Annotated in this window: 104 protein-coding genes, 1 tRNA gene and 1 pseudogene (2 of these 106 only partly in view); 56 read left to right on the forward strand and 50 right to left on the reverse strand. The window is 52.2% G+C overall.

All coding sequences use genetic code 11. The annotated features are described in order from the left end of the window. The 3 genes in view from tamA to N1249_RS02200 are tightly spaced (at most 2 nt apart) and all read left to right on the forward strand, a layout consistent with a single transcriptional unit that may run on beyond the window. Nucleotides 1–671, forward strand: the 3' end of a protein-coding gene (gene tamA, locus N1249_RS02190; RefSeq protein ID WP_259834172.1) for an autotransporter assembly complex protein TamA. Its footprint begins 1,063 nt before the window's first position; 671 of the gene's 1,734 nt are visible here — the last part of the coding sequence; its start codon lies off the left edge, out of view; it ends in the stop codon at nt 669–671. Beyond that, nucleotides 668–4,444, forward strand: a complete 3,777-nt coding sequence (tamB, locus tag N1249_RS02195; protein WP_259834173.1) for an autotransporter assembly complex protein TamB — start codon at nt 668–670, stop codon at nt 4,442–4,444. The genes tamA and tamB overlap by 4 nt, the downstream gene beginning before the upstream one ends. 2 nt (nt 4,445–4,446) lie before the next feature. Beyond that, nucleotides 4,447–4,791, forward strand: a complete 345-nt coding sequence (locus N1249_RS02200) for a gamma-glutamylcyclotransferase (protein WP_014068657.1) — start codon at nt 4,447–4,449, stop codon at nt 4,789–4,791. A 175-nt stretch (nt 4,792–4,966) separates the two neighbouring features. Here N1249_RS02200 and ppa read toward each other — a convergent pair whose 3' ends face one another. After that, nucleotides 4,967–5,497, reverse strand: a complete 531-nt coding sequence (gene ppa / locus N1249_RS02205; protein WP_010427397.1) for an inorganic diphosphatase — start codon at nt 5,495–5,497, stop codon at nt 4,967–4,969. A gap of 309 nt (nt 5,498–5,806) precedes the next feature. On the opposite strand from ppa, the gene ytfQ reads away from it, so the two are divergent. The 5 genes from ytfQ to N1249_RS02230 all read left to right on the forward strand — a co-directional run bounded on the left by ytfQ (nt 5,807) and on the right by N1249_RS02230 (nt 12,057). After that, nucleotides 5,807–6,763, forward strand: a complete 957-nt coding sequence (ytfQ, locus tag N1249_RS02210) for a galactofuranose ABC transporter substrate-binding protein YtfQ (RefSeq protein WP_259834175.1) — start codon at nt 5,807–5,809, stop codon at nt 6,761–6,763. Nucleotides 6,764–6,865: 102 nt separating this feature from the next. After that, entirely contained in the window at nt 6,866–8,368 is a 1,503-nt protein-coding gene (ytfR, locus tag N1249_RS02215) for a galactofuranose ABC transporter, ATP-binding protein YtfR (RefSeq protein ID WP_259834176.1), read from the forward strand. Between the two features lie 10 nt (nt 8,369–8,378). Beyond that, nucleotides 8,379–9,404 (forward strand): galactofuranose ABC transporter, ATP-binding protein YtfT, encoded by a 1,026-nt coding sequence (gene ytfT / locus N1249_RS02220; protein ID WP_162271220.1) that lies wholly within the window; start codon nt 8,379–8,381, stop codon nt 9,402–9,404. Then, nucleotides 9,391–10,392 (forward strand): galactofuranose ABC transporter, permease protein YjfF, encoded by a 1,002-nt coding sequence (gene yjfF / locus N1249_RS02225; protein WP_259834179.1) that lies wholly within the window; start codon nt 9,391–9,393, stop codon nt 10,390–10,392. The genes ytfT and yjfF overlap by 14 nt, the downstream gene beginning before the upstream one ends. Before the next feature lie 93 nt (nt 10,393–10,485). Beyond that, nucleotides 10,486–12,057 carry a methyl-accepting chemotaxis protein gene (locus tag N1249_RS02230; protein WP_259834181.1) on the forward strand — a complete coding sequence of 524 codons (1,572 nt, stop codon included), beginning with the start codon at nt 10,486–10,488 and terminating at the stop codon, nt 12,055–12,057. Here N1249_RS02230 and N1249_RS02235 read toward each other — a convergent pair. Continuing rightward, nucleotides 12,029–12,379, reverse strand: coding sequence for a LysR family transcriptional regulator (locus N1249_RS02235; protein WP_259834183.1), 351 nt, complete (start codon nt 12,377–12,379; stop codon nt 12,029–12,031). The two genes, N1249_RS02230 and N1249_RS02235, sit on opposite strands and share 29 nt — an antisense overlap. A gap of 150 nt (nt 12,380–12,529) precedes the next feature. Then, complete coding sequence (gene fbp / locus N1249_RS02240; RefSeq protein ID WP_217188114.1) at nt 12,530–13,528, reverse strand: class 1 fructose-bisphosphatase; 999 nt, start codon at nt 13,526–13,528, stop codon at nt 12,530–12,532. A gap of 198 nt (nt 13,529–13,726) precedes the next feature. Here fbp and mpl point away from each other — a divergent pair, with 198 nt between their 5' ends. Then, nucleotides 13,727–15,106: a UDP-N-acetylmuramate:L-alanyl-gamma-D-glutamyl-meso-diaminopimelate ligase gene (mpl, locus tag N1249_RS02245; RefSeq protein WP_259834184.1), complete on the forward strand. Its 1,380-nt coding sequence runs from the start codon at nt 13,727–13,729 to the stop codon at nt 15,104–15,106. Nucleotides 15,107–15,181: 75 nt separating this feature from the next. Here mpl and yjgA read toward each other — a convergent pair whose 3' ends face one another. After that, nucleotides 15,182–15,733, reverse strand: coding sequence for a ribosome biogenesis factor YjgA (gene yjgA / locus N1249_RS02250; RefSeq protein ID WP_259834185.1), 552 nt, complete (start codon nt 15,731–15,733; stop codon nt 15,182–15,184). A 95-nt stretch (nt 15,734–15,828) separates the two neighbouring features. Between yjgA and pmbA the strand changes: the two genes are divergently transcribed. The 12 genes from pmbA (at nt 15,829) to N1249_RS02310 (ending at nt 26,597) form a co-directional block, all read left to right on the forward strand. Beyond that, on the forward strand, nt 15,829–17,181 hold the full coding sequence (gene pmbA / locus N1249_RS02255) for a metalloprotease PmbA (RefSeq protein ID WP_014068668.1): 1,353 nt from the start codon (nt 15,829–15,831) through the stop codon (nt 17,179–17,181). A 38-nt stretch (nt 17,182–17,219) separates the two neighbouring features. Next, a complete protein-coding gene (cybC, locus tag N1249_RS02260) occupies nt 17,220–17,606 on the forward strand; it encodes a cytochrome b562 (RefSeq protein ID WP_259834186.1) in 387 nt (128 codons plus the stop codon). A 320-nt stretch (nt 17,607–17,926) separates the two neighbouring features. Next, on the forward strand, nt 17,927–18,265 hold the full coding sequence (locus N1249_RS02265) for a glycine dehydrogenase (RefSeq protein WP_088201846.1): 339 nt from the start codon (nt 17,927–17,929) through the stop codon (nt 18,263–18,265). Between the two features lie 10 nt (nt 18,266–18,275). After that, nucleotides 18,276–18,638 (forward strand): SFCGS family glycine-rich protein, encoded by a 363-nt coding sequence (locus N1249_RS02270; protein ID WP_014068671.1) that lies wholly within the window; start codon nt 18,276–18,278, stop codon nt 18,636–18,638. A 2-nt stretch (nt 18,639–18,640) separates the two neighbouring features. Continuing rightward, nucleotides 18,641–18,940, forward strand: a complete 300-nt coding sequence (locus tag N1249_RS02275; RefSeq protein ID WP_259834188.1) for a DUF4312 family protein — start codon at nt 18,641–18,643, stop codon at nt 18,938–18,940. Nucleotides 18,941–18,962: 22 nt separating this feature from the next. Continuing rightward, the gene (locus N1249_RS02280) at nt 18,963–19,739 is read left to right on the forward strand and encodes a DUF4311 domain-containing protein (RefSeq protein WP_014068672.1); all 777 of its coding nucleotides are present in this window, start codon (nt 18,963–18,965) and stop codon (nt 19,737–19,739) included. A 13-nt stretch (nt 19,740–19,752) separates the two neighbouring features. Then, on the forward strand, nt 19,753–20,394 hold the full coding sequence (locus N1249_RS02285) for a DUF4310 family protein (protein ID WP_259834190.1): 642 nt from the start codon (nt 19,753–19,755) through the stop codon (nt 20,392–20,394). A 42-nt stretch (nt 20,395–20,436) separates the two neighbouring features. After that, nucleotides 20,437–21,570 (forward strand): amidohydrolase/deacetylase family metallohydrolase, encoded by a 1,134-nt coding sequence (locus tag N1249_RS02290; RefSeq protein WP_259834192.1) that lies wholly within the window; start codon nt 20,437–20,439, stop codon nt 21,568–21,570. Then, a complete protein-coding gene (locus N1249_RS02295) occupies nt 21,554–22,672 on the forward strand; it encodes a DgaE family pyridoxal phosphate-dependent ammonia lyase (RefSeq protein WP_259834194.1) in 1,119 nt (372 codons plus the stop codon). Before N1249_RS02290 ends, N1249_RS02295 begins: the two co-directional genes overlap by 17 nt. After that, nucleotides 22,669–23,409 carry a 2-dehydro-3-deoxy-phosphogluconate aldolase gene (gene dagF / locus N1249_RS02300; RefSeq protein WP_259834197.1) on the forward strand — a complete coding sequence of 247 codons (741 nt, stop codon included), beginning with the start codon at nt 22,669–22,671 and terminating at the stop codon, nt 23,407–23,409. Before N1249_RS02295 ends, dagF begins: the two co-directional genes overlap by 4 nt. Nucleotides 23,410–23,524: 115 nt before the next feature. Continuing rightward, nucleotides 23,525–24,667 (forward strand): lactonase family protein, encoded by a 1,143-nt coding sequence (locus N1249_RS02305; protein ID WP_259834200.1) that lies wholly within the window; start codon nt 23,525–23,527, stop codon nt 24,665–24,667. Between the two features lie 19 nt (nt 24,668–24,686). After that, complete coding sequence (locus N1249_RS02310; RefSeq protein ID WP_259834201.1) at nt 24,687–26,597, forward strand: transcription antiterminator; 1,911 nt, start codon at nt 24,687–24,689, stop codon at nt 26,595–26,597. Between the two features lie 31 nt (nt 26,598–26,628). Here the strand turns inward: N1249_RS02310 and nrdG are convergent, their stop codons facing one another. The 5 genes from nrdG to treR all read right to left on the reverse strand — a co-directional run bounded on the left by nrdG (nt 26,629) and on the right by treR (nt 33,914). Further along, nucleotides 26,629–27,093, reverse strand: a complete 465-nt coding sequence (gene nrdG / locus N1249_RS02315; protein WP_259834204.1) for an anaerobic ribonucleoside-triphosphate reductase-activating protein — start codon at nt 27,091–27,093, stop codon at nt 26,629–26,631. 104 nt (nt 27,094–27,197) lie between these two features. Then, nucleotides 27,198–29,336 carry an anaerobic ribonucleoside-triphosphate reductase gene (gene nrdD, locus N1249_RS02320; protein ID WP_259834207.1) on the reverse strand — a complete coding sequence of 713 codons (2,139 nt, stop codon included), beginning with the start codon at nt 29,334–29,336 and terminating at the stop codon, nt 27,198–27,200. Between the two features lie 374 nt (nt 29,337–29,710). Further along, nucleotides 29,711–31,369 carry an alpha,alpha-phosphotrehalase gene (gene treC / locus N1249_RS02325; protein ID WP_259834209.1) on the reverse strand — a complete coding sequence of 553 codons (1,659 nt, stop codon included), beginning with the start codon at nt 31,367–31,369 and terminating at the stop codon, nt 29,711–29,713. A gap of 51 nt (nt 31,370–31,420) precedes the next feature. Then, a complete protein-coding gene (gene treB / locus N1249_RS02330) occupies nt 31,421–32,839 on the reverse strand; it encodes a PTS trehalose transporter subunit IIBC (RefSeq protein ID WP_259837962.1) in 1,419 nt (472 codons plus the stop codon). 127 nt (nt 32,840–32,966) lie between these two features. Next, the gene (gene treR / locus N1249_RS02335) at nt 32,967–33,914 is read right to left on the reverse strand and encodes a trehalose operon repressor TreR (protein WP_259834211.1); all 948 of its coding nucleotides are present in this window, start codon (nt 33,912–33,914) and stop codon (nt 32,967–32,969) included. A 390-nt stretch (nt 33,915–34,304) separates the two neighbouring features. On the opposite strand from treR, the gene mgtA reads away from it, so the two are divergent. Together mgtA and N1249_RS02345 are read left to right on the forward strand one after the other, a co-directional pair. Beyond that, nucleotides 34,305–37,013 carry a magnesium-translocating P-type ATPase gene (mgtA, locus tag N1249_RS02340; protein ID WP_259834214.1) on the forward strand — a complete coding sequence of 903 codons (2,709 nt, stop codon included), beginning with the start codon at nt 34,305–34,307 and terminating at the stop codon, nt 37,011–37,013. 157 nt (nt 37,014–37,170) lie between these two features. Continuing rightward, on the forward strand, nt 37,171–39,555 hold the full coding sequence (locus N1249_RS02345; RefSeq protein WP_259834217.1) for a beta-N-acetylhexosaminidase: 2,385 nt from the start codon (nt 37,171–37,173) through the stop codon (nt 39,553–39,555). Between the two features lie 50 nt (nt 39,556–39,605). Here N1249_RS02345 and ridA read toward each other — a convergent pair whose 3' ends face one another. The 4 genes from ridA to N1249_RS02365 form a co-directional block, all read right to left on the reverse strand. After that, complete coding sequence (gene ridA / locus N1249_RS02350) at nt 39,606–39,992, reverse strand: 2-iminobutanoate/2-iminopropanoate deaminase (protein WP_014068687.1); 387 nt, start codon at nt 39,990–39,992, stop codon at nt 39,606–39,608. A gap of 73 nt (nt 39,993–40,065) precedes the next feature. Next, a complete protein-coding gene (pyrI, locus tag N1249_RS02355; protein ID WP_221551556.1) occupies nt 40,066–40,527 on the reverse strand; it encodes an aspartate carbamoyltransferase regulatory subunit in 462 nt (153 codons plus the stop codon). Between the two features lie 12 nt (nt 40,528–40,539). After that, complete coding sequence (gene pyrB / locus N1249_RS02360) at nt 40,540–41,472, reverse strand: aspartate carbamoyltransferase (RefSeq protein WP_014068689.1); 933 nt, start codon at nt 41,470–41,472, stop codon at nt 40,540–40,542. 34 nt (nt 41,473–41,506) lie between these two features. Further along, nucleotides 41,507–41,611: a pyrBI operon leader peptide gene (locus N1249_RS02365; RefSeq protein ID WP_022646880.1), complete on the reverse strand. Its 105-nt coding sequence runs from the start codon at nt 41,609–41,611 to the stop codon at nt 41,507–41,509. Here N1249_RS02365 and N1249_RS02370 point away from each other — a divergent pair. Further along, a pseudogene (locus tag N1249_RS02370) lies at nt 41,591–41,708 on the forward strand (hypothetical protein). The gene N1249_RS02365 and the pseudogene N1249_RS02370 sit on opposite strands and share 21 nt — an antisense overlap. Before the next feature lie 3 nt (nt 41,709–41,711). On the opposite strand, the gene N1249_RS02375 reads toward N1249_RS02370, so the two are convergent. The 5 genes from N1249_RS02375 to arcA form a co-directional block, all read right to left on the reverse strand. Next, nucleotides 41,712–42,191, reverse strand: a complete 480-nt coding sequence (locus tag N1249_RS02375) for an arginine repressor (RefSeq protein ID WP_014068690.1) — start codon at nt 42,189–42,191, stop codon at nt 41,712–41,714. Between the two features lie 74 nt (nt 42,192–42,265). Continuing rightward, a complete protein-coding gene (locus N1249_RS02380) occupies nt 42,266–43,669 on the reverse strand; it encodes a YfcC family protein (RefSeq protein WP_259834221.1) in 1,404 nt (467 codons plus the stop codon). 47 nt (nt 43,670–43,716) lie between these two features. Next, nucleotides 43,717–44,721 (reverse strand): ornithine carbamoyltransferase, encoded by a 1,005-nt coding sequence (gene argF, locus N1249_RS02385; RefSeq protein WP_259834224.1) that lies wholly within the window; start codon nt 44,719–44,721, stop codon nt 43,717–43,719. Nucleotides 44,722–44,739: 18 nt separating this feature from the next. Continuing rightward, the gene (arcC, locus tag N1249_RS02390) at nt 44,740–45,651 is read right to left on the reverse strand and encodes a carbamate kinase (RefSeq protein ID WP_259834227.1); all 912 of its coding nucleotides are present in this window, start codon (nt 45,649–45,651) and stop codon (nt 44,740–44,742) included. Nucleotides 45,652–45,661: 10 nt separating this feature from the next. Continuing rightward, nucleotides 45,662–46,882, reverse strand: coding sequence for an arginine deiminase (gene arcA / locus N1249_RS02395; RefSeq protein ID WP_259834229.1), 1,221 nt, complete (start codon nt 46,880–46,882; stop codon nt 45,662–45,664). Between the two features lie 669 nt (nt 46,883–47,551). On the opposite strand from arcA, the gene N1249_RS02400 reads away from it, so the two are divergent. Further along, nucleotides 47,552–48,004, forward strand: coding sequence for a YhcH/YjgK/YiaL family protein (locus N1249_RS02400; protein ID WP_259834231.1), 453 nt, complete (start codon nt 47,552–47,554; stop codon nt 48,002–48,004). A 63-nt stretch (nt 48,005–48,067) separates the two neighbouring features. Here the strand turns inward: N1249_RS02400 and argF (N1249_RS02405) are convergent, their stop codons facing one another. Further along, the gene (gene argF / locus N1249_RS02405) at nt 48,068–49,072 is read right to left on the reverse strand and encodes an ornithine carbamoyltransferase (RefSeq protein ID WP_217188094.1); all 1,005 of its coding nucleotides are present in this window, start codon (nt 49,070–49,072) and stop codon (nt 48,068–48,070) included. Continuing rightward, nucleotides 49,042–49,137 (reverse strand): putative translational regulatory protein ArgL, encoded by a 96-nt coding sequence (gene argL / locus N1249_RS02410; RefSeq protein ID WP_217188093.1) that lies wholly within the window; start codon nt 49,135–49,137, stop codon nt 49,042–49,044. The genes argF (N1249_RS02405) and argL overlap by 31 nt, the downstream gene beginning before the upstream one ends. 99 nt (nt 49,138–49,236) lie before the next feature. Here argL and rraB point away from each other — a divergent pair, with 99 nt between their 5' ends. The 4 genes from rraB to N1249_RS02430 all read left to right on the forward strand — a co-directional run bounded on the left by rraB (nt 49,237) and on the right by N1249_RS02430 (nt 51,412). Beyond that, entirely contained in the window at nt 49,237–49,659 is a 423-nt protein-coding gene (gene rraB / locus N1249_RS02415) for a ribonuclease E inhibitor RraB (RefSeq protein ID WP_014068697.1), read from the forward strand. Between the two features lie 42 nt (nt 49,660–49,701). Continuing rightward, on the forward strand, nt 49,702–50,460 hold the full coding sequence (miaE, locus tag N1249_RS02420; RefSeq protein WP_259834232.1) for a tRNA isopentenyl-2-thiomethyl-A-37 hydroxylase MiaE: 759 nt from the start codon (nt 49,702–49,704) through the stop codon (nt 50,458–50,460). A 30-nt stretch (nt 50,461–50,490) separates the two neighbouring features. Beyond that, a complete protein-coding gene (locus N1249_RS02425; RefSeq protein WP_259834233.1) occupies nt 50,491–51,222 on the forward strand; it encodes a topoisomerase II in 732 nt (243 codons plus the stop codon). A 105-nt stretch (nt 51,223–51,327) separates the two neighbouring features. Next, nucleotides 51,328–51,412, forward strand: a tRNA-Leu gene (locus tag N1249_RS02430). Nucleotides 51,413–51,679: 267 nt separating this feature from the next. Here the strand turns inward: N1249_RS02430 and N1249_RS02435 are convergent. From N1249_RS02435 to N1249_RS02470, 8 genes are all read right to left on the reverse strand, one after another. After that, nucleotides 51,680–52,645 (reverse strand): 5'-nucleotidase, encoded by a 966-nt coding sequence (locus N1249_RS02435; RefSeq protein ID WP_259834235.1) that lies wholly within the window; start codon nt 52,643–52,645, stop codon nt 51,680–51,682. A gap of 512 nt (nt 52,646–53,157) precedes the next feature. After that, on the reverse strand, nt 53,158–54,405 hold the full coding sequence (locus N1249_RS02440; RefSeq protein WP_259837970.1) for a hypothetical protein: 1,248 nt from the start codon (nt 54,403–54,405) through the stop codon (nt 53,158–53,160). Nucleotides 54,406–54,575: 170 nt separating this feature from the next. Continuing rightward, nucleotides 54,576–57,857: a DEAD/DEAH box helicase gene (locus tag N1249_RS02445; protein ID WP_259834237.1), complete on the reverse strand. Its 3,282-nt coding sequence runs from the start codon at nt 57,855–57,857 to the stop codon at nt 54,576–54,578. Nucleotides 57,858–57,863: 6 nt separating this feature from the next. Continuing rightward, entirely contained in the window at nt 57,864–59,027 is a 1,164-nt protein-coding gene (locus N1249_RS02450; protein WP_259834239.1) for a restriction endonuclease subunit S, read from the reverse strand. Further along, the gene (locus N1249_RS02455; RefSeq protein ID WP_259834242.1) at nt 59,024–60,658 is read right to left on the reverse strand and encodes a class I SAM-dependent DNA methyltransferase; all 1,635 of its coding nucleotides are present in this window, start codon (nt 60,656–60,658) and stop codon (nt 59,024–59,026) included. Before N1249_RS02455 ends, N1249_RS02450 begins: the two co-directional genes overlap by 4 nt. Before the next feature lie 63 nt (nt 60,659–60,721). Then, nucleotides 60,722–64,135: a DEAD/DEAH box helicase family protein gene (locus N1249_RS02460; RefSeq protein ID WP_259834243.1), complete on the reverse strand. Its 3,414-nt coding sequence runs from the start codon at nt 64,133–64,135 to the stop codon at nt 60,722–60,724. A 243-nt stretch (nt 64,136–64,378) separates the two neighbouring features. Further along, the gene (locus tag N1249_RS02465) at nt 64,379–66,175 is read right to left on the reverse strand and encodes a DUF262 domain-containing protein (protein ID WP_259834244.1); all 1,797 of its coding nucleotides are present in this window, start codon (nt 66,173–66,175) and stop codon (nt 64,379–64,381) included. An 84-nt stretch (nt 66,176–66,259) separates the two neighbouring features. Continuing rightward, a complete protein-coding gene (locus N1249_RS02470; protein ID WP_259834245.1) occupies nt 66,260–67,135 on the reverse strand; it encodes a phosphorothioated DNA-binding restriction endonuclease in 876 nt (291 codons plus the stop codon). A 312-nt stretch (nt 67,136–67,447) separates the two neighbouring features. Between N1249_RS02470 and N1249_RS02475 the strand changes: the two genes are divergently transcribed. Further along, entirely contained in the window at nt 67,448–67,915 is a 468-nt protein-coding gene (locus N1249_RS02475) for a type I toxin-antitoxin system SymE family toxin (protein WP_259834246.1), read from the forward strand. A 126-nt stretch (nt 67,916–68,041) separates the two neighbouring features. On the opposite strand, the gene N1249_RS02480 is transcribed toward N1249_RS02475, so the two are convergent. Then, nucleotides 68,042–68,710 carry a Crp/Fnr family transcriptional regulator gene (locus tag N1249_RS02480; protein ID WP_259834247.1) on the reverse strand — a complete coding sequence of 223 codons (669 nt, stop codon included), beginning with the start codon at nt 68,708–68,710 and terminating at the stop codon, nt 68,042–68,044. Nucleotides 68,711–69,313: 603 nt separating this feature from the next. On the opposite strand from N1249_RS02480, the gene N1249_RS02485 reads away from it, so the two are divergent. The 7 genes from N1249_RS02485 to N1249_RS02515 all read left to right on the forward strand — a co-directional run bounded on the left by N1249_RS02485 (nt 69,314) and on the right by N1249_RS02515 (nt 76,421). After that, entirely contained in the window at nt 69,314–69,877 is a 564-nt protein-coding gene (locus N1249_RS02485) for a fimbrial protein (RefSeq protein WP_259834249.1), read from the forward strand. 49 nt (nt 69,878–69,926) lie between these two features. Next, on the forward strand, nt 69,927–70,643 hold the full coding sequence (locus N1249_RS02490) for a molecular chaperone (protein WP_259834250.1): 717 nt from the start codon (nt 69,927–69,929) through the stop codon (nt 70,641–70,643). 31 nt (nt 70,644–70,674) lie between these two features. Further along, nucleotides 70,675–73,170, forward strand: a complete 2,496-nt coding sequence (locus tag N1249_RS02495) for a fimbria/pilus outer membrane usher protein (protein WP_259834254.1) — start codon at nt 70,675–70,677, stop codon at nt 73,168–73,170. Between the two features lie 48 nt (nt 73,171–73,218). Next, nucleotides 73,219–73,851 (forward strand): hypothetical protein, encoded by a 633-nt coding sequence (locus tag N1249_RS02500; RefSeq protein ID WP_259834255.1) that lies wholly within the window; start codon nt 73,219–73,221, stop codon nt 73,849–73,851. Nucleotides 73,852–73,875: 24 nt separating this feature from the next. Continuing rightward, nucleotides 73,876–75,048 (forward strand): HD-GYP domain-containing protein, encoded by a 1,173-nt coding sequence (locus tag N1249_RS02505; RefSeq protein ID WP_259834257.1) that lies wholly within the window; start codon nt 73,876–73,878, stop codon nt 75,046–75,048. 127 nt (nt 75,049–75,175) lie between these two features. Next, nucleotides 75,176–75,946 (forward strand): winged helix-turn-helix domain-containing protein, encoded by a 771-nt coding sequence (locus N1249_RS02510; RefSeq protein ID WP_259834259.1) that lies wholly within the window; start codon nt 75,176–75,178, stop codon nt 75,944–75,946. Beyond that, nucleotides 75,939–76,421, forward strand: a complete 483-nt coding sequence (locus tag N1249_RS02515) for a hypothetical protein (RefSeq protein ID WP_259834261.1) — start codon at nt 75,939–75,941, stop codon at nt 76,419–76,421. Before N1249_RS02510 ends, N1249_RS02515 begins: the two co-directional genes overlap by 8 nt. Nucleotides 76,422–76,560: 139 nt before the next feature. Here N1249_RS02515 and N1249_RS02520 read toward each other — a convergent pair whose 3' ends face one another. From N1249_RS02520 to N1249_RS23235, 3 genes are all read right to left on the reverse strand, one after another. After that, a complete protein-coding gene (locus tag N1249_RS02520; protein WP_259834262.1) occupies nt 76,561–76,872 on the reverse strand; it encodes a hypothetical protein in 312 nt (103 codons plus the stop codon). 149 nt (nt 76,873–77,021) lie between these two features. Next, nucleotides 77,022–77,942, reverse strand: coding sequence for a fimbrial protein (locus N1249_RS02525; RefSeq protein WP_259834263.1), 921 nt, complete (start codon nt 77,940–77,942; stop codon nt 77,022–77,024). 689 nt (nt 77,943–78,631) lie between these two features. Beyond that, a complete protein-coding gene (locus tag N1249_RS23235; RefSeq protein ID WP_409193160.1) occupies nt 78,632–78,835 on the reverse strand; it encodes a DUF1187 family protein in 204 nt (67 codons plus the stop codon). A gap of 458 nt (nt 78,836–79,293) precedes the next feature. Between N1249_RS23235 and N1249_RS02530 the strand changes: the two genes are divergently transcribed. Next, nucleotides 79,294–79,560 (forward strand): hypothetical protein, encoded by a 267-nt coding sequence (locus N1249_RS02530; RefSeq protein WP_259834264.1) that lies wholly within the window; start codon nt 79,294–79,296, stop codon nt 79,558–79,560. A gap of 128 nt (nt 79,561–79,688) precedes the next feature. Here N1249_RS02530 and N1249_RS02535 read toward each other — a convergent pair whose 3' ends face one another. From N1249_RS02535 to N1249_RS02555, 5 genes are all read right to left on the reverse strand, one after another. Further along, a complete protein-coding gene (locus tag N1249_RS02535; RefSeq protein ID WP_259834266.1) occupies nt 79,689–80,057 on the reverse strand; it encodes a hypothetical protein in 369 nt (122 codons plus the stop codon). Nucleotides 80,058–80,278: 221 nt separating this feature from the next. Then, entirely contained in the window at nt 80,279–80,848 is a 570-nt protein-coding gene (locus N1249_RS02540; RefSeq protein WP_259834267.1) for a fimbrial protein, read from the reverse strand. Between the two features lie 622 nt (nt 80,849–81,470). Then, nucleotides 81,471–82,646 carry a fimbrial protein gene (locus tag N1249_RS02545; RefSeq protein WP_259834269.1) on the reverse strand — a complete coding sequence of 392 codons (1,176 nt, stop codon included), beginning with the start codon at nt 82,644–82,646 and terminating at the stop codon, nt 81,471–81,473. Between the two features lie 212 nt (nt 82,647–82,858). Continuing rightward, nucleotides 82,859–83,863, reverse strand: a complete 1,005-nt coding sequence (gene trpS, locus N1249_RS02550; protein ID WP_259834270.1) for a tryptophan--tRNA ligase — start codon at nt 83,861–83,863, stop codon at nt 82,859–82,861. 200 nt (nt 83,864–84,063) lie between these two features. Then, on the reverse strand, nt 84,064–84,615 hold the full coding sequence (locus N1249_RS02555) for a hypothetical protein (protein ID WP_259834271.1): 552 nt from the start codon (nt 84,613–84,615) through the stop codon (nt 84,064–84,066). A gap of 184 nt (nt 84,616–84,799) precedes the next feature. On the opposite strand from N1249_RS02555, the gene fosA reads away from it, so the two are divergent. After that, nucleotides 84,800–85,225, forward strand: coding sequence for a FosA/FosA2 family fosfomycin resistance glutathione transferase (gene fosA / locus N1249_RS02560; protein WP_259834272.1), 426 nt, complete (start codon nt 84,800–84,802; stop codon nt 85,223–85,225). On the opposite strand, the gene N1249_RS02565 is transcribed toward fosA, so the two are convergent. Further along, complete coding sequence (locus N1249_RS02565) at nt 85,211–86,218, reverse strand: LacI family DNA-binding transcriptional regulator (protein WP_259834273.1); 1,008 nt, start codon at nt 86,216–86,218, stop codon at nt 85,211–85,213. The genes fosA and N1249_RS02565 overlap by 15 nt on opposite strands. Nucleotides 86,219–86,403: 185 nt before the next feature. On the opposite strand from N1249_RS02565, the gene N1249_RS02570 reads away from it, so the two are divergent. Together N1249_RS02570 and N1249_RS02575 are read left to right on the forward strand one after the other, a co-directional pair. Continuing rightward, nucleotides 86,404–87,492, forward strand: a complete 1,089-nt coding sequence (locus tag N1249_RS02570) for a cellulase family glycosylhydrolase (RefSeq protein WP_259834274.1) — start codon at nt 86,404–86,406, stop codon at nt 87,490–87,492. A 45-nt stretch (nt 87,493–87,537) separates the two neighbouring features. After that, nucleotides 87,538–88,908 (forward strand): MFS transporter, encoded by a 1,371-nt coding sequence (locus tag N1249_RS02575; protein ID WP_259834276.1) that lies wholly within the window; start codon nt 87,538–87,540, stop codon nt 88,906–88,908. Here N1249_RS02575 and N1249_RS02580 read toward each other — a convergent pair. After that, nucleotides 88,903–89,082 carry a hypothetical protein gene (locus tag N1249_RS02580; RefSeq protein ID WP_259834278.1) on the reverse strand — a complete coding sequence of 60 codons (180 nt, stop codon included), beginning with the start codon at nt 89,080–89,082 and terminating at the stop codon, nt 88,903–88,905. The two genes, N1249_RS02575 and N1249_RS02580, sit on opposite strands and share 6 nt — an antisense overlap. Nucleotides 89,083–89,178: 96 nt before the next feature. On the opposite strand from N1249_RS02580, the gene N1249_RS02585 reads away from it, so the two are divergent. Together N1249_RS02585 and N1249_RS02590 are read left to right on the forward strand one after the other, a co-directional pair. Next, the gene (locus N1249_RS02585) at nt 89,179–89,949 is read left to right on the forward strand and encodes a DeoR/GlpR family DNA-binding transcription regulator (RefSeq protein WP_259834281.1); all 771 of its coding nucleotides are present in this window, start codon (nt 89,179–89,181) and stop codon (nt 89,947–89,949) included. A 63-nt stretch (nt 89,950–90,012) separates the two neighbouring features. Next, nucleotides 90,013–90,618: an ATP-dependent Clp protease proteolytic subunit gene (locus tag N1249_RS02590; RefSeq protein ID WP_182059419.1), complete on the forward strand. Its 606-nt coding sequence runs from the start codon at nt 90,013–90,015 to the stop codon at nt 90,616–90,618. A 27-nt stretch (nt 90,619–90,645) separates the two neighbouring features. On the opposite strand, the gene N1249_RS02595 is transcribed toward N1249_RS02590, so the two are convergent. Then, a complete protein-coding gene (locus N1249_RS02595) occupies nt 90,646–90,942 on the reverse strand; it encodes an SH3 domain-containing protein (RefSeq protein WP_259834285.1) in 297 nt (98 codons plus the stop codon). Nucleotides 90,943–91,145: 203 nt separating this feature from the next. Here N1249_RS02595 and N1249_RS02600 point away from each other — a divergent pair, with 203 nt between their 5' ends. Next, nucleotides 91,146–92,267, forward strand: coding sequence for a cupin domain-containing protein (locus N1249_RS02600; protein WP_259834287.1), 1,122 nt, complete (start codon nt 91,146–91,148; stop codon nt 92,265–92,267). A gap of 45 nt (nt 92,268–92,312) precedes the next feature. Here N1249_RS02600 and N1249_RS02605 read toward each other — a convergent pair whose 3' ends face one another. From N1249_RS02605 to N1249_RS02620, 4 genes are all read right to left on the reverse strand, one after another. After that, complete coding sequence (locus N1249_RS02605) at nt 92,313–93,002, reverse strand: hypothetical protein (RefSeq protein ID WP_259834288.1); 690 nt, start codon at nt 93,000–93,002, stop codon at nt 92,313–92,315. A 28-nt stretch (nt 93,003–93,030) separates the two neighbouring features. Beyond that, entirely contained in the window at nt 93,031–94,983 is a 1,953-nt protein-coding gene (locus N1249_RS02610; RefSeq protein ID WP_259834289.1) for a DUF262 domain-containing HNH endonuclease family protein, read from the reverse strand. After that, on the reverse strand, nt 94,964–96,310 hold the full coding sequence (locus N1249_RS02615) for a DUF262 domain-containing protein (protein WP_259834290.1): 1,347 nt from the start codon (nt 96,308–96,310) through the stop codon (nt 94,964–94,966). The genes N1249_RS02610 and N1249_RS02615 overlap by 20 nt, the downstream gene beginning before the upstream one ends. Before the next feature lie 128 nt (nt 96,311–96,438). Next, nucleotides 96,439–97,854 (reverse strand): PLP-dependent aminotransferase family protein, encoded by a 1,416-nt coding sequence (locus tag N1249_RS02620; RefSeq protein WP_259834291.1) that lies wholly within the window; start codon nt 97,852–97,854, stop codon nt 96,439–96,441. Nucleotides 97,855–98,030: 176 nt separating this feature from the next. Here N1249_RS02620 and N1249_RS02625 point away from each other — a divergent pair, with 176 nt between their 5' ends. Further along, nucleotides 98,031–98,192 carry a DUF1127 domain-containing protein gene (locus N1249_RS02625; RefSeq protein WP_259834293.1) on the forward strand — a complete coding sequence of 54 codons (162 nt, stop codon included), beginning with the start codon at nt 98,031–98,033 and terminating at the stop codon, nt 98,190–98,192. A gap of 39 nt (nt 98,193–98,231) precedes the next feature. On the opposite strand, the gene N1249_RS02630 is transcribed toward N1249_RS02625, so the two are convergent. Next, a complete protein-coding gene (locus N1249_RS02630) occupies nt 98,232–99,620 on the reverse strand; it encodes a PLP-dependent aminotransferase family protein (RefSeq protein ID WP_259834295.1) in 1,389 nt (462 codons plus the stop codon). Nucleotides 99,621–99,722: 102 nt separating this feature from the next. Between N1249_RS02630 and N1249_RS02635 the strand changes: the two genes are divergently transcribed. Further along, entirely contained in the window at nt 99,723–100,202 is a 480-nt protein-coding gene (locus N1249_RS02635) for a carboxymuconolactone decarboxylase family protein (protein WP_014068724.1), read from the forward strand. Here the strand turns inward: N1249_RS02635 and N1249_RS02640 are convergent. Beyond that, on the reverse strand, nt 100,189–101,091 hold the full coding sequence (locus N1249_RS02640) for a LysR family transcriptional regulator (protein WP_259834297.1): 903 nt from the start codon (nt 101,089–101,091) through the stop codon (nt 100,189–100,191). The two genes, N1249_RS02635 and N1249_RS02640, sit on opposite strands and share 14 nt — an antisense overlap. Before the next feature lie 98 nt (nt 101,092–101,189). Between N1249_RS02640 and N1249_RS02645 the strand changes: the two genes are divergently transcribed. From N1249_RS02645 to N1249_RS02660, 4 genes are all read left to right on the forward strand, one after another. Next, entirely contained in the window at nt 101,190–102,605 is a 1,416-nt protein-coding gene (locus tag N1249_RS02645; RefSeq protein ID WP_259834298.1) for an aldehyde dehydrogenase family protein, read from the forward strand. Between the two features lie 152 nt (nt 102,606–102,757). Further along, the gene (locus N1249_RS02650; RefSeq protein WP_259834300.1) at nt 102,758–103,081 is read left to right on the forward strand and encodes an antibiotic biosynthesis monooxygenase; all 324 of its coding nucleotides are present in this window, start codon (nt 102,758–102,760) and stop codon (nt 103,079–103,081) included. Then, nucleotides 103,074–103,472 (forward strand): amino acid-binding protein, encoded by a 399-nt coding sequence (locus N1249_RS02655; RefSeq protein ID WP_259834303.1) that lies wholly within the window; start codon nt 103,074–103,076, stop codon nt 103,470–103,472. Before N1249_RS02650 ends, N1249_RS02655 begins: the two co-directional genes overlap by 8 nt. After that, complete coding sequence (locus N1249_RS02660) at nt 103,444–104,139, forward strand: helix-turn-helix transcriptional regulator (protein ID WP_259834305.1); 696 nt, start codon at nt 103,444–103,446, stop codon at nt 104,137–104,139. The genes N1249_RS02655 and N1249_RS02660 overlap by 29 nt, the downstream gene beginning before the upstream one ends. A gap of 36 nt (nt 104,140–104,175) precedes the next feature. On the opposite strand, the gene N1249_RS02665 is transcribed toward N1249_RS02660, so the two are convergent. The 3 genes from N1249_RS02665 to tssD are packed head-to-tail and all read right to left on the reverse strand — an operon-like array spanning nt 104,176 to nt 107,524. Then, a complete protein-coding gene (locus N1249_RS02665) occupies nt 104,176–104,856 on the reverse strand; it encodes a DUF2931 family protein (RefSeq protein ID WP_259834308.1) in 681 nt (226 codons plus the stop codon). 5 nt (nt 104,857–104,861) lie between these two features. After that, the gene (locus tag N1249_RS02670) at nt 104,862–105,542 is read right to left on the reverse strand and encodes a DUF2931 family protein (RefSeq protein ID WP_259834309.1); all 681 of its coding nucleotides are present in this window, start codon (nt 105,540–105,542) and stop codon (nt 104,862–104,864) included. Continuing rightward, nucleotides 105,539–107,524 (reverse strand): type VI secretion system tube protein TssD, encoded by a 1,986-nt coding sequence (tssD, locus tag N1249_RS02675; RefSeq protein WP_259834311.1) that lies wholly within the window; start codon nt 107,522–107,524, stop codon nt 105,539–105,541. Before tssD ends, N1249_RS02670 begins: the two co-directional genes overlap by 4 nt. Before the next feature lie 274 nt (nt 107,525–107,798). Here tssD and N1249_RS02680 point away from each other — a divergent pair, with 274 nt between their 5' ends. From N1249_RS02680 to N1249_RS02705, 6 genes are all read left to right on the forward strand, one after another. Next, nucleotides 107,799–108,266, forward strand: a complete 468-nt coding sequence (locus tag N1249_RS02680) for a MarR family winged helix-turn-helix transcriptional regulator (RefSeq protein WP_259834313.1) — start codon at nt 107,799–107,801, stop codon at nt 108,264–108,266. A 2-nt stretch (nt 108,267–108,268) separates the two neighbouring features. Then, the gene (locus N1249_RS02685) at nt 108,269–109,333 is read left to right on the forward strand and encodes an HlyD family secretion protein (protein WP_259834315.1); all 1,065 of its coding nucleotides are present in this window, start codon (nt 108,269–108,271) and stop codon (nt 109,331–109,333) included. Then, entirely contained in the window at nt 109,323–110,390 is a 1,068-nt protein-coding gene (locus N1249_RS02690; RefSeq protein ID WP_259834316.1) for a DUF2955 domain-containing protein, read from the forward strand. The genes N1249_RS02685 and N1249_RS02690 overlap by 11 nt, the downstream gene beginning before the upstream one ends. Nucleotides 110,391–110,459: 69 nt before the next feature. Beyond that, nucleotides 110,460–112,133 (forward strand): hypothetical protein, encoded by a 1,674-nt coding sequence (locus N1249_RS02695; protein WP_259834318.1) that lies wholly within the window; start codon nt 110,460–110,462, stop codon nt 112,131–112,133. 237 nt (nt 112,134–112,370) lie between these two features. Beyond that, nucleotides 112,371–113,378, forward strand: coding sequence for a hypothetical protein (locus N1249_RS02700; protein WP_259834320.1), 1,008 nt, complete (start codon nt 112,371–112,373; stop codon nt 113,376–113,378). Then, entirely contained in the window at nt 113,375–114,463 is a 1,089-nt protein-coding gene (locus tag N1249_RS02705; protein ID WP_259834322.1) for a glycoside hydrolase family 105 protein, read from the forward strand. The genes N1249_RS02700 and N1249_RS02705 overlap by 4 nt, the downstream gene beginning before the upstream one ends. Before the next feature lie 11 nt (nt 114,464–114,474). Here N1249_RS02705 and N1249_RS02710 read toward each other — a convergent pair whose 3' ends face one another. Next, nucleotides 114,475–115,343: the 3' portion of a DUF445 domain-containing protein gene (locus tag N1249_RS02710; RefSeq protein WP_259834324.1), read on the reverse strand. The gene runs 403 nt beyond the window's last position; only the last 869 of its 1,272 coding nucleotides appear in the window; its start codon lies beyond the right edge, outside the window; it ends in the stop codon at nt 114,475–114,477.

A 115,343-nucleotide genomic window follows, 5' to 3' on the forward strand; every position in this document is an offset into this window, starting at 1 on the left:
GGGATCTTTCGAGCGGCTGGCAGCGCGCCATTAACCTGCGCTGGAGCCTCGACCACTTTACCCAGGCAAATGTCACGAATACCACCATGCTGCTTTATCCCGGCGTGATGATCAGCCGCACCCGTTCGCGCGGCGGCCTGATGCCTGACTGGGGCGATTCCCAGCGTTATTCCATCGATTACTCCAACACGATGTGGGGCTCTGACGTCGACTTCACGGTGGTACAGGCGCAAAACGTCTGGATCCGAACCCTCTACGATAAACACCGCTTCGTCATGCGCGGCAATCTTGGCTGGATTGAAACCGGCGACTTCGACAAAGTCCCGCCTGACCTGCGTTTCTTCGCCGGTGGCGATCGCAGTATTCGTGGGTACAAGTACAAATCTATCGCGCCAAAAGATGACAGCGGCAAGCTGATTGGTGCGTCCAAGCTGGCGACAGGTTCACTGGAATACCAATACAACGTCAGCGGAAAATGGTGGGGCGCTATGTTTGTGGATAGCGGTGAAGCCGTGAGTGATATTCGCCGCAGCGATTTCAAAACCGGCGCGGGCGTGGGCGTGCGCTGGCAGTCTCCCGTTGGGCCAATCAAGCTCGATTTTGCCGTGCCTGTGGGTGACAAAGACGAACACGGTTTACAGTTTTACATCGGTCTGGGGCCTGAATTATGAGTTTATGGAAGAAGATAAGCCTCGGGGTGCTGATTTTTATCGTGCTGTTGCTCGGTACGGTTGCGTTCCTGGTGGGGACCACCACCGGCCTGCATCTGCTGTTTAACGCGGCTAACCGCTGGGTGCCGGGGCTGGAGATTGGCCAGGTGACGGGCGGCTGGCGCGATCTGCGTCTGAAGAATATTCGCTATCAACAGCCCGGCGTCGCGGTTAACGCGGGCGAATTCCATCTGGCGGTCAAGCTCGGTTGTTTACGCGACAGCAAACTGTGCGTGAACGATCTGTCGCTAAAAGATGTGAACGTGGCGATAGATTCGAAAAAAATGCCGAAGTCTGCGCCGGTAGAAGAACAGGATACCGGCCCGCTTAATCTCTCCACGCCGTACCCCATCGCGCTCTACCGGGTGGCGCTGGATAACGTCAATATCAAAATCGACGACACCACCGTGTCGGTAATGGACTTCACCTCCGGCCTGCGCTGGCAGGAAAAAAATCTCACCCTGACGCCAACCTCACTGCAAGGGCTGCTGATTGCCCTGCCGAAAGTGGCGAAAGTGGCGCAGGAAGAGATTGTCGAACCGAAGATCCAGAACCCGCAGCCAGAAGAAAAACCGCTTGGTGAAACGCTGACGGAACTCTTCGCAAAACCGGTGCTGCCGGAAATGACCGACGTGCACTTGCCGTTGAACCTCAATATTGAAGAGTTCAAAGGCGCACAGCTGCGCCTGACGGGTGACACCGACCTGACGGTCTACAACCTGTTGCTTAAAGTCAGCAGTATCGACGGCAATATGAAGCTCGATGCGATGGATATCGACACCAGTCAGGGTTCCGTGAATGCGAGCGGGAATGCGCTGCTGCGTGACAACTGGCCGGTGGATATTACGCTGAACAGCGCGCTGAACATCGATCCGCTCAAAGGCGAGAAGGTGAAGCTGAAAGTGGGCGGGGCGCTGCGCGAGAAGCTGGAGTTTGGCGTTAACCTGTCCGGCCCGGTGGATATGGTACTGCGCGGGCAAACGCAGCTGGCAGAAGCGGGTTTACCGCTGAATCTGGAGATTGTCAGCCAGCAGCTTTACTGGCCGTTTACGGGTGAAAAACAGTTCCAGGCCGATGACCTGAAGCTCAAACTCAGCGGCAAAATGACCGATTACACACTGTCGTTCCGCACCGATGTGAAGGGGCAGGGTCTACCGCCTGCCGGCATTACGCTGGATGCGAAGGGTAACGAACGCCAGATTAATCTCGACAAACTGACCGTCGCGGCGCTGGAAGGGAAAACAGAGCTGACGGCACTGCTCGACTGGCAGCAGGCGATCAGCTGGCGTGGTGAACTGAAGCTGAAGGGCATCAACACCGCCAAAGAAGTGCCGGACTGGCCGTCAAAACTTGATGGTTTAATCAAAACGCGCGGCAGCCTGTATGGTGGCAGCTGGCAGATGGACGTGCCGGAAATCAAACTCACCGGCAACGTGAAGCAAAACAAAGTTAACGTTGAAGGTTCGGTTAAAGGTAACAGCTACCTGCAATGGGTGATCCCGGGGCTGCATGTGGCGCTGGGGCGCAATACGGCAGATATCAAAGGTGAGCTTGGCGTTAAAGATCTCAATCTGGATGCCACCATCGACGCACCGAATCTGGATAACGCCCTGCCGGGTCTTGGCGGCACCGCGAAAGGGTTAGTGAAAGTTCGTGGTACGGTGGATGCACCGCAGCTGCTGGCGGATATCACCGCGAACGCCTTGCGCTGGCAGGAGCTGAGCATTGCCCGCGTACGTGTGGAAGGGGATGTGAAATCCACCGACCAGATTGGCGGGAGCCTGAACCTGCGCGTCGAGCGTATTGCCCAGCCGGATGTGAACATCAATCTGGTGACGCTGGCCGCGAAAGGCAACGAGAAACAGCATGACCTCCAGCTTAACGTGCAGGGTGAGCCGGTTTCCGGGCAGCTGCACCTGACGGGCAGTTTCGACCGCAAGGAAGAGCGCTGGAAGGGAACGCTTGATAACACCCGTTTCAACACGCCGGTTGGCCCTCTGGCGCTGTCACGCTCCATCGCGCTGGATTACCGCAATGCCGAACAAAAAATCAGTATCGGGCCGCACTGCTGGACCAACCCGAATGCCGAACTCTGCGTGCCGCAAACCATCGATGCCGGCGCGGAAGGGCGCGCGCAGATAAACCTTAACCGGTTTGATCTGGCGATGCTGAAACCCTTTATGCCGGACACCACCCAGGCGAGCGGCGTCTTTAGCGGTAAAGCGGATGTGGCGTGGGACACCACCAAAGAGGGGTTGCCGCAGGGCAGTGTGACTCTGTCCGGGCGCAACGTGAAGGTGACGCAGGAGGTGAATGACGCGCCGCTGCCGGTAGCCTTCGATACCCTGAACCTGAGTGCCGATCTGCATAACAACCGTGCAGAGCTGGGGTGGCTTATCCGCCTGACCAACAACGGCCAGTTCGACGGGCAAGTGCAGATAACCGATCCGCAGGGGCGGCGTAATCTGGGCGGCAACGTCAATATCCGCAACTTCAACCTGGCGATGGCGAACGCCATTTTCTCGCGCGGTGAAAAAGCCGCCGGGATGCTGAATGCCAATCTGCGGCTGGCGGGGACGGCGCAAAGCCCGCAGCTGTTCGGGCAGATGCAGCTAAACGGTGTGGATATCGACGGTAACTTTATGCCGTTTGATATGCAGCCAAGCCAGATTGCGATGAACTTTAACGGCATGAGCTCCACGCTTGCCGGGGTGGTTCGCACCCAGCAAGGGCAAATCAACCTGAGCGGTGATGCCGACTGGAGCCAGCTTGATAACTGGCGTGCGCGCATTGCGGCCAAAGGCAGCAAAGTGCGCATTACCGTACCGCCGATGGTGCGCCTGGATGTGTCGCCGGATGTAGTATTTGAAGCCACGCCGAGCCTCTTTACTCTGGACGGACGCGTGGACGTGCCGTGGGCGCGTATCGTGGTTCACGACGTGCCGGAAAGCGCGGTTGGGGTATCCAGTGATGAAGTGATGCTCGATAAAAACCTGAAGCCGGTGGAACAGAAGAGCGCGGGCATCCCGATCAACAGTAATCTTATCGTGCACGTCGGGAACAACGTGCGCCTCGAGGCATTTGGGCTGAAGGCGAGACTGACGGGTGACCTGAAAGTGGCTCAGGATAAGCAAGGGCTTGGCCTGAACGGGCAGATCAACATTCCTGACGGGCGTTTCCATGCTTATGGCCAGGATCTGATTGTGCGTAAAGGTGAGCTGTTGTTCTCGGGGCCACCGGATCAGCCGCTGCTGAATATCGAAGCCATTCGTAACCCGGATGCCACCGAAAACGACGTAATTGCTGGCGTGCGCGTAACGGGCACCGCTGATGAGCCGAAAGCGGAAATCTTCTCCGACCCGGCAATGTCGCAGCAAGAAGCGCTCTCTTATCTGCTGCGCGGGCAGGGCCTGGAAAGCGGCCAAAGCGATAGTGCTGCAATGACATCAATGTTAGTGGGCCTGGGGGTTGCACAAAGTGGGCAGGTTGTGGGTAAAATCGGCGAGACGTTCGGCGTAAGCAATCTGGCACTGGACACCCAGGGCGTTGGTGACTCTTCGCAGGTGGTGGTCAGCGGCTATGTACTGCCGGGTCTGCAGGTAAAATATGGTGTGGGGATCTTTGACTCACTCGCTACACTCACGTTACGCTATCGTCTGATGCCTAAGCTATATCTGGAAGCAGTGTCCGGCGTAGATCAGGCACTGGATTTGCTCTATCAGTTTGAGTTTTAGCAATGCGAATATTTGTTTACGGCAGTTTACGAACTAAGCAAGGTAACAGCCACTGGATGACGAACGCCCAGTTGCTGGGGAATTACAATATTGAGAACTACCAGTTGTACAGTCTGGGCCACTATCCAGGCGCGGTTCCGGGGAACGGAACGGTACAAGGTGAGGTTTATCGTATTGATAATGCCACGCTTGCCGAACTTGATGCCTTGCGCACCAGGGGCGGTGAGTACGCTCGCCAGTTGATCCAGACACCGTACGGAAGCGCGTGGATGTATGTCTACCAGCGTCCGGTTGAAGGGTTAACGCGGATTGAAAGCGGTAACTGGTTAGACAGAGACCAGTACTGATAAACGACAACGCCACCGTAAGGTGGCGTTGTTTTTTGTGCCTTTTGCCGGGTGGAGCTGCGCTTTCCCTGCCAACATTTTCATTGTAGGCCCGTGCAAGCGTAGCGCCGCCGGGCGAAACGCTCCAGCAACAAAAAAGCCCCGACATTGCGGGGCTTAACATCAGCGGTAAGAATTACTTCTTAGCTGCGCGCTCGAAGGACGCGATGATTTCTGCTTTTGCAGCTTCAGCGTTGTCCCAGCCGTCAACTTTAACCCACTTGCCTTTTTCGAGGTCTTTGTAGTGCTCGAAGAAGTGAGTGATCTGCGCTTTCAGCAGTTCTGGCAGGTCGTTCACATCTTTAATGTGATCGTACTCTTTGCTCAGTTTGGTGTGCGGTACTGCAACCAGTTTCGCATCTTCACCGGATTCGTCGGTCATTTTCAGTACGCCAACTGGACGGCAGCGGATGACTGAGCCTGGCTCCAGTGGGTATGGCGTTGGGACCAGCACGTCAACCGGGTCACCGTCCAGAGACAGGGTGTGGTTGATGTAACCGTAGTTGCATGGGTAGAACATTGCGGTAGACATGAAACGGTCAACGAACAGTGCGCCGCTCTCTTTGTCCACTTCGTATTTGATAGGATCTGCGTTAGCCGGGATTTCGATAACAACGTAGATGTCTTCTGGCAGTTCTTTACCCGCAGGGACGTTGAGTAAGCTCATGTCTGTATCCTTTAAAATGTATGGTAAACAAGTGGCGAGTATTATAGCCAACTGGCGCTGAATGTCTCCGCTTGTTTTCGCCACCTCCCGCCGTTGTTTGCCATTTTCAGACCGATTCCATGACAGAAAAATCCATAAACTCAGCCGCATTTTTCATGACGGAATGAAAGCGATTACAAACTTGTGATTAACGTTTTATTCACTTTTCCGAAGTGTGATGTAACGCAATCCGTTACATCTCGCATTGTCTATAGTTTTCCCGCAGAACATCTTTTAACCAACAATAACCTACCCTACGAGGACGCACTTATGTGGAAGCGCTTACTTCTTGTCACAGCAGTTTCAGCAGCCATGTCGTCTATGGCGATGGCAGCACCATTAACCGTAGGATTTTCTCAGGTCGGCTCTGAATCTGGCTGGCGTGCGGCAGAAACCAACGTTGCGAAAAGTGAGGCCCAGAAACGCGGCATCACGCTGAAAATCGCCGATGGTCAGCAAAAGCAAGAGAACCAGATCAAAGCCGTACGTTCCTTTATCGCGCAGGGCGTTGATGCCATCTTCATTGCCCCTGTAGTTGCAACAGGTTGGGAGCCGGTCCTGAAAGAAGCGAAAGACGCGGATATTCCGGTCTTCCTGCTCGATCGTTCCATCGATGTAAAAGACAAATCTCTCTATATGACCACCGTTACCGCCAACAACATTCTTGAAGGTCAGCTGATCGGTGACTGGCTGGTTAAACAGGTAGATGGCAAGCCGTGTAACGTGGTTGAACTGCAAGGCACAGTAGGCGCGAGCGTGGCAATCGACCGTAAGAAAGGTTTTGCTGAAGCCATCGCCAAAGCACCAAACATCAAGATTATCCGTTCTCAGTCCGGCGACTTTACCCGCAGTAAGGGCAAAGAAGTTATGGAAAGCTTTATCAAGGCTGAAAACAACGGCAAGAATATCTGCATGGTTTACGCCCATAACGATGACATGGTGATCGGCGCCATCCAGGCCATTAAAGAAGCAGGTCTGAAACCGGGCAAAGATATTCTCACCGGCTCTATCGACGGCGTGCCTGACATCTACAAAGCGATGATGGACGGGGAAGCCAATGCCAGCGTTGAGCTGACGCCAAACATGGCTGGCCCGGCATTTGATGCGCTGGAGAAATTCAAGAAAGACGGCACCATGCCGGAGAAGCTGACCATCACCAAATCCACTCTCTACCTGCCTGACACCGCGAAAGAAGAGTTAGAGAAGAAGAAAAATATGGGCTACTGATCCAGTGAAATTGCCGGGTGGCGCTGCGCTTGCCCGACCTACGATACGCTCTTTTGTAGGCCGGATAAGCGTAGCGTCATCCGGCATGATGCAGGGGGAACCATGACCACTGAACAACACCAGGAAATCCTCCGCACAGAAGGATTAAGTAAATTCTTCCCGGGCGTAAAAGCGCTGGATAACGTCGATTTCAGCCTGCGTCGCGGCGAGATCATGGCGTTACTGGGGGAAAACGGTGCAGGAAAATCGACGCTGATTAAAGCCCTGACTGGCGTATATCATGCCGATCGCGGAACCATCTGGCTGGAAGGCAACGCCATTTCGCCAAAAAACACCGCCCATGCCCAACAGCTGGGGATCGGGACGGTCTACCAGGAAGTGAACCTGCTGCCGAATATGTCGGTGGCAGATAACCTGTTTATTGGTCGTGAGCCAAAACGCTTTGGCCTGTTGCGCCGCAAAGAGATGGAAGCGCGGGCGACAAAGCTGATGGAATCTTACGGCTTCTCTCTCGATGTGCGTGAACCGCTGAACCGCTTTTCCGTGGCGATGCAACAGATTGTCGCTATCTGTCGGGCAATCGATCTCTCGGCAAAAGTGTTGATCCTCGATGAGCCCACCGCCAGTCTCGACACCCAGGAAGTTGAAATGCTCTTTACCCTGATGCGCCAGCTGCGCGATCAGGGGGTGAGTCTGATCTTCGTGACCCACTTCCTCGATCAGGTGTATGAGGTGAGCGATCGCATTACGGTGCTGCGCAATGGCAGTTTTGTCGGTTGCCGCGAAACCCGCGAGCTCCCGCAGATTGAGCTGGTCAAAATGATGCTCGGACGTGAGCTGGACACCCATGCGCTACAGCGCGCTGGCCGCACGTTGCTGAGCGATAAACCGGTCGCCGCTTTCAGTGATTTCGGCAAAAAGGGCACCATTTCGCCTTTCAACCTTGAGGTTCGCCCTGGCGAAATTGTCGGGCTGGCGGGGTTGTTAGGATCCGGGCGCACAGAAACTGCCGAAGTGATCTTCGGGATCAAACCGGCCGACAGCGGCACTGCGCTTATCAAAGGCAAACCACAAACACTGCGATCGCCGCATCAGGCATCCTGTCTGGGCGTGGGCTTCTGCCCGGAAGACCGGAAAACGGACGGGATTATTGCCGCGGCATCGGTGCGGGAAAATATCATTCTGGCGTTGCAGGCGCAGCGCGGGTGGTTACGCCCGATCCCGCGCAAGGAACAGAATGCCATTGCCGAGCGCTTTATCCGCCAGCTGGGTATCCGTACCCCGAGCGCGGAACAACCCATTGAATTTCTCTCCGGCGGTAACCAGCAGAAGGTTCTCCTCTCGCGCTGGCTGCTGACCAAACCGCAGTTCCTGATCCTCGACGAGCCGACGCGCGGTATTGATGTAGGCGCGCACGCCGAAATTATCCGCCTGATTGAAACGCTGTGCGCGGACGGGCTGGCGCTGCTGGTGATTTCGTCCGAACTGGAGGAGCTGGTGGGGTATGCCGATCGCGTCATCATCATGCGCGATCGCAAGCAGGTGGCAGAGATCCCGCTGGATAAACTGTCTGTTCCGGCGATCATGAATGCTATTGCGGCATAAGGAGTTAACCGTGATGCCCCGTTCTCTTTCACAAACCGGAGAGTCGAAGCGACGCTTCAACTGGCCAACCGGCACGCCGCAAATCATCGCGCTGTTGCTGGTGCTGGTGGTTGATAGCCTGGTTGCGCCGCACTTCTTCCAGATTATCGTGCAGGATGGCCGCCTGTTTGGCAGCCCGATTGATATCTTAAACCGCGCCGCACCGGTGGCACTGCTGGCCATTGGTATGACACTGGTGATTGCCACCGGCGGGATTGATCTTTCCGTCGGTGCGGTGATGGCGATTTCCGGCGCCACGGCCGCCTCCATGACCGTCGCCGGGCACAGCCTGCCCGTGGTGCTGCTGGCCGCGCTGGGCACTGGCATCCTCGCCGGGCTGTGGAACGGCATTCTGGTGGCGGTTCTCAAAATCCAGCCGTTTGTCGCCACCCTGATTTTAATGGTCGCCGGGCGTGGCGTGGCGCAGCTTATCACCTCCGGGCAGATAGTGACGTTCGATTCGCCGAGCCTGGCGTGGATCGGCAGCGGCAAGCTGCTGTTCTTCCCGACGCCGGTCATCATTGCGCTGGTGACATTAGTTGTGTTCTGGCTTTTCACCCGTAAAACGGCGCTCGGCATGTTTATTGAAGCGGTGGGGATTAACATTCGCGCGGCGAGAAATGCCGGGGTTAACACCCGCCTGATGGTGATGCTGACCTATGTGCTGAGCGGCGTGTGTGCCGCCATTGCGGGGGTGATTGTCACGGCGGATATCCGCGGGGCAGATGCCAACAATGCCGGGCTGTGGCTGGAGCTGGATGCCATTCTGGCGGTGGTGATAGGCGGCGGCTCGCTGATGGGCGGGCGCTTTAACCTGCTGCTGTCGGTGATTGGTGCGCTCATTATCCAGGGGATGAATACCGGCATTTTGCTGTCGGGCTTCCAGCCGGAGCTGAATCAGGTGGTTAAAGCGGTGGTGGTGCTCTGCGTGCTCGTCGTTCAGTCGCCGCGCTTTATCAGTCTCATTAAGGGGATCCGCGGTCATGATAAAACGTAATTTGCCATTAATGATCACGCTGGGCGTGTTCGTGCTGGGCTACCTCTACTGTCTGACGCAGTTTCCTGGTTTTGCCTCTACGCGCGTGATTTGCAACATCCTGACGGATAACGCCTTTTTAGGCATTATCGCCGTGGGGATGACCTTTGTGATCCTCTCCGGCGGGATTGACCTCTCTGTGGGCTCGGTGATCGCCTTTACCGGGGTCTTCCTGGCGAAAGCGATAGGCTTCTGGGGCATATCACCGCTGCTGGCCTTCCCGCTGGTGCTGGTGATGGGCTGCGCGTTTGGTGCCTTTATGGGGCTGCTGATCGACGCGTTAAAAATCCCGGCATTTATCATTACCCTCGCGGGAATGTTCTTCCTGCGCGGGGTGAGTTATCTGGTGTCGGAAGAGTCGATCCCGATTAATCACCCGGTGTATGACACGCTCTCAAGCCTGGCGTGGAAAATCCCCGGCGGCGGGCGTCTGAGCGCGATGGGCCTGCTGATGCTCGGCGTGGTGGTGATAGGTATCTTCCTGGCCCACCGCACCCGGTTTGGTAATCAGGTGTACGCGATTGGCGGCAGCGCGACTTCGGCAAACCTGATGGGGATTTCAACCCGCAGCACCACGGTGCGCATTTATATGCTTTCTACCGGGCTTGCCACGCTTGCGGGCATTGTGTTCTCGATTTATACCCAGGCGGGCTACGCGCTGGCTGGCGTTGGGGTAGAGCTGGATGCGATCGCGTCGGTGGTGATTGGCGGCACGCTACTTAGCGGCGGCGTCGGAACGGTGCTGGGCACGCTGTTTGGTGTGGCCATTCAGGGGCTCATCCAGACGTATATTAACTTCGATGGCACGCTCAGTTCCTGGTGGACGAAAATCGCCATCGGCATTCTGTTGTTCATCTTTATTGCGCTTCAGCGCGGCCTGACGGTGCTATGGGAGAACCGCCAGAGCTCGCCTGTTACCCGCGTAAACACATCGGTAACACAGCGATAACACACTGAATTTGCTTAAAGTCTAAACATTTTCCGGTAGCGGCCGATACTCTTCTTTTATGCCCAGAAATATCTCGCTACCGGAAATAACATCATGCTTAAAACGCTATCGATTCGTACCGGCTTGCTTTCGTTACTGGCCGTTATGACCCTTCTGCTGCTGATTGTCAGCGGTATTGGCATTTATGCCCTCACACAGAGTTCGACTTCTCTCCAGCGCATCAATCACCTTCAGGGTGAGCAGATGGTGCAGCTAAATTCTGGCTATACGCTGATTTTACGTGCGCGTAATGAAGCCGGTCAGGCTGTCCGCATGATGGAAATCGGAATGCTGGACGATGCGGCGAAATCGGTGAAAACCATTAACCAGGAAGTCACCCAGGCGCAAAAAACGCTGAAAGGCGTGATTGACGGCGGTGTGGCGGATAAACAGGGGCAGCAGCTTCTGGATAAGGTCGCAGCCAGCCTTGATGCCTATAACCAGCAGGGGATCACCCCGATGCTGAAAGCCCTGAATGAACAGAGCGCCGACAACTATTACGATCTGCTGGAGAACAAGCTCATCCCGGTGGCGAAGCAGTTTGATAACGACATGCAGGCGTTCCAGGTATGGAGCGAAGCGCGCGGTAAGGCGGAAGTCGGTGCCGTGCAGTCGAGCAAAAATCGGGTGCTGATCCTGATTATCGTTGCGGCACTGCTGACGGCGGGCATTATTGTGCTGGCGTGGCTGGCGCTGCGCCATATGCTGCTGAAACCGCTCACGGCCTCTATTGCCCAGCTTGAAAACGTGGCATCGGGCGATCTAACGCACAACCTGAATGCCTCCGCGAGCCAGGAATTTAACCGCCTGAACGCGGCCATTGAAGAAATGCGCCAGTCGCTGATGGGCTCGGTGCTGCGCGTGCGTGACGCCAGTTCGCAGATTGATACCGGCAGCCGCGAGTTAACGGCGGGGAACATGAACCTTGCCCAGCGCACCGAATCTACCGCAACGTCGCTTGAGCAGACCGCCGCCAGCATGGAAGAGATCACCGCCACGGTGAAACAAAACGCCGATAACGCCGAACAGGCGCATCAGATGGCGAAGGCGGTGTCTGATACTGCCGATCATGGCAGCGAAATGGTCTGCTATGTGATTGAGAAAATGCGTGATATCTCAGGCAGTTCAGCCCGAATTGCAGACATCCTGAGTGTTATCGACGGCATTGCGTTCCAGACCAATATCCTGGCGCTGAACGCCTCTGTTGAAGCGGCGCGTGCCGGCGAACAGGGACGTGGTTTTGCGGTGGTGGCCGGGGAAGTGCGCAACCTCGCCAGCCGCAGTGCCGATGCCGCGAAAGAGATCCGCACGCTTATCAGCGATTCGCAGACGCATGTGAACGAAGGAAGCGAACTGGCGCAACAGGCGGGCGAAACCATGGATGAGATCGCCACAGAAGTGCTGCGCATGACCAAACTGATGCGTGAGATTGCCAATGCCTCCCAGGAGCAGAGCCGTGGCATTGAGCAGGTTAATATCGCGGTAAATCAGATGGATGAAACCGCACAGCAAAATGCGGCACTGGTACAGCAATCATCCGCGGCGACACGCTCGCTGGAAGAGCAGTCGCGCGAGCTGATGGAAGCGATGTCATCATTCAAACTGACGACTCAGCCTGCTGCATAATATCCCGCCCTGGTGCATTCTGTGCCAGGGTTTTATTTGATGAGTTTACCTCAGCAATATTATCGTGAATATCACCCATTAATATTTCCAGTGAACTGGTTAAGGCTAGTGCTTTTTCGGTAGGTTCCAGATATAAACCTTTACGGAAAAATAATGGCTCGTTAAAGAGTTGATTAAAACGCTTCAACGCCAGGCTCACCGCCGGGCGAGACATATCAAGGCGCACAGACGCTTTCGCCATACTGCCGCAACGAACAACTTCAATAAAAACAGGAATAAGATTTAAATCAATGCCGGTATTGGCACGAGAAAAGTTTTTCATCTTTATTTTGCTCCAGGGAATATTTGTCAAACTGTTATGGAAATAATGCAGGAGCAGCGCTGAATATTAAAGCGTCATTTTTATATTCATTTATACGGTAAAATATATAAATGAGAAGGGGAGCCGGATCGGCTCCCCTGGAGAGAGGTGTTACGCGTCCGGGTATTCGCGGATGAAGCGTTCTACGTCTTCCACCATGTGGTTGTTGCCGACGAAGAACGAACGGCGCTGGTGCAGGCTTTCTGGCACGATATCCAGAATACGCTCTTTACCATCGCTGGCTTTACCGCCGGCCTGTTCGGCCAGGAACGCCATCGGGTTGCATTCGTACAGCAGACGCAGTTTCCCGTCCGGGTGGCTTGCGGTGCTTGGGTAGAGGTAGATGCCGCCTTTCAGCAGGTTACGGTGGAAGTCAGCGACCAGAGAACCGATATAGCGGGAGGTGTACGGGCGCTGGGTGTTTTTATCTTCTTCCTGGCAGAATTTGATGTACTTCTTCACGCCATTCGGGAATTTGATGTAGTTGCCTTCGTTGATGGAGTACGTGTTGCCTTTCTCCGGGAAGCGCATACGCTCCTGGCACAGACAGAACACACCCAGTGAAGGATCGTAAGTAAAGGCGTGAACACCGCAGCCGGTGGTGTACACCAGCATGGTGGATGAACCGTAGACAACATAACCCGCCGCAACCTGGTTGCTGCCCGGTTGCAGGAAGTCTTCTTCGGTCACCGGCGTGCCAACAGGCGTGACGCGGCGATAAATGGAGAAAATAGTGCCGACAGAAACGTTAACGTCGATGTTGGAGGAGCCGTCCAGCGGGTCCATCAGTACAACGTATTTTGCGTGTTCACACCCTTCGAAAACGACAATTTCATCTTCTTCTTCAGAGGCGATACCCGCAACGATGTCGCGCGCGCGCAGTGCAGCTTTCAGTTTTTCATTCGCGAACAGGTCGAGTTTCTGCTGAACCTCGCCCTGCACGTTTTCGGCACCGCTGGCACCCAGGATATCGACCAGACCGGCCTTGTTGATATCACGGTGGATGATCTTAGCGCCAAGCTTTATCGCCGACAGCAAAGCAGTGAGTTCACCCGTAGCATGAGAAAACTCGTGCTGCTTTTCGACAATAAATTCACCTAACGTTTTCATAACACTTTCCCTGCATCTTATGTGAGTAGAGCGATCGTATGTTCACTAAAACGACTAAAGCCCAACAATCTTAACAAACATTCAAATATTAGCGCAGAGGTGAATCGCGCCAGCAGGATACGGATTTTCCTGAAATGCATTTCACAGCCGCTGACATGTGAGTAAAATGTGCGCCACATTGAAGAAGGATAGTGACGTATGCGCATTCATATATTGGGGATTTGTGGCACTTTCATGGGCGGGCTGGCAATGCTGGCGCGCTCGCTGGGCCATGAAGTAACAGGTTCGGACGCCAATGTGTATCCGCCGATGAGCACGCTTCTGGAGAATCAGGGCATCGACCTCATTCAGGGCTACGATGCCAGCCAGTTAGACCCGCAGCCGGATCTGGTCATCATTGGCAATGCCATGACCCGTGGCAACCCGTGTGTTGAAGCGGTGCTGGAACGCAATATTCCATACATGTCTGGCCCGCAGTGGCTGCACGATTTCGTGCTGCGCGATCGCTGGGTTGTGGCCGTTGCGGGTACGCACGGTAAAACCACGACCGCCGGGATGGCGACCTGGATCCTCGAAGCCTGTGGTTACAAACCAGGTTTTGTGATTGGCGGCGTGCCGGGTAACTTTGACGTCTCTGCGCGTCTGGGAGACAGCCCGTTCTTTGTGATCGAAGCCGATGAGTACGACTGCGCATTCTTCGATAAACGTTCCAAGTTCGTGCACTACTGCCCGCGCACGCTGATCCTCAATAACCTTGAGTTCGATCACGCGGATATCTTTGACGACCTGAAAGCCATCCAGAAACAGTTCCACCATCTGGTGCGTATCGTCCCGGGCCAGGGCCGTATCATCCTGCCGGAAAACGACATCAACCTGAAACAGACAATGGCGATGGGCTGCTGGAGCGAGCAGGAGCTGGTGGGCGAGCAAGGCCACTGGCAGGCGAAAAAACTCAATGCCGATGCCTCTGAGTGGGAAGTGCTGCTCGACGGCGAAAAAGTGGGTGAAGTGAAGTGGGGCCTGGTGGGCGAACACAACATGCACAACGGTCTGATGGCGATTGCTGCGGCACGTCATGTGGGCGTGGTGCCTGCGGACGCGGCCAATGCGCTAGGTTCATTTGTGAATGCCCGTCGTCGCCTGGAGCTGCGCGGTGAAGCCCACGGCCTCACGGTGTATGACGACTTTGCACACCACCCAACCGCTATTCTGGCGACCCTTGCTGCCCTGCGCGGTAAAGTCGGCGGAACGGCACGTATCCTGGCCGTGCTGGAGCCGCGTTCAAACACCATGAAGATGGGCGTCTGTAAAGACGATCTGGCGCCGTCTTTAGGACGTGCGGATGAAGTGTTCCTGCTGCAACCTCAGCACATTCCATGGCAGGTGGCGGAAGTTGCTGAAGCTTGCGTACAGCCAGCACACTGGAGTGCGGATGTGGATACCCTGGCGGATATGGTGGTGAAAACCGCCCAGCCTGGCGATCACATTCTGGTGATGAGCAACGGCGGGTTTGGCGGCATCCATCAGAAACTGCTGGATGGCCTGGCGAAAAAGGCTGAAGCCGCAGCCGCAGAGTAAAAAAAAGCCCGGTGGCGCTTGCGCTTACCGGGCTTACTCTTCTGTGTTTCCTCTCTCCACTTTGGGGGGAGGGGATTACTCATCGCTCTCTGACAGCTCGCGCAGATACTGGAAAATCAGGCGCGCAGACTTCGGCGGCTTATTCCCTTCTTTCTCTTTCTTCGCATTGCGGATCAAAGAACGCAGCTGCTGGCGGTCGGCGTCTGGCCACAGATTCAAGACTTCCGGTACCGCGTCATCGCCCTGTTCAATCAGACGGTCACGGATCTGCTCAAGCTTATGGAAAAACGCAACCTGCTGGTTGTGGCGGTTCTTAAGCTTATCCAGAGCCTGGCGAATCGGATCAACATCGCGCTGACGCAACATTTTACCGATAAGCTGAAGCTGGCGGCGACGGCCTTCTTTTTTTATTTTCTGTGCCAGTTCAATGGCATCACGCAGATCCTGGTCGAGCGGGATCTTATCCAGCGCGTTTTTACCCAGTTCTACCATTTCCGCGCCAAGGTGTTTTAACTCTTCGGCGTCGCGTTTAATTTCACTTTTACTGACCCAGATGATCTCATCATCTTCGTCTTCGATGTCATCACCGGGAACGTCGTCGAGCCAGTCTTCGGGCTGCTTAGTCATGTCAGGCTCCTTAAAAAAAGAGGCTAATGTTACCAGTTAAGACGCGCACTGAAAAACGGTTCTCTGATAGACTTCACTTAACTCTCTCTTACAGTATGGCATTTGCGATGAAAGTAACCTCACAAGTTGAAGCGCAGCGTAAGATTCTGGAAGAAGCAGTCTCCACAGCGCTGGCGCTGGCTTCAGGTAAATCAGATGGCGCCGAAGTGGCGGTAAGCAAAACCACCGGCATTAGCGTAAGTACCCGCTATGGCGAAGTGGAAAATGTTGAATTTAACAGCGATGGCGCACTGGGGATCACGGTTTATCACCAGAATCGCAAAGGTAGTGCGTCATCGACTGACCTTAGCCCGGATGCCATTGCCCGTACGGTGCAGGCCGCGCTGGACATTGCGCGCTATACCTCACCCGATCCTTACGCAGGCGTTGCGGATAAAGAGCTGCTGGCGTTTGACGCACCCGATCTGGACCTGTTCCACCCGGCGGAAGTCACCCCGGATGAGGCCATCGAACTGGCTGCGCGTGCAGAACAGGCGTCCCTGCAAGCGGATAAACGCATCACCAATACCGAAGGCGGCAGCTTTAACAGCCACTACGGCATCAAAGTTTTCGGCAACAGCCACGGCATGTTGCAGGGCTATTGCTCAACCCGCCATTCGCTTTCGAGCTGCGTCATTGCCGAAGAGAACGGCGATATGGAGCGTGATTACGCTTACACCATTGGCCGTGCGCTCGGCGATTTGCAGTCTCCGGAGTGGGTCGGTAAAGAGTGCGCCGAGCGCACGCTGTCGCGTTTGTCACCGCGTAAACTTTCCACCATGAAAGCGCCGGTGATTTTTGCCAACGAAGTGGCCACCGGTCTGTTTGGTCATCTGGTCGGGGCGATTGCGGGTGGTTCGGTTTACCGTAAGTCCACGTTCCTGCTGGATTCACTTGGCAAACAGATCCTGCCGGAATGGCTGACCATTGAAGAGCACCCGCATCTGCTGAAAGGGCTGGCCTCCACACCGTTCGACAGCGAAGGTGTGCGCACTGAACGTCGCGATATCATCAAAGACGGCGTGCTGACCCAGTGGCTGCTGACCAACTATTCTGCGCGCAAGCTGGGGCTGAAAAGCACTGGTCACGCGGGCGGCATCCACAACTGGCGTATTGCCGGACAGGGCCTGAATTTTGAGCAGATGCTGAAAGAGATGGGCACGGGTCTGGTGGTCACTGAGTTGATGGGGCAAGGCGTGAGCGGCATCACCGGGGATTACTCTCGCGGTGCAGCGGGCTTCTGGGTTGAAAACGGTGAAATTCAGTATCCGGTGAGCGAAATTACCATCGCCGGCAACCTGAAGGATATGTGGCGTAATATCGTTACGGTCGGTAACGATATTGAAACACGTAGCAATATACAGTGTGGTTCAGTTCTTCTGCCTGAAATGAAAATTGCCGGACAATAGATTTGGCGTTTTGTTAATTATAAAAAAGGAAGTGAGCAATGCGTAAACAACTGTTAGCGATCGTCGCGGCGTCAACGCTGGTTCTTGGTTCGACAGCGTTTGCTGCCGATCTTGAAGAAGATATGGGCACCCTCGGCACCAATCTGAAAGTGGTGCAGAAAACCGATAATGCGTCTGAAATGAAAGCTGCATTAACCAAAATGCGTGAAGCGGCTCTGGACGCGCAAAAAGCGACCCCGCCGAAGCTGGAAAGCAAAGCGGCAGACAGCGCGGAAATGAAAGATTACCGCCACGGTTTTGATGTCCTGGTCGGCCAGATTGACGGTGCGCTGAAGCTGGCGAACGAAGGTAAAGTGAAAGAGGCGAAGGCGGCGGCGGAGCAGTTCGTGACCACCCGCAACACCTATCACCAGAAATACCGCTAACAGACTCAGCATCTGACACAACCGCAAGGCGAGGGCGTAATGCTCTCGCTTTTTTTATGCGTCGTAATAAGTAAACCCTATCGCTGTCACATTTCTGCGACTCTCCTTCCCGTTGTTTTCGTTTTCCACCCTGACGTTTTGTCGATGGATTGCGTGATATTCATCACGTAAAACCAGCGAATTGTCATCATTCAGCGCATTTATGTGGCACAGATCACTGCCGCCGCTCTCCTTTCCACTTCGAAGTGGAAAACAACTCGCTACAAACAATTAACCGCCAACGTTAGTTTTATCCCAGAGACATTAACGGGGTAAGACGAGTGATTAACGGAGCGGTAATGAACGACGTTGGAGACCAGGCGGTGCAAACAGAGCAGCTCGCGACCACCATGCTTAAGCAGGTTTATGCCCTGCTGGCCCGGCACAACATCATCCCCAACGCAGTGCAGGAACAGATGCTGACTTCACACGTCCGCGCGATGGCGCACCGGTCCGTGACCGGCGAGCCGCTGCCAGAAGTCGAAGCGGAATTGTTCGACGAAATTTCACCTGATTCAATGCGACTTGCCCGCGAAGTGGTCGCGCAGTTTGGCAACCTTCCTGATGAAGAAGCCTGGCTGCTTTCCGTTCACTTCGAAGTCGCGAAAGACAACCTTTAAGGAGCAACACATGGAACAAATTACAGTCGTGATTGGCGATCGCCTGGGTAAAGGTCAGAAAGTGGCGGCCGGTATCGAAAAAGCAGGTGGACGCGCTGTGGTTGTGCCGGGTATGGCAGCGGATATGAAGCTGGGTGACGTGATGAAAGCGGAAAATGCAACCTTCGGCATCTCCTTCTGCGGCAGCGGCGGCGCGGGTGCAATTACCGCTCAAACCAAATATGGCTACAAAGCCAAATACGGGATGCGTTCAGTGGAAGAGGGCGTAACTGCCATCAATGAAGGCTGCAACGTACTCGGCTTCGGCTTTATGGATAAAGAAGAGCTGGGCGAGCGTCTGGTACAGGCGTGGCAGAAGAAGCACGGCGCGTAAGCATGAAAGAACAATTCACTACCACGGTGAGAGTGAAGGGAAAAGGCGACGCCAAAGCGCGCGCCTTTGCCGATGCACTCAACCACGTTCAGGTCGCGGTGATGAAAGCCTCACCGCATATCTTACTGCGTATTGAGCCACAGGATGTGCAGGTTGTTCAGGCGCAAGAAGCGGTGCGAAAAGAAGCGTTTCTGTTCTTCTTTTTGCGTCGGGAAAGACGCACCTACAGCGTGGAGCTGGATGTGACTGTCAACGTGACCGCCATCAATCTCGACCAGGTGGATTTCGTCACGCAACGCTGATTATTCATAAAAGGGCAGACTGATGTTCTTAATTATATTAATAAAATCGCTCATCATTGGCGGCCTGGTTGGCGTCGGTGTTGGGGCCGGGGCTGCACGCATGTTTCATGCGCCTACCACTCAGGGTATGGGCGCGTTTCGTACGTTGGGGGAACTGAACTCCTGTGAAGGGGATCCGGCTTCTCACTTCTCCTTTGGGTTAGGCTTCTTCTTTAACGCCTGGGCCTCTTCCGTGGCCGCAGGTGCGTTCACTCAGGACGTTGACCACCGCATTATCCCGAACTGGGGCGCGGCGGCGCTGATGATCAAAAACCGTAATGTCGGTGAAACACTCCACGACCCACGCAAAATGGCGATTGCCTGCGGCGTGATCGGCATGATCGTCGTGACCTTCCTTAACCTTACCGCCTCTTCCGTTCCGGCTGCACTTCAGGTGACGGCCGTTAAGGTGCTGGTACCGGCAGCTAACCTGCTGGTGAACACCGTGATGCCGGTGATTTTCTGGCTGGCGGCTATCGACGCGGGCAAAAAATCGGGCTTCTGGGCCACCGTCTTTGGCGGCGCAGCGCAGCTGATTATGGGTAACGCCGTACCGGGCCTGGTGCTGGGTATCCTGATTGGTAAAGGCGTAGAAGAGAGCGGCTGGAACCACGTCACCAAAGTGATGATGGCCGCCATCATCGCACTGTTCGTGCTGAGCGGCTTCTTCCGCGGCTTCGACATGAAGATGATCGAATCCTTCCATCTGACCGTGCCGAACTGGCTCGACATGATCCACAACTCGCTCAGCGGTAAATAACAGGAGCCTCTACATGGAACAGAATAAAGGTTTTTGGTATGCCGACTGGTCGTTCCCGATCTTCGTTGGCCTGCTCTCCTCCGGCGTGTTCGCCGGGACGCACATGTACTACCTGTATGGCATTGGCGTGTTTAACGAAGTGGCCTTCGTGGCGATGCTGAAAGCGGGTATCGATACCGGCGTCTACGGCGCGGTGGCGGCCTTCGGCGCAAGCTTCCTGTTCGCCCGTATTATCGAAGGCTCGCTGGTCGGTATTCTTGATATCGGCGGCGCGATCCAGACCGGCGTAGGCCTTGGTGTGCCCGCGCTGCTGCTGGGCGCGGGCATTATGTTCCCGGTGACCAACTTCATTGCCGCGCTGATTACTGGCCTGGTGATTGGTCTGGCGATTGGCTACGTCATCATCCTGGCGCGTAAATTCACCATCAATCAGAGCAACTCCACCTATGGGGCTGACGTGATGATGGGCGCAGGTAACGCCTCCGGCCGCTTCCTCGGGCCGTTGATTATCCTTAGCGCCATGACCGCCTCCATTCCAATCGGTGTCGGTTCACTGCTGGGCGCGCTGCTGTTCTATATCTGGCAGAAGCCAATTACCGGCGGTGCAATCCTCGGTGCAATGCTGTTGGGCTGGCTGTTCCCGGTCGCCCTTTAATACCTGCGGGCGCTCCGGCGCCCGTCTTATCAGGAGATCCTCATGTTTGATTTACTCCTGCGCCGTGCGCGCCTTGCCGACGATACCCTGACCGATATCGCCATTCAGGACGGGAAAATCGCGGCGCTTGGCGAGATTGACGCTCCCGCCCGTAAAACGGTGGAGCTTAATGGCGAAGTGTTCGTCAGCGCAGGCTGGATTGACTCCCACGTACACTGCTACCCGAATTCCCCGATTTACCACGACGAACCGGACAGCGTAGGCATCGCTACCGGCGTGACCTCCGTGGTGGATGCGGGCAGCACCGGCGCGGACGACGTGGACGATTTTTACGCTATCACCCGCAAAGCCTCAACCGAGGTCTTTGCCCTGCTGAATATCTCCCGCGTGGGGCTGATTGCCCAGAACGAGCTGGCCAATATGGCCAATATTGACGCGGATGCCGTGAAGCAGGCTGTTAAACGCCACCCTGATTTTATCGTCGGCCTGAAAGCGCGCATGAGCAGCAGCGTGGTCGGCGAAAATGGCATCACCCCGCTGGAGCGGGCGAAAGCCATCCAGAAAGAGAACGGCGACCTGCCGCTGATGGTGCACATTGGCAACAACCCGCCAAATCTTGACGAAATCGCTGAACTGCTGAGTTCCGGCGACATCATTACCCACTGCTACAACGGCAAACCGAACCGCATTCTGACCCCATCCGGCGAGCTGCGCGCATCCATCACCAGCGCCCTGAAACGCGGCGTACGTCTGGACGTGGGCCACGGTACGGCGAGTTTCAGTTTTGAGGTGGCGAAACGCGCCATTGCGATGGGCATTCTGCCGCACACCATCAGCTCGGATATCTACTGCCGCAACCGCATTAATGGCCCGGTCGGGTCGCTGGCGAGCGTGATGTCGAAATTCCTCGCCATCGGTATGTCGCTGTCGCAGGTCATTGACTGCGTAACCGCAAATGCTGCCGACGGCCTGCGCCTGACGCGCAAAGGGCGCATCCAGCCGGGGCTCGACGCTGACCTGACGCTGTTCACCATTAAGCGCCAGCCAACGTTATTAACCGACGCCGAAAACGACAGCCTTCAGGCTGAACACATTCTGGTGCCGCTTGCCGCGATCCGCGCAGGCAAGGGCTACATGACCGAACAAGGGAGCACGGAACATGCCTTCGATTTATGAGAAGTACAATTTAAAGCAGGTCATCAACACCTCTGGCCGCATGACGGCCCTGGGTGTCTCCACGCCACGCCCGGAAGTGGTGCAGGCGGCGATGGACGGGATGAACCAGTACTTCGAGATGAAAGATCTGGTCAACAAAACCGGTGAATACATTGCGGATCTGCTGGATGTGGAAGGGGCGACCGTTGTCTCTTGCGCTTCTGCGGGTATTGCCCAGTCTGTGGCGGCGGTGCTGGTGAAAGACAGCGACTGGCTGCTGGAAAACCTGCACGTCACGCCGATTGAGAACAACGAAATTGTGCTGCCGAAAGGCCACAACGTTAACTTTGGCGCGCCGGTCGGCACCATGGTGGCGCTGGGCGGCGGCAAGCTGGTGGAAGCGGGCTACGCCAACGAATGCTCTGCCGATCAGCTGGCGGCAGCCATCACCCCGCGCACGGCGGCGATCCTGTACATCAAATCTCACCACTGCGTGCAGAAAAGTATGCTCAGCGTAGAGCAGGCAGCCGTGGTGGCACGTAAACATGGCCTGCCGCTGATTGTGGATGCGGCGGCGGAAGAAGATCTGCATGTTTACTACCGTTCCGGCGCGGATCTGGTGATTTACAGCGGCGCGAAGGCGATCGAAGGGCCAACCAGCGGTCTGGTGATTGGCAAAACGCAGTATGTCGAGTGGGTGAAACGCCAGACGGCGGGTATTGGACGTGCGATGAAAGTGGGTAAAGAGGGCATTCTTGGCCTGACCTGCGCCATCGAACACTACCTGACGGCGACCAAAGAGAGCGGTGCAGAGATGGTGGCGAAGATGACGCCGTTTATCGATGCGCTGAACACTCTGAACGGCGTCACCGCGCGCGTGGTCTGGGACAGCGCGGGTCGCGATATCGCGCGCGCTGAAATCAAGTTCGACGAAGCCACCACCGGCGTGGGCACCGGCGAGCTGGTGAACCGCCTGAAGCAGGGCGAATATGCGATTTACTTCCGTGGCTACAAGGCCAACGAAGGGATTATCGAAGCGGACGTGCGCAGCGTGAACGCAGACCAGCTGAACATTGTGTACCGCCGCATTAGCGAAGTATTAGGACAGGAGAAAAACGCATGAAACTGACCCCCAACTTTTACCGTGACCGTGTCTGCCTGAACGTACTGGCGGGTTCAAAAGCTAACGCCAGCGCCATTTACGAAGCAGCAGAAGGCCATGTGCTGGTGGGCGTACTCTCCAAAAATTACCCGGACGTGGCAAGCGCGGTGGCCGATATGCGCGAATATGCCCAGCTGATTGATAACGCGCTGTCTGTAGGGCTGGGCGCGGGCGATCCGAACCAGTCGGCGATGGTGAGTGAGATCTCCCGTCAGGTACAACCGCAGCACGTGAATCAGGTCTTTACCGGCGTGGCGACCAGCCGTGCGCTGCTGGGGCAAAATGAGTCCGTGGTCAACGGTCTGGTCTCTCCGACCGGTACTGTCGGCATGGTCAAAATCTCCACCGGCCCGCTGAGCAGCGCGGCCCCGGACGGCATCGTACCGGTAGAAACGGCGATTGCCCTGCTGAAAGATTTTGGCGGCAGCTCCATTAAGTACTTCCCGATGGGCGGCCTGAAGTGCCGTGATGAGTACAAAGCGGTAGCGGAAGCCTGCGCCCGCCACGACTTCTGGCTGGAGCCAACCGGCGGTATCGATCTGGAAAATTACGAGGAGATTTTGCAGATTGCGCTGGACGCTGGCGTGAGCAAAGTCATCCCGCATATCTACAGCTCGATTATCGACAAAGCCAGCGGCGACACGCGCCCGGAAGATGTGCGCACGCTGCTTGAAATGACGAAGAAGCTGGTGAAGTAAAACCTGCCCCTCACCCTAACCCTCTCCCAAAGGGAGAGGGAACCTTTACCCCCTCTCCCTTTGGGAGAGGGCCGGGGTGAGGGGAAACACACAGCACAAACCTGAAGGAGCCACCATGCACACCCGTACCCTGCTTGTCGCTTCACTCTCAATGCTCGCCACCACCGCTATCGCCCAAACGCAATACGCCTGGGTGGGAACCTACAATCCGAACGGCGAAGGGCTATACCGCTTTACCGTTGACCCGCAAACCGGGGTGCTCGCCAGCAAAACGCTGGTCAGCAAACTGCCCAATGCTGCACAGCTCACCGTCTCGCACGATGGCAAAACGCTGTACGTGGCAAGCGAAGTGGAGCAGGGCGTGGTGCAGGCATTACGCGTTGGGGATAACGGCGCGGTAAGCGAATTAAATCAGGTGGCTTCCGGTGGGGCTGGGCCGGTTTATCTCTCTTTAACACCTAATGGCCGTCATCTGCTGGTGGCAAACTATGTGAGTGGCTCCATCGCCGTGCTGCCCGTGAAGGCGGACGGCAGCCTGGGCGACGCATCGGACACCCATCAGGATCAGGGTGAACCGGGGGCGGCAAAACCGGAAGCCGCCGCGGAGGGGAGTTTTGCGGTAAGCGATCATAATGGCCCACATGCGCACATGATCGCCGCCGATCCTGCCGGGAAATACGTTTTTTCCACCGATCTGGGGCTGGATCGTATCTACCAGTACCGTTTTGACGATCAAAGCGGAAAGCTGACGCCGAACGATCCGCCGTTTATCAGCGCCTCCTCAAAAGGTGCCGGGCCGCGCCACTTTGTCTTTACGCCAAAAGGTGATGCCCTGTGGCTGATTAACGAAGAGGCGTCTACGCTGACCCATTATGTCGTGAATGCAAATGGCACCCTGAAAGAGGGCAAAACGCTATCTGCATTGCCAGCAGGCTATAAAGGCACCAGTTTTGCCGCCGGACTGGCATTAAGTGCAGACGGCAAACAGCTGTATGTGGCTAACCGTTTGCATAACAGCATCGGGCACTTTACCGTAACAGCAGATGGCAGGCTGACGCATCAGGACGATGTCTGGACGCGTGGTGATTACCCGCGCTCGCTGACGCTGGATAAACAAGGGCGCTGGCTCTACGTCATGAATCAGCGCAGCGACAACATCACCCGATTCCGCGTAGCGGGAGACGGCAAACTCAGCTTCGAACCGGACTATACGCCGGTTGGCAGTCCATCCCAGATGGTCATTTCACCTTCCCCCTGAGCCGTAAGAGGACAACGACGTGCGATTCCCGAACCAACGTTTAGCGCAACTTTTCGAACTGTTGCAAAACGAAACGCTGCCACAGGACGAGCTGGCGCAGCGGCTGTCGGTGTCCACGCGTACCGTCCGTGCTGATATCACTGCTCTGAATGCGCTGCTGGCGAGCCACGGCGCACAGTTTATTTTGAGCCGGGGTAATGGTTACCAGCTCAAAATCGACGATGCGGCGCGCTATCAGCAGCTTCAGGATTCTCACCCGCGCGCGCTGCGTATTCCCCGCACGGGGCCGGAGCGAGTGCACTATCTGGTGGTGCGTTTTCTGACATCGGCCTTTTCGCTCAAGCTTGAAGATCTGGCCGACGAATGGTTTGTCAGCCGCGCCACGTTGCAAAGCGACATGGTGGAAGTGCGCGAGTGGTTCCACCGCTACAACCTGACCCTGGAAACCCGCCCGCGCCATGGCATGAAGCTATTTGGCAGCGAGATGGCGACCCGCGCCTGTCTGACCGACCTGCTCTGGGAGCTGGCGCAGCAGGACAGCCTGAACCCGCTGGTCACCGAAGTGGCGCTGAATGCAGGCGTGCCTGAACAGATGGTCACGGTGCTGCATGATGCGCTCACCCGTCACCACATCCGCCTGACGGACGAAGGCGAACTGTTCCTGCGCCTGTACTGTGCGGTGTCGGTACGTCGTATCAGCGAAGGTTATCCCCTGCCGGAATTCCACGCGGAAGATGTGGAAGAGAACGTACGGGAAGCGGCGAAAGACATTGCGGTGACCATTCAACAGCTGGCGGGCAAGGCGCTTTCCCCTTCGGAAGAGAGCTGGCTTTGCGTGCACATTGCCGCGCGCCAGATCCAGGAGATTGCCCCAAGCGCCATCAACGCCGACGACGATGAAGCTCTGGTCAATTACATCCTGCGCTACATCAACACCCACTATAACTACAACCTGCTCAGCGATGAGCAGCTGCACGCGGACCTGCTCACGCACATTAAAACCATGATCACCCGCGTACGCTATCAAATCATGATCCCTAATCCGCTGCTGGATAACATCAAACAGCATTACCCGATGGCCTGGGATATGACCCTGGCGGCGGTATCAAGCTGGGGCAAATATACGCCGTACGTGATCAGCGAAAACGAGATTGGCTTCCTGGTGCTGCATATCGGCGTCGGGCTGGAACGCCACTACAACATTGGCTATCAGCGTCAGCCCCGCGTGCTGCTGGTGTGCGATGCGGGCAACGCGATGGTGAGAATGATTGAGGCGGTGCTCCAGCGTAAATATCCGCAGATTGAGGTGACGCGCACCCTCACGCTACGCGAGTACGAGCAGGCCGAAAGCCTCAGCGAAGATTTTGTGATCTCCACGGCGCGCATCAGCGAAAAGGCGAAACCGGTGGTGATGATCGCCCCGTTCCCGACCGACTATCAGCTTGAGCAAATCGGCAAGCTGGTGCTGGTGGATCGCACCCGGCCGTGGATGCTGGATAAATACTTCGACGCCGCCCATTTCCGAATTATCGATAAACCCATCGACCAGCAGACGCTGTTCCGTGAATTGTGCGGGCAGCTTGAAAGCGAAGGCTTTGTCGGCGCGGAGTTTCTCGATTCCGTGGTCGAGCGTGAGGCGATCGTCAGCACCATGCTCGGTGAAGGAATTGCGCTGCCGCACTCCCTGGGCCTGCTGGCGCAGAAAACCGTGGTCTACACGGTGCTGGCGCCGCACGGCATCCCGTGGGGTGATGAAACCGCACACGTCATCTTCCTGCTCGCCATCAGCAAAAGCGAGTATGAAGAGGCAATGGCGATCTACGATATTTTTGTCACCTTCCTGCGCGAACGGGCAATGACGCGGCTTTGCGGCTGCAAGGATTTCGCCGGGTTTAAGGCGGTGGCGATGGAGAGTTTGAGCCGGTTTTGAGATGAGGCGGATAGAGGATATCCGCCTTCAGTCACCGCAAATGATGCACAACCTGGTTACTGCTGCCGCGCCAGATAAGCGCAGGGTCTTTTAAATCCTGCACGAACTTGCCATCGACCAGCACGTTGATCAGATCCACCACCTCCATTTGGGCGGTGTTCAGTTCATCCAGTTTATAGCCCGTCCATACCCAGATATCTTTTCCTGCGCACTCGCGGCGAATGCGTTTAACCAGCCTCAGGATCTCCGGCACGTTTTGCGGGTGAAGCGGATCGCCTCCCGACAGCGAAATCCCCTGGCGGTGAATGCGCGTGTCGTTCAGGTCGTTGATAATCCGGTCTTCCATCTCCAGGGTGAAGGGCATTCCAGAATTTACACGCCAGGTACTTTTGTTGTAGCAGCCCGGGCATTCGTGAATGCAGCCTGAAACAAACAGAGTGCAGCGGGTGCCGGGGCCGTTGACGATGTCGACGGGGTAGTACTGGTGATAGTTCATAGCGAATAACCACGCCGGGTGGCGCTGCGCTTACCCGGCCTACAAAAGAGTGTGGTCCGTAGGCCCGGTAAGCGCAGCGCCACCGGGCATTAACGTGGCAGAGATTAACCTATCTGCCCATTCCCCAGATGTTTCACGCGGCGTTTCACCTCTTCCTGCTTACCGGCGTTAAACGGACGCGCATCCGGGCTGCCAAGATAGCCGCACACGCGTCGGGTGACGGAAACGCGGGCCGCATCGTGGTTACCGCATTTCGGGCAGGTGAAGCCTTTGCTGGTGCACTCAAACTCACCGGTGAAACCGCACTCGTAGCACTCGTCGATTGGGGTGTTCGTGCCGTAATACGGTACGTGCTGATAGCTGTAATCCCACACGTCTTCCAGCGCTTTCAGGTTGTGCTGGATATTCGGGTACTCGCCGTAACAGATGAAACCACCGCTGGCGATTGGCGGGTAAGCCGCTTCGAAGTCGATCTTGTCGTACGGGTTAACCTTTTTCTCAACGTCCAGGTGGAAGCTGTTGGTGTAATAACCTTTGTCGGTTACCCCTTCCACAATGCCGAACTCCGCGGTGTCGAGGCGGCAGAAACGGTCGCACAGGTTTTCACTTGGCGTGCTGTACAGACTGAAACCGTAGCCCGTTTCATCTTTCCACTGGTCAACCGCATCGCGCAGACGCTGGACGATAGCGACGCCTTTCTCACGCAGGGCTTCGCTGTCGTACATATGCGTGTCGCCACACAGCGCGTTGATGGTCTCGTGAATGCCGATGTAACCCAGCGAAATAGACGCACGGCCGTTTTTGAAGATCTCTGATACGTCATCGTCCGCTTTCAGACGCACGCCGCAGGCCCCTTCCATATAGAGGATTGGCGCGACGCGGGCTTTCACCCCTTCCAGGCGCGCAATACGGGTCATCAGCGCTTTACGGGCCAGTTGCAGGCGCTCATCCAGCAGCGTCCAGAAGGCGGCTTCATTGCCTTTAGCTTCCAGCGCGATACGCGGCAGGTTAAGGCTGATCACGCCCAGGTTGTTGCGCCCGTCGTGGATCTGCTCGCCGTTTTCATCTTCATACACGCCGAGGAAGCTGCGGCAGCCCATTGGCGTTTTGAACGAACCAGTGACTTTCACCACCTGGTCGTAGTTCAGGATGTCCGGGTACATACGCTTGCTCGCGCACTCCAGCGCCAGCTGTTTGATGTCGTAGTTCGGATCGCCAAACTTATGATTCAGGCCGTCGCGGATAGCGAACACCAGTTTCGGGAACACGGCGGTTTTGCGGTTTTTGCCGAGGCCAGAAATACGGTTGCGCAGAATGGACTGCTGGATCAGGCGCGATTCCCAGCTGGTGCCCAGGCCAAAGCCAAAGGTCACAAACGGGGTCTGGCCGTTTGCGGTATGCAGCGTGTTCACTTCATATTCGAGCGACTGGAATGCGTCATAGCACTCTTTCTCAGTGCGCGAATGCGCATAGCCGTCTGCGTCCGGGATCTGCCACTCTTCAGCGGTTTTACGGTGTTTGTTGAAGCTCGCCGTCACGAACGGGGCCAGCACTTCATCAATACGGTTAATGGTGGTGCCGCCGTAAATATGGCTGGCAACCTGGGCGATAATCTGCGCGGTTACTGCCGTGGCAGTGGAGATGGATTTTGGCGGTTCAATCTCGGCGTTACCCATTTTAAAGCCGTGGGTCAGCATCCCTTTCAGGTCGATCAACATACAGTTGAACATCGGGAAGAACGGCGAATAGTCGAGATCGTGGTAGTGGATCTCACCGCGCTCGTGCGCGGAAACCACATCGCGCGGCAGCAGGTGCTGGCGGGCGTAGTGTTTGGCAACAATACCGGCCAGCAGGTCGCGCTGGGTAGGAATGACTTTACTGTCTTTGTTGGCGTTTTCGTTGAGCAGCGCAGAGTTGGTTTGCTCTACCAGGCCGCGAATGTCCTGGTTCAGACGGCCACGTTTTTCGCGCTGGACGTCACGATCGTGACGGTATTCGATGTAAGCGCGGGCCAGCTGCTTGTACGGGCCTGACATCAGCTGGTTCTCAACGGCGGTCTGGATCTCGCTGATATCCACCTGGCTACGTTCGTTCATCTGGCTGCTAACGACTTCTGCGACGGTGGCGCAGTAATCTGCGTCATCGACTCCCGCTGCTTTAGCTGCACGCAGAATGGCTTCTTTGATGCGCTCTGATTTAAACGGCACTTTACAGCCATCACGTTTCATCACATGCGGTGTCATGATCACTCCATTTTAAAAACAGGTTATCCACAGAGGTGGAGAAGACTGCACCGGGCTGATGTATTGATAGCCCAGTCACTTCCCTCGTTCCCGACAGTTGTTATCCACAATTCCGGAGAGCTGAGTCGCCGTCTTGTTGTTGGAATAGTAGACGATAAATACAAGATGTTGGGTCGGCGTGCATTTTAAGTGCTACATATAGTGATTTGCATCAAACATGTTTGCGATTTATTTGATTCAGAACAAAGTAAAAAGACGAGAGTACAAATGACGGGCGCTACAGCGTTTGTAAATTGTGGCAGGAAAAATCTGATTAATAATTCAACAAAAACAGTAAGGTAAACCGGGCATATGGCAATGCCCGGCGATGAAAATTACGACTGAAGCCACCAGACGGCTTCAAACGGACGCAGGGTCATGGCCTGCGGTGCGTTGGCCGCTTCCGCATAGTTGCTCATAACGACCTGCCATTCACCGCTCTGTGCGTCTGGCTGCCATTGCTGGCACGCATTGCTGAGGTTTGCCGCCACGATCAGGGTTTGCCCCTGCCACTGACGACGGTAGCACCACAGGGCTGGATGCTCAGGTAGCAGATCCTGATAATCCCCCCACGTCAGTACCGGCAGCGTTTTACGCAGTGCAATCAGTGACTGGTAGGTATAGAACACCGAATCCGGGTCGCTCAGCGCCGCGCTGGCGTTAATGTTCTGGTAGTTATCACAGACTGCAATCCATGGCTCACCCGCTGTAAAACCGGCATTTGGTGAGGCATCCCACTGCATTGGCGTCCGGCCATTATCACGGGATTTGCTGGCGAGGATCTCCAGCAGTTCATCCGCGTCACGACCCTCGGCGCGCAGCTCGGTGAACATATTCAGGCTTTCCACATCGCGATAATCCGTGATCTGGCGGAAGTGAGGGTTGGTCATACCCAGCTCTTCACCCTGGTAGATATACGGCGTGCCCTGCATTCCATGAAGCACCATCGCCAGCATTTTCGCGGCCGGGACGCGATGCTCACCCTCATCGCCAAAACGCGACACGATGCGCGGCTGATCGTGGTTACACCAGAAGAGGGCGTTCCAGGCCACGTTGTGCATTCCCTGCTGCCAGTGGTTGAACAGGGTTTTCAGCGCCACGTAATCGGGCTGCGCTTTCGTCCATTTTTCACCGTCAGGGTAGTCCACTTTCAGGTGATGGAAGTTAAAGGTCATCGACAGCTCGCGCCCGTCCAGGGAGGCGTACTGCTGGCAGTTTTCTAACGAGGTGGAAGACATCTCGCCCACCGTCATCAGGTTGCGTGGGGCGAAAACGTCGCGGCTCATCTCCTGCAAATATTCATGAACGCGCGGCCCGTCGGTGTAAAAGCGACGGCCATCACCGTGCTCGTCATTCGGGAATGTCTGATCTTTGGAAATAAGGTTAATCACGTCGAGACGTAAACCGTCCACGCCGCGATCGGCCCAGAATTCGCACACTTTTTTCAGCTCGGTACGGACTTCCGGGTTTTCCCAGTTCAGATCCGCCTGTTCCGGGGCGAACAGGTGCAGATAGTACTGCTCGCTGCCCGCGTGCCAGCGCCAGGCATTGCCGCCAAATTTCGAACGCCAGTTGTTCGGCAGCAGGCCATCCGGCGTACCGTCGCGCCAGATATAGAACTGGCGATACGGGCTCTCTTTGTTCAATGATTCGCGGAACCACGCGTGCTGGGTCGAGGTGTGGTTAAGCACCATATCCAGCACAATGCGGATACCGCGGGAATGGGCCTGCGCGACCAGCTCGTCGAAGTCATCCAGCGTGCCGTATGCCGGGTCGATGGCGGTGTAATTCGCCACGTCATAACCGTTATCAATCTGCGGAGAGATATAGAACGGGGTCAGCCAGATGGCATCAATACCGAGATTTTTCAGGTAGTCGAGGCGCTGCGTTACGCCGCGTAAATCCCCGGTACCGCATCCGGTTGTGTCCTGAAAACTCTTTGGGTAAATCTGATAGATGACACCGTTTTGCCACCACTGAGGAAGGGTATTCATAGTTCGTTCCTGCAAATGCGAAGGGGCGCAATTGCGCCCCGAAAGATGAAGTTAAACAATCTGCAACGTGCCCTGACGGTACTTACGCTGATAAACGAAGGTGGTCAGCGCCATCGGGACAATAATCGCGATGGCCATGGCCAGCGCAAACACCTGCCAGAACGCTGGCTGAATGGAGAGGATGCCCGGCAGGCCACCCACACCAATCCCGTTCGCCATCACACCGTTCAGGCCACACACCAGGCCCGCCAGGCCAGAGCCGATCATGGCGCACAGCATCGGGAAGCGGTATTTCAGGTTGATACCGTACATCGCCGGCTCGGTCACGCCGAGGTAGGCAGAGATAGCCGCCGGAACGGAAATCTCACGCTCGTTATGCTTACGGCTGATGATGATAATGCCGGTGACCGCAGACGCCTGAGCAATGTTAGACAGCGCAATGATTGGCCAGACTGGCGTGCCGCCCATGCTCTGAATCATCTGCATATCAATGGCAAGCGTGGTCTGGTGCACACCGGTAATAACCAGCGGCGCATACAGGAAGCCAAACAGCGCAGCACCAATCGGCGCGAAGCTGCCGGTCATCAGGTGGCGTACCGCAAAGGCCACGCCGTCGCCGATCATGCGGCCAAACGGGCCGATAAAGGCGTGGGCAAGGAACACCGCGATAATCAGGGAACAGACCGGCACCACCACCAGATATAGATAATCCGGGACGATGCGTTTTAAGCGAGTCTCAATAAAGCCCAGCGCCAGACCAGCCAGTAAGGCCGGAATCACCTGCGCCTGATAGCCCACTTTCGCGATGGTGAACAGGCCGAAGTTCCAGACTTCCGGCACCTGCTGACCCAGTAAGTAAGCGTTCATTAACTGCGGAGACACCAGCGTGACGCCAAGGACAATCCCCAGGATTGGCGTACCGCCCATCTTACGCACCGCTGACCAGCAAATGCCGACAGGCAGGTAGAAGAAGATGGCTTCGCCAATCAGCCACAGGAAGTCGTAAACGGTCTTCAGTGACGGGTAGATTTGCGCCAGGGTTTTGCCGTCACTCATCGGCACATCGCCGATCACGTTACGGAAACCTAAGATCAAGCCCCCGCTGATCAGCGCCGGCAGCAGCGGGAAGAAGATCTCCGCAAAGTGCGAGATCAGCTGCTCGTGCCATTTCATATTTTGACGTGCGGCTTGCTTCGCCTGCTCTTTATCAGCAGATGAGTGGCCTGTGGTGGCCAGCAGAGCCTGATAGTAATCGCCCACTTCAGTGCCGATAACCACCTGGAACTGCCCGGCGTTGGTAAAGCAGCCTTTCACCATCGAAAGCTCTTCAATCGCTTTCGGGTTGGCTTTGGCCGGATCGTTCAGCACAAAGCGCAGGCGGGTAATGCAATGGCTGACGGTTGCGATGTTATCGCGTCCGCCAACCAGGACGATCAGCTGGTCGATATCAGCTTGTTTGACTTTGCTCATCATGAAACCTCATGACAGATGGAGAAGGGTGTAATGACCTGAAAGCAAGCCTACTCGTTAAGCGTCATCTGGAAAATGGGAACGTTCCCGAAATCAGGCGAAGATCACAATAATCCGTTAATCAGGGTTAAGAGATATGTGCGGGGATCACTATCTGGCGCGGTTCAGCACGTCCGTTGATCTGCTCGATCAACTGGCTCGCCGCCTGGCGTCCCGCTTCAGCATAGCCGGGGTCGACGGTGACAATTTCAGGGTGCAAAAACTTCATCAGCGGCGTGCTGCCGACGCTGGCGAGTTGCAGGTTATCGATCCGTTGTTCCTGAAGATATTTGCTGGCACCCAGCGCCAGGGTATCGGTGGCGCACACCAGCGCAGTGGTTTGCGGCGTCAGAACGTCTGCCACCTTTTCGTAACCCTGTTTCATGGCCAGGCCCGGCAGGGCAGCCACGGCAGGCAGTGCGTGTTTTTTGCAGAAGGCCAGATAGGCTTCATGACGGCGTTTACCGGTGGTCACGTCCGCATGGGGCACGCCGAGGAAGCTGATATGGCGATGGCCCTGATCGTATAAGCGCTGCATCAGCGTGAAGATAGCGCCTTCATCGTCATAACAGACAGAGGCAAAACCACTGGCATCGCGCGCCAGCAGCACCAGCGATGGTTGCCAGGGTTTAAGCATCTCTTCTTTAATGCCGGTAAAGCCAAACAGTACCACGCCATCGATGTTGCGGCGTTGCAGCATTCCCAGGTGCTCTTCCACCAGCTGCGGCGAAAACTGGCTTTCCATCATAATCGGGTCGTAACCCTGTTCGTAGAAGGCCGGCAGCATGGTCTGAACGGCCAGGTTTTCAGACAGGGAATCGAGGCGCGACACAATAATGGCGACCACTTTGTCACTTTGCCCGCGCATGGCGCGCGCGGAGCGGGAAGGGGAAAAACCGTGCTGATTCATGACCGCCTCGACGCGCTCGCGCGTGCGCTCGCTGACACCACTTTCGTTGTTCAGCACTCGCGACACGGTGGATTTCCCCACGCCGCTTAAACGCGCGATGTCTTTAATGGTAAGGCGGTTTTGCATCCTCTATTCCCTGTAACAGCGACGGCGGTCGTCAATTGAGCGTAATGGTATAGCGTGATTTTGCTATGGGCAAAGTCTGGTTTACGTATGGTTTACTTGCGCGGGGTTATAATACCGCCCGAATCGTCACAAACGGTACGGTTAATTCCTTATACTGCGCGGCGAAATTCTGATTTTACTTACCGGAGGTTACATGGATCCCGATCCCACGCCTCTCCTGAACGGGAGAGCTCTTTCTTTCCGGTAAGCCAGCCTTTTGCTGTCTCACCGGTGATGTGAGGCAGCAGCGTCCCCAACGTTTCTGCTAATAATTAAAGTGCCGCCAGGTACGGGTTTACCGTGTCTGCCAGCAAAACTGCGTTCGCCGCTGCGCGCGCAGGAGAGCTTATTATGCTGAAAAATATCACCCGGCAGCTGCTTGATCAGCTGAGCCGCCACCTGCCACGCCGCCTTATCCAGCGTGACCCGATGCCAAATGCCAAAAATCTGGCGGGCGCGGTTATTCCTTCTTCCCTGACAGAGCGCTGCCTGAACGTGGCGGCGATGGACGAAAACGAAGTCTGGCGCGCCTTTGGCGGGCACCCGGAAGGGCTGAATGCAGCCGAAGTCGACAAAATCCGCGCTGAACATGGCGACAACCAAATTCCGGCGCAAAAACCTTCGCCCTGGTGGGTGCACCTGTGGGTTTGCTACCGCAACCCGTTCAACCTGCTGCTGACGGTGCTCGGCATTATCTCGTATGCCACCGAAGACCTGTTTGCCGCGGGCGTTATCGCCCTGATGGTGGGGATTTCCACACTACTGAACTTTATTCAGGAAGCCCGCTCCACCAAAGCGGCCGATGCCCTGAAAGCAATGGTCAGCAACACCGCCACCGTCTCGCGCGTGATTAACGAACTGGGTGAAAACGCCTGGCTTGAACTGCCTATCGATCAGCTGGTTCCGGGCGACCTGGTGAAACTTGCCGCCGGCGATATGATCCCGGCTGATTTACGCATCATTCAGGCGCGCGATCTGTTTGTCGCTCAGGCATCGTTAACTGGCGAATCACTGCCTGTGGAAAAAGTGGCGCGTACCCGCGATCCGCAGCAGATGAACCCGCTGGAATGCGACACCCTGTGCTTTATGGGCACCACGGTAGTGAGCGGAACCGCGCAGGCCATTGTGACCGCCACGGGCGGTAACACCTGGTTCGGCCAGCTTGCCGGGCGCGTAACAGAGCAGGAAAGCGAGCCTAACGCCTTCCAGAAGGGGATTGGCCGCGTCAGTATGCTGCTGATCCGCTTTATGATGGTGATGACGCCGATTGTGCTGCTGATCAACGGCTACACCAAAGGCGACTGGTGGGAAGCGGCGCTGTTTGCGCTCTCTGTTGCCGTGGGCTTAACGCCAGAAATGCTGCCGATGATTGTCACCTCCACGCTGGCGCGCGGGGCGGTAAAACTCTCTAAGCAAAAAGTCATTGTTAAACACCTCGACGCTATCCAGAACTTTGGCGCGATGGACATCCTCTGCACCGATAAAACCGGGACGCTGACGCAGGATAAAATCGTGCTGGAGAACCATACCGATATTTCAGGCAAGACCAGCGAACGCGTGCTGCACAGCGCCTGGCTTAACAGCCACTACCAGACCGGGCTGAAAAACCTGCTCGACGTTGCCGTGCTGGAAGGCGTGGGCGAAGAGTCTGCCCGCGCGCTGTCTGGCCGCTGGCAGAAAGTGGATGAGATCCCGTTTGATTTTGAGCGCCGCCGTATGTCGGTGGTGGTGAGTGAACAGCAGGATGTGCATCAGCTGATCTGCAAAGGCGCATTGCAGGAGATCCTCAATGTGTGCACCCAGGTACGTTACAACGGTGATATCGTCCCGCTGGACGACACCATGCTGCGCCGCATCAAACGCGTGACCGACAACCTGAACCGTCAGGGGCTGCGCGTGGTGGCGGTGGCCAGCAAATTCCTGCCGGCACGCGTCGGGGATTATCAGCGTATTGATGAATCAGACCTGATCCTTGAAGGCTACATTGCGTTCCTCGATCCGCCAAAAGAGACAACGGCTCCGGCGCTGAAAGCCCTGAAGGCGAGCGGGATCACCGTGAAAATCCTCACCGGCGACAGCGAGCTGGTGGCGGCTAAAGTGTGTCACGAAGTGGGGCTGGATGCCGGTGACGTGGTGGTGGGAAGCGAGATCGAACATCTTTCTGACGATGAGCTGGCCCGGCTTGCCCAGCGCACCACGCTGTTTGCCCGACTGACGCCGATGCACAAAGAGCGCATTGTGACGCTGCTGCGCCGCGAGGGCCACGTGGTAGGCTTTATGGGTGACGGAATCAACGATGCTCCGGCGCTGCGCGCGGCAGATATTGGGATTTCCGTAGACGGTGCCGTGGATATTGCCCGTGAAGCGGCGGATATCATTTTGCTGGAAAAAAGCCTGATGGTGCTGGAAGAGGGGGTTATCGAAGGCCGCCGTACCTTTGCCAACATGCTGAAGTACATCAAAATGACCGCCAGCTCCAACTTCGGTAACGTCTTCAGCGTGCTGGTGGCGAGTGCGTTTTTGCCCTTCCTGCCGATGCTGCCGCTGCACCTGCTGATCCAGAACCTGATGTACGATGTCTCTCAGGTGGCGATCCCGTTTGATAACGTGGACGATGAGCAGATCCAGAAGCCGCAGCGCTGGAACCCGTCCGATCTTGGCCGTTTTATGCTGTTCTTTGGGCCGATCAGCTCCATTTTTGACATTCTGACCTTTTGCCTGATGTGGTTTGTGTTCCATGCCAACACGCCTGAACATCAGACCCTGTTCCAGTCCGGCTGGTTCGTGGTGGGGCTGCTGTCGCAGACGCTGATAGTGCATATGATCCGTACCCGTCGTATTCCGTTTATTCAGAGCCGTGCCGCATGGCCGCTGATTGTGATGACGGGGATTGTGATGGTGCTGGGTATCGCGCTACCGTTCTCGCCGCTGGCGAGTTACCTGCAATTGCAGGCGCTGCCGCTGAGCTACTTCCCGTGGCTGGTGGCGATCCTCGCGGGCTATATGGTGCTGACGCAAATGGTGAAAGGGTTTTACAGCCGCCGGTATGGCTGGCAGTAAGTCGTATTTGCCGGGTGGCGGCTTCGCCTTACCCGGCCTACGAACCTCCGAAATTCAACAACCTGTGATCTCCATCGTGTCATTCGCTTGACGACAAATTGAGCGTATGTTAACAGAATGTTTTGCCTTTTTTTGGCCCGTCAAATAAGGAACATTCATGTTACGGTACAGCCTCTTAACCGCCGGGCTTATGCTCGGCGCTTCTGCGTTTGCCGCTCCGGCAGGTGACCTCCCCCTGATGCCCTGGCCTGCAAAGGTTGAACGCCCGACAACACAGGGCGCGCTGGTGCTCAGCGATAACATTTCCGTTAGCGTCAGCGGTGACGATCTGGGTGACACGGTTAACCGCCTGCGCCAGCGCATTGCAATGCAAACCGGCTGGACGCTGCAACCGCAGGCCGATAAGCCAGACAAACCCACCATCCGTATCGACATCGCTAAAAAGGTGAAGCCGCAACCGCTGCCCGACAGCGATGAGAGCTACACGCTGAAGGTGGATGCAAACGGCGTGAACATCTCGGCCAACACCCGCTTTGGCGCGCTGCGCGGGATGGAAACGCTGCTCCAGCTTATCCAGAACGGGCCAGAAAATACCGCGATACCCTGGGTCACCATTGAGGATGCGCCGCGCTTCCCGTGGCGTGGTCTGCTGCTTGATTCCGCCCGCCACTTTATCCCGCTGAACGACATCAAACGGCAGATTGACGGAATGGCGGCGGCAAAACTGAACGCGCTGCACTGGCATCTGACCGACGATCAGGGCTGGCGCTTTACCTCGAAGCGCTATCCAAAGCTCACGCAGCTTGCCAGCGACGGGCAGTTTTACACCCCGGAGCAGATGCGCGAGATCGTGAGCTACGCCACCGACCGTGGCATCCGCGTGGTCCCGGAAATCGACATGCCGGGCCATGCATCGGCAATTGCTGTTGCCTACCCCGAGCTGATGAGTGCGCCAGGGCCTTATGAAATGGAACGCCACTGGGGCGTACTAAAGCCAGTGCTGGATCCTACCAAAGAGGCGACCTACACCTTTGCGGAGGCAATGGTCAGCGAACTGGCGGCGATCTTCCCCGATCCGTATCTGCATATCGGTGGCGATGAGGTGGACGACACGCAGTGGAAAGAAAGCGCCGCCATTCAGAAATTCATGCGTGACAACAAACTGGCAGACAGCCATGCATTGCAGGCGTATTTCAACCGCAAGCTGGAAACGATCCTTGAAAAACATCACCGGCAGATGGTGGGCTGGGACGAGATCTTCCATCCCGACCTGCCAAAAAGTATTCTGATCCAGTCCTGGCAAGGGCAGGACGCGCTGGGGCAGGTGGCCGAAAAGGGTTACAAAGGCATTCTCTCGACCGGATATTACCTCGACCAGCCACAGTCTACGGCCTATCACTACCGCAATGAAATTGTGCCGCAGGGCTTAAACAATGTGGATGTAATTGGCGATAACGACAGCCCGCAGAGCTGGTCGTTCACCCTGCCGCGCCTGAAAGGCAAGCCGGTGGAAGGGAGCTTTACCCTGGTGAAAGGCGGTTCCGGCTGGCGAGGGTTTATCGATTTTGCCGGCAAGTCGCGCCGCGCGGTTCAGAATATTGAATGGCGTAGCGACGACCAGGTGACGTTTACCGTCGATACCTGGATGGGGGAAACGCGCCCGGTGGTGACGGTGAGTACGGATACGCTGAGCGGCTATTTCCTGCTGGGCAACGCCCGTTACCCGGTCAGCGGCAAGCTGCTGGATGAGGTGCCAAAAGGTATCGCCCCGGTCGTGCCCGATACTGCCCAGCAGGCCAATCTGCTGGGTGGCGAGGCCGCGCTGTGGGCCGAAAACGTGGTTGCGCCAGTGCTTGATATTAAACTCTGGCCGCGCGCGTTTGCCGTGGCGGAACGCCTGTGGTCGGCGCAGGACGTGAACGATACCGACAACATGTACACCCGTTTGCAGGCGATGGACAGCTGGTCGACGGTGTCGGTGGGGCTTCAGCAACACAGCCAGCAGCAGGCGTACTTCACCCGTCTGGCGAACAATGGCGACAGCCTGCCGCTGCTGATCCTCGCGCAGGCGGTGGAGCCAGCCCAGTATTACACCCGTCAGCACCTGAAGTTCCAGGCCGGGAATTACCATCAGTTTGAGCCGCTCAACCGCTTTGCCGATGCGCTGGGCGCTGAAAGCGCAACCGTGCGTCAGATGAATAAATGGGTCGACAGGCTGGTGAGCGATGCCGAAGACACGGAAAGTGCGGATGCGCTGCGCCACGTGTTTAACCGCTGGCAGAGCAATACCAGCGATGCGCTGGCGCTGAGCGGAAGCAATTATCAGCTGAAGGCCATTAAACCGGTGATTCAGGAAGTGGATAAGCTGGCGTCGATTGGTATGCGCTTAACCGATCTGGTGGCACGTCAGGGGACGCTGGATGATAAAGAAATTGCGTCGATTCAGGCGGAGCTGGATAACGCGGCGAAAATTCAGGATGAAGTGGTGATAGCGGCGGTTTATCCGCTGGAGACGTTGCTCAGAGCCACGCGTAATCAGTAACGGGGAATAAAAAAGGCAGCCCAGGCTGCCTTTTTTACGCTGAAAGCGAATTAACGACGTACTGCAATCGCTTCAATTTCAATTTTCACGTCTTTCGGCAGACGCGCCACTTCAACGCAAGAGCGCGCCGGGAAGGTGGCATTGTGTTCGGTGAAGAATGCTTCGTAGGTCGCGTTTACGGTCGCGAAATCGTTCAGGTCTTTCACGAATACCGTGGTCTTCACGATATCGCCCACTTTCAGACCTGCGGATTCAACGATAGCCTGCACGTTTTCCAGTGACTGACGAGCCTGTGCTGCTACGTCTTCCGGCACGGCGCCGGTTTTCGGGTTAACCGGGATCTGGCCTGAGGTAATAATCATGCTACCCAGATCAACGCCCTGAACGTATGGGCCGATAGCCGCTGGTGCATTTTCCGTCGCGAGTACTTTGGTCATGATTTCTCCAGAATAACAGCTGATTTAAGAGTCCCGGCCATTATAACAGCCGGGATTTCATTACCAACCTCAATTAGTTGGCCAGCACCACATAATGAGAAAACTCTTTTTCGCAGTATTTGCATTTGAGTGCGATGTCATCGGCGCGTTTTTTCACTGCAAAGCTGGAGGAAACCGGCTCAGCATGGCTGATGCAGTTGCTGTTCGGGCAGACCAGCACGCTTTCAATACGATCCGGCAGGCTTGGGCGTGATTTGCCCACCACGTCATAATCGTCGATACGGTTAACGGTGGCGTCCGGTGCGTACAGCGACAGCTGGTTTACCTGCTCGTCGGTCAGGAACGTATTCTCAATTTTGATCAGATCCTTGCGGCCCATTTCGCCAGACGGCAGGTTCAGGCCGATGGTGATGCGCTGGTCAGTTTCGGTCAGTTTGAACAGGGTCAGCAGCTTAAAACCTACCTGCGCAGGGATGTGGTCAATCACGGTGCCACGTTTGATGGCTTCAACCTGAAGTTTGTTATCGTGTGTCATTGTCATTTCCCCTTACAGAGCTAATTCGCGATTCAGAACCAGTGCCAGTAACGCCTGGCGAGCGAAGATGCCGTTCCCGGCCTGCTGGAAGTACCAGGCGTGTGGCGTCTTATCAACGTCTGTGGTGATCTCATCGATACGCGGCAGCGGATGCAGCACCTTCATGTTGTCGCGCGCGCCCTCAAGGTCGCTGGCGCGCAGCACAAACTGGGCCTTCACGTTGGCGTATTCAGAGGGATCCAGGCGCTCTTTCTGCACGCGGGTCATATACAGAATATCCACGCTGTTCATCACCTCTTCGATGCTGGCGTGCAGGCTCCACTGGATGCCTTTTTCGTCCAGCATATCGAGGATGTACTGCGGCATTGCCAGCGCGTCCGGGGCGATAAAGTAGAAGCGGTTGCCGTTAAATTTCGCCAGCGCCTGGGTCAGGGAGTGGACGGTACGGCCATATTTCAGGTCACCGACCATGGCGATGTTCAGGTTTTCCAGGCTGCCCTGGGTTTCCTGAATGGTGAACAGATCCAGCAGCGTTTGCGTCGGGTGCTGGTTCGCGCCATCCCCGGCGTTCAGTACCGGAATGCCACCGGAAAACTCGGTCGCCAGACGGGCGGCGCCTTCCTGCGGATGACGCATCACGATGGCGTCAACGTAGGTGCTGATAACTGAAATCGTGTCCGCCAGCGTTTCGCCTTTTTTACCCAGCGACGTGTTGCTGCTGTCTGAGAAGCCCACCACGCTTGCGCCCAGGCGGTGCATGGAGGTTTCAAAGGAGAGGCGCGTACGGGTAGAGGCTTCGAAGAAGCAGCTCGCAATGACTTTGTGTTTAAGCAGCTCCGGTTGCGGATTCGCCTTCAGTTTTGCCGCGGTTTCCAGAACCAGTTCCAGCTCTTCGCGGCTGAGGTCGTTTATGGAAATGATGTGTTTTTGATAAAGCGGATTCATGTTTATCTCCTGACGCCGGGCAAAAAAAAGCCCCTCAAATGAGGGGCTCTGGGAATAGGTTTAGCAACGGGAAGAAAAACGGCAGGCCAGCGTCTGATTTCAGACGCGGTAAGACGTTATGTCGTACACGCTTGACCATGCTTCCTCCCGGCAAATTGTCGGGCATTATACGCAGCTCGCTTTTCGGATCAAGCGATTTAATGCACACTTTACTCAATGCAAACGGTTCTTTGTGAATATTAATTCGTTCTGAGTAAATAATTAATTTGTTTGTGCACCAGGGCAGTGCGCTTCACCACGCGCGGCGCAACCCAGACAATACTGCTTCCGGCAACCACGCCTAAAATTTCCGGTAACTGGTGATAATCCAGAATACGCGCCACCGCGCGGCCATATCCGGCAACGGTGTGGATAAGGATAAATTCGCTATTATGCTCCACGCTGACCACCATTTCGGAAACCGTACGAGCAGCATCGGGTGCCGGGCGTAACTGGTGATTCAACGAATAAATCTTTAGCCCTTTGGCATTTCGAATTTTTATGACTCCGAGCAACTTGAGCAGGCGTGAAACGGTGGACTGACTGATGCTGTCAAACCCCCGCTCCTGTAAGTCGCGGCGAATCTCTTCCTGGGAGAGATAACTCTTTTCGGTAATCAGACGCTGACACACCGTCAGCTGTAGCTGTTCCTTTGGAGAGTAATCACCATATTCCGTCATAACTTAATCCCATGTAATTGGCTGAAACAAAATGCCCGGTGCGCTTCGCTTACCGGGCCTACAACGTCAAAAGATCACAACAACGCCCCGAGGCTCAACGCCACCATAATCACCACCGTCAGGATCGCCAGCAAAGGGGCAACCCACTTCAGGTAACGCACGTAAGGGACGCGGGCGATCGCCAGCCCGCCCATCACGACGGCAGAGGTCGGCGTGACCAGGTTAACGATGCCGGAAGCCGACTGATACGCCGTCACCACCAGGTCGCGGTTGACGTTAGCGAAATCGGCAAGCGGTGCCATGATCGGCATCGTCAGAACGGCCAGGCCGGATGAAGAAGGCACAAGAAACGACAACACCACCTCCAGCCAGTACATCACGTTGATAAATGCGACGGTCGGTAACCCGCTCACCAGCCCTTCAGCGCTGTGCAAAATGGTGTGGGTAATCATGCCCTTATCCATTATCACTACGATACCGCGCGCAATGCCGATAATCAGCGCGACACCCAGCAAATCCCGCGCGCCGTTGATAAAGGTTGAGGTAAGTTCTTCTTCGCTCATGCGGGCGATAAGCCCGACGATGATCGCGCTGGCGAGGAACACCGCGGAGATCTCCGCCATCCACCAGCCCAGCACCGCCACGCCGTAAATCATCACCGCGAAGGCGAGGGCGAAAATCACCAGGATGATTTTGCGCACCGGGGTAAATTCCAGCGACTGTTCGCCTTTGTTACCGAGGAAATGGGCGAGGTTCTCTTCCTGCTTGTCTGCAACGATTGAGAGAGACGGGTCTTTGCGCACTTTACGGGCGTAACGCATCACCCACGCCACGCAGATGACCCAGCCAATCACCAGCAGCGCCACGCGCAGGGCGATGCCGTTGGTGAAGGGGATCCCGGCGGCGTTGGCGGCGATCACCGTGGCAAATGGGTGGATGGTGGAGCCGAGCGTGCCGATCCCCGCGCCAAGCAGCACGGTAGAGGCCGCCACCACCGGGTCAAAACGGGCAGCCAGCATCACCGGCACCAGCAGCGTGTAAAACGGCAGAGATTCTTCGGCCATGCCGTAAATGGTGCCGCCAGCGGCAAACAGCGCCATCAGGATCGGGATCATCCACTCTTCTCGACCGCGCAGGCGGGTGGTGACACGCTCGATCCCGGCGTCAATGGCTCCGGTTTTAGTGACGATCCCGAGAAATCCCCCGATGATCAGAATGAACAATGCCACGTCGATCGCACCCGCCTGGCCAGACTCGGGATCGTACAGCCCGGCGATAGGGGCCATCAGCACCGAAATAATGCCCTGCGGATGGGCGGCAACGTGGGCGTAAGTCCCGGCAATGGGCACTTCTTTGCCGAGGGCCGCATTCATTGCCATCTGGTACTGACCGGCCGGGACAATCCAGCTCAGCGCGGCCACAACGGCAATCAGAAAGAAGAGAATGGTGTAAGCAGAGGGAAACCTGAATTTGCCCATGATGTTCTCCTGAAACCCGGCGCACCCCGTGGTACGCCGGGCGGTGATTAGTCGCCGAGTGTCGCCACCATGACCGCTTTAATGGTGTGCATCCGGTTTTCGGCTTCGTCGAAGACAATAGAATTGGGGGATTCGAAGACCTCTTCCGTCACTTCCAGCCCTTTCAGGCCGTAGGCCATTTCGATTTCGCGACCCACTTTGGTGTGCTCGTTATGGAACGCAGGCAGGCAGTGCATGAACTTAACGTTCGGGTTGCCGGTGGCTTTCATCACCTTCGCGTTGATCTGATACGGCGTCATCAGGCTGACGCGCTCGGCCCAGGCTTCCTTCGGCTCGCCCATCGATACCCACACGTCGGTGTAGAGGAAATCGGTGCCGTGAACGCCTTCTTCTACGTCGTCAGTCAGGGTGATGCGTGCGCCCGTTTCTTTGGCGATGGCGCGACACTGCTCAACCAGCCCGGCTTCTGGCCAGAAGGATTTCGGCGCCACAAGACGGATATCCATCCCCATTTTGGCCGCGCCCACCATCAGTGAATTGCCCATGTTGTTGCGCGCATCGCCCAGGTAGGCAAAGCTCAGCTCCGGCAGAGTTTTGCCCGGCGCGTGCTCAAGCATGGTCATCAGGTCGGCAAGAATTTGGGTCGGGTGGAATTCATCGGTCAGGCCGTTCCAGACCGGCACGCCCGCGTATTCGCCCAGCTCCTCAACAATCGCCTGGCCGTAACCGCGGTACTCGATGCCGTCGTACATACGGCCCAGCACGCGGGCGGTGTCTTTCATCGACTCTTTATGGCCAATCTGCGAACCGCTTGGGCCGAGATAGGTCACCTGCGCGCCCTGGTCGAACGCGCCCACTTCAAAGGCGCAGCGCGTGCGGGTGGAGGTTTTTTCAAAAATCAGGGCGATGTTTTTGCCGACCAGAGTCTGCTTTTCGCGCCCGGCTTTTTTGGCGGCCTTCAGGTCAATGGCGAGGTCGATCAGGTACTGGATCTCTGCCGGGGTGTAGTCCAGCAGTTTGAGAAAATTGCGGTTTTTCAGGTTGATGGTCATGGGTAAATCCTTTTTAAATTAGTTACGAATCAACGTGCCTTTCTCACCCGCGAGGATCTCCGCGCCATCGGCCAGCGCGCCAATCCCGGCAATGCCGTTGCAGGTTTCAACAAACTCGCGGCAGGCGGCCACTTTCGGCCCCATCGAGCCGGCGTCGAACTGCATGTCTCTGAGCAGTGCCGGCGTGACCTGTGCCAGCGGGCGCTGGGTGGGTTTGCCCCAGTCGAGATACACCGCATCGGCATCGGTCAGGATCAGCAGGGCATCGGCCTCTATCTGGCGTGCCAGCAGCGCAGCGGACAGATCTTTGTCGATCACCGCTTCAATGCCGTGGTAGCCGTTGGCGTTTTCCACCACCGGAACCCCGCCGCCACCGTTACAAATCACCAGGTGGTCGCGCTGGATAAGCGCGGTAATGGCATCGCTCTCAACAATGCGTTTCGGCTGCGGGGAAGGCACCACGCGGCGGAAGTAGCGGCCATCGGCCTTAAACACCCAGCCTTTTTCCGCTGCCAGCGCGCTGGCCTGTTCTTCGCTGTAGACCGGGCCGATGTACTTGGTCGGGTGAGTAAACGCCGGGTCGGCAGCATCCACTTCCACCTGGGTGAGCAGCACGCTTACCTCGCTCTGGGGCAGGTTGTTTTTCAGCGCCTGCTGAAGCATGTAGCCGATCATCCCCTGACTTTCGGCGCCGAGGATGTCGAGCGGGTAAGGCGTGACTTTGTCATATGCGCTGTTTTGCAGCGCCAGCAGCCCGACCTGCGGTCCGTTCCCGTGTACCAGCACCACGCGCCACTGCTCGGTCAGCCCGGCGATGGTGCGGGCCGCCAGCTCGATGTTCTGGCGCTGGATCTCCGCTTCCAGCGGTTCACCGCGTTTGAGCAACGCGTTACCGCCAAGCGCGACGACCAGAGTGGGTTTTCTTTCCATGATGACTCCTTTAAATTCCGTCGCGTTCCAGCGGGCAGCTCATGCAGCGCGCGCCGCCACGGCCACGCCCCAGTTCGTCGCCAGGGATCGGCAACACGGTGATCCCGGCCTTGTCATACTTCTCATTGGTCCAGATGTTGCGCTCGTAGCCAATCACCACGCCCGGGCGGATGGTCAGCACGTTGTTGGCGTCGTTCCACTGTTCGCGTTCGGCTTCAAAGGCATCGCCACCGGTGGTGATCAGGCGCACGTGGTTAATACCGAGCGCTTTTTCGATGGCGTGGAGCAGATCGGTTTCCTGGGTGCGCAACAGGCCGCCGCGTCCGTCCGGGGTGAGCGTCCAGCACTGGGCGTCTTTGCGCACCACTTCCGGGTAGACGGAGAAGGTGTCCACGTCGATGTGGGTCATGACGGTGTCGAGGTGCATACAGGAGCGGTGTTTTGGCAGCTCAACGGCGATCACGCGTTCGGCCTGGCGGTGTTTGAACAGGCTGTTGGCAAGGAACTCCACGCCCTGCGGGGTGGTGCGTTCGGACATGCCGATTAATACCGCGCCCCGGCCAATGACTAATACATCACCGCCTTCTAATGTTGCGTGGTCGTAATTAATATTCTCGTCACCGAAGTACTTAATAAAATCACCGTCGGCAAAAGCAGGGTGCCAGCGATATATAGCGCGCAGGTTATTGGTTTCACGCTGGCGGGCCGGTTTGGCCATTGGGTTAATCGACACGCCGTTATATATCCAGCAGGAGGTATCGCGGGTAAATAAATGGTTTGGCAGCGGCTTCATAATAAAATCATTTGCCGTGTGGGTATCAACGACCATATTTTTAATTGCTGCCGGAATTTCGCCGTAGGTTAATCCACCGCTTAACCGGCGTGCCAGCTCGCGATGCGGCATATCGGCCAGCCAGCCGCGGACATCACCCGCAAAGGTTGGCCCGAGGCGATAATCAGAAATTTGGGTTTCCAGCAGCCAGGCTTTGGCGTCTGCAATATCAAGGGTTTGTGTCAGAAGGTCGGTTAACAGCAGGACTTCCACACCCTGCTCGCGCAGCGTGTTTGCGAACATATCATGCTCTTCACCCGCACGTTCAACCGATAACACATCATCGAATAATAATTCCTGGCAATTCGAAGGAGTTAAGCGTTTTAAACTTAAATTAGGGCGGTGCAGCATCACACTGCGCAATTGACCAATTTCAGAACCGACGTAATGCTTTTCCATAATTATTCCTTTAACTGTTTTTCAGAATAAAAAGGGCTGGGCCATGCAGTTATTTACATGGCGGATTAGCTCAATTGATTTCACGGCTCATACTAGGCGACTTGATATTTCATATTGTGATGTTGCTCACGCTGAATAGGGTATTTATGCGTTTGTTTTTATTTGCATGATGCGTATCAGATAATGATTAATTAGACATTTTTCAGAGATGAATAACTACGCGCTATTCTTCGGTCTTATTTGTATTTGTTATTAACTTGTAGAATTTAACGCTTTGAAATATTTAGTTATCGCCTTGATTTTAAAGCATTAAATTTCTATGGTGGAATGGCTATGCAAAAACACGCATTAATTATTTTTGACTTAAGGAAAATCAATAAATATTTATTTGTTGATTCCGCAAATTATCAAAATGGTGAAATGTGAGGCAGGAATGGTTTTTGTGATTAGCTCTTTGTAATCAACCGGTTGTGTTTATGCGCGTGAAGCTCTTTTTCTGAGGTTATGCATAACAGCTGCATATTTTCTTGTTGCAGGTTAACAGGTAATTAACAGATTTCCCGATAAACATGCGTTCGCGCAAATCTCTTCTAAAAAGTGGTGGTATGGCAGTGGGAATTCTCGTATAAAAGATAAAATGAAACGATGTTTTATATTAAGGATTAGATCATGATTGTTGGCAACATCCACCATTTACAGTCCTGGCTGCCGCAAGAACTGCGTCAGGCCATTGAACACGTCAAAGCGCATGTCACCGATGCCACCCCGCTCGGCAAGCACGATATTAACGGTAACAACCTGTTTTATCTGGTATCTGAAGACATGACTCAGCCGTTTGCTGAGCGCCGCGCGGAGTATCACGCGCGCTATCTGGATATCCAGATAATCATGAAAGGCCAGGAAGGGATGACCTTCAGTACCCTGCCGCACGGCACGCCAGACACCGACTGGCTGGCGGATAAAGACATCGCATTCCTGCCAGAAGGCGAGCAGGAGAAAACCGTGGTGTTAAGCGAAGGGGATTTTGTGGTGTTTTATCCGGGTGAAGTGCACAAACCGCTGTGCGCCGTGGGAACGCCTGCGCAGGTGCGCAAGGTTGTGGTGAAGATGTTAGTCAGCTGAACCTGTTTTGCACCCTCTCCCTGTGGGAGAGGGCCGGGGTGAGGGCACCAGCCCGCAGAGGACTTAACTGCCAAGCGTCGCCACCATCACCGCCTTAATGGTATGCATCCGGTTTTCCGCCTGGTCGAACACAATACTCGCTGCCGACTCAAACACCTCGTCCGTCACTTCCATTCCGCCGTGCAGGTCGAACTCTTTCGCCATCTGCTTGCCGAGCGTGGTCTGGTCGTCATGGAATGCAGGCAGGCAGTGCAGGAACTTCACGTCCGGGTTGCCGGTCAGGGCCATCATCTGGCTGTTCACCTGATACCCACGCAGCAGCGCAATACGCTCCGCCCACTTCTCTTTTGCCTCGCCCATCGACACCCACACGTCGGTATAGATGAAGTCAGCGCCTTTCACGCCTGCCGCCACATCTTCCGTCAGGGTGATTTTCCCGCCGTTCTTCGTGGCCAGCGCGCTGCACTCTGCCACCAGGCTCTCTTCCGGCCAGCAGGCTTTTGGCGCAACCAGGCGCAGATCCAGCCCGGTCAACGCGGCGGCTTCAAGCATGGAATTACCCATGTTGTTACGCGCATCGCCCGCATACACCAGCGTCATCTCGTTAAACGCTTTGCCTGGCAGATGCTCCTGCATGGTCAGCAGGTCGGCTAACAGCTGGGTCGGGTGGAACTCGTTGGTCAGCCCGTTCCACACCGGCACGCCCGCGTACTGTGCCAGGGTTTCAACCACTTCCTGGCCGTGGCCACGGTACTGAATGCCATCGTACATGCGGCCAAGCACGCGCGCGGTATCTTTAATTGATTCTTTATGCCCAATCTGGCTGCCGCTCGGCCCTAAATACGTGACGCGCGCGCCCTGGTCAAATGCGGCAACTTCGAAAGAGCATCGTGTACGGGTTGAGTCTTTTTCGAAGATGAGCGCGATGTTTTTACCGGTAAGCTTTTGTACTTCCTTGCCATTTTTTTTATCAGCTTTGAGCTGTGCGGCAAGTGTCAGCAGAGAGGTGAATTGTGCAGGGGTAAAATCGAGCAATTTCAGAAAGTGTTTCTTATACAGATCAGACATTTTATCCTCACATGGCGAACGCCACTTATTGAATTAAAATTCACTTTATATGTATGAATATTCATTTGCAACCCCGTTTCACAAATCTTTCTTACAAAGGTGGAGGCAAACACGTCCGTGTGTGAAAATAGAAGTATCTGCCGCACTTTAAAGAGGAATGAGCCATGGCAAACCCGGAACTACTGGAAGAGCAACGCGAAGAGACGCGTCTGATTATTGAGGAACTGCTGGAAGACGGCAGCGATCCGGACGCGCTGTACACCATCGAGCACCATTTCTCTGCCGACGATTTCGAAGCGCTGGAAAAACTGGCGGTTGAAGCCTTCAAACTGGGTTACGAAGTGACCGAGCCAGAAGAGCTGGAAGTGGAAGAGGGCGACACCGTCATCTGCTGCGATATCCTGAGCGAAGGCGCGCTGAAAGCAGAGCTGATTGATGCGCAGGTAGAACAGCTGATGAACCTGGCCGAGAAGTTTGAAGTGGAATACGACGGCTGGGGAACCTACTTCGAAGATCCGAACGGTGAAGACGGCGACGAAGACGACGAAGATTACATCGACGAAGACGACGACGGTGTGCGTCACTGATTGTATTTTGCGGCAGCTTCGGCTGCCGCTTCAGGAACCCGAATGGATTACCCGCAGATACTCGCCCCCGTACTCAACTTCCTCCAGTGCCCGACCCCGCAAGCATGGATTGATAAAGCCCGCGACCCGGCCAACCTGCCGCTGCTACTGACCGACCACATGGTGTGCGAACTCAAAGCCGCACAGACTGCGCTGCTGCTGGTGCGTAAATATGTCGCCGATGAAAGCGGTGCCGACGCGTTGCTCGACTGGCTCAGACCCTACGAAGTGTTTACCTTCCGCGACGGCCCGGAGCCGGACTTTATCGCCCTGCACAAGCAGATTGGCAAAAGCGTGATGCCCAAAACTGACGATCCGTGGGGACAGTTGCTTATCGACAGCATGGTGCTGCTGATAAAAGAAGAGCTGCACCACTTCTGGCAGGTGCGCGAGGCGATGCTGGCGCGCGATATTCCGTACGTCAAAATCACCGCCAGCCGCTACGCCAAAGGGATGCTGAAAGAAGTGCGCACTCACGAACCGCTGACGCTTATCGACAAGCTGATTTGCGGGGCCTATATCGAAGCCCGCTCCTGCGAGCGCTTTGCCGCACTGGCGCCGTTCCTCGACGATGATTTGCAGAAGTTCTACCTGTCGCTGCTGCGCTCGGAAGCACGCCATTATCAGGACTATCTGACCCTTGCCCAGCAGGTGAGCGACAACGATATCTCACCCCGGGTAAAGCTTTTTGGTGAAATTGAAGCCACACTTATCTCGACACCGGACAACGAGTTCCGCTTCCATAGTGGCGTGCCGGTGTAAACCGACACTGCAAAAGGATGCGAGATCGAGATGAAAAAAACGTGGATACGTATTGTCGTGGTGGCTGTAGTGGCGGCCGCTGTAGCGTTCTGGGTCTATTTTGATAAGCAGCGCTTGCAGCAAGATCCGGAACAACAGCTTGATACCACCCTGAACGCCATGCCCGCCTGGCAGGTGCTGAAAGAACAAGAGCCGGCGCTGCAAAAGCGCATTCGCGAGCAGATCCTCACCATGCAGAAGGCGGGTGAATCTGAACAGCACATCATCGATGTGATCCAACCGCAAATCCTCAACCTGCAAATGTCGCGCCTGCAATACGCCCCGGATGCCAACGTGGTGGAGTATATGAAGGCCAATATGGAGCAGACCGCCGCCATCCAGAAGGTGAGTGACGATGCCTGCTTCCGGTTCTTGTACCCGGGCGTGAAGGGCGGTGTGAACCCGATGCGGGTGCTCGATAAGCCGATGATGCAGCGTCGGATGCAGGCCGATGCCGACATGATGCGCGCTGCCTACGGGAAAAACCGCCACACCGTGACACCCGAGGAGCGCGCTGTCGCCGTAGCTGATGTGCGACCCATAATGAAGGAGCTTGCCGACAAATACGGCGAGGCCATCCAGCTGCTGCAAACCCCTGAGCAAGCGGTCGGCAAAGAGAAGCTTTCATGCGATATGGTGCAGGATATGTGGGCGAAGGTGCTGAAGCTGCCAGAGCCAAAGGCGGCTGGCGTGATTCGATTGGCGGTTTCTGAGCTGGATTGATGAGTATGCTGATTTTTTGGGCACTTAGCGTGGGTTTAGCGCGTCGCTGCTTGCATGGCGGCGCGCGACAGGTATAATCCACAACGTTTCCGCATCCCCTTCAGTGCCGAAGTGGCGAAATCGGTAGACGCAGTTGATTCAAAATCAACCGTAGAAATACGTGCCGGTTCGAGTCCGGCCTTCGGCACCAAAAGATGCAAAAGAAGTCGCTTAAGGGCGGCTTTTTTTGTGTCTGGAATCCAAAGATTAACTATCTTTCCGCTATATAACTTTCTCAAGTGCTATGAATTTTAGCGTACATCTACTAACCAATGTTGGTACGGATAATGTCCAACGAGCCCTGATCGGGCTTGGTTAGCGTTGTTCTGAGCTGGGGCAGGGTAGTTATTTTGCGTGTGGTATACAAACCATTCAGCCTTGATGGCTAAATGGTTTGTCAGCGATGCTTCACGATGCTTCACGATGCTTTATGTTCTGCAAGTTCGGAGTTACTGGCATAAGGGACTTTTCCAGAAGGTACAACCTTTGCCGCTGCGATCAAATGTACATCCTGGTCGTCAAAGAAAATGTGTGGCTTAAACGCCTTTAGAACTTTTGTTTTCTCTACACCGCCGAGAAAAAATGCTTCATCGACATATACCCCCCAGCTTCTCAGCGTTTTAATGACGCGCATTTCCGACGGGCTGTTTCTGGCTGTCACCAATGCAATACGGACGGGAGAATACTCAACGCGGGTTGGCAGTCGTTCCTGAAGCTTAGCTATTTTTTTTAACAGAGTGGCATATGGCCCTTCTTCCATAGGAATATCCTGCTGTGCATCCTCCAGAGCGTGAAAAGCGGCCATTCCTTGAGTCTTATAAACCAGTTCGCTTTGATCTGAAAAAAGGACTGCATCACCGTCAAAAGCAATGCGCACTTGCCCTTCCGGGATATCAGATGCGTCAGAAGGCGGATCTTTCAGGATTGCAGCAGCGCAGAATCGGGAATCAATCACCTTTTGCGCATCTTCAATGTTGGTCGTTAAAAACAGATCCACATCAAAAGCATCAAGGTAATCAGCAACGGTTTCTCCTGCAGTAAAGGCTGATCGAGTAATCTCGAGCCTGTCATGGCGAATGGTATTCAGAACGCGGATGCCTGTATCAGGGCTGTTACGCGACATCACAACGACTTCAACCAACGGTGATTGATCACCCGGTTGACGATACTGATTCAGACCCAGAAGAGCTTTAACTAAGGGATAACCTGTTCCAGGCTGTAAAGGCTGGTTTTCGTGTTCCAGCATGTAGGCTCGATACTTTTCAATAGCACTGTCAGGATCGGTTGCATACGTTTCACGAAACATGCGGTCGGATTCGCTCATGTCAAAAAGCGCGGTTGCGCTGATGCCAATAACTAAAGTGTTACTTAAATCTAAAGGCATGGTTACTTTCCTAAACAATTATCGTGTAAGGGCAGTATATATCTTCATCAGCAATGATGAGCAGGTTTCTTGAATGCAAACCGGGAGGAAAGGGTTACGCTGTTTTACTACGAAAAAATCAACCGTGGTAGAGACATGTGAATTGTTTGCCATTTCCGTTTAATTAAAGTTAATCGGCTAGCCTTAATGGGATGGCTGGTTGGTAATTTTTCCCAATGGTATTATCACCAAAAGCAATACATTCACTGATTTTATCGGCAAGAACGAACCACGAATTCTTTCAACAAGTGGATAATTAATAAGATTACTGAGCTCTATGCTCAATTAGTCATGGATGCTATTGTATAAACGGTTGAGTACAAAACACTATTGCCGCTAGTGTAAATCCCCACAGTAGATTCAGATGTATCATCTAACGTAAACTCCAAGGGTACAGGAGAAAGTACCCCTTGTTCTTTATTCATTTCAACCCAAAGAATGACCTTGCAATTGAGTGTTTGTCACTATTCTATTCACGTATCATGTTTTATTTTCTTCAATCTTTTGATATAATTGATCGTTGAAAGAAACACTTTCCGACATAAGATGGTACATCTTATTAATGTACGCACAATAAAACCACATGTTTTTAGAAGGATAAATTTAACTCTATGTTTCTCAGTTATGAGACGATTCTCTACATTACCTATTTTTGTCATTACATTGGCAATTTTCCCACCAATAAAAAAAGACATAGCAATAAACCACATCCATCTATAATGAGGGGCATTTTTACTTAAGGATAATCGAGCTTGTTTTTTCAATAAACCTTGGCGGTACATTAATAATGATGTAATTACACATTCATTGGCGACAGCGAAACGGTCTAACATGCCTGTTTTAAATTTCCCCTCTTGAATGGCATTACAGTACGCTGGAGGGGGAGTTTGGCACCATCGGGAAGGTGGTGGCAATTGTGTTATTGCTTTTGAAAGAGCCTTATTTGGACATAGTTTTTTATTGTAGTTTTGAAATTCCTGTCTGATTTTATCCGGAGATACTTGATTGCCATAGTACTCAGGAATTCGGTAAAAGGCGTCAAGATTTTCAGGCATTACATATTCAATAACAGATGATTTCGTACTGGCAATATTTTCTAGCGTTTCTTGAATGTACGATGCCCACTGACAAGATGACATTTTGGAAAGCCCGCTATTGTCACACATGCGGCTGTAGTCTTTCACCTGAACAAGAAGATATTTGGCTGCATCATTAATATCTGTAATTGTTTTCTCATATGCTGTTTTACCGACAGCTACCTCTCTGTCTGATACCCAGAAAATACCGTTACCAACCGCTGTTAAGATGAGGAAAATATCTGTCCACTGTCTAAATTTCTCTCCTGTAGCAAAAACATCACTAATGATTATTGCCAATATCCATCCGCACAATAGTCCTATGAAACTCAGACTTGCGAGTCCAGCTGCGTTACCCGTTACACCTGTCCCCCCTATTGCATAGGTCAATGGCAACCACTGAATAGCAGGAAGAAGGTGACAGAATGATAGTAGTCCTGGGGTTATAAGAAGCACAAAGGAAATGATGAGCCCCTTTTTTCTGGCAAGTATCCATGAGCTCAAGAAAACGAAGGGTAATAATAAAATAAAGAGCTCAAGAAAACCGCCTCCTAAGACAACTGCAACTTTATTGGGAGACCAGTAGCTGCTCAAAAGAGCACCTTGTGCGTTCGTTTCTACAAAGTTGGTACTAATCACTCCCATCCCATCCAGTGTTTGCAATAAGGCGTATCCAGCGCTGTAGCAAAGCATTATGTAGGGATAAAAGAATAGGATCATAATTTACTCTCTTTTCTTACTTTTTCTATCGTTTTTATAGCATATTCGATTCGTTCTTTAATATGGCTAAAGTCGAACATTGTCAATTTTCAGCCCTACTTAGAACCAATAACAACTAAATCTGCCATCGTTGTTTTTTTGATAAACAGCGCTGTGCTGCCAAGTAGCTTAAGGCCTTCTTCATTAATTTTTCTTACTCTAAGTCCTGGTTGAACAATAACAACTTGGAATTTAATAGGTGTGATTCTGGAACGCTCTTTCATAGCAGCAAGGTCTTTTATTGTGCCTTTCAGAAAGCGAGAATGGCCACGCGATCGCCACTGCTCCTCGCGACGCTTAATGTGGTGGTATAGATAGGAAAGATTTAGGTGTTTCCAACGAATGCATCTCTGTGCCTGCCCACATACTTCGTAAAGATCTTTAAGTCTGGCTCCAGCTTCTTCTGAGCCTGAATACTTGCAATGGATTAAGGAGAGAACAATACAGTCATCAACTATTCTCAACCCCACTAAATCTGCTGACTCACCTTTACCATCATCATTAATAATGACATCGTAATTATCTTTAATTTCACAGTACCAACGCCATTGGATGGATGATGGATCACGAGTATAGCCCATTGATTCCACTCGAACATCAGTCCCTTTCCAATCAAAAGATACGATTTCGTCTTTATCATAAAGGCCAATATTTTGGCTTACATGAACTATATGAGCGTTGTATGAGAATGAGCCATCGGAGTAATGAATCATTACTGGATCAATTTCCATATACTCTGATAGTGATACAGGTTCAGATTCACCACGCTGTACAAAAAGTTCAGGGCCAGATATCAACTGATAGGCATAACCTTTTGCTGTAGCACCTTCCGTGAGACATAATTTATATTCAGATGACGTTTCATCTGTAGAAAAAATGAGCCGCACATTACCATCGTTGAATTTTCCAGCAGTCCTAACCTCTACTAAATATAAATGAGCAGATAAAGTATCAAAATGAAAAATAACTTTATCTTCGAACGCAGTAAGCAAATACTCACCCCATTGAGCTGATATTGGATATTCATTATAGGGTTCAAGTAATGGGACTGGACGCAAAAAGTTACGCGTAAGATTGTTTGGATCCGGTTCAGAACTAAAGATCTTGTCCCAGGCTTTCTTAACCCAGTTGCACCAATCAGCAATGCTGCCACCTTTTTGTGGTGACCAGACTTTACCTCTGCGTTGCGAGCATCCCCAGATTACACGGTTTCCGGATTCATAACCTAATGCAGCAATATTGCTTAAGCTTGATTGAGATGCTTCAATTAGCGATAGCCCCTCAGTGACATTTGGGCCAAAGTATTGAGTAAAGCTGATTGCCCCAATTTGGGATGCGCCTAAATTTCTTGCCAAAGGATATTCAATACCATTAAATACATTAAAGACTTTTTCACCACTGACAACTTCAAATTTATCATCACAAATAGTACTGACTAGATTCTCAACTCGAAATGCTTTATAGTCATTTGAGAATACAAACAAGGCGGATCTGTCTTGATCCCAATGAGCAATTAGAATTTTATAATTGGTATCTTTAAGATCTTTGTAGTTTCCCCACCGGACTGAAGTTGCCTGGATAGCTAGCACAACAAGCAAATTCTCATCTTCTGCTATTGCATGCCAGGATTCATCGAATCTGGGCAGTTTTTCCTTGTATCTTTCAGGCTCCCAATTGTCACAGTACGTTTGAAATAACATGACAGAACAGCTTGGCTCAAGATTCCAGAGCGAAATCTGATCGTGTAAATCACCTTTCCTTTTTAAGGCATCCACGACTTCTTGCAATCTAATCTCTCTAGCAATTCGTCCTTCAGAGAGTCGCCTTAATACATTATCCCAATCGGCATCTGTTGAATATAGATGCTGTAATTCACCTTCAACATTGGGGTCTGCAACATTCATGATTACACTGGCTTGACCGATTTTCTGTGCTTTATTGACACGAGTAAAACGGCCAATGAACTGCAAAGTAACTGCAAGAGACTTATGATGATCATGCAAAGCGGCAATTTTCAGGTTGGGTAGATCATAGCCTTCTCCCAACATGTCTACGCAAATAACGATTCTTGATTGTCTTGATAATAATTTATCAAGACGTTTTTTTATTTCCGTTTTAGGATAATCAGAATGAACAACGATTGGATTCAAGTTCGGTGCAGTTTTCTGATAAATAGTCAGTATTTCTTCTGCTCGCTGCTTATTGCTAGTACGGGCCATAAGCAAATGATCAAGGCCATTATTTAAGTCTTTACGCAGTTGACCAATAGCTGTATCTGCGATTGCATGATCCATAAGGTCAGAGTAATACTCTTCTACAGGCAGCAAATTTACATTTGTAAAATAGCCTGCTCGTTGGGCTTCCCCCATCGTGTAGTTATAGATAATTTTCCCACCAAGGGACTTCTTATCATTCCTAAAGGGGGTAGCTGTAAACTGCACAACACGTTTGTCTTTAAATCGTTCGCGAATTGTCTGCCATGATGAGGCTGAAATATGATGAGCCTCATCAACAAAAAGATGGCTACATGACTCGCAAAGTGCATTTAATGCTGTTTCGGAGCAGGCAGACAAAACACTGGTCGTAGCAACCAAGACATTTGATTCACAAGTTAATTGCTTAGCTTCTTCCGCTACCTGAATTCCCTTCTTAATAATGGCGACATTAGGGAGTGCAATGTTGGGTGGAACGATTGTTAGCTCTGGCAAGTATCCTAAATCTATGAACTTTTTTGATATCTGTGTTCGGAGAGAATCAGATGGAACTATGAGCAAAATTCGCTCGCATCGCTGGTATATCATGGTAGCGAGCATTGTTTCCGTTTTTCCCGTTCCAGTGGGCAGTACGACGGTAGCAGGTTCTACCTGTAAATCAGTTGCGAAATAGCCTGCAATTGCATGAAGTGCACCCAGTTGGGGTTTTCTAAGACCTGGAGAATGGTGCTCTGGATCGTCCTCTCTAAACTGAAATTGATTATGCCATTGTTCATTAATTTCATCAGGTGAAGTGCTAAATGCTTGCTCTGGAAATTGCTCCCAGCTTAACTCCGTATCTTCTCGCCATTTTTCGAATGTAAATGGTTCCTTAGCTTTAAGAGAAGCTACACCATCTGCGCATTTCCCTCTGGAATTTGGATCTTTCAGATAGATATAGTCTAGAGGAGGCTTCAGACCCGTAACAAGTTCAAAATATCCTTGGAAACGTGCATTTCTGACTTGAGCCGATACTGCTGTTGATCGGCAAAGTAACTTATGAACAAAATTCCCACCCACTTTTCTTGCAGGGGCACCTTTCGCGGGCAAGGTAAATTTAATTGTTAACAGGTCAAATAAGTCCATATGTACTTACCTCTTAAGATGTCCTGAAAAAGCCTGCTGACTTAATTTAGAGAAGAGAGCGTCGCTATCAACATCGCCTGACGCCATCTTATTTAAGCTATTATTGATTATTGATACAATCGAATGGAATTTAATCATGAGTTCGTCGGGCGGAATTAGAACTTCAAAGTTTTTAAGTTCAACAGGAGATATATGTGGCACCGTTGTTTCTGTTGGACAGCAATGCTTTTCGAAAGCTGGCGATTTAATGCAACTATAAATATAGTTTGTGTAATATTCGCAACGAGGTCGTAACCTAGCTACACGCTGAACTAAGTACGTTTCTCGCTGATTTTCAGGAAATATGCATACTTTTAACCCGTCTGATATCCACGGACGGTCCATAGCAAGGATAATGTCACCTGCATTAATTAAATAATTATCTAGTTTGTCTAGTTTATTTTTAGGCCAGAATTTTGTGTCAGCCCAATCGAAATACCCTGTAAGTGTGTTTGCCCCTCTGCAAAGCCGTACAGATTCTGGTGCATCACTAATGTACTCATTACTTTTAAATGCAAATCCCGTGATGATATCAGCCAATTCAGTAATGGGGGATTTTTTAAATTTTTTAGGGTTTCCGATAGGATCACCAAACATGTCAAAATAAGTGGAACGCAAAAAATCGTCAGCCAGCTTGATTGCTTGCTCGCGCTTTTGGCGTATACCATCAGCTTTATCGAGGATAGCAGCAATACGTTTTTGTTCTTTTAACGAGGGAAGCCTAATTTTAATATCTTGTATTTTTTTTACTGACAAATGTTTTACAGTCACAACATCTGTTGTAGCATGGATTTTATCCAATTCCTTTTGCAAGAAATGATATAGAAAATTTTTATCAAGTGTCTCAGGATTGGACGTAATTTTACATACCCGTTGATTCAACAGCGCATCAGTACCTTTCCAATACTCACGATTGAAATCTCCATCCATCCCAACAAGTAAATCACCTTTTTTAATAAGGTATTTTAAGTCATAACTGCCTTCATAATAGGTCTCGGTTCTTCCAGAAAGAATGTCTCTAATACGGATTAGTGGAACACCATTTTGCTGATTGAACCCACTTGAAGGAAATGCACATCCAGACAATATATCGATATGTTTACCAAGGGTGACTAATTGATATTTACTCACAGCATCCCCTCCAGCTCATCTAAATCCGCCAGAATCTCTTTCTCCAAGTCCTTCAGCCGCTTCAGTATCACCTTCGGATCTTCATACTCCTCGGCCTGATACACCACTTCTTTATAACGATTAATAGAGAGATCGTATTTCTGCGCTGCAATATCCTCTTTCGATACCACAAATGCCGCTTGCGTTCGATCTTTAAAATCAACACCAGCAGCAATCCCTTCCGGGTACTGCTGTTTCAGCAACGAGGCAAATTTCTCGCCCATAAAGTGATCTACTGGCAAACCACGCAAAGCACGGTAGTGCTTCCAGCTTGCCAGCAGATGCGGCAGATCGTTGTCTTTTATCGGGTTACGCTTGTCATCCAGGCTGTAGCCATCACTTTGCAGATCGTAGAACCAGACCTCGTCCGTCTGACCGCCTTTGGTAAAGATCAGGATCGCCGTCGCCACACCAGCGTAAGGTTTAAATACGCCGGAAGGCAGATTGATCACCGCTTCTAACTGGTTATCTTCTACCAGCGTTTTACGCAGTGATTGGTGCGCCTTACTGGAGCCAAACAGCACACCCTGCGGCACGATAGTGGCACTGCGTCCGCCTATTTTCAGCATTTGCAGAATGCGCGCCAGGAACAGCAGCTCAGTTTTCTTGGTTTTCACCATTGCCGACAGCGTGGCGTCGATATCTTCCTCATCCAGTGAACCGGTAAACGGTGGGTTCGCCAATATCAGGTTGAAAGCATTTTTGCTGGCCTGTGGGAAGTTGGTACTGAAACTCTGGCTCATGGTGTCCTGATAGTGGATATCCGGCTCTTCCACGCCGTGCATAATCAGGTTCATAGCGGCGATACGCAGCATAGTAGTGTCAAAGTCGTAGCCGTGGAACATGTTGTTATCCACATGGTCACGCCACGGCGTCAGCAGATCGCCGGTAAAGATTTTTTGCTCTTCCAGCTCACCGCGTTCGTTGCTGCCAATCTCGGTATGGATGGACTCCAGCGAGCTGTATTTTTCCAGCAGGTACTCATAGCTGGTCGCCAGAAAACCACCAGTGCCACAGGCCGGATCACAAATCGTCTCACCACGCGCTGGATTCGGCTCCATCATTTCAACCATCGTGCGGATAATGTGGCGCGGCGTACGGAACTGACCGTTGATTCCGGCGGTGGTCAGCTTGCTTAACAGGTATTCGTAGAGATCGCCTTTGGTGTCGCCACGATCCAGCGGCAGGTTTTTGATCACCTCTACGGCTTTGGTTAACAGCGACGGTTTAACGATCTCCAGACGGGCATCTTTCATAAAGTTGCCCAGCAGTGTCACCTTTGATGCATCAGCCTGGCCGAGCTGTCGGAAATGCTGGAAGACGCCATCACGCACCACGTCCATCATTTCATCCGAGCCAAGGTTGCTGTAGTGGCTGAAGCGGAACTCCTGCTGCTCAGGCGCAAAGCGCGGTTTAAAATCAACGCCTGTGATTTGCTTACGCTTCTCGTCCCGTTGTTCCTGGGTATCCAGCATCCTAGAGTACATCAGGTAGGTGATCTGTTCGATAACGGTCAGCGGGTTTGTGATACCACCCACCCAGAAATCTTCCCACAGCCCGTCGATTTTACTTTTTAAGTCACCGGTGATCATTGTTAACGTCTATATCCTGTTATAAATATAAAAGCCCCGCTGCCGGGGCTTGTCATGTGCGTATTATACCGTCGCTGCGTCGGTCACAACACCCAGCTCTTCGACTATCTTTTGCAACCGGACGATCTGCTCTATATCCGGGAACACGCCGGTAACACCTTCGTTGTGGATGTGCGTAAACGGCTGTTCAAAGAGCTGTCGCATCTCAATGGTGCCGTAATCGCGGATGTGGTTTTTCAGCAGTGACAGGAAACGCAGTTGCTGGCTGGTCAGGCTGTTGTCAGCTGCAAACTGTGCAAAACGTACTTCTACCGCGTCGCTGTCCATCCCGATGATTGTACGCAAAAGTTTATCCAGGCTGGCTGTTGCCTGCGGATAGAACTCTTTCAGCGCCCGAATATCAACGTTGGGATTCTGGATCAGCACTAGCTTCGCCAGCTCATCCAGCTCGCTTTGCGTAACCGGCTCGCCGTTGCGGATTTTCTTCAGAACCGGATTTTGCTGGAACAGCGGCTCCAGCGCTCCCTGAACCTGCTGACGATAGAGTTTGAAATCAATTGAGCGGATGTTGGTTTTGCGGGTTTCCGTCTGGATTAGGTTCGCATCTTCGGTAATATCCACCTGTATCGAACCAAATTTTGGCGTCGCATCTTTCTCCATCAGGTGCATTATACCGCGCAGATGAATGCGGATATCCTCCAGCTCTTCCTGGCTGGCTTGCTTCCACCAGCCTAAATCACGAAGTTGATTAATCCGTTGTCCCTGTTGCTGCACCTGAGTCAGATGCGGCGGCAGACGTTCCACTTTCTCGATGATGACCGGCCAGAGCACATCCAACTCTTCCGGGTTGGTATAACGGGCAGTTTGTGCCGCCAGAATATCCATATCAAAGCGCATAGCATCGCTTTGCCCGCGAACGTCCAGCCACTGCATCAGAGGGGCCAGGACAGATAGCAGATCCTGCTGTGTTTTCGGGGAAAGCTGGCGCAGCACTTTTTCATCGCTGTACTGCGCTTTTTGCTGCCACTTTTCCTGCACAGCAATCGACTTTTCATCCAGCGCGTTGATTTGCTCGCGGAGCTGGTGAGCGACTAAATCCACCGCCTGTTTGTTGAATTTACGCTGCGCAGCGGCCCCCAGCATAACCCACGCTTCGAAGCGTTTTTGCGCCAGCGATTTAGTAGCTGTGACTTCGGCCTCTTCGGTATGCAGCTCGTGATACTCAAAATTGCCCCAGTGATCGAAGATGCGGAATTTCTGTTTATCCAGCGGTTTGCCATTTTCATCGTAGCCGTAGAGTCCCGAACAGAGGCGCGTGCCACGGCCAATCATCTGCCAGAACTTCACTTTCGATTTGACTGGTTTGGCAAAGACCAGATTCACAATCTCCGGGACATCAATACCAGTGTCGAGCATATCTACAGAGATAGCGATGGTCAGCTCTTTGTTGGTACTTTCATCCAGCCCTTTAAAATCGTCAATCAGTTGCTCGGCGCGGGGATCGTAGTTGTCGATGACCTGACAGAAGCGTCCGGCAAACTGCGGGTACATGTCGTCGAACAACTCATTCAGCAACAGCGCGTGTTTATGATTACGGGCGAAAATAATGGTTTTACCAGGCAGTTGGCCGTCCCGATCTTTCAGGCCATTTTCCATCAGATTACGCAGAATATAGCGGTTGGTGTCTTTGTTATAAATTGCCTCATCCAGCGCCTTACCATCAAATTCCAGCGTATTGGGATCGATACCCTGTTCTTCCAGTTCGCGGATTTGTGCGTCGCTTAATTTCTCCCGTTTGATGCCTTCGCGCAGGAATTCCGTGGTGTGCGTGACAACCTCATAGGGAACCAAGTTGTTATCGGCGATGGCATCTTCCAGGCTGTAGTTGGCGGTAGGGATACGTCCTTCACAACCAAACAGGCCGAAAGTGGTTTTGCTCACCATGTCGATTGGCGTGGCCGTCAGGCCAATCTGGAGGGCATCAAAATACTTAAACAGGTCGCCGTAGACGTTGTAGATAGAGCGGTGGGATTCATCGGCGATAATCAGATCGAAATAACCAACATCAAAATGGTCCATGATTTTCATCATGCCGGGATAGGTGGCGATGTAGATCCTGGCATTCTGCCTGTCTGCTTTCTTCGATTTCCCGACCACATACAGCGGCTCATTGGTGAACTGATTGAAGGCATTCGCCGCCTGTTTACGCAGCTCTTTACGATCGCAAAGAAACAGGACGCGTTTTACCCAGCGAGCATCAATCATCAGTTTGCTTAGTGCAATTGCCACGCGGGTTTTGCCTGTACCAGTGGCCTGTACAATTAACGATTGTCGGTACTTATTGGTAAACCGTTCGCTGACGCGGGCGATGGTTTCAAGCTGATACAAACGTCCGGCAACGGCCTTACCTTCGTTGTCTTTTACATGCGGCACACTGTTCAGTGGCAGACGGGTTTCACGCTGCTGAATAAGATATTGCAGGCTTTCCTTGCTGTAGAAACCAAATACTCGACGCGGGGGATAACCATGAATTTTATGGTCGTCCCACAGCCAGATATCGTAGCCGTTGGTGTAGAAAATGACTGGGCGCTGACCGTATTCTTTTTCGAGCCAGTCTGCATATAGCCGAGCCTGAATTCGCCCTTGCTCGGCATTGACGCTGGTTTTTTTTGCTTCCACCACCGCCAGCGGTTTATGCGCTTCATCCCACAAGACATAATCCGCATAACCGTCGCCAGTTGCAGTAGGCTGTTCTTTAACAGAGTGCTCCTGCGTAACCTGATCGGTATTGTTAAGCTCTTCCCCTACATTCCAGTCAGCAGCAAGCAGGCGGGAGTCAATCAGGCGGCGGCGGGTTTCCGCTTCATCAATAGAGAGGATATCGGCAACATGCTGGTTACGCGCTCTGGCTTCATTCAGGCGCTGAGTGAGGTGTTCGGCCTTTTCCTGCTCCTGTTGTAATGCGCGTTGTAATGCCAATTCGCGCTCACGGCTTTCATCTTGAGCCCTGATTGCATCTTCCAGACGTTTTTCATCTGCACGACCTGAAGATTGCGTTAACGGAGGGAGAGAAAATTTGGGGCAGTTATCAACATTACCGTGGGCGTAACGAACATACAGCCAAATTCCCAGTAAATACGCTTCCTTTAACAGCCAGTAAGTATCTTTAACTTTGATACGTCCGCCGTGCGCGGCGCGGTTACCGTGGATACGCAGTGCATCCATTTTCATGATGATGGCTTCCGGCATCATGCTGGTGAAGACATCGGCGTTCATTAAATCATACAGATTTGCTTTGATGCCTTCAGGCAGCCGTTCCTGACGATATAACCAACGCACCATCAATTCGGTGTAGTTGCGCAGCTTCACCAAACAGCTTTCCGGGTCGGTGTGAACGTAACGTTCTGCCATACACGCGAGTTCCGCCAGTTCCGGCCACTGGCTGCGCAACATTTCAAAATTGAGAGACTGCTCCATCAATTATCGCCTTATGTCGTCGATACAACAGGAATTCTGGAAAGAATATCACATTAATTTTGCCGCCAAACTTAGCCTGACGGCATATGGTGAGCATTGATTACTTATAGAACTATCGACTCGCTAGTCGGAATTTACGTCCTTCATACCGAGGACTAGCTGGGCTTAATAAAACACTCCTACAGAAGCTCTGTTACTACTCCATGTCCTTGAACCGCAGCTGTCCTCTTCTCGAGGAGTACATTAAGAGTTGAGTGATTTCCCCATCGCTCTTTCAATTAAACTCAGTAATTCCTTTTGTCGCTGCTCATAGAATTCTTCAAAGTTATCGGTACGTAGAGCACTCACTGGCATGTGATGGCTACGTAGCAGCGTATCCATTGCATCATTATCCAGCTGAACCTGTGAATGTGACTGAAGCGCTGCCAAATATACAGATGGCGCTGAGCCACCAATCATTCTGTTTGCCTTATAGGAAATTGGCGTTTTATTAATGATCGAATCGTACTGACGACGATGAATACCTTGTTTTTCACACCAGTCTTTCGGGAAAATATGGTGGATATCCAAAGCGACATCATCTTCTTCAAGCTCCCGAATCTGTGATTTCCAGAACAAATCATGAGCACCGTCTCGCAGAACAAGTACATTGATACCCTTATATGCTGCACTTAAACGTGAAGTGAGTGACCCTAAACGATCAATCTGGAAATTAGCATCATTAATTGTTCTGGGCAGGTCCCCACCAGCCTCAATCCATGTAAGTAGTTCCTCGACGTCGTTAGCAATACGGGTTTCAACAGCACCGCCATAGAGTTCGCCTAACACACCACACCAGAACCAGCGAGCAAGTTTCTGATGAATCTGCGGTTCTCTCCAGCGCTCATCATCTTTGCTACAAATAATGGTCATTACTGCTGCCAGAGGAGCAATTTGTGTACGGTACGGTAAATCACGTTGAGAGCTAAAACATTCCTGACGCAGGAACTTTGCAGCACACTTAAAACCTTTCTCAACGGCTTCTGCCCAATCCTGGTAAGCAGTTAAGGGCAGTTCGAGAACAGATGCTCTTTTTGCGCTGACAGGAGAGACCTGCTTTCCGGTCTTACCTGCCGCAATGTCGGCCTTACGCTTTTCTAGTGTATGTAACATCGTTACAGCTTGAAGGAAGTCGGTGTTTTCGACCCCTTTAAGTATTGGCTCTTTTGAAAGGCGCTGCTTGCGAGAATCTACGTTACGGATATCACTGCCGTACCAGTCATCCCTAAGGTTATAGCCGTCAGCAGCATAGCTGGCAGTGACAAGTTCAAACACCGACAAAGGAACACCACCGGTATTCACTTTTTCAAAAACGAGACAAACGGCTTCTTTTGTCGTGTCTTTTTTCAGGACAATCAGAGGGATTTGGTAATCATTATAGGCATCCAGAACCTTCGTCTTGAATTCGAAGAAGAGCTGTATGGCTTCAGTATTGTAGGTATAAAGATCTTTTAGCCAGGCCATCGCTTCGAGAATTTCGGAGCAAGGGAAATAAAGCTGTTGGCACTCATTTTTTCTGTCTGAGAGATCAAGTTCAACCTTGCGACCAAAATCGCTGCGGATCTGGCGGCTACCATCTGTTGCGATAATTGCATCGTCTAGACGATCTGCACCTTCGAGCGCAGTAGGGATATGGATATAGTAATGACGATCAATCGGTTTACCTTTATCGGTCGTCGTTTTTACCGGACCCGAGAGTTTAAGTACCTGGGTTAATGTCGTCAGACGCTGCTGACCGTCCAGTATTAATTTTTCGGGGGCAGGAAGGCCAACTGGAGACACATTCTCGACGGGGCGAACCTGAAAACGGACTTCGCCACCGGTTTCAAGAAGCATTACAGCACCGACAGGAAATGAACGACCCAGACTCACCAAAAGGCTGCGTACATGTTCATCATCCCATACCCATCCGCGCTGAAAATCAGGGAGCTGAATTTTCCCCTCAACGATGTCTTTCAAAAGGTCTTTAAGAGGTAATTTGGTACTATCAAATGTCGACATTTTTACATCCTTGCTGTGGGGAAATTAGTAAGTGTTGCTAATTTAATGTACTAAAAATATTGGAATTTAAGTTTGGTACTGTATTTAGTAACGATAAACCTCTCTCCTGTGCCACTCCACAAACTCCTCTCGCGGATAATTCCCTTTCATCATCGGCAGCGCAATCTGCTTCCCGGCAAAGTCCCAGAACAGCCTCCCAACAATCCCACTTCCACTCCCATTCACCGCCTCAGACACCAGTACCCGCATACTCTCATCCAGCCCAATCGATCCCTTATCAAATGCCTTATGATGAATCGCACAAAGCGCCAGCCCGTTCGGGATTTCACACGGCCCGCCATATTGTTTCCATTTGATATGCGCAGCTTCGAGTGCAACGCTGGCGTTATCGTGTCGCATGTTGAATCCGCAGATCGCACATTCATAGTTATACGCACGCAGCACCTGCTGGCGGAAAAGTGGATCACGCACTTTGCGGATCTGCTGAATATCAAAACCCATCTCATCCGCGATCTCTTCCTGAATGCTTTCAGGGAAGTGCATTTCAAGGATCTGTTGTGCGAGTGAGCCGATCAGTTTTGAGTTTTGACTGAGCAATGCATAGTTTTCTTCATCAAACCCACCTGCAACGCAATGTTTAACAAGTTCTCCCGCAGGCGGCTGTCGGCTTCCTGATGTCGAACAGAACTCGTCATTTTCCAGTTCCCAGAACCCATCGCCTTTGAGGCGCCAGAACGGCATGTCAGGGCGATACTGGGCACGTTGCGGGCCAAACCGTTCCAGCAGGCTATGCAGCTGATCGCGCACTTCCGTACCGTAGTCGAACAGGCGCGCATGTCCCTGCTGATAGTTCGCCAGCACATACAGGAGCAATAGAGGTTTATGTGGCGCACGCTGTTCGCCTTTGCGCCAGATGGTGATGTCGGCAATTGCCTGTTCGAGAGTTTTGCTGGAAGCCATCGCGTTATGGGAAAAGGTAAATAATTGCGATGATGCTCGCAAAACCTAAACCGATCAACCTACTACTTTCTCACAATCAACAAAAACATGGCGTTACCGCACATGCCTTTATTTCCTGAATCCGCCTCGCATTTCCCAAATTTACCCACCGCAAAACCGCTGTGTTTATATTCAGCTCTGTATAATAGGCAGCAGTAATTACGCCAAACGGCAAAGGAAGTATCGAGGAATATTTAAAGAAGAATTCGCGATATGAAGGTGCAGCAACACCCCCATACCGCTAACCACAACCAACTATCCTAGGAGTTGAAAATGGCTGCGACGAATTTTAAGCCAGAGTTTACTGTTTGCAAAACAGAATCAGACGCTTTTACCGGCGTGATTGAAAACCACGAGCTGGTACGCAAAAACAGCGCCCGCCGTCTTCACGGCAACCAGACCCGTACCGCGCCCGTCCATCCAAGGGCGGAGACGCCGCAGGCGAGTTCAGCCTGTTGCGAACTCTATTCACGGGTGGACAATAATTATCTTCCTCTGGAGGGAGAGTGGTTATCCCGGGCGGGTTTTATTAACGGGATGCCGGTCAAAATCCGGGTGATGAAAGACTGCATTGTGATTACGCCACAACATACAAGAGAATTATGGGGATGTCTGGATGGTATGAGTGCGGTGAATATTAATAAACAGAAAGTCGCGCAGTGGTTGAAGACGTTTCCGGGGGCACTGAATGATACGGGTGATGTGCCGGTGATCACGCGAGGACGCGGATTACCTGGTTAAGAGTATCTCCAAATGCCCACCTCCAAAACAACTGTGGGGGTGGGTGCTCAGGGTTTTATGTTGTAATGAGGGCCTCTAAGAACGTCATGATCACCTTTACTGGCCTGATCCGGCCAGCTTTCCGACTCACTCAAGCCTATTAATCTGGATATTTTTCTTCTCCACTGCAATCTCCCCGCTATCTTTTAGTTCGGATAGTGCCCGGTTAAGACTCGATATTGATACACCAAGCAGTGTCGCCATCTCTTTAAACGTAACTGGCAGATGTATATTACTGGCTGGAAAACCATACCATTCGTAGCGCTGAGAAATCAGTTTAAGATACTCTCTAACCTTTGCTTGCGAATCCGGTCTGACTAATACTGCAATCATCTTCTTCTGTTCGGCTATTTCAAACGAGAGCATGTCCGTGATGTAGTCGATAAAATGCTCAGTTATCTGGCTGAGATCGTAAATTCTGTTGCGTTCCAGTAAGCAGAGTTGAATATCTGTCGCCGCAATAGCTTGAGCGTGATAGGAATGAGTGTGGAGATCTTCAGTGCCAATAACCTGGCCAGGGGTTTTAACATTCACTATATTACCCCTGGCATCATAGATTTTTACCGTCCCCGAGCGGAGCGCCATCATATGCGTGATTGAATCACCGGGGCGATAAAGGTGGTTTCCTTTTTTTATCTCTTTTTTCCGTTGTAGACTTCTGGTGAATAGCGCTACTTTTTTATCAAAAAGATAGTCTTTGCACATCTTACCAAAGCAACATTTCTCACAACTTACGCACTGCGATCTACTGGCCATTTTTTAAATGCCTTATGTATGAAATTTCAAGCAGGTGATTTGTCGGTGAACAAGTTTGATCATTATACCGCACCCGATTAAGTGATTTTTCCTAAACGTATCACTACCTATGAACTATCTGAATGGCATGTGTTTTTAACCTGAGGGCTTGAATAAAAGCCATGTAAACAGCACGATGAAAGCTCTTTGATTTTGTTAAAATACATTGTCCATGATGTTACAGAAATACTCCTGAAAGTGATTACCATCTCGATTAAATAATCATATGGAATGTTTTTGCATTAAAATTGATTTTTACCCACAATGGGCAAACTCTGTTGAATCGAGCTGTTTTGGTGATTAATTTTGAAACTAAAGAATTGCGCAGAATAAAAAACTATAAAATTATTTATTTAAGGTTTTTGGTGTTAGTGAATTATTTTAAATTCTTTTAATTTTTAAATTGATTTTTCTGTGTTCATATACGGTCTATCCAGTGCGGATGTTTATCTACTCACCTGCATGATGGAAAAACAATTGCACCCAATAAAGCAGACGTATGCACGTAATGCTTTGGCCTTTGGCTTTGGGTTAATCTCAAACAAATGTATAGCAGGAATAATAATGTTCAAGAAAAGTCTGGTGGCAGCCTCTATTTTGGTTTTATCCGGAAGCGTATTTGCAGCAACTGATGAAGGCGTTGCGGGTGGTACCATTACTTTTAACGGCAGCGTTACTGATACTACCTGTAATGTAACCACCAATAACGGTTCTGATTTCACTGTTAACCTTTCACCAGTTACTACTACCGATCTGGGTACTGACGTTGGTGTGGTTACTACTGGTGCAAAAGAATTCACAATGGCGGTTTCAGGTTGTACTGGTTATTCAGCTGATACTGATGCGCTGAAAGTTAGCTTTACCAGCAGCAACGTATCTGACGATGAAAAATATCTCACCAACTATAGCGGTACTGCTGAAGGTGTGGGTATTGCTCTGACTACTGATGGTTCTACTCAGGTTAATTTTAACGAAGCTCTGGACACTGGTTTAACTGCAGCAGATGTTTCCGGTAGCACCAGCACTTCAAATATCACTTATTACGCTAACTACTACAACTACGGTGGCGCAGCAACGTCTACCGGTAGCGTTGTTACTACTGCAACGTATACCTTCAGTTACGAGTAAGATAATACAGCTGGGGCTGGTACAGCCCCAGTTTTATAAGAAGCATATAATGAAAAAGTTAATATTATTATTTTCAGCCATGGTCATTTCTTTTGCAGGAAATGCCAGCGTAGTGATCAATGCGACACGCATTATTTACCCGGCACAGTCGAAGTATGTCAATATCCAGCTCGTAAACCGCAGTAAAACTACACATCTTGTTCAATCGTGGATCGATACAGGAAACCCGGGTGCGGCACCGGAAACCATTAAAACACCGTTTAGTCTGACACCACCTGTGGTCAAAATGGCCGCGAATGATGGACAGGCATTGAAACTCTCGCTGATTAATGGCGAACAACTACCAAAAGACAGAGAGAGCGTCTACTGGCTCAATGTGCTGGATGTTCCGCCGGTACCGGAAGCATCAAAAGACGGTGACAACTATTTACAGGTCGCATTGCGCAGCCGCATCAAGCTGCTTTATCGTCCAGAGAATTTGTCTGAACTCAGTAATGAAACGATTAAAAAAGTGAGCCTGAGCCAGCAGTCGGGTGCGACCTGTCTGAAAAATGATTCGCCTTACTACATCACCATTACGGAAATTGTGAGCTGGCACGGTGGCGATATTAAGAAGAAAACGACAGAAAAAAACCTATTAACAAATGCTGCGTTTATTTCGCCGTTCAGTTGTATGCAAATTGCTGGAAGTATTAAGCAAGCGGGAAGTTACCGCGCCGCATGGATTGATGACTACGGTTCAAAGCGTTATGCATTAATTAGTTGACTCCTTTACCAGATCTCCTGGGCAACAGAACATGAAATATAAGAATATCCTTCGTCGGGGATTATTAGTTAATTCCATCTGGGCTGCGCTATATGCTGGTTGCTCCTTTGCTGAAGACTTCAATAACAGTTTATTGATGGGAAATTCAGCAAATATGGACTGGAACAATAAAGCTGTTGTTATGACCCCAGGGGAATATGAGTTTGATGTTTATATTAATGATGACTGGAAAGGGAAGTTCGCCTTTATTGTCGGGAACGATAACAAAGGCACGCTGAAGATAAAAACGGACGAAGCCCACAAGCTTGATATTCGTGAGTTAGGGCCGGTTCTTGATGCTGAGAAGGGGGAGTATATCGATGTTGATAAAATACTCCATGGCGGCTCAAGCTCACTGAAACCCGGCGAAATGCGGGTCAATCTCGAAATCCCTCAGGCGTATGTGACGCGGAGTGAAAGAAACTGGGTATCTCCGGAAAGATGGGATACCGGTATCAACGGCGCCTATACCAACTATAACCTGAGCTATTACAACTTTCGTGGGAAAAAAGAGGGTTATACCGATTCGGATAACGTTTATTTGTCCCTTAACAGTGGGCTGAACCTGTTCGGATGGCATCTTATTGATAACTCCAGCTATAGCCGCTCAAGTTCAGGGGAATCGGGCAAGTGGCGCAACTCCACGCGCTATATTGAGCGTCCATTTGCAAGCATCAACGCTATTTTACGACTCGGTGATGCTAACACGTCATCGGAGTATTTTGAGAGCATCCGCTTTCGCGGTATGTCGGTAATCAAAAGTCAGCAGATGTTGCCGGACAGCCAGCGAGTGTATATGCCTGTAGTGAGCGGTCTGGCTACCAGTTCGGCAGTCGTTCGCGTATTGCAGGATGGTAACGTTATTTATCAGATTACCGTGCCTCCAGGACCGTTCGCGATTCGTGATTTAATGCCCACTGGCTCACGAAATGAGCTTCACGTTGAAGTTAAGAACAGCAGTGGCCAGACTGAGACATTTATCGTCCCGTTCTCATCCATGCCTGGCATGTTGCGTCCGGGGACCAGCGACTATCGCCTGAATATGGGTGAGGTGAACATGCGCAATTCGAATGACAATTCGAAATTTGTGCAATATAGCTACACCTATGGTGTAAACAACTATACGTCCTTGTTTGCTGGCTTAACGCTTAATAATGACTATAAATCATGGTTGGCAGGCAGCACGGTTTCTTTGCCCTATGTCGGTTCATTCTCCGGAACAGTTGAACAAGCACATTACCAATTACCGGATTCGGAGAGACAGAGTGGTGAGAAATACTCCATTTCATGGAGTAAGTACTTCGAGACAAAAACTAACGTAACATTAGCGTCTTATTATTATCGCACACAGGATTATGCTTCTTTTAGCGACTATATCGCCTCTAAGGAAAACCTTGAGCAATACGGTTATACAAGCACAACGCGAAACAGTAAGCAGGCATTCAGCGCATCAGTATCGCAAACACTGCCGCAGGATTTAGGTAAATTAACCCTTACAGGATACTGGCGTGACTATTGGAATAATCAGCGTAGTAATCGTCAGTACAACCTGACTTACAGTAATAATTACAAAGATATAACTTATAGTCTATCGCTGCGGCGTACTGAGTATACTCAGAGCTATTACGACACTGATTATGACGGTAATGAAGTCAGTAACCTGAGAAAAAATAAGAGCGCGGATGAGAGCATTTATTTCTCAATGTCTATCCCGATGAGTATTTTTGATACACGTGCAACGGTATCTTCCCGTACCACCATTGAAAAAGGGAAATATGCATCATCTGACGTGAGCCTCAGCGGCGAAATGAAGGATGTTAGCTATAGCATGGTGTTAACGAACGATAATGATGTTAAGTCACGTTCGGCAGATCTCTATGCTTCATGGGATAATAGTTATAGCAGCCTGAGTGCAGGTCTGACAGAAGCCTCAGACTATCGCCAGCTCAGCCTGGGTGCCAGCGGCAATATTCTGGCCTGGTCCTCCGGTGTGCTGGCATCAGGTACCACGGGGCGTAATTTTGTGATTATTGATGCCCCAGGGTTAAATAATGCAGTCGTTAATGGTAATACAGCGGTAAGAACTAATTCCAGTGGGCGTGCGTTATCAACCAGTGCCGTCGCCTATCGTCAGAACCATTATCGTCTGGATCCTGACGGCACGCAGGATAGTAGCGTGGATCTTTTAGGGAATATTGAATACATCGCGCCTTATGAAGGTAGTATTACGTATTTGAAATATAAAACGGATACGCGTAAGACATACACGCTAAATATTATGCGTCCCGAAAACGAAGCACTGCCATTTGGTGCATCCGTAATGGACGCAAGTGAAAATCTATTGGGATATGTATCTCAGGGCAGTCAGGTATATTTGAAAGCAGATAAACTGCCAAAAGTTCTGAAAGTTAATATTAGCAGTAAAAAGCATAAGCAGTTCTGCACAGTAACGTCACCGGCAGAAGATAGTTTAAATGTGTGTAAATAACCACCACTATGTGGTGGTTACAATCAAACAAGTAAAATTAGTGGAATTATGTCTCACAGATATTGTATCGATTCTGATAATGCTTTTCTCTCATTGGCTATCCAGCACATCTTTGATGAGCTGGAGCCTGAAATTTGGCCCGAGAATGAAGGGCGGATATTGATTCTTTCTGAGAAAAAGAGAATTCAGGATATCCTTTCTGGTAAGCGGTACCGGCTCGAGGAATATGATTTGATTATATGCTCGGAGCCATATTACACACTTTGCCGGAAATATATTGGGAAAGTCACCAGAAAAATTATCAGTGTGGATAATGGCATCAATACGCTGAAGAAAGACATTATTGGTTTTTTTACCCATGATGAAGAACCACATTCATTAAACGACATTAGCCAGTTAATGACATTAACTCAGAATGAGCGTGTCACTATTACGAAATATATCTCTCCGTATGATAATTTTAAATCTGCTCGCCAGGATATAAGTAATCTTAAAACCACATCTCGTTATAAACGTGCAGCAATGACGAAGTTAGGATTTACGAGTAACATAGAACTGTGGCTGGCTATTAACTTCTTATTCTATCTGGGGTACATTTCTTTTTATAATGTAGAGAGAAAGAATAAAGTAATCATTCTTTATCACCAGGATACGCTGCAAGACAATGTCTGTTATTTTTAATGTCGACCGTAAATAGATATTTTAATGAAAATTTCCGTCCAAGATTGTTTAAATTTAATTAATGTGGTAGTTGAGCCACTTTTTAGCGATTTGGCATTGCACCTGCGCCAAAGTTCTTTAATCGCTTTTTACATCGCACGTAATTTGAAATTATCAGATGCACAAATAAAAGATGTTTTCATTTCTGCCAGTCTACATGATTTGGGATTATTGCTGAAAAGTGCTCAGAATTACCGCCTGGACGCGGAAGATATTCTTGGCGGTTATTATCTAAACGGGCTGGAAGTTCAGAATGAAATTGCTATGTTTAATCGCATCAGTAATTCTCTTTATGTACAGGAAAGTAATTGCACCCTGGTTAATGATATCGTCTACTTTTCTGATGCTTTTGAACTTTATCTAAATAAGCAGGATGAAGATTTTATTTCCTATTCTGAGACCCTGGTGGAGGATTTCTTTTCCCGTCACTCAGATTTTCGTCACGAAATCGTGGATGCAATGAATCGCCTTGCTAAGGACGATGTATTTTGGTTGCGTCTGGAATCCAGTAATATGCATAAGGTTTTACAACGGATAAGCCCGTTACGAGATTCTTACGTGACGCTTGAAGATCTTAAAGATATCTGCCTGATTCTGGCTCGCATAGTGGATATCCACAGCAGTTTTACCGTTACACATAGCACCAGTGTCAGCCATGTTGCGGCTAAAATTGCCAGCCTGATGTCCTATCCACAGGAGCAGCAGCAGAAGATTGGCATCGCCGGTTATTTGCATGATATTGGCAAGGTATACATTCCTTCAGAAATACTGAATAAAGAAGGGCAGCTAACGCGAAAAGAACGTGCGTTGATGAAAAAACATAGCTATAAAACTCTTGAGATGCTTAGTTATATCAAATCATTGCAAGAGATTATCCCCTGGGCAGCAAATCATCATGAGCGACTGGATGGCTCTGGTTATCCGTTTGGCTTAAATGCTAACGAACTGGATGAAACGTCGAGGATAATTGCTATCGCCGATATGTTTACCGCATTAACGGAAGATAGGCCGTATCGTAAAGGAATGGAGTTATCGCAGGTGGTGGATATACTTGATAGTGAAGTGGCGCAGGGCAAATTGGATGGGTTGATTGTTGATATTGTCAAGCGTAACATTTATGCTCTTTTTGATTGTGTAGGCAAAATTATTCTTAAATGATTAGTTATGTCATTAACAACAACCCTCCTTTTTATGTGTCTATATTAACTCTATGAAATATCGCATCGCTGACAACATTGTTTTTGACACTGAATCAGATTGGATCGTACAGCACGAGGGTGACAGTGTGCTGGAAGAAAAAAAATTAACTAAAACAGCAGCTCAAATTCTGACTATCCTGTTGTCAAGTTATGGTGAACTTGTTGAGCGCGACTTTTTATTAAGTGAAGTATGGGAGAGTCGGGGGCATCATGGCTCGAATTCTTCGCTAAATCAATATATTAGCATCATAAGAAAGACGTTATATGAGATGGGGGTTCCCAAGGACTGCATCGTTTCTGAGCCAAAAAAGGGGTTCATCTTCTCCAGAGCAATCGCAGTTACTGAGATCGTGCCACAAGATCTTCCACATCAGGAAGAGCATTCTTCAGTCTCAGGTTCATATCCGGTTATCCTGCATCCGGACAGAAACAGCAGTTTCACTAAAAAACTCCGGGATAATCGGAGCCAGGCGATAAATATTATGCTGTGGGCACTGGTTGTCATCAGCATGTTGGCTTGTTTTTATGAGCTTAATAAAGTCTCGGGTGTTGCTGGTAACCACGAGACAGTTAAAATATTTACATTAAAAAAATGTGATGTGCTTTCTGATACGACTAAGTATGCATCATATCAACAGATAATGCAGGATATTATCTATGACCTGCATCCAGATATCGAAAAACAATGCGCTTCTGGAAATATGAGCATTTTTATTCGAGTACAGCCTAGTGTTTACTTCGGTCATGTTGGGCGCGTATTTTTGGCATTATGCGCCGCTAAGCCGGGTAGCAATGACTTTGCGTATTGTGAGAATAATTACCGATACAACTATCTGTACCGTCGGAGTAATGGATAAAATGCGTTTAATATCTATCATATTGCTGGCGATTAATATTGCTGTTTTAGCGACTTTACTCATTTTACGCCTGCCGGGCCCAGAGTATTTTAAGTCCACCTGTAGAGCTTATATGAATTATCATGGCATTGCTGAAGATGGAGGGTTTAACTTTACAGGCGATGTGTCTTTTGTCTTTAATAAGAATAAAACTGGGCGTTATTACATTTCAGGTACTATGGATGACAAAGGTGGAGACTACTCTATTTCTCGCCTCGTTAATTTCACGTATCAACATAAGGAGGATAGTGAGTATATCTTGACACCAGTCTCCATTGATACGTCGATACATGACAATGTGTCTGACAAAATCCATGAAAGATTAAAGAAAATGTTGCCATTGACACAAAAGCTATCAGTTAATATTGGTGCTAATGATAATTATATCATTTTCAGCAATGCCGTAAGCCCATTATTTATTTGTGTAAATCTGTAAGATTGCTAATAATCGACGTTTGATAACTCCGCTCCGCCCCTGTCCTTCAAAGTTGTTTTTGGAACCAGGATATGTTGATACATATCCTCATTCCATTGTGTTGAGCAACGCGACCACCAATGCGAGATGACCTTACTGTCTATTTATTTAAGACAGTTAGTAATCTCCTTACTTGCATTTCAGCAAATCTTTTTTCCGTATCGCTGGTTTCTAAATGTGAAAAATTAGCCACAAGCCATCGTTGCATTTTTTCACGAGCCTGAATCGCCTGGTGTCTCTTGAGGTGCCTGTGGATTATTGGTATATATTCATAAGGAAAGGCTCCTGGTATGAAATTACCTATTTTACGGGCGCAAACATGATCCCTGGGAAAAAGTGAAACAAGAATTTCTTTGAACTCTTCATTTGCAGATATTCTTATTTCAGATTCTTTTTGTGGGTTGATTTTCACTTGGTAGTTACTCTAATTTATTATCCTGGTTATGTTTTAGGAGGGCTACACTGTTTGTTCTTTTCTCAATCTTTAAGTGGCACAATGTTTAGCTGAAGGCTTCGTTTATCGTTTTTGTGCCACTTAGGATCCTTTTGCTGGTCTTTTAATTAATCGTAGCCAAACATGATTTGAGCTGTTGCCGTCACTGAACCCGTCGTCAGTGCAGAAGCATTATAGACCTTATAATAGGCATAGAGATTGATATTGAATGCCGATTCTACAGAGTCGTTTTCTGCGATATTAAGAATAGCGGTGGCACCAGAATTTGATGTTCCGCTTGAAAAAATCAAATCACTTCCACTGGTTGTTGAGCGAACGGATACGCCTACACCACCTGCTTCTGAGTCTTCATTAACCAGTATGGTTCCTGTATCGGCACTATTCAAAATATCATTACTGGAAAACCATGCTGTAATATTGCGAGTCGACATCGAATCGCCCAGGGCATCTCTACAGCTTACTGGTAGGCGAAAGCTGGTACCCGGAGCCTCACCACTTGCGTTTAACACGTCGATAGTCGTAGGGGGTAATTTAATCGTGATATCTTTTGTTAGATTGCATGTTGTTTGTTCTGGTTCAAATTGTACGCTGAGCTTCTCGTAAGCCATATATCGCGCTGTCGACCATTTGGCTGTGTCATTCATCATATAATCCCAAACGTTTTGCGCGTAGGTGGAACAACTCCACACCAGAACACAGTCATACTTAGAGCTGGAATCGCCGTCACTTAAGATGGCCGGATAGAGGTTAATCGAACTTCCGGTGGTTGTCTTTGTATAATCGGCAACGCCGCTTGGTGCCGAATTTAGTAGCTCAAACGTCAGGGTATACTGAGTCTGGTAATTACTCATACCGTGAATGCCGGTTATACCGGATACGCTCTGTTTAGTATTTCCTGTAATTTCATTCGTAACTTTTATCCAGTAATCCGTTGAGCCATCTGTGCTGCTGAAATTCATATATACAGGATTTCCGCCGAATGCATCGAAAAAATATACTGTATCTAAAATACCGGTGGTGCACGTCATGCTACCGGACCAGTTTGTTGTATATGAAACGGTATACGTTGATGAGGATGCAAAAGCGGTTGATAGGTTGAGGGACTTGTTTGACTGTTTAACGCTGCCTAATGTTATTCCGCATGATGCAAATGCAATTTGGCTGCTAAATAACATTAGTACGATGAAGGAAAGTATGAAGGCTATTATACGTCTGTAAATCATGAGGGGGAGTCTCAGTTCTTGCGTACGAAGAGTACCTATAATACGCTGTATCAGTTTTGAATTTAGTAGTCATCTATTCTTAGCTTCATTCATTAAAACATAGAGATCGCAATAGTTAAAATAAAAGTGTATAAAATAAATTAAAAATTAATTCATGGTGTTTAGTCCTTGTTTGTGTTGTTTTTATAGGTTTATCTTCTGTTTTTAAAGCGATTTTAGCTTCACAAAGCTGTCATGATATGATGGTTAGAACAGGGCAAAATTATTTCTTTTCATTTGCAGGATTTTCATTATGGTTTCCGAGTAAATACAAACAACTTGTTAACATGCTTTTTTCTTGTTGATATCAAAGTTGTTAGTATTTTCAGTTTCTGGAGTCACTGGTGAATAACTTATGACAGGCTAAATCTCTAATATGGATCCATCAAATATTGTTAATGTCGAAGTGATTACCTGCTCGTTTCTTTAGACAGATAAACGTGCAGGTATGGTTTTTAGCTCATGCGTGCATTCTGGTTTGTTACCTTCTCACATTTAAAGTCAGTAATACTTACGCGTACATCATACATTCTACCTACGACATTAACTTTTCTGAAGCTTTTAATACAATCCTTCATGGAGATTTTTTTATTTGAGTAGCGCGTCCACTTAACAGGAAGACCACCATCTTTTTCAATTATTGCGGTTATTTTATACATTTTTTATTGTGTCAAAAATTAGTGCCTATTAAATATTGAGAGTCACAATAACTGCCAATAAGTAAAGTTATTAACTAAAGCATACGTTAGCACTGTTTTCCTTAATGATAAATTAAAACTCATTAAAACTTACTCGTTATTTATAAATATAACGATAGCAAGTGAATTAGTTACGCCGTCAGGAGAGCAAGACGAGAACCCTGTATTGAATCTAAGCTTTTTTATGTGCAAATCAGTAATGATGTTTGTGAGGACCACATCGAAAAATGAACTCCACGGCAGTTTGTAAAAATAATGTTGAATTAATATGTGTTTTTATTAAACTCCAGGCTTTATTAATTAAATAAAAATGTCATTTGAATGGTTTTTGAAAATATTTCATAAATTCATTTTCAAAGTATTGCCAATGAGAAATGCGGGTGTAGTATTTTTCTCAGGAAACAGCTGAGGATATGAAGATGATTAGAATATTTAAAATTTCTATGGCATTAATTACATTATCTTCTTTAAATGTATGTGCGCACGAAATAAACTTTGTTGGCAAGGTCGTCGATAATGCGTATTCTGCCAGAAATACATGTTTAGAAAGGGCCATCAATGATGGTGAGGGGGGCGTGTGCGCCTCCCCATCCGGCTCGGTGATCCATACCGTTGTGAAAGAAGAAAGTGTTTCTTATCGGGGTAACTCCGTGGCCGCAAGATTTATTACGATGAACTTTTCGTGATAATAATCACCAGAGATCTTCGATAGTAATAATTAGCTCATTGATATTAAATACAGACCCGGAAAGAGTAATCTTTTGACTAAGAGTGGCCTGATTTAATAAAAGTTGAGAATGTTAATAAACATCCGTTAGCGACTTTGTTTGTTTTGACTCGATGTGTGCAGTGAAGCCACTACTGAATTATCACAGAACCATTTTCCGGCCTGGTTCGTCATTTTTAAATTGACCATGCTGGCATGTTTACTCCGACTACCATGTTCTTCGCTCCGGGAGAAATGGACCGTGACAGGGCATTCAAACTCACTTTTTGCATCCTTAGACTGTTTGCATTTCATACTTTTTTCCAGTGAAATAATAGAAATGTAACGATGGTCTTCTTTTCCGTTCCTTTCTCCTATCCATTCAGCATCTGCATATAATCGTGTTTTAATTGACGAGATCATGTCTTTTACTGTTGGTTCATCGTTACTGTCACAGCCTGTAGAAAATAAAGGCATCAGTAATACCATTGATGTACAGATTAATTTCATAAAAAACTTAATGTATAGTATGAATTGAATGTGTTTGGTGGCGTTGTATTTTCTATCGTGATTTAATTCTAATAAAGAAATGTATGCATTATGAATACCTAATGCTATAGTTTGAAAAAGAAGGGTAATCTATTTTTTTATGTACAAACAGTGTGGCTTGGCCTCACTGTTTGTACAGGGAGATACTATTATTCGTAGCTGAAGGTATAAGTGGCAGTAGTTACAACAGTACCCGTCGCAACATTGTCGGTTCCGCCATAGTTATAGTAGTTAGCATAGAAGTTAATTGTCTGGCTATCATCAGCAGATGCAAAGTCAGCACCCGTAAAGCCAGTGTCCAGCGCTTCATTCAAATTAACGAGGGTAGAGCCGTCAGTCGTCAGAGCAATACCAACGTTTTCAGCAGTACCGCTGTAGTTAGTGAGATATTTTTCGTCGTCAGAAACGTTGGAGCTGGTAAAGCTGATTTTCAGCGCTTCGCTTGAATCGGTATAGCCAGTACAGCCAGATACTGCCATAGAGAACTGTTTAGCACCCGCAGTGACTACACCAGTACCATTAGCAGTCAGATCGGTTGTTGTGATCGGATCCAGGTTTACGGTGAAATCAGAACCATTATTAGTGGTCACATTACAGGTTGTATCCGTTACGGTTCCGTTGAAAGTAATGGTACCACCTGCAACCCCTTCATCAGTAGCGGCAAATGCAGAACCACTCATTACAATCAGTGATGCAGCGACCAGGCTTTTCTTGAACATGATATTTCTCTTTTTTTGATTGATACTTTGTCATCGAGTGAATTCGATGTCTTTCGTTTGCTTTAGCTTCACAGGACAAGGAAAAACAATGGGGGGCTTTTCCCGCCTGAGAATGGCAATAATCAAAACACAGTTAGAAAAACATCGAAATTAAAAACATTTAAAAATAAATAGGGACTTTGACCCAAACATATTACTCATTTCTATAGTTAAAAATTCTAGTTTTACTCTGATATTGGGTTTTTATAGCACGATTGTTCGAAAAACAAGCATGTTGATGAGGGGTTAAAAATAGAAAAACTGTTCATTTGATATGTTTACTGGTGATCGCTATTACAGTTTTTAAACAAGTTTTGACGCTAAATCAATTAATAATCCATCAACATTATTAGTTTTGATATGTAAATCAGGCTTTGAGTTTTTGTTTTTAGGGGGGGCGCCATATCGGCGAGTATAATTTATACCGTGATTGGCTTTTCGTGACAGGAATGAGGAAGTGTTAAAAATTATACGTTTGGAAGGTTTATTGGCCTGATTCAGGCCTGGGTGAATAGCAATACACTTTCTGACCGCACCATCGCTGGCGAGTGACTATCTGTGAAATTAATAAGCGTTGCCCATACTAGTCATAGCCAAACATAATCTGGGCGGTCGCTACTATTTCTCCGGCTGTTAATGCGGTTACATTGTACACTTTATAGTAAGCATTAAGTGAAATATAGTTTACTTTCTCAATATCATCACCGGCCTTGATTTCGAGTAAGGTTGTTGCATCAGAGCCTGAAGAGCTCGCGCTAAAAATAATATCCCGACCGGTAATCGGGCTCTTTAATGAAATGCCCACGCCGCCAGCCGTTGAGTCATCGTTGACAAGCACCGTACCCGAATCCGCATCATTCAGAATATCGTGGCTGGATAGCCATGCACGAATATTTCGTGTGGAAGTGGTGCCAGCAAGCGCATCTGCACATTCAATCGGTAAACGGAACGTGGTGCCTGAATCTTCGCCGTTGCGGGTGAGACGATCCATCGACGCAGCGGGCAATTTAATCGTCATATCATGCGTCAGATTGCACGTCGTCTGGTTTGGTGCGAACTGAATGCTCATTTTTTCATAGGCGATATAGCGGCTGGTTGACCAGGTTGCAGTGTCGTTGATCATATAGTCCCAGACGTTTTCGCCATAAGTTGAACACTTGTTTCCCCAGATATTGCAGTCATAGGTATTACTGCCATCACCGTGACCACTCATTACCGCAGGAATTACAGATAATACACCACTGGTGGTACTTTTTGTCATATTACTCACTCCAGACGGGGCGCTGGAGAGGAGTTCAAAAACAAGAGTGTATTGAGTCTGATAACTGGCTATAGAGTGCTTGCCTGCAATTCCGTTTACCTTCTCTTTAGTACTCCCGGAAATGGTTGCAGTTGTTTTAATCCAGTATTCTTCTTGACCATCGCTGGATGAAAAGTGTAAGTAGACGGGGCTGTTATTAAATCCGGTAAAGAAGAAGACATTGTCCAGCCCAATCCCGTAAGTACAGGACATCTTCCCTGACCAACTGGTGTTATAGGTCACCGAATAAATTGAGGACTGAGAGAATACCTTCGATAAGTTCAGCGACTTATCTGATTCTGCAACGCGAGTTTTAGAAAACAGTCCACTTGAAACATCACAGGTATTGCTCAGCAGTCCCCTGTTCTCAGCGCTTTCTGCTGCATACATTTGGCCACTAAAGAAAATAAATGTGAAGATCAGCGAGGCCCATAGCGCTTTCGGAAGATTACATTTCATAAATCTAAAATGTCCAAAAAAATAGTGAAATAATTAGCAATGTAACTAATTCAGTTCTGTAACTTATTTAATTTATGTTCTCATCTTTTAATTGTTTTTGAAAATACAAAGCCCGCAACTCTACTATTTTCGGATTTAGCTACGTCATTTTAGCTTTTATTTAACTTTCTAAAAAAGGAAAGCCGCATCAGCTCCGGCCTTCCTTCTCGCTTTCACGACAATCGCGGTAATCCTAATCCGCTTTTCACTTCTTCAAGCGTCGTCTGGGTCAGGGCGTAAGCTCGCTCGCTGCCTTCCCGAATTATCGCCATAAGTGCGCCTTTATCCTGCATATACATCGCCCGCCGCTCGCGCATCGGGGCAATCAGCTCCTGCAAGCACGCTTCCAGTTCGTTCTTACACACCCGGTCTCCCAGCCCGCCGGCCTGATAGTGCGCCTTCATCGCTGCAACCTTGTCTTTGTCCGGATGAAACGCATCGAGGTAAGTAAACACCACATTCCCCTCAATCTGCCCCGGATCGTTCACTTTCAGGTGGTTCGGGTCGGTGTACATGGCGCTTACCGCGCGGTGGATGGTCTCTTCGCTGGCGGAAAGGTGCAGCGTGTTGCCGAGCGATTTCGACATCTTGGCGCTGCCGTCGATGCCGGGCAGGCGGCTGGTGTCGCTCAGTATTGCCTTGCAGTGGCGCAACACCGGAGCGGGCAGCAGGCTATTCATCTTGTGCACAATCTCGTTGGTCTGTTCAATCATCGGCAGCTGGTCGTCGCCGACGGGCACGCACTCGGCCTTAAACGCGGTGATGTCCGCCGCCTGGCTGATGGGGTAGGCCATAAACCCGACCGGCAGCGAGCGGGCGAAGCCCTTCTGCGCAATCTCGTTTTTCACCGTCGGGTTACGCTCCACGCGGGCGACGGTGACGATGTTCATATACAGCATCGTCAGCTCGGCGAGGGCGGGCAGGGCGGACTGCAGGCAGATCGTGGTCAGGTTCGGGTCGATGCCGGCGGCGAGGTAGTCGGCCAGCACTTCGGGGATGTTGTTGCGGATCTTCTGCGGGTTGCTGCCGTTGTCGGTCAGCCCCTGCAGGTCGGCAATCAGCACAAACTGGCTGTGCGTCTGCTGGAGCGCCACGCGCTGGCGCAGCGATCCGACGAAGTGGCCAAGGTGCAGCGGGCCGGTTGGGCGATCGCCGGTGAGGATGGTTGGTGCGCTCATAAAGACTCCTTAATGGGCAGTTGCCGAAAGGGGTCTTAGAAATGTGAAAGCCGCCTTTCGGCGGCTATCTGAAAATGGGGAAAACTACTCCGTGCCGCCTTTAAGAAGGCAGCCACCAGCGGTTTACGGTGAGCACGGCGTGGTTTATGTTCATACAACTACAGTATCATAATCATTGAACAATTCAATTGCATCCTGCTCTACTTTAAAATGGTTACGATAAGGTTTGCCAAACCCAAGCCTACAGCCACGATTATAACTAACCTTAACTGCTCTATCTTTTTACGCTGTGATATGGCTTCTACTTGCAATATTTTTATATAGTTTAATGCTGTGTCAACATTTCCATTTTGAGTATTTTGTGTGACGTCGACCGTCTTAATATTCTCTGCATGGTTGGCGAGTACACCTCCTCCGGCTCCGGCACAAACAAAAAAAGCCATTTGAGTAAATATAGCAAGGTTCTCGTTGAAATCAGGGTTCATTAAGTCTTTATAGTTTTTTTGAAACAGTTCGGGGATTCCTAATCCCATGAAAATCCCAAAGAAAATGAGCGAAATCCCTTTTTCAACGCGCGAAAGACGCTTGCTTTCCAGAAGTGATATAAATGCTAAAAAAAGCCCGCCCAACAAAAAAAGCCATGCGGTTTCAAGGTTGGTATACCGCGTTATACTACAACCGATAATTATTAAGAAAAAAGAAATTATGAATGTCTGAAGATTGCTTAAACGGTATTTTATGATTTTTTTCATTTGGTTATATGTCCGAGGTATATGATAGCGAGTATCATATAACAAGATCTTCTGCATCTACTGCTGTCAATTATAGGGGGGCTAAATATGGAGTTCACTTAATGCAAATTACTCCGGAATGGTTTTGAAAAGGCTCTGTAGAGGTAAGATCAATTAACTAAATTTCAGTCATACGGGGCACGTCATGCTGCAATCACTCAACCACCTGACCCTCGCGGTCAGCGACCTGCAAAAAAGCGTCACCTTCTGGCACGAGCTGCTGGGGCTTGCGCTGCACGCCCGCTGGAATACCGGGGCCTACCTCACCTGCGGCGATCTGTGGCTCTGCCTCTCTTACGATGAGACGCGCCGTGTCGTGCCGCCGCAGGAAAGTGACTATACCCATTACGCGTTTAGCGTGGCGGAACAGGATTTTGCGCCGTTCTCGCGCAAGCTTGAACAGGCGGGCGTCAGCGTCTGGAAGCAGAATAAAAGCGAGGGGGCGTCGTTCTATTTTCTCGACCCGGACGGGCACAAGCTGGAGCTGCACGTGGGCAACCTCGCCGAGCGGCTGGCGGCGTGTCGGGAAAAGCCCTACGCAGGGATGATTTTTACCTCAGACGAGGCTTGATGCCCGCACCTTCAGCCTGCCCGCCAGCGTCACGTGCGTGGCGGCATCTTCCTGATTACACAGGTACTCCACCGCCAGCCGCCCCAGTTCGCTGTAGGGCAGCTGGATACTGGTCAGCGACGGGGTGAGCTGCTCGGAAATCTTCTGGTCGTCGTAGCCTGCCAGCAGCATATCCTGCGGAATATTGATGCCGTTTACCGCCAGCGCCTGGTAGCAGCCAATCGCCAGCCAGTCGCTGGCGCAGAAGATGGCATCCGGGCGTTCGGTCAGCTCCAGCAATGCAGCCGTTGCGGTAAAGGATTCGCTGAACTGCCAGTTGGTCTGCCGCACCAGGCTATCGTCACACGTTAAACCGGCCTGCTGTAGCGCCGCCCGGTAGCCTGCCAGCCGTTGACGAGTGGCCTCCATCCAGCTTTCTCCGGTGATGTGGGCGATACGCGTCGCGCCACAGGCAATCAGATGTTTGGTCACCTGGAAGGCGTTGGCGTAGTCGTCCGGGATAAACGACGGCAGCAGCGGCGAGTCAGGATCGCGCTGGTTCAGCAGCACCAGCGGAATACGGGGGCAGTCCCTGAACTCGGTCATGTCGACAAGCGTGGTGACGGGGGACGCAAGGATGATCCCGATGCAGTTGCGCTTCTCCAGCTGACGGATGATGTTCAGCGCCAGCTCGATGTCGTCGCCGTAGTCGTACACGGTAAGCAGGGTTTCATTGCGCCACGCAGCTTCCCGCGCCTGGCTGATGGCATCGATAAACGGATCGTAACTTTGCAGGGAACTCACCAGCAGGGCGATCTCTTCCTGGTTGCGCGGGGCGTGAATGGCGGGGAGGCGGTCGTAACCGAGCTCGGTGGCAACGCTAATCACCCGCTGGCGGGTGTCGTCGCTGAGCTTGATGTTGCGGGACTGGTTGAGCACCAGCGATACCGTCGCCTGCGACACCCCTGCCGCCCGCGCAATATCGTTCATCGTGACTTTAGTCTTTCGCTTCATCCGTCCTCTCCCTTTCGCGAATTCGCATCATACCCTAACTGTTCGCTTCCGCGCCGCCGATCACGTTTCTTATTCAGCGAAGCGTGAACTTTGTGAGTGCCGTCGCTTTTCTGAATGCCGTGATTTGCTCATTTATAACGCAGATAATATTTATTAGCTAAACATTATCAGTAAGAGGATGCGTAATGAAAGAGCAGTGGAGCAAAGCGCAGGCGCAGGCGTGGTATCAACAAAAAGGCTGGCTGTGCGGGTTTAACTATCTGCCATCGACGGCGGTGAACTGGACCGATATCTGGCAGAAAGAGACGTTTGATGCAGACACTATCGACCGCGAGCTGGGCTGGGCGGCGGACGCGGGCTATAACACCCTGCGCATTAACCTGCCGTTTATCGTCTGGCAGCATGACCGCGACGGCCTGATGGCGCGCATTGACCGTTTTCTGACGATTGCCGACCACCACGGGTTCAGCACCATGCTGACCCTGATGGACGACTGCGGCTTCTCCGGCGACGAGCCGTACCTCGGCCCGCAAAAGCCGCCGGTGCCGGGTAAACACAACAGCCAGGCGGCGGCGAGCCCGGGGCGCGAAAAAGTGTGCGATCGCGACTGCTGGCCGGACATTGAGCGTTATATCCGCGACGTTGTCCGCCAGTTCCGTGACGATAAACGCGTGTTGCTGTGGGATCTTTACAACGAGCCGGGCAACCGCGGCATTTTCGCTACCGGTACGGAAGAGGTGCTGTACGACGAAAAGCTGGAGACCTGCGCGCACGAGCTGATGAAGCTGGCGTTCCGCTGGGTACGTGAAGAGGATCCGGCCCAGCCGCTCACCGTCTGCGCGTGGCGTCTGCCGGCGGAAGAAGAGGGCGAAACGTTTTATCAGCACCCGCTGGACCAGACCGCGCTGGAGCTGTCGGACGTGGTGAGCTACCACGCCTACACCAATACCGGGCGCATGACGGCGATTATCCAGCAGTTACAGGCGCTTGGGCGCCCGATCTTCTGCACCGAATGGCTGGCGCGCCACGTGGGCGGAACCATCGAAGAGCAGCTTCCGCTGATGTATATGGCGAAGGTGGCGCCGTATCAGTGGGGGCTGGTGCGCGGCAAAACGCAAACCTGGCTGCCGTGGCCGGTGGTGATGAAAACGTCCACAGACTACTGCCGCCTGTGGTTCCACGATGTGTTCGAGGAGAACGGCATCCCCTTCTCGCGCGCTGAAATCACCCTGCTGCAAAAGCTCCGTAAAATCGCCCCGAACGTGCAGGGCTAATAATAACGACCCGGCGGTCAGCCGCCGGGCAACCAGGTGTGCACTATGGCAATGACAATGAAAATACCGTCTCGCGAGTTGTGGTCTTATTTTGGCTATGGTTTAGGTCAGTGTTTTAGCTTTGGTTTAGTGGGTTCGTTTATTAACTATTTTTACACCGACGTGCTGGGGATCTCCGCGCTGGCGGCGAGCACCATCTTCCTGATTGCCCGCGCGTGGGATGCGGTTCACGATCCGCTGTTTGCCAGCATCATGGACACCATTAACAGCCGGTTCGGCAAGTTTCGCCACTTTTTACTGCTCGCGCCGCTGCTGATCACCGGCGTCACGCTGCTGGCGTTTTATAAAATTGAAGCGGACATGACCACCAAAATCCTCTACGCCGGGGTGACGTACATCCTGTGGGGGACGCTGTACGCTATCTCCGATATCCCGTTCTGGTCGATGTCGTCGGTGATGACTAACGATTCCGGTCAACGCACCCGCGCGGTCACGGCGGCGATGCTGGGGGTCAACGCCGGGATCGCCTGCGCCAACATTTTCTTCCCGAAGCTGGCGGCGTTCTTCGCCCACAACAGCAGCGACAAAGGCTATTTTATGGCGGCGCTGGTGATGATGCTGGTGGGCCTGCCGCTGATGCTCAACGGCTTTATGCAGATTAAAGAGCGAGTGCCGCCGAGCCCGGAAAAGGTGACGATGCGTGACACCTTCCACAACCTGCGCCAGAACAAGCCGTTGTTTATCGTTCTGCTGTCGTTCTTTTTCTGCGTGTTCCACAACGTTGCCAACGGGATCTACATCTATTTCTTTATCTACAACATGGGCGACGGCAGCCTGCAAATGGCGATTGGCGTGATGGGGATTGTGGCCGCGGTGGTGTGCCTGATTGCGCCCATGCTGACGCGCAGGATGCAAAAGCGGAAGCTGTTTATGATCCTCTGCGGGCTGGACGTGGCAGTGCGCGTGGTGATGTGGTTCGCGGGCTATCAGCACACAGTACTGCTGTTTACCCTGCTCGGCCTGAGCACGCTGTTCGTGATGATGACCAACATCCTGACCTCGTCGATGATTGCCGACACCATCGAGTACGCGGAGTACCATACCCACAAGCGCTGCGCGGCGATCACTTTCTCCGGGCAGACCTTCACCGGCAAGATGTCAGTGGCGGTGGGCGGCGGGTTGATTGGCGTGTTCCTGACGATGATCGGCTACGTTCCGCAGGCGCAGACCCAGAGCGACAGCGTACTATCGGGGCTGTTCTTTGGCATCTGTTTGCTGCCGGCCATTGGCTCACTGATCCGGATGGGCTTTATGTCGCGCTTTACCTTTACCGAAGAGAAGCACGCGGAGATTTGTCGGTTGCTGGAAATGCGGAGATTCCACCAGCGTAATTCTGCTGCCGCACGGGTTTCATAGTAATCCTTGTTGTTTGTGTTGCGTGGCTGGCATGTCAGCGACATTGTGGGCGGGCAGCTCTTCGTGCTGCACCTTTTCCCGGCACCGTTCGGTATGAACGACAGGTTCAAAACAGAAACCGTCGTAGGGTTTGCTCGCCAGCACCTGATCCTGATGACGATCGTTACTCTTCATCGTAATGCTCCGCGTTGATCCGCCTGATTGACAGAGAGCGTGGCTATGCAACATTATGCGCATTGGTGCTCGATTTAGATTTTCATAGGATTCTTTATGCTCGATTATGCTGCTTTTCCTGGGCAACGACAAGATCTGATCCGCCAGATCCTTCAGGAGAATGGCAGGGTGGTTTGCGCGGAGCTGGCCATCCGAATGAACGTGTCTGAACACACAATTCGCCGGGATTTACATGAGCTTAGCAAAGAAGGCTTTTGTAAAAAGGTCTATGGCGGCGCGGTGCTTCAGCTCCCGGATGCCGGGAATTTTTTCACGCGCGAGCAAAAGAATAGTGCAAAAAAGGACTCAATCGCGCAGAAAGCGGCAACCCTAATCAAGGCGGGTGGCTGTATTTTTATTGATACGGGAACAACGAATCTGGCGCTGGCTAAGGCGCTACCTGCCGATCTTAGCATCACCGTTGTCACCAATTCGCCGGCAATTGCGGCTGAGCTGCTGCGCCATCCGCTGTGCGAAGTGATCATGACCGGCGGGCAGATCCAGCGGGCGTCCGGCGGGGCGGTTGGCGCCACAGCGGCAAACCAGATCCAGGGGATTATCTTCGATCAGGCCTTTATTGGCGGCTGCGCGATGGATCCTGATATGGGGCTGACCGGCTTTGACTTTGCCGACTGCGAGTTCAAAAAAGCGGTGATCGCCCAGAGTAATCAAAGCATTGTGGCACTCACTATGGACAAGCTGCCTGGCGTGGCGCGTTTTGTGGTGGCGAAGAGCCGCGATATCGATGTGCTGGTGGTGGAAGAGGGCATGGACAAAGACGTGCTCGAGGCATTCACGGCTCAGGATGTTCGCATTGTGTGCGCCTGAGGACTTTGACATATAAAACAGGCTACACTCTGCTTTTGAGCGCTAACTGCTGAGGAAATAACAATGCACTACACCATGAAAGAAAGCGACAACAAAGATAAAGCGGAAGGGACACACGGCGCGGGCGCTTTACAGCAGAAGTTGCTGGATTCCCGTTCGATTGTTATCTCCGGCGAGATTGACCAGGCGCTGGCCGAGAAAGTGATCACTCAGCTGATCCTGCTGCAAAGCATCAGCAACGATCCTATTAAGCTGTACATCAACAGCCAGGGCGGCCACGTTGAAGCGGGTGACACCATCCATGACTTCATCAAGTTCATTCGCCCGGAAGTGCACGTGATCGGCACCGGCTGGGTCGCCAGCGCCGGGATCACCATCTTCCTGGCAGCGAAAAAAGAGCACCGTTACTCCCTGCCAAATACCCGTTTCATGATCCATCAGCCGCTGGGCGGTGTGCGTGGTCAGGCGACGGATATTGAAATCGAAGCCCGCGAAATCATCCGGATGCTGGATCGCGTAAACAAGCTGATTGCCGACGCGACCGGCCAGCCGCTGGAAAAAGTGAAAAAAGATACCGACCGCAACTTCTGGATGTCCCCGGCAGAAGCGCTGGATTACGGCATTGTGGGTAAAATGATCACCCATTATGACGATCTGAAGCTCGATTAAGCCTCACCCTGCGCCCGGCAACGGGCGCTATCTCACTTCAAACACCACCGCCATCCAGTTCACCCTGGTGTTTTCCGGAAACGCCGGATAGGGATCGGGCCGCGTACAGGCACCCGCCCAGATAAACGTATCTTCATCAATGCGATACCAGTGCGCATTGCCTTCAACGGCATCGCCCACCACCGCTCCCAGAACCGTTACGCGACTTCCCGCGGGCAGTTCACAGGCGACAGGCGAGAACACGGATGGATTATCCCTGCGCGTATAGACCCTTGTGGTGGTCTTCACGTTGCCCGTTGCCGGGAATTCAATGAAATCGCTCATCTCAGGCCTCATGACACGCTCTCTTAAGGTAACGATATAAGTCGCTGTAAATCTGGCGCTCACGATAAAGCGTGAAACTGTCAGGGTGTGTCATACGAATGGCTGAATGCGGCGACTTTTTACCCCCTTTTGACCCACGACAAGGCAACCTGGCTTCGGCTTGCGCATAATCGCGCCTGTTTACCTTTTCACTGGTGCTAACCATGGCGTATCAACTGAACCTGAACTGGCCGGAATTTCTCGAGAAATACTGGCAAAAACAACCTGTTGTGCTGAAAAATGCCTTCCCGAATTTTGTCGATCCCATTACGCCTGACGAGCTTGCAGGCCTGGCGATGGAGCCGGAAGTCGATAGCCGTCTGGTAAGCCATTTCAACGGTAAATGGCAGGCGAGTAATGGCCCGTTTGAGCACTTCGACGATCTGGGTGAAACCGGCTGGTCGCTGCTGGCGCAGGCGGTTAACCACTGGCACATGCCTGCGGCTGAGCTGGTGCGTCCATTCCGCGTATTGCCGGACTGGCGTCTTGATGACCTGATGATCTCCTTCTCGGTACCGGGCGGTGGCGTGGGCCCGCATATCGATCAGTACGATGTGTTTATCATTCAGGGAATGGGGAGCCGCCGCTGGCGCGTGGGGGATAAACTGCCAATGCGTCAGTTTTGCCCGCATCCGGCGCTGCTGCACGTTGATCCGTTCGAGCCGATTATCGACGAAGATCTGGCCCCGGGCGATATCCTCTACATTCCACCTGGATTCCCGCACGACGGTTTTACCCATGAAACCGCGCTCAACTACTCCGTAGGTTTCCGTGGGCCAAACGGCCGCGATCTGATCAGCAGCTTTGCCGATTACGCCCTGGAAAACGATCTGGGCGGCGAGCATTACAGCGATCCGGATCTGACCTGTCGCGAACACCCTGGCCGCGTGGAGCAGTACGAGCTTGATCGTATTCGCCAGATGATGATCGACATGATCAGCAAACCTGACGATTTCACTAAATGGTTCGGCAGCTTTGTCTCTACGCCGCGTCACGAGCTGGATGTTGCCGCCGCGGAACCGCCATACACGCCAGAAGAGGTGCTTGATGCGCTTCAGGGCGGTGAAACCCTCACCCGCCTGAGCGGGCTGCGTGTACTGAATATTGGCGGCAGCTTCTTCATCAACAGCGAACAGCTGGAAACGGTGGATGCAAACGCCGCTGATGCGCTGTGTCGCTTCACCGAGCTCGGGCAGGCTGAACTCGGCGCGGCATTGCAAAATCCGGCGTTTGTGGAAGAACTGACAGACCTGATTAATCAGGGTTACTGGTACTTCGACGAGTAATGTCTCGATCCACGGCGAGCACTTTGCCCGCCGTGGATGCAATGATTAATTATCGTAACCCCAGCGAGCGCGAAGCGTGCGAATGAGCGCATTGGCGCGCAGCGGCTGCCCATTTGGCCCTTGCAGGACGACAGAGCCTTCTGGCAGACCGAAGAGTGTTTCAATTTTCGTTTTGATGCTTCCCACGCGGGCATCGTTGCGAGCGGCGCGCTGACGACCTTTGGGTTTTGCACGGGGAGTGATTTCCTCCTCTTCCTCTTCCTCTTCCTCTTCCTCTTCCTCTTCTTCCTCATCGAGTTCCTCTTCGACAAGTATGTCGCTGATAGCGTCGTAAGTGCTCATCCGTTCCCATTCACCGCTCGCGTACGTCCAGAGTTCGCCATCTTGCAGATGATAAAGGGGTGTGCCCGCCTGGGGAGGAATGCTATCGCTGATACGTGATTCGCTCTCTTTTCTGTAGCCAATGCCCTCTGCCAGCCCAGTCAAATACCTTTCGCTACCATCAACGATGAGAAAGACTGACCAGCAGTGATGCATAAAATTGACGCTTTGGGTCATGTATTGATAAATCGTACAGCTTTGTTCGGGCGTGCGACGTGCGAGCGCGGAAAGCACTGGGCCGACGAATTCATCGAGGCCGATCTCCGCTTTTTCCAGTTTGTCGATGTTGATCTCGACAGTAGGCATCGCGTTTTTACTGACATGTAATCGAAGTGATGCTGTTGAATGAGTCACAGTACAGGTTCCTTTTAACGTTATGCCATTAGTGCCGGTAAAGCAGGACGTTCACCATCATATTTTTATGGTGAAGGATATTTTCCACAGCAGCATGCCCCCAACTGTCGTAGCTCATCATAAATACCTGCTTGAGGCTTTCTGCGTGCGTAGATTTCTCGTAGTGTTCCTTTTTCGCCACCGGGGAGTAATTGCTTAGCTTTGAGTTATTGCTATGGCTAATGAGGCAAAGGTTGCCAAAATTATCGACCCCGTTTTCCAGACCTTGGGATCTCTCAAGCGGAAGTTCATCGTTCATCGGATGCTGCGGTGAATAATGCTCAACTGAGGTACGGAAGGTAAACGTAAAATTATCCAGTCGCTTTTCGATGTACTGCATATCGACTCCTGCAAACTGCCGTTTGTTCTTAAGGTTTAGCCACAGCAGGTAATCCAGGCGGTTAAAGATATAGTTCTGCACCCCTGTACCATTATGCAGTGGCGTCTCGACAAAGTGGGTTGGGAAGCAAACCGGAGCGTTTTCCATCTCGTCAAAGTCATAAAGTTGCTCGCCAGGCGTCTCGGTAATACGGTCGAGTAAAAAGTGGTTGGCCATATTTTCGAGATAATTGAGGTAGTCCCGACCATTAATATTCATCTGGCCGGGTTCTGCGTATTTATCCAGCCAGTACAGGGCACCATTCAGCCAGTATTTATAAATTTGCGCAGGAAACGATACGTGGAACATCGACAGCAACATGATTGCATTCTGGTTGATCGGGATATTTCGCTCCCTCAACGAAGCTTTTTCTGCCGGAGCGAACGTGCTGGTATAGCTGAAACTTTTTTCATAGCGAGTCAGTGCTTTCAAACTCCAGTCATCATCGTTTTCACGTTTGATAATATAGCGGTCAAACAGCATCCGACATTTTAGCAGTCGCATGATGAATTGCCGCGGGTCCGGATCGCTGGTGGTAAAGGTGTCCAGCAAACGCTTATCGTCCAGTGGCGTATTGCGCTCCATCAGACGGAGTACCTGCAACAGGAAGTTAGGGAAAGTAATCACCGAACCGAAATTACCGGGATGCTCTTCATCAGTCTTGCTGCTTATTGCCGCCTCCGGAAGAGAGCCTTTAGGATGCCGAATGATGTCGTGCAGTGTCCGGCTTTCTTCTGGTGTCTTTACCTTGAGACTGGCGTGTAGAAGGTCATCAAAATCTTGCGGGATAACATTCCATTTATGACCAAACCATCGATCGCGTATTGAGTGGTGTACGCTCAGAGGCACATATCGCTGCATATTGGCACACGCATCCCAGACCGTGGCAAACGCAATTCGCTCAAGTTCACTGGCGCTGGAGTCGAGCTTATCCATCAGGCGGGCTTTCAGGATCTCGTGCTTTTCAAGCTGTTCCCCACGGTTATTCATAATCTCAAAGTAGTGATTTAAATCAGTGTCCGCAGGCACTGTGACGCGTAAAACCACAACATTTTCCAGCAGATAGCGCAGAAACGCGGGGCGGTCAATGTCCATTTTCCTGATGAAACTGACCATAATCTTCCAGGCCCGCCAGACTGTCGACTCTACAACGTTTTCATCACCGGGAACGCAGCCATGCTCAAATAAACTGCTCAGCGTGGCGTCGGATTTGTCACGGCAGTCAAAATGCAGGTTAATGTTGGTGATGTCCGGTAACGCCAGATCAAAGGCATGTTTGAGCACCGCCAGCAAAATGCTCAGCGTGGTGTGTCGCTGCTGACCATCGATCGTTTCATAGCGATCCAGTCCTCGTTGCGCCACCACCAGGCTACCGATGAAGTAGTGATTATCGCCACGGTTTTGCCGGGCCACGTCCCAGATATCCTGGATTAATTGCTCGATCTCTTCCTGGCCCCAGGCGTAATTACGCTGATAGATAGGAATGGTGTAATGGCCGCTGCGAAAAAGTTGACTGACCGTTAATGCCGCCACGTCCTGTTGTTCAGATGTCTTGTTTAACATAGCCTTTCTCTTTTAGCGCGTTGACGAGCAGGTCAATTTTTGTGCCTTTGATATCATTTTGATGAAGCTTCGGAACCAGATAATTCAGAACATCGCCGGGGGAGTGGGCTAGCTTTATTTTGCGTAATAACCCTTGCCGACTGAGTGCCGCATTTTCAATGGTTTCAACGGTGATTCGGTGATATTGCAGACGAAGCCGGTAGCACCAGGCAAAACAGATCTCCGCTGCTTTATCCAGATACGCGTCGCCAAACCGGTCGAAATAGTAAAGCAGAGCACAGTTGAAGAGATTTCGAACGTAGCGGTCTCCGATTCGGGTTACACCTTCGTATCTGGAAAGAAGGCGCAGCAGTTCCGGGACCGGGGATTTTTTTTCATTAAACAGCGAATCGTAGAGCGTTCCGTAGTAATCGATATACTCGAAGAAGCGTTTTCCGTTAATCAGGTGCTGATCAATCTGGAAGGGAAACGCTTTTTGCTGATGACCTGCCTGTTGCTCAGAATGATCGCGGTTAAATTTTTCCACCAGTTCATCTAACGTGCGCAAACTGGTGGTGTAGCGCCAGGTATTTTTATTGGCTGAAATACCCTTAAAAATATGGATTTGGCTTTTGGTCAGTACATGGCCGGGTTCACCGTTTGTCCAGCAGCGTAGGGGGAAAAGGGTTTTGCTCATCAGCGTATCCAGGGTCGGACGCGTAGATAATGTGTCTTTTGGGCTGACGTTATCTTCCCAGTTTTTAACGCAATGTTGCCGCTCATCCTGACTGTTGCTCTCCATTTCACGCAGGTGAAAGGCTTTCAGTAGATCGTAGGCTTCGAGTGGCTTACCGCGGGCATTTTGCGAATCAAAAAACTGAAAAGCTTCACTCAAATTATCCAGCGTCACGCAAATCAGTTCACAGCTATTGAGCAGATAGTGATAAATATTTTGCTGCTCTTCGGGAGTTAGCTGGCTCAACCGACGGTGAATGAGCTCGGCATTTTTTTCGATGTTTCGCTGAGTAATGTTGTTGTTGAAAGTATGCCGGAGGAGTGAGGGAGAACAATATTGTTGTTGGTCATCAAGAAGGGTACACAGAATACTGAGAGTGAGTAATCGCTGCTGGCCATCAACAATTTCCTCTACGGGGCTATCGTTTCGGGGTTTATAGGACACAATGGTTCCCAAGCGATAACGCGTTTGATGCCGGTGCTGAATAATGTCATCGAGGAGTTGATTGACGTGAAACTCACGCCACTTATAGGGGCGCTGGTAATCAGGTATAGAAAGAGATTTTTCCAGAGCCTCTTTTACGGTGATTATATTTTTGCTCAGAATAGACATATAAAAAACGGCAAGTATAAGGCGGTATAATAGTGTGTTTTGGCAGTGTAATTGATATTGACTGCAATGGGAATCATCTGATAACTATGGATTTTGAGGCATTGAATTACGCGTTGGATCAGGCCGCACTACTCCTCCATCGCAATATGGATCGCCTCGCCCATTTTTTTCAGCGCATCACGGTTTTTGTCGTTTGGCGGCAACGCCACGTTAATCCGCAGGCAGTTGCGATATTTCCCGGATGCGGAAAACAATGACCCGGCCGCGGCCTGGATTTTCAGGCGGCACAGCTGCTTACTCACGCAGACCATGTCAACTTTTTCCGGCAGCTCCACCCACAGTAAAAAGCTTCCCTGTGGGCGCGTCACGCAAATTTCCGTCGGGAAAAACTGCCGCACCCAGCAGGTGTATGTTTCCATATTTTGCTGATAAATCTGGCGCATCCGCCGTACATGCCGGTGGTAATGCCCGTCACGGATAAACGCCGCCACCGCCATCTGCGTGCCCGGCACGTTAAAGCCGCCCGCGGCATATTTCATGTGCATCACCCGGTCGTAATAGCGCCCCGGCACAATCCAGCCCACGCGCAGCCCCGGTGCCACGGTTTTGGTAAACGAGCTGCACAGCAACACGCGGCCATCAATATCAAATGAGTGGATCGTTCGCGGACGTGGGTATTCCGCTGCCAGCTCGCCGTAAATATCATCCTCAACAATCGCGATATCGTGGCGTTGAGCCAGCGCCAGTACCTGGCGTTTTCGCGCCTCCGGCATAATAAATCCCAGCGGATTATTGCAGTTGGGCACCAGGATCACCGCCTTGATTGGCCACTGTTCAAGCGCCAGTTCAAGGGCTTCAATGCTGATCCCCGTTTCAGGATCGGTCGGGATTTCAACGGCCTTGATGTCATACCCGCGCAGCATCTGCATGGTGCCGTGAAACGACGGGGACTCCACCGCCACGATGTCTCCCGGTTTGCACACCGAGAGCAGGGCAATCGACAGCGCGCCGTGGCAACCGTTGGTGATCACAATCTCGTTGGGGGCAACGGTTGAACCACCGTCAAGCATCAGGCGGGCAATCTGTTCGCGCAGTTCAAACCGCCCGTCCAGCACGTCGTAGCTCAGCACATCGGTGGGGTTGTGTTGCACAATGCGGCTCATTTCCCGCCACAGCGGTTTCAGGCTCGGCTGGTTCAGGTCCGGCGAGCCGCCACCAAAAGAGATCATCTCTTTGTCGGCACGTGCGTCCAGCAGCATCATCACTTCATCCCACTGGGTGACATCTACCGGGCGCTGCACCGGGCGGGTCATCGCCGGAACGGGCGGCTGGGCCTTGCGCTGAGAAACAAAATAACCGGAACGTGGCTGCGGGGTAATGAGGTGAAGATTTTCGAGGATCTGATAAGCCTGCTGTATGGTGCTGATACTGACGCCGTGTTCCTGGCTCAGGGCACGCACTGACGGCAAACGCTCGCCGCTGCGATACAGCCCTTGTTCAATACGTTCAGCCAGAATATTGGCCAGATGTTGATAGCGCGTCATGCTGTATCCTCTTTTTACACCATACAGATTGTCAAACCAGTACAGATCGCCGCAAAAAACGTCATGCAGATTCTGTTTTAGCGGATCTGTATGTTAAATAAAAGTTGTTTTTGAGTCTGTATTGCATACACCGATTTCCACGATGATAACCCCACTGGCACAGCGAGGAGAGCATCATGGAATTTCACGAGAATCGTTCAAAAAGTCCGTTTATTGCGTTTGTCTGGATCTGGAAGACGGTGAAGAACTGGTATCGCGTCAACCGTACACGCCGCATTCTGAGCCGCATGAGTGATGAACAGCTCAAGGACGTTGGGTTGTCGCGGTTTGATGTGTAGATTGTGGGCCGGGTAAGGCGCAGCCGCCACCCGGCGATTTTAACGCAGTAGTTCAAGCGTCTGCTGTTTTGGCCCTTCCAGCAAATCCAGCGCTTCCTGATACGTCCGCACATTGTTATAGCCCATCACCAGCCCGTAGCGTTTGCCCGACCCGCGATACCACTCGGAAAGTGCATTCACCTGGAGCTGATGCCGTTGCCAGCAGCGCGCCACTTCGCGGTCGCTGCTGCCTTTGGATAAAAACGCCACGATGTGCATCCCGCCGTCGTTCTGCTCGGTGAAAAACAGATCGCCGTACACCTCCCGCAAGGCGGCGATCATCCAGTCGCGGCGGGTCTGATACAGCGCGCGCATCTTTTTGAGATGGCGGAAAAAATGCCCCTCGTTCAGGAATGCGGTCAGGATTTTTTGCGTGAGTACCGGCTGGCCGCTGGTCACGATGTCCGCGCAGTCGGTAAATGCCGCCACGGTGCTGGCGGGCATCACCACGTAGCCCATACGCAGCGACGGCATAATGGTTTTACTGAAGGTGCCCATAAAGATCACCCGGTCGTGCTGGTCGAGGCTTTTCAGCGATGGCAACACCTTGCGGGTATAGTGAAACTCACCGTCATAATCATCTTCGATGATCCACGCCGCATTCTGGCTTGCCCAGTCGAGTAGCTGCTGTTTACGCGGCAGAGAGAGTGTGACCGCGAGCGGGCTCTGGTGCGACGGCGTGACGATGGCAAAACGGGCATCGTGATGGTGACGCAGCAGGTATCCGGTATCCATGCCCGAACGATCGACCGGCACGGTGTGCAGGCGCGGGACGATGCGTTTGAGCAGCTGTTGCCCCATAAAATAGCCCGGGTCTTCAAACACCACTTTGTCGCTGCGGCTGGCAAGCGTATCGAGGATCAGGCGCAGGCTGCCGCTATAGCCACTGGTGATCAGCACCTGTTCGGCGGTGCAGGACAGCCCACGCGAGATATTCAGGTAACGGGCAATCGCCTGGCGCAGCGGATACCAGCCCAGGACCGGCGGGTTGAGCATCTCTTCCTGGCGCATGGAACGGGTGGCCTGGCCTGCGAGCAGCAGCCATTTTTTGTACGGAAAACTGTCGAGCGCCGGAATGCCCGGGCGTAAAAATCCGCTGCGTTCACGCTGGCTAATCAGTGATTCCGGGAGCGAGCCGGTGGCCTGTTCCGCAGGCGCGTCGTAACCGGGTAACAGCAGGTCGGGGTTTACCCGCGTGCCGCGCGCGCCCTGGCTGACCAGATACCCTTCTCCGGTGAGAATGGCATATGCCGTTTCAACCGTTTTGCGCGCCACTTTCAGCTCTTCGGCCAGCACGCGGATCGCGGGCACTTTGTCGCCGGGTTTCAGCACGCCGCGCGTAATGTTGTCGCGATAGCGGGTATAGATATCGTGATAGCCCGGCTTCATGTCCTACCTCTTTTTATGATTTTTGTATCTTTTTACTATGTCATGAACGGCGTAAATTTACCTCATCGCATTACCTGTGCCGTACACAAAAGAGGAAAGACTATGAGCACTCGCGTTAACCACCATAAAGCTACACCTGCACTCGCAAAAGCGCTGTCCGACCTGAGCATGGAAGTGGCGAAAACCTCCATCGACCCGGCGCTGAAACACCTGATTGATATTCGTGTTTCTCAGCTGAACGGCTGTACGTTCTGCCTGGACATGCACTCGAAAGAGGCCAAAATTGCCGGCGAGCGTGAGCTGCGCCTGTACCATCTGGCCGCGTGGCGCGAATCCCCGCTGTTCAGCGCCCGTGAAAAAGCCGCCCTGGCGTTTACCGAAGCGCTGACCCAGATTGGTGTTCACGGCGTGAGTGATGCCCTGTACCGCAGCGTGGCGGAGCATTTCTCCGATGTTGAAATTTCAGAGCTGAACTTCGCGATTGTGGCCATCAACGCCTGGAACCGTCTGGGGATCACGTCCCGCATGGAGCCCGGCTCGCTGGATGTGGCGTATGGTCTGAATAAGGCTAACCTGGAGTAAATCCACGTTCGCGTACGAGGGCGACGAAAGCCCGCAGCCCGGGCGGGACATGGCGGTGCCCGGGGTAGTAAAGACGCAGTCCGGCAAAGGGCTGCGTCCAGTCTTCCAGCACGCTCACCAGTTCCCCGCTTTCCAGCTCCTGCCGGATATAGAGTTCCGGTAAAAATCCTACTCCCAACCCGGCCTTCACGGCGCGTATTGATGCGAACAGATCGGATGTGGCAAAGCGCGGCGGAACCGCCAGGGCATACTGCTCACCACGGCGCTCCAGCTCCCAGCGATACAGCCCGCCGTGGGACATCCTCATGCCAATCCCCTGATGATGCAGCAGATCGTCGGGCGTTTGTGGAATGCCGTAACGGGCAAAGTGGTCAGGCGTGGCGACGATCAGCTGGCGGATGTCTGGCGTGAGTGCCACCGCCACCATGTCCTGCGGCACCGATTCCGCCAGGCGGATCCCGGCGTCGTAACCTTCGGCCACGATGTCGATCATCCGTGCTTCGCTGACCGTTTCGACGCGCATTTTCGGGTAACGCTGCATATACGCAATCAGCAGATTATCCAGAAACAGCGGGCCAATATTATTGGGAACGTTCAGGCGCAGCGTACCGGCAGGGTCGTCGTTATCGCTGTGGATCTCTTCGCTGGCCTGGCGGATCTCCTGAAGCGCAGGCCCCACGCGCGCCACAAACCGCTGCCCGGCATCGGTGAGCGCCACGCTGCGGGTGGTGCGGTTAAACAGGCGTGTTTGCAGGCGGCTTTCCAGCCCGGCCACCGCATTGCTCACCGCCGTGGCCGACATGCCCAACTCCTGAGCGGCAGCCCGAAAGCCTCCGCGGCGTACCACGGCCAGTACCACTTCCAGCTCAGTAAGTCCTGAACGGTGCATAGATTATCCTGATTATCGAAACAACCCTTGCAGCATAGCGTGGATTATCGAAACGGAAAAGCGTGCCAGACTGTGTTCACACAGCCTGAGGAGGCCTTATGCGTCACATCGAACAGATCTTTATCAACGGTGAATTTGTCACCCCACACGGTACTGAGCGTTTTGATTTGTACAATCCGGCGACGGCACAGGTGATTGGCCAGGTGCGTCTGGCGGATGAAGTTGACGCGGCGCGTGCCATTGCAGCCGCCAGAGCGGCGTTCCCGGCGTGGGCAAAAACCACCCGGCAGGAGCGTATTGCGGCGCTGAAACGGATGCACGCGGCGGTTGCTGCCCGCCACGACGAGCTGCTGGAGGCCATTATTGAGGAGTACGGCGCGCCGTCGTCGCGTTCGGCGTGGATGGCCAGTTATCCGGCGGAGGTTATTGCCCAGGCTATCGATGCGCTGGAGTCCTTTGCATTTACGACCACGGCAGGTGCAGCCAGGGTGCAGATGACGCCGCTTGGCGTTGCCGGGCTGATCACTCCGTGGAACAGCGACGCTGGTTTTATCTGCGGCAAACTGGCGGCCGCACTGGCGGCGGGTTGCACTGCAGTTATCAAACCCAGCGAGATGAGCGCCCTGCAAACCCAGATTATCACCGAGGCATTGCGTGATGCCGGGTTGCCGCCAGGGGTGTTTAACATTGTGACCGGGCGCGGCGACACCGTAGGCGAGACGATCAGCCGCCATCCGGATGTGGCGAAAATCTCCTTTACCGGTTCCACTCACACCGGAAAAGCCATTCTGCGTAATGCCGCGGAAAGCTTTAAGCGTGTGACGCTGGAGTTAGGCGGCAAATCGCCGACGATCATGCTCGATGATGTCGATTTAGCTCAGGTAGTTCCGCTGGTGATTCAGGCGGGTTTCATGAACAGCGGGCAGGCCTGCGTTGCCGGAACCCGTATTCTGGTGCCGCAGTCGCGTAAAGCCGAGATGGAACAGGCTCTGGCGCAGGCTGTTGCGGCGGTGCGGTCTGGCGACCCGCGTGACAGCGCCACCGAGGTGGGGCCGATGGTCAGCGAAAAGCAGTGGCAGCGCGTTCAGGGATACATCCGCAAAGGGACCGAAGAGGGCGCGCGCCTGCTGGCGGGCGGTGAAGGGCGTCCGGAAGGTACGCAGGATGGCTGGTTTGTCCGTCCAACGCTGTTTGCCGATGTGAATAACCAGATGGCGATTGCCCGCGAAGAGATCTTCGGCCCGGTGCTGTGCGTGATCCCCTATCGCGATGAAGCAGAGGCGATCGCCATTGCGAACGATACCGACTATGGCCTGAGCGCGCTGGTGCTGGGCAGCGATGCCGGGCGTGCGCAGCGCGTGGCGCAGCAAATCCAGTCCGGTCGGGTGCTGGTCAATACGCTCGCCCATGAACCAAAAGCCCCGTTCGGTGGGTTTAAACACTCCGGCGTGGGCCGCGAGATGGGGACGTGGGGGATCAGTGCGTTTATGGAGCCGAAGTCGATCCTGAGCTAAAACCTGCCCGGTGGCGCTACGCTTACCGGGCCTACATGAGCCCGTAGGCCGGATAAGCGCAGAGCCATCCGGCACAACACTTCGCTCCTTACCGAAGCATTGTGCTTTTTCTTCCTGCATTCTCTCCTCACCCTTACAACGGAGAGACACTCATGATTGCAGTCCTTTTTGAAGCCAAAGCGGAGCCTCATCATCAGGCGCGCTACCTGCAGCTTGCCGCCGAACTGAAGCCTTTGCTGGCCGATGTCGACGGATTTATCGATATCGAACGTTTCCAGAGCCTGACCACTGAGGGCAAAATTCTGTCTCTTTCCTGGTGGCGGGATGAAGAGGCCATCCGCAACTGGAATCACAACGAGTTGCATCTGGCCGCACAGGCGGAGGGGCGGGCGTCGATTTTTGCCTTCTACCGCATTCGCGTGGCGCAGGTGGTGCGGGAATATTCCTCCGAAACCAGAGGGCACGCTGATGTATGACATTCACGTGATTTTCGATAATACCCCCGGTGAACTGGCGCGATTCGGGCAACTGCTCGGGCGTAATGGCGTGGGGCTGGAGGGGGGCGGGGTGTTTGGCGTTGACGCACATTTTCTGGTGGAAGAGGGGGAGAAAGCCCGGCGCGTCTTGCTGGCTGCCGGGTTCAGGGTGCAGGCGGTAACAAAACCGCTGATCCGTAAGCTAAAACAGGAGCGCCCGGGGGAGCTGGGCGAGATTGCCTCCGCGCTGGCAGTGCATGGCGTGTCTATCCTTACTCAGTACAGCGACCACGCGAATCACCTCATTCTGCTGACGGATAATGATAAGCTGGCCGCAGAGATAACCGAACCCTGGGCTGCCGATGTTAAAGACCCAAGTACCCGCCGATAACAGCGCTGAACTGGAGCAAGCCATTGCGGCCGTGGCGGCGGCGATGGCCGATCCGTCGCGGGTAAAAATGCTGTGCGCATTGATGGACGGGCGGGCATGGACGGCCACCGAGCTGAGCACGGCGGCAGATGTTGCACCGTCGACCGCCAGCGGGCACCTCGCCCGGCTGGTGGAAGGAAGGCTGATTACCTGCTTGTCTCAGGGCAGGCATCGCTATTATCGCCTTGCCGGGCACGACGTGGCAGCGCTGGTCGAGCAGATGATGGGGCTTTCCTGGAGTCGCATTACGCCGCCAGAAACTACAGCGCCAAAAGCCATGCGCGAAGCCCGCACCTGTTACGACCATCTTGCCGGAACGGTGGCGGTGCAGATCTATGATTTTATGCAGGCAGAAGGCTGGCTGGAGGCAGACGGTTCAGCACTCACGCTGTATGGCCGGGAGCAGTTCCTGAAACTCGGCATTCTGTTAAGTGCTCATCCCCGTCGCAAGGCCTGCTGCGCCTGTCTGGACTGGAGCGAACGGCGGTTCCATCTGGGTGGTGAAGCCGGTGCAGCGCTGCTTGCGCATCTGGAAAGCAAAGGCTGGATCCAGCGGGTGACGGGGTATAGAGAGGTGGTTGTGACTGCGGCGGGCAGGCAAGCCGTTAAGCGGCATTTTAGTCGCTAAAATGCACGCTGGCGCACGGCTTACCTGCCTGCCTTATTAATCCCAGTTGCCATAGGGATAGGTTTTGCCTTTGATAAACGCCTGCGTTTCGGGGAGGAAAGTATAGGTGCCCCCCGGGACGACATAGTCCTTGCAGAGGGTCAGGTCCTTGCCGGAGCGGGTCGTCAGTTTCAGTGGCTTAACAGGCAGGCTGGGGCGTCCGGCAACGTCTGAAAGCCAGATTTTGACTTTGCCGCCGGGAGAGAGGCCAAACACCATTCTGTTGTACCAGACGGTATCGCCGTACCAGGTATGATCGGCAGGCGTTTTCATTCGCAGCCAGGTGTCCGGTCCGAATATTACGCTGGTTTCGTAGGCCTGCTGGTCAATATAGGAATCCCAGCAGAAGACGATGTACTGCGGGGGCTTGTTAACTTTGTTGAACTGATCGCCAAAGCCATGTGCGCTTTCTGCCCATTTATCGACGGAATCCGGGGCGGGGGAGGCCTGGTCAAGTGTATTAAAGGTATACAGGTAACCATCCGTGTCGATCACCCTGGCGTGCTGTACGCCTGAGGGCAGCTCACTGGGTGTGATAAAAGCGAAAATCCACTTGCCATAAGGCAGCGTCCAGTCACCACTGGCGGCCTGATTTGACTGCAACGGGTGGGGTTTATGTGGGCTACAGCCTGTAGCGACCAACAGCAATGTAAGTGCCATCATTTTTTTCATTTTCATGCCTGTTAATCCCAGTTGCCATAGGGATAGGTTTTGCCTTTGATAAACGCCTGCGTTTCAGGGAGGAAGGTGAAGCTGCCCCCCGGGACGACATAGTCCTTACAGAGGGTCAGGTCCTTGCCGGAGCGGGTCGTCAGTTTCAGTGGCTTAACAGGCAGACTGGGGCGTCCGGCGACATCAGAAAACCAGATTTTGACTTTGCCGCCGGGAGAGAGGCCAAACACCATACTGTCGTACCAGACAGTATCGCCATACCAGGTATGAGTGGCAGGCGTTTTCATTCGCAGCCAGGTGTCGGGGCCGAACACCACGCTGGTTTCGTAGGTTTGCTGGTCAATATAGGAATCCCAGCAGAAAACAATGTACTGCGGGGGTTTTTTGACTTTGTTGAAAACAACGCTACCGCCAAAGGTCACATCAGTCCATTTATCCACGGATTCGGAGTCGGGAGACGTCGTGTCAAGTGTGTTAAAGGTATACAGATAGCCATCCGTGTCTATTACGCGAGCATGAAGCGCTTCTGCCGGTAGTTCATAGGGGGTGATAAAAGAAAAATTCCACTCTCCATACGGCAGCGTCCAGTCACCACTAGCGGCCTGTTTTGACTGCAACGGGTGGGGTTGGTGTGGGCTGCAGCTTGCGGTCGTCATTAGCAGGGCAAGCATCAGTACATTGCGTTTTTTCATCGTTTCTTTCCGTCCATGTTGTAAATCGTTCTGTTCCAGTTCTCGTCCGGCCGGTTAACAAAACCGACGATTTCTGATGCTGACGCGCCACCCCGCAATTCACCGGAGGGTTTTAGCTCAACGGCGTTCCAGTGGGCTGAGCAGTGGATGTATCGCCCGGCAATCCAGTTCACTTCTTCCGGGGTAAAACCGTTTACGTTTCTGTGCTGGCGCGCCGCTCTGCCCATTTCCCGGGCGTGGTCGGATAACGGCTTTAGGTCTTCAGGCAGGGTGTGTCTTTGCGTTTTATCAACGTCGGCCAGCACTGCCCCGGCTTCAGCCGCCGCATCGGCCATGACCCGCAGCGCCACCTTCGACCAGTCAAAAAAGACCGTCCGGTGGCGCAGCGTCAGGGCGGCAAAGGTGCGCTTCTGTGGCTGGCTGTACCGGTCAGGCGGGGCGAAATCATCCTCCCAGACGTCCGGGGTGATAGCACTGGTACGAATGATGGGCCTGATGGCCGGTGAGTCCTCCAGCACACGCAGCTGCGCCATTGTTTGCTGGTAAACGTGAGACTGTACGCCGGGTTGATTGTGAGGCAGGGTTTCCACCAGCGGACGGGTGAGAAAGAGGTCTTCCCGCAGTTGAGGCAGATAACCGCCGCCGATATCGGAGTGGGCGCCGGGGAGAGTCAGTTCCGGCCAGGCGGGGGCCACGCTGTTAAGGGCGAAGTTATAGCGGCATTCGTGCTGGGCGGTGATGTGAAACACCTTCTGCGCCACGCCGGGACGCAGGCGGATGTCGACGTTGCCGGTATCGGCGCTGTGCGGATTGAGGCCATTTGCTACCGTGCCGACGGCTGCTACGGTATCCATAATGCCGAGGAAGCGGGTGTTACCTGCGGGAGCTCCGCGATAGCTAATTTTACCCATACCCGCTGAAATGGCATTAATGATGTCCTGGTCTTTTGACTGGATCCGGTTGGCAAAATGTCGTGCTGCTGCTGCGCCGCGGCTGAAACCGAAAATATCAAATAACAGCGTATCGACAATAATCTTTCCTTCAAGTTGTACCAGTGCAGTTTTTATAGAAGCTGCCAGTCGTGCCACCGCGTCGTCAGTTTTAGCAATGATACCGGTCTCTGCCGTGCCCAACCCAAGTCCTACTGGGTTATCGGGTTCACCCGCTCTGGTACCAATTCCTTCAACATATAGTCTGTTTTGCACGTAACTACTGTCCGGCGGAAATTGCCATTTATATAACTCATTCAACCAGTGAATATTTGTGTAATACCCCAGATAGCTGCCCGCTCCGATCCCACGAATACCCATCTTCTCTGATACATTTCTGGCGAGAATGGTTTCTGCATCCAGGCTATTAATATCAAAGTGCTGCGCCGTCAGGGTTTCAAGCATGTTCCTGGTGTTTACCGCGTTATTGCCGGTGCCGTCGAAGAATATTCCCAGCACCAGCGTCACTTTGCGCTCTGGCAGCTCTTCGGGGAGTAGGGTCTTCTGCACCACCGGAAAAAGACGGCTGTAATTTTCCGGCGTCAGCAGGTAATCAAACTCCGTACCGGCGATAAGATGGCGGCTCAGAATATAATCGTAATCCACCGATATATATTCATAGTCTAAATCGTTCATCTGCGAATGCAGCTGTATGGAACGTATTGTCGCGCCGCGAAGTTCAATAAGATAATATTTCTCCAGTCGACCGTATTGATTGGTCCGGTAAATATCAAACGTCATATTAAGACGTTCATTATTATTAATGGCATTGCTGAGTAATGGCGAGCTTTTATCCAGGAGCTTGCAAAATTGCAGACCGCAGTGATGAAGGCGGCCTCCGACACCGCCCGCCTCCTGCGCCAGGCTGAAGACGAAGATTTCATCTTCATGGCTCTGTTGATAGCGGTTACCGACAGAGGCCAGTGAACTACAACCTGAGGAAATCTGCCCCTGAATATCACCCTCAAGCGTTAGGTAAATTAGATGGCTCATTCTTTTGTTTCGGTTTTTTATTTTGGGGGAATAAGCGTAACGATAAAAAAAGAGAATAAAGCTGTTGCTTGTCAAAATATGAAGTATTTACACAATATTATTTTAACGTTACGCGAACCCTTAATTTTGGAAATAATGTTATTCAGATAGTCATCGTTTTTATAAAACTATCCAGACTTGCTCGCTTTGGCAATTCTTGCTCTTTCGCGCCTTGTTTCTTGATACTTACCCTGATAACTATTATCTTGCCCCTGTCAGATGAGAGGACTCCCCTATGAGTGAAGACGATCTGTTTAGCCGCCGGCCAATGGGCATGAGAATGGCGATGATCGTGCGTCAGTGGCGCGCGGTGATTGACGATGCCATCCTCGATACCGGGTTAACCCAGTCGAGCTGGACGGTGATGATGCAGCTTCAGCAACTGGGGGATAACGTCTCTGTCAGCGAGCTGGCGGAAGTGCAGGGTATTGAACTGCCGCCCCTGATGCGCACGCTCACGCAGCTGGAAAAGCAGGGCTATCTGCTGCGCACCACATCGCCTTATGACAAGCGCATCCGGCTGTTAACGCTGACACCTGAGGGCAAGGCTATCCTGAAAACGCTTACTCAGGTGATAGAAACCTTTCAGGCCCGCGTCTCGCAAAACATCGCACCTGAACATATCGAGATTTTCAGCGCCACTTTGAATCAAATCGCCTGCAATTTGCGGACAATCCGCGAAGAAGATAACAAGACTGAATAACCATGACTCCTGAACAGAAATTTGCCCGCTGGGTAAGGGTGAGTATTGCCTCTTTCCTGCTGATGTTTGTCTACTTTATCGTCGCGGATATCTGGATCCCGCTGACGCCGGACTCCACCGTAATGCGCGTGGTCACGCCCGTGTCGGCGCGTGTTTCCGGCTATGTGGCGGCGGTGCATGTGCACAACAACAGCCAGGTGAAGAAAGGCGACCTGCTGTTTGAGCTTGATGCCACGCCGTTTCGTAACAAGGTTGAAGCGGCGCAAATCGCCCTGGAGCAGGCGCGTCTGTCTAACGACCAGCTGGATGCCCAAATCAGCGCCGCGCTGGCCAGCCTGAAAACGGCCGAGCTGACCGCCCGCAACGATAAAGTGACGTTTGAGCGCTATCAGAAACTCAGTACCTTACAAAACGTCTCCCAGTCCGATCTGGATAAAGTGCGGACCACCTGGCAGAGCAGCGAGCAGTCCGTCAGCTCGTTAAATGCCAATATCCGCAACCTGCGTATTCAGCGCGGTGAGCGGGATGAGCACCGCAACGTCACGTTGCAAAAATACCGCAATGCGCTGGATGAAGCCGAGCTGAACCTCGGCTGGACGAAGGTCTACGCCGAAGCGGACGGCACGGTGAGTAACCTCCAGCTTAGCCCGGGGTTTTATGCTTCATCGGGCTCTGCTGCGCTGGCGCTGGTGAACAACCAAACCGATATCGTGGCGGATTTCCGGGAAAAGAGCCTGCGTCATACTCATCAGGGAACGGACGCTGCCGTGGTGTTTGATGCCTTCCCGGGCCAGGTGTTCCGCGCCCACGTTGCCAGCAGCGATGCGGGGATCCTGGCGGGGCAGGAAGCGGTGAACGGCGAACTCTCTGAGCCAGAAACCTCTAACCGCTGGGTACGTGATGCCCAGAGGATGCGCATTCACGTGGCGCTGGATGAGACGCTGCCGAAGCATCTGCCCACTGGCGCGCGTGCCACCGTACAGCTCTATAACAGCGAAGGCCCGTTTGCGCGCTTCTTCTCCGGGATGCAGATCCGTCTAGTGAGCCTGCTTCACTATGTCTATTAGCACTCTGGCGCGGGTCTTTACCCCGCACGACAACATCGTCTACACGGCAAACGACTTTCGCCAGACTCTGCGCATCGTCTTTGCCGGGATGGTTGCGCTCAGCATCTCCAGTTTTTACAACACCAGCTACGGCGTGTTTTTTGTGGTTTATCCCATCATGCTGCTGTCGCTGGTGCCGGTATTTAACCGCCACGTCGCAAAGCAGTTTATCTTCAGTGCGTCGCTAAACTGCATCGAAATGGTGATTATCATCGGCTATTTGTCGCAATGGCCGCTGATTATGACTCTGGTGGTGTTTGCCCTGTACGTGATGCGTTTTCGCTTTATGAGTAAAGGGCCGCTGTTCCTGTTCGGCTCGATGGGCGTGGTGTGCCAGAGCGTAATGCTCAATTTTATGAGCTACCCGACAACCAACTGGCACACGCTGATCTTTTCCAACATCGAAGCCAGCGTAATGGCGGTATGCCTGAGTGCGCTGATGAACTATCTGCTGCCGGACGTTGAACCCCGCAGGCCGCCACCGCTGATTGAGAAAGACGATGCCCGCGTGCGCCACGAATCGCTGCTCTCCGGCACCGTGGCTACGCTTATCTTTGTGGTGTTTCAGATTAGCGACCTGAGCGACTCCCTGTCGGCGCTGATGGCCGGGATTTTGATCCTGTTCCCGATGCACTATCGCGGCTCGGTCATGAGCTCTATCTGGCGTGTGGCAGGCGTGGTGCTGGGTTGTCTCTATATTCTGGTGGTGCAGCTCATTCTTTACGATCACAGTAGCCACATGCTGTTGATGATGCCGCTTATCGGCCTTGGGCTGGCGTTTGGCGCACGTCTGCATGTGATGGAGAAAGTGGGCGCCGGGGTGGGCTTTGCCAGTATCACCACTATCGGCATTATGTTCGGGCAGAACATGCACCCGGACAGTGACCTGGTGTTTAGCGACCTGTATCGCATCACCTCCGTGACCTTTTCGCTGGTCGCCACGCTGACGCTGGTTTTTCTGGTGCATCTGATACTTAACTGTTTTGCGCCAACGCGATACGTGATCCGCAATACGTGACACACATATTTATTTCGTTCTGTGCTATCACTGTCGGCCGGTTAATCTGGCGGCAAAAGGAACGGATGAATGTGGCAGACGCGAGCGCTTGAGCTAAATAATCAGGCTTACTGGAGCTGGGAAAAGGCCTGCGAGCTGGTCGACTACGCCGTCGCACATGATTTCAATACCGTGATTGTCGGGCAGGTCGACCTGTTCGACAAACTGGTTTCCCCCAAAGGTTACACCCCGCACCATTACAACGATCGCCTCTCAAGCCAGCAGCGCGCCCGCTGCGTGTATCTCAACCGCCTGGGGCTGTTGTGCCAGCAGAAAGGGTTGCGATTTTATCTTCAGGCGAAGGAGTTCAACTTCCCGACCGATCTGCTGCTGGCGCACCCGCACCTGTTTGAGGCGGGCCATGGCGTGCGCTTTGACGTCGATTTCTGGTGTGCTTATCTGTCTGAAAAAGTCTCTCTGATTTGCCAGCGCATTCCCGCGCTGAACGGCCTGCTGGTGGCGATCTCCAATACCGACGGGCTGTTGCCGATTTCACGCCCGAACTGGGAACTGTCGGCGCAGGATGATGAAAACCGCGCGAAACGCGACGATGAACGCAGCTGTTCGCTCTACAGCCGCTGTTTCAATGCCCTGTCCCGGGCGATGCAAAACGAGAATAAACATCTGGTGCTGCGCGTGTTCCCGGCCGGGAACCACGATCTCGGTAACGTGCTGGAGGCCATCCGCCCGCTGCCGGAAAGCGTGAGCGTGTCCATCAAACTGACCCCAGAACGTTTCTGGCCGTCATTCCCCAATAACCCGGCGCTGCTGGCAGTGCGCGAACGTGAAGTCTGGGCGGAAATCGATCTGGTGGGTGAAGAGGTGGGCTGGGGTATCTTTCCCTTCCCGCGCATTGACGAACTCCAGGGGCGATTGCTTTGGTGTCGCAGTAACCCGGCTATCCGCGGCGCGGTATGCAAAACCAGCTGGGAAGGGGTCGATAACCACTGGATTATCGGTACCCTCAGCGAATGCAATCTGGTGGCCTGTAGCCAGATGCTGATGAATGACGGCGCTCACCAGACCCAGGCGCAGCTGCTGACGCACTGGCTGGACGAATGCTACGGCTGGCGGCCGGACGAGCAAACCCTCGGTACTTTCCAGTCTTTACTGGAGCAGGCCGGGCAGGTGCTTTATCAGGCTATCTATGTGCGTGACCACGTTTTTCATCGTCACAGCCAGGTGCCTGAAAGCTACGGTCAGGCGGTGTGGAGCCTGTTTGGGCAGCTAAACCGCAACCACTGGCTGCCCGGCTCTGAACGGGATGTCTTCTTTAGCGCCAGCGATGTTGAGGCCTCTGCGGCTTCCCTTTCACGTATCGCGAAAGAAAAAGACGATGCGGGGGCGACATCTGCCACCTTGCGTGAGGAGGCGCTGCGTTTTGCTGAAACCGCCGCGTTCCCGTGGTCGCTTAAACAGCGCTGGCTGGAAGAGTGGCAAGGGCTGGCGCTTTACTGCCACCTGTTTTTACACGCCCAGAAGGCTTTCTTCACCCTGCGCTTTGCCCGTGAAGTGGAGAACAGCTGGAGCATGAGAGAGATTTGCCAGATCAATATTCAGGAGCTGTATCGCTGTGCCTCCGAAATGGAAGATTACTGCGCGAAACACGCGGAGGCTTCCCCGGGTCTGCATGTGCTTTTCGATGCCTCCCGGGTGCGTGCCCTGGCCGACAGCCTTGGCGATGAGCTGAAAGGGCTGAAGTAGTTTGACGCGCGTCACATAAAAATCCCGACCTGATATTTTTGTGTGACGCTTCTCGCATCACACCTTTCCCTGTTCGCGAATAGCGTGACGCATGTCACGCGACATTCCTGACCTCTTCCCGCTTTGTGAGTGACCAGGCAGATCCCGACAATCTGCGCGAATGGCCTCTCGCGACACTTAACAAACTCGCTGATGATATCGGCGTAATGTATTGATTCTGCGTGATATGAGGAAACTATGTCTCAGGGTGAAGGGCGGTTGGCTCAGGGTGATGCAATAACGCATTTTCGTGTCAGCATCGCTAAAGAAGAGCGTTTTGCTGAGTTTTACACGGGAGAAGGGGCTGACGGGCGTTTGCATGATGCCAGCGGGCAGCCTGGTGAGTCGTTTTGTCGGCAGATTTTCAGCCAGACCCACGCCCGGCGCGGTGTGGATCCCTCGCAGGCAATGCCTCTGAATCACATCACTCAAAGCGACGACAGCGGCATTGTCTCTTTCTCGGGTTTTCGCGCTCTGCCCTTTCACGTGCAGCGCTGGATGGGTGTCGACCTTGTTGCGCCGCATGATGGAGAATATGCCTTTCGGCTTGGCACCTGCGGCGGCGTGCGGGTGTGGCGTTCGGGTGAACAACTCGCCTGCTTTACGCCGTTTACCCGCAATCAGATGCAGTATCTGCCCGTCCGGCTGGCGCTGCGCGAGGGCAAAAACCGCCTGCTTATCCATCTCGATGAGCTGTTTGAGCGTGATACCGACTGTTCATTGCACATGGTCTATCTTGATGAGCCCACGCTCGGCATCGTGCCGGTGACGGGAAGCCCACTGCCGGCAAACCCCGTATCGCCTGCGCCTGACGGCAGTCGCCTGCTGACACTGATGGCGCAACGCGAGTACGGCCCCGAAGCCGATGCGCTGCTGTATCGCCTGTTAAAACAGGTGAGCGCGCGGGAAGAGGGATCGGTCTTTTCCCTGCTCACGCTTTTACAGCTGTGGAAAAACGCGCGGCAGGCGGATTTCCCGGAGCCGCTGTGGCGAAGGATGAAATCGACCATTCTGGGTTATCGCTACTGGCACGATGAGCGCGGTTGCGATGCGATGGATTTCTGGGGTGAAAGCGCCCCTGTGTTTCATGCGGCCCAGATGCAGGCCGGGGCGCTTTTCCCTGACGAACGTTTTATTGCCTCTTCACGCTTTGGCCATCAGCAGCAGCGGCTGGGTGAACTGCGCCTGAAAGGAGTCAACGCATGAATAAAGAACAGCTGATGAGCACCCTGGATCGCGTGGTGCGTGGTTTTTGTCGCCTGAAAAATCTTGATGAAGTGGGCGTGAGTGACGGCTTTGCAATCCATTTTGAAGAGTGGGAGTGGGAAGTCGGCGTGGGGCTGTACGGTTTCTGGCGCTTTGCTGATTTCAGGAACGACGCTGTCCTGCAACAGTCGATCCTCGAATGGTATGAAACCCAAATCGGCAAGGGCCTGCCGGAGATGCAGATCAATACCACGGCACCGATGATCGCCCTGGCGCTGGTTGCCGGGCATCATCAGCGCCAGGATCTGCTGGCAACGGTCAATGACTGGGCGGATGCCCTGCTGCGCGACCTGCCCAGAACCGAAGAGGGCGGCTTTCAGCATGTGGTGAAGGAGCAACCTAACACCGGGCAGCTGTGGGACGACACGCTGTTTATGACCTGCCTGTTTCTCGGCGTGGCGGGTATTGTGCTCAAAAGACGCGATTTGATCGACGAAGCGGGATACCAGTTTTTGCTGCACACGCGTTATCTCAGCGACCCGGTCACAGGGCTCTGGTATCACGGCTGGACGTTTGTGGATAAACACCACTTTGCGGGCGCGTTCTGGGCACGTGGCAACGCGTGGATAACCGTCGCCATCCCGGAATTTATTGCGCTGATGGGCGAGCATCTGGATGCCAGTGTGCGCCGGTATTTGTCGCAGGTGGTGGCGCGGCAGGTACGCACGCTTTGCGTGTTACAGGCTGATAACGGCATGTGGCACACGGTGCTGGACGATCCTCTCTCCCCGCAGGAGTCCTCCGCGACCGCGGGGATCGCCTACGGGATGCTTCGCGCGGTGCGCATGGGGATCCTGGATGCGTCCGTAAGTCGTTCTGCCCTGCGGGCGTTTGAGGCGGTGATCGCACGGATCGATGACGGTGGGCTGGTGCTTGAAGCCTCACGCGGTACGATGCTCGGCTGGGATATTCAGTATTACTGCGATATCGCGATGGCGCCGGTGCCTTACGCGCAGGCGCTCACGATGCTGCTGTTGCTGGAAATGGAGCAGGGCGGCTGGCTGGAAGATAAAAGCGGGGCATAATGCCCCGCTTATTACAGATGCAGCACCGTCGGGATTTGCGAGAGCAAAAACAGAATCAAACCAATGGTCCCGCCCACCAGCGTTCCGTTGACGCGGATGAACTGCAAATCTTTGCCGATATTCAGCTCTATCTGGCGTGACATATCTTCGGCGTCCCAGCTTTTTACCGTGTCGCTGATATGGCGGGTGAGGAACGCGGCAAAGTCCGGCGCAACACGGTGTGCCGCCTGCTCCAGATGCTCGTTAAACGAAGCCTGCAAGCTGGCATCCGCCATCAGCGTTTCGCCAAACCACTGTCCGGCGTTGGCGATACGTTGCTTCACGCGTGAGTCTTCGCTTTGCATATCTGTCTTCAGCCACTGGCGCAGGTCGGCCCACATCTCCCCCAGATAGCGGTTAAACGCCTCGTCATTTTTCAGGTAATGCTTGATGTTCCCGGCTCTGGCGGCCATCTCCGGATCGTTTTTCAGGTTGTCGATAAGCTTTAGCGTGGCCCTGTCGAACGCCTGGCGGATCTGGTGCGTACGATCGTGGCTGATATCATCCAGCAGGGTATTCACCGCGTTGGAGATCATCTCTGCGCTCTGCTCCCCCAGCCATTCGGTTGGCAGCACCATCGCTTTGCGCGGGTGTTCCGTCTCAAGCCAGTGAACAATCTGTGTGGCGATAAATTCCCGCGAGCTTTCCCGCTGAATCAGCGTAATCAGCCGATTGATGATGGCGTCCAGCAGCACCTGATGGCGGTTGTTTCTGGTCATGCTCTCGAGGATGACGGCGCTGGTTTCGGTGAAATCCACCTTATCGATAGCCTTATGCACGGCGCGTTTTAGCAGGCGCTGAATGCGCCCGTCGTCGGTGAGTTCGAGAAAACCGCTCATCA

This window comes from Enterobacter sp. CP102 (assembly GCF_025152625.1).
Lineage (GTDB): Bacteria > Pseudomonadota > Gammaproteobacteria > Enterobacterales > Enterobacteriaceae > Enterobacter > Enterobacter soli.

Bases quoted from the DNA above. Each gene is read 5' to 3' on its own strand.
- N1249_RS02610 (WP_259834289.1), bottom strand. From the start codon at position 94,983: ATGTTAAACAAGACATCTGAACAACAGGACGTGGCGGCATTAACGGTC.
- nrdD (WP_259834207.1), bottom strand. From the start codon at position 29,336: ATGACACCGCATGTGATGAAACGTGATGGCTGTAAAGTGCCGTTTAAA.
- arcC (WP_259834227.1), bottom strand. From the start codon at position 45,651: ATGGAAAGAAAACCCACTCTGGTCGTCGCGCTTGGCGGTAACGCGTTG.
- tssD (WP_259834311.1), bottom strand. From the start codon at position 107,524: ATGAGCCATCTAATTTACCTAACGCTTGAGGGTGATATTCAGGGGCAG.
- N1249_RS02615 (WP_259834290.1), bottom strand. From the start codon at position 96,310: ATGTCTATTCTGAGCAAAAATATAATCACCGTAAAAGAGGCTCTGGAA.
- mgtA (WP_259834214.1), top strand. From the start codon at position 34,305: ATGCTGAAAAATATCACCCGGCAGCTGCTTGATCAGCTGAGCCGCCAC.
- N1249_RS02365 (WP_022646880.1), bottom strand. From the start codon at position 41,611: ATGGTCAAGCGTGTACGACATAACGTCTTACCGCGTCTGAAATCAGAC.
- N1249_RS02695 (WP_259834318.1), top strand. From the start codon at position 110,460: ATGTGGCAGACGCGAGCGCTTGAGCTAAATAATCAGGCTTACTGGAGC.
- N1249_RS02640 (WP_259834297.1), bottom strand. From the start codon at position 101,091: ATGCACCGTTCAGGACTTACTGAGCTGGAAGTGGTACTGGCCGTGGTA.
- N1249_RS02645 (WP_259834298.1), top strand. From the start codon at position 101,190: ATGCGTCACATCGAACAGATCTTTATCAACGGTGAATTTGTCACCCCA.
- N1249_RS02465 (WP_259834244.1), bottom strand. From the start codon at position 66,175: ATGTCGACATTTGATAGTACCAAATTACCTCTTAAAGACCTTTTGAAA.
- N1249_RS02460 (WP_259834243.1), bottom strand. From the start codon at position 64,135: ATGGAGCAGTCTCTCAATTTTGAAATGTTGCGCAGCCAGTGGCCGGAA.
- arcA (WP_259834229.1), bottom strand. From the start codon at position 46,882: ATGGAAAAGCATTACGTCGGTTCTGAAATTGGTCAATTGCGCAGTGTG.
- N1249_RS02700 (WP_259834320.1), top strand. From the start codon at position 112,371: ATGTCTCAGGGTGAAGGGCGGTTGGCTCAGGGTGATGCAATAACGCAT.
- N1249_RS02235 (WP_259834183.1), bottom strand. From the start codon at position 12,379: ATGAAAAACTTTTCTCGTGCCAATACCGGCATTGATTTAAATCTTATT.
- miaE (WP_259834232.1), top strand. From the start codon at position 49,702: ATGGATTACCCGCAGATACTCGCCCCCGTACTCAACTTCCTCCAGTGC.
- ppa (WP_010427397.1), bottom strand. From the start codon at position 5,497: ATGAGCTTACTCAACGTCCCTGCGGGTAAAGAACTGCCAGAAGACATC.
- N1249_RS02635 (WP_014068724.1), top strand. From the start codon at position 99,723: ATGAGCACTCGCGTTAACCACCATAAAGCTACACCTGCACTCGCAAAA.
- N1249_RS02470 (WP_259834245.1), bottom strand. From the start codon at position 67,135: ATGGCTTCCAGCAAAACTCTCGAACAGGCAATTGCCGACATCACCATC.
- N1249_RS02445 (WP_259834237.1), bottom strand. From the start codon at position 57,857: ATGGACTTATTTGACCTGTTAACAATTAAATTTACCTTGCCCGCGAAA.
- N1249_RS02655 (WP_259834303.1), top strand. From the start codon at position 103,074: ATGTATGACATTCACGTGATTTTCGATAATACCCCCGGTGAACTGGCG.
- N1249_RS02650 (WP_259834300.1), top strand. From the start codon at position 102,758: ATGATTGCAGTCCTTTTTGAAGCCAAAGCGGAGCCTCATCATCAGGCG.
- N1249_RS02295 (WP_259834194.1), top strand. From the start codon at position 21,554: ATGCCTTCGATTTATGAGAAGTACAATTTAAAGCAGGTCATCAACACC.
- N1249_RS02540 (WP_259834267.1), bottom strand. From the start codon at position 80,848: ATGTTCAAGAAAAGCCTGGTCGCTGCATCACTGATTGTAATGAGTGGT.
- argL (WP_217188093.1), bottom strand. From the start codon at position 49,137: ATGAATATTCATACATATAAAGTGAATTTTAATTCAATAAGTGGCGTT.
- yjgA (WP_259834185.1), bottom strand. From the start codon at position 15,733: ATGACTAAGCAGCCCGAAGACTGGCTCGACGACGTTCCCGGTGATGAC.
- N1249_RS02620 (WP_259834291.1), bottom strand. From the start codon at position 97,854: ATGACGCGCTATCAACATCTGGCCAATATTCTGGCTGAACGTATTGAA.
- argF (WP_259834224.1), bottom strand. From the start codon at position 44,721: ATGACCATCAACCTGAAAAACCGCAATTTTCTCAAACTGCTGGACTAC.
- N1249_RS02305 (WP_259834200.1), top strand. From the start codon at position 23,525: ATGCACACCCGTACCCTGCTTGTCGCTTCACTCTCAATGCTCGCCACC.
- pmbA (WP_014068668.1), top strand. From the start codon at position 15,829: ATGGCATTTGCGATGAAAGTAACCTCACAAGTTGAAGCGCAGCGTAAG.
- N1249_RS02535 (WP_259834266.1), bottom strand. From the start codon at position 80,057: ATGCCTTTATTTTCTACAGGCTGTGACAGTAACGATGAACCAACAGTA.
- argF (WP_217188094.1), bottom strand. From the start codon at position 49,072: ATGTCTGATCTGTATAAGAAACACTTTCTGAAATTGCTCGATTTTACC.
- N1249_RS02425 (WP_259834233.1), top strand. From the start codon at position 50,491: ATGAAAAAAACGTGGATACGTATTGTCGTGGTGGCTGTAGTGGCGGCC.
- N1249_RS02545 (WP_259834269.1), bottom strand. From the start codon at position 82,646: ATGAAATGTAATCTTCCGAAAGCGCTATGGGCCTCGCTGATCTTCACA.
- N1249_RS02705 (WP_259834322.1), top strand. From the start codon at position 113,375: ATGAATAAAGAACAGCTGATGAGCACCCTGGATCGCGTGGTGCGTGGT.
- ytfR (WP_259834176.1), top strand. From the start codon at position 6,866: ATGACCACTGAACAACACCAGGAAATCCTCCGCACAGAAGGATTAAGT.
- N1249_RS02690 (WP_259834316.1), top strand. From the start codon at position 109,323: ATGTCTATTAGCACTCTGGCGCGGGTCTTTACCCCGCACGACAACATC.
- N1249_RS02575 (WP_259834276.1), top strand. From the start codon at position 87,538: ATGGCAATGACAATGAAAATACCGTCTCGCGAGTTGTGGTCTTATTTT.
- N1249_RS02375 (WP_014068690.1), bottom strand. From the start codon at position 42,191: ATGACGGAATATGGTGATTACTCTCCAAAGGAACAGCTACAGCTGACG.
- N1249_RS02525 (WP_259834263.1), bottom strand. From the start codon at position 77,942: ATGACGTGCACCACCGGTATTTTAGATACAGTATATTTTTTCGATGCA.
- N1249_RS02565 (WP_259834273.1), bottom strand. From the start codon at position 86,218: ATGAAGCGAAAGACTAAAGTCACGATGAACGATATTGCGCGGGCGGCA.
- treR (WP_259834211.1), bottom strand. From the start codon at position 33,914: ATGCAAAACCGCCTTACCATTAAAGACATCGCGCGTTTAAGCGGCGTG.
- N1249_RS02665 (WP_259834308.1), bottom strand. From the start codon at position 104,856: ATGAAAATGAAAAAAATGATGGCACTTACATTGCTGTTGGTCGCTACA.
- N1249_RS02475 (WP_259834246.1), top strand. From the start codon at position 67,448: ATGGCTGCGACGAATTTTAAGCCAGAGTTTACTGTTTGCAAAACAGAA.
- N1249_RS02280 (WP_014068672.1), top strand. From the start codon at position 18,963: ATGTTCTTAATTATATTAATAAAATCGCTCATCATTGGCGGCCTGGTT.
- N1249_RS02275 (WP_259834188.1), top strand. From the start codon at position 18,641: ATGAAAGAACAATTCACTACCACGGTGAGAGTGAAGGGAAAAGGCGAC.
- fbp (WP_217188114.1), bottom strand. From the start codon at position 13,528: ATGAAAACGTTAGGTGAATTTATTGTCGAAAAGCAGCACGAGTTTTCT.
- N1249_RS02200 (WP_014068657.1), top strand. From the start codon at position 4,447: ATGCGAATATTTGTTTACGGCAGTTTACGAACTAAGCAAGGTAACAGC.
- dagF (WP_259834197.1), top strand. From the start codon at position 22,669: ATGAAACTGACCCCCAACTTTTACCGTGACCGTGTCTGCCTGAACGTA.
- N1249_RS02440 (WP_259837970.1), bottom strand. From the start codon at position 54,405: ATGGGAGTGATTAGTACCAACTTTGTAGAAACGAACGCACAAGGTGCT.
- N1249_RS02600 (WP_259834287.1), top strand. From the start codon at position 91,146: ATGGCGTATCAACTGAACCTGAACTGGCCGGAATTTCTCGAGAAATAC.
- N1249_RS02570 (WP_259834274.1), top strand. From the start codon at position 86,404: ATGAAAGAGCAGTGGAGCAAAGCGCAGGCGCAGGCGTGGTATCAACAA.
- nrdG (WP_259834204.1), bottom strand. From the start codon at position 27,093: ATGAACTATCACCAGTACTACCCCGTCGACATCGTCAACGGCCCCGGC.
- N1249_RS02580 (WP_259834278.1), bottom strand. From the start codon at position 89,082: ATGAAGAGTAACGATCGTCATCAGGATCAGGTGCTGGCGAGCAAACCC.
- rraB (WP_014068697.1), top strand. From the start codon at position 49,237: ATGGCAAACCCGGAACTACTGGAAGAGCAACGCGAAGAGACGCGTCTG.
- N1249_RS02595 (WP_259834285.1), bottom strand. From the start codon at position 90,942: ATGAGCGATTTCATTGAATTCCCGGCAACGGGCAACGTGAAGACCACC.
- N1249_RS02680 (WP_259834313.1), top strand. From the start codon at position 107,799: ATGAGTGAAGACGATCTGTTTAGCCGCCGGCCAATGGGCATGAGAATG.
- N1249_RS02290 (WP_259834192.1), top strand. From the start codon at position 20,437: ATGTTTGATTTACTCCTGCGCCGTGCGCGCCTTGCCGACGATACCCTG.
- tamB (WP_259834173.1), top strand. From the start codon at position 668: ATGAGTTTATGGAAGAAGATAAGCCTCGGGGTGCTGATTTTTATCGTG.
- treB (WP_259837962.1), bottom strand. From the start codon at position 32,839: ATGAGCAAAGTCAAACAAGCTGATATCGACCAGCTGATCGTCCTGGTT.
- N1249_RS02625 (WP_259834293.1), top strand. From the start codon at position 98,031: ATGGAATTTCACGAGAATCGTTCAAAAAGTCCGTTTATTGCGTTTGTC.
- N1249_RS02285 (WP_259834190.1), top strand. From the start codon at position 19,753: ATGGAACAGAATAAAGGTTTTTGGTATGCCGACTGGTCGTTCCCGATC.
- pyrI (WP_221551556.1), bottom strand. From the start codon at position 40,527: ATGACACACGATAACAAACTTCAGGTTGAAGCCATCAAACGTGGCACC.
- N1249_RS02270 (WP_014068671.1), top strand. From the start codon at position 18,276: ATGGAACAAATTACAGTCGTGATTGGCGATCGCCTGGGTAAAGGTCAG.
- yjfF (WP_259834179.1), top strand. From the start codon at position 9,391: ATGATAAAACGTAATTTGCCATTAATGATCACGCTGGGCGTGTTCGTG.
- N1249_RS02485 (WP_259834249.1), top strand. From the start codon at position 69,314: ATGTTCAAGAAAAGTCTGGTGGCAGCCTCTATTTTGGTTTTATCCGGA.
- N1249_RS02530 (WP_259834264.1), top strand. From the start codon at position 79,294: ATGATTAGAATATTTAAAATTTCTATGGCATTAATTACATTATCTTCT.
- ridA (WP_014068687.1), bottom strand. From the start codon at position 39,992: ATGACCAAAGTACTCGCGACGGAAAATGCACCAGCGGCTATCGGCCCA.
- N1249_RS02515 (WP_259834261.1), top strand. From the start codon at position 75,939: ATGGATAAAATGCGTTTAATATCTATCATATTGCTGGCGATTAATATT.
- N1249_RS02435 (WP_259834235.1), bottom strand. From the start codon at position 52,645: ATGCCTTTAGATTTAAGTAACACTTTAGTTATTGGCATCAGCGCAACC.
- pyrB (WP_014068689.1), bottom strand. From the start codon at position 41,472: ATGAATCCGCTTTATCAAAAACACATCATTTCCATAAACGACCTCAGC.
- N1249_RS02685 (WP_259834315.1), top strand. From the start codon at position 108,269: ATGACTCCTGAACAGAAATTTGCCCGCTGGGTAAGGGTGAGTATTGCC.
- N1249_RS02400 (WP_259834231.1), top strand. From the start codon at position 47,552: ATGATTGTTGGCAACATCCACCATTTACAGTCCTGGCTGCCGCAAGAA.
- N1249_RS02345 (WP_259834217.1), top strand. From the start codon at position 37,171: ATGTTACGGTACAGCCTCTTAACCGCCGGGCTTATGCTCGGCGCTTCT.
- N1249_RS02670 (WP_259834309.1), bottom strand. From the start codon at position 105,542: ATGAAAAAACGCAATGTACTGATGCTTGCCCTGCTAATGACGACCGCA.
- N1249_RS02490 (WP_259834250.1), top strand. From the start codon at position 69,927: ATGAAAAAGTTAATATTATTATTTTCAGCCATGGTCATTTCTTTTGCA.
- N1249_RS02590 (WP_182059419.1), top strand. From the start codon at position 90,013: ATGCACTACACCATGAAAGAAAGCGACAACAAAGATAAAGCGGAAGGG.
- cybC (WP_259834186.1), top strand. From the start codon at position 17,220: ATGCGTAAACAACTGTTAGCGATCGTCGCGGCGTCAACGCTGGTTCTT.
- N1249_RS02585 (WP_259834281.1), top strand. From the start codon at position 89,179: ATGCTCGATTATGCTGCTTTTCCTGGGCAACGACAAGATCTGATCCGC.
- N1249_RS02500 (WP_259834255.1), top strand. From the start codon at position 73,219: ATGTCTCACAGATATTGTATCGATTCTGATAATGCTTTTCTCTCATTG.
- trpS (WP_259834270.1), bottom strand. From the start codon at position 83,863: ATGAGCGCACCAACCATCCTCACCGGCGATCGCCCAACCGGCCCGCTG.
- N1249_RS02630 (WP_259834295.1), bottom strand. From the start codon at position 99,620: ATGAAGCCGGGCTATCACGATATCTATACCCGCTATCGCGACAACATT.
- N1249_RS02480 (WP_259834247.1), bottom strand. From the start codon at position 68,710: ATGGCCAGTAGATCGCAGTGCGTAAGTTGTGAGAAATGTTGCTTTGGT.
- ytfQ (WP_259834175.1), top strand. From the start codon at position 5,807: ATGTGGAAGCGCTTACTTCTTGTCACAGCAGTTTCAGCAGCCATGTCG.
- mpl (WP_259834184.1), top strand. From the start codon at position 13,727: ATGCGCATTCATATATTGGGGATTTGTGGCACTTTCATGGGCGGGCTG.
- N1249_RS02555 (WP_259834271.1), bottom strand. From the start codon at position 84,615: ATGAAAAAAATCATAAAATACCGTTTAAGCAATCTTCAGACATTCATA.
- N1249_RS02660 (WP_259834305.1), top strand. From the start codon at position 103,444: ATGTTAAAGACCCAAGTACCCGCCGATAACAGCGCTGAACTGGAGCAA.
- N1249_RS02455 (WP_259834242.1), bottom strand. From the start codon at position 60,658: ATGATCACCGGTGACTTAAAAAGTAAAATCGACGGGCTGTGGGAAGAT.
- N1249_RS23235 (WP_409193160.1), bottom strand. From the start codon at position 78,835: ATGTATAAAATAACCGCAATAATTGAAAAAGATGGTGGTCTTCCTGTT.
- N1249_RS02495 (WP_259834254.1), top strand. From the start codon at position 70,675: ATGAAATATAAGAATATCCTTCGTCGGGGATTATTAGTTAATTCCATC.
- treC (WP_259834209.1), bottom strand. From the start codon at position 31,369: ATGAATACCCTTCCTCAGTGGTGGCAAAACGGTGTCATCTATCAGATT.
- N1249_RS02505 (WP_259834257.1), top strand. From the start codon at position 73,876: ATGAAAATTTCCGTCCAAGATTGTTTAAATTTAATTAATGTGGTAGTT.
- N1249_RS02230 (WP_259834181.1), top strand. From the start codon at position 10,486: ATGCTTAAAACGCTATCGATTCGTACCGGCTTGCTTTCGTTACTGGCC.
- N1249_RS02380 (WP_259834221.1), bottom strand. From the start codon at position 43,669: ATGGGCAAATTCAGGTTTCCCTCTGCTTACACCATTCTCTTCTTTCTG.
- fosA (WP_259834272.1), top strand. From the start codon at position 84,800: ATGCTGCAATCACTCAACCACCTGACCCTCGCGGTCAGCGACCTGCAA.